Annotated in this window: 104 protein-coding genes and 1 tRNA gene (1 of these 105 cut by a window edge); 62 read left to right on the top strand and 43 right to left on the bottom strand. The window is 71.3% G+C overall.

The features are described 5' to 3' along the window. Window positions 1-126, bottom strand: partial view of a hypothetical protein gene (locus AC3AGO_RS06450; protein WP_487819154.1) — the 5' end (the start) only. It extends 183 nt beyond the left edge of the window; only the first 126 of its 309 coding nucleotides appear in the window; its start codon is at window positions 124-126; its stop codon lies beyond the left edge, outside the window. A 500-nt stretch (window positions 127-626) separates the two neighbouring features. On the opposite strand from AC3AGO_RS06450, the gene AC3AGO_RS06445 reads away from it, so the two are divergent. Further along, window positions 627-1,742, top strand: coding sequence for a hypothetical protein (locus AC3AGO_RS06445; RefSeq protein WP_487819153.1), 1,116 nt, complete (start codon window positions 627-629; stop codon window positions 1,740-1,742). A 69-nt stretch (window positions 1,743-1,811) separates the two neighbouring features. Here AC3AGO_RS06445 and AC3AGO_RS06440 read toward each other — a convergent pair whose 3' ends face one another. Both AC3AGO_RS06440 and AC3AGO_RS06435 read right to left on the bottom strand, forming a co-directional pair. Continuing rightward, on the bottom strand, window positions 1,812-2,057 hold the full coding sequence (locus AC3AGO_RS06440) for a type II toxin-antitoxin system RelE family toxin (RefSeq protein WP_487819152.1): 246 nt from the start codon (window positions 2,055-2,057) through the stop codon (window positions 1,812-1,814). Next, the gene (locus AC3AGO_RS06435) at window positions 2,054-2,338 is read right to left on the bottom strand and encodes a hypothetical protein (protein ID WP_487819151.1); all 285 of its coding nucleotides are present in this window, start codon (window positions 2,336-2,338) and stop codon (window positions 2,054-2,056) included. The genes AC3AGO_RS06440 and AC3AGO_RS06435 overlap by 4 nt, the downstream gene beginning before the upstream one ends. Before the next feature lie 308 nt (window positions 2,339-2,646). On the opposite strand from AC3AGO_RS06435, the gene AC3AGO_RS06430 reads away from it, so the two are divergent. Both AC3AGO_RS06430 and AC3AGO_RS06425 read left to right on the top strand, forming a co-directional pair. Continuing rightward, window positions 2,647-3,882, top strand: a complete 1,236-nt coding sequence (locus tag AC3AGO_RS06430) for a helix-turn-helix domain-containing protein (RefSeq protein ID WP_487819150.1) — start codon at window positions 2,647-2,649, stop codon at window positions 3,880-3,882. Continuing rightward, the gene (locus AC3AGO_RS06425) at window positions 3,879-4,442 is read left to right on the top strand and encodes a flavoprotein (protein ID WP_487819149.1); all 564 of its coding nucleotides are present in this window, start codon (window positions 3,879-3,881) and stop codon (window positions 4,440-4,442) included. The genes AC3AGO_RS06430 and AC3AGO_RS06425 overlap by 4 nt, the downstream gene beginning before the upstream one ends. Before the next feature lie 216 nt (window positions 4,443-4,658). Here AC3AGO_RS06425 and AC3AGO_RS06420 read toward each other — a convergent pair whose 3' ends face one another. Then, a complete protein-coding gene (locus AC3AGO_RS06420) occupies window positions 4,659-5,042 on the bottom strand; it encodes a GntR family transcriptional regulator (protein WP_487819148.1) in 384 nt (127 codons plus the stop codon). A gap of 472 nt (window positions 5,043-5,514) precedes the next feature. Here AC3AGO_RS06420 and AC3AGO_RS06415 point away from each other — a divergent pair, with 472 nt between their 5' ends. The 25 genes from AC3AGO_RS06415 (at window position 5,515) to AC3AGO_RS06295 (ending at window position 26,057) form a co-directional block, all read left to right on the top strand. Then, window positions 5,515-6,078, top strand: a complete 564-nt coding sequence (locus tag AC3AGO_RS06415; RefSeq protein ID WP_487819147.1) for a hypothetical protein — start codon at window positions 5,515-5,517, stop codon at window positions 6,076-6,078. 390 nt (window positions 6,079-6,468) lie between these two features. Beyond that, window positions 6,469-6,621, top strand: coding sequence for a hypothetical protein (locus tag AC3AGO_RS06410; protein WP_487819146.1), 153 nt, complete (start codon window positions 6,469-6,471; stop codon window positions 6,619-6,621). 157 nt (window positions 6,622-6,778) lie between these two features. Continuing rightward, window positions 6,779-7,066: a hypothetical protein gene (locus AC3AGO_RS06405; RefSeq protein WP_487819145.1), complete on the top strand. Its 288-nt coding sequence runs from the start codon at window positions 6,779-6,781 to the stop codon at window positions 7,064-7,066. A gap of 102 nt (window positions 7,067-7,168) precedes the next feature. Beyond that, on the top strand, window positions 7,169-7,405 hold the full coding sequence (locus AC3AGO_RS06400; RefSeq protein ID WP_487819144.1) for a DUF6284 family protein: 237 nt from the start codon (window positions 7,169-7,171) through the stop codon (window positions 7,403-7,405). Then, complete coding sequence (locus tag AC3AGO_RS06395; protein WP_487819143.1) at window positions 7,405-7,599, top strand: hypothetical protein; 195 nt, start codon at window positions 7,405-7,407, stop codon at window positions 7,597-7,599. Before AC3AGO_RS06400 ends, AC3AGO_RS06395 begins: the two co-directional genes overlap by 1 nt. Window positions 7,600-7,643: 44 nt before the next feature. Then, window positions 7,644-8,726, top strand: a complete 1,083-nt coding sequence (locus AC3AGO_RS06390) for a hypothetical protein (protein WP_487819142.1) — start codon at window positions 7,644-7,646, stop codon at window positions 8,724-8,726. Window positions 8,727-9,082: 356 nt separating this feature from the next. Beyond that, window positions 9,083-10,741 (top strand): type IV secretory system conjugative DNA transfer family protein, encoded by a 1,659-nt coding sequence (locus AC3AGO_RS06385; RefSeq protein ID WP_487819141.1) that lies wholly within the window; start codon window positions 9,083-9,085, stop codon window positions 10,739-10,741. A gap of 159 nt (window positions 10,742-10,900) precedes the next feature. Then, window positions 10,901-11,890, top strand: coding sequence for a C40 family peptidase (locus AC3AGO_RS06380; RefSeq protein ID WP_487819140.1), 990 nt, complete (start codon window positions 10,901-10,903; stop codon window positions 11,888-11,890). A 20-nt stretch (window positions 11,891-11,910) separates the two neighbouring features. Next, window positions 11,911-12,162, top strand: a complete 252-nt coding sequence (locus AC3AGO_RS06375) for a hypothetical protein (protein WP_487819139.1) — start codon at window positions 11,911-11,913, stop codon at window positions 12,160-12,162. A 3-nt stretch (window positions 12,163-12,165) separates the two neighbouring features. Further along, a complete protein-coding gene (locus AC3AGO_RS06370) occupies window positions 12,166-12,534 on the top strand; it encodes a hypothetical protein (RefSeq protein ID WP_487819138.1) in 369 nt (122 codons plus the stop codon). 129 nt (window positions 12,535-12,663) lie between these two features. After that, window positions 12,664-13,797: a hypothetical protein gene (locus tag AC3AGO_RS06365; protein ID WP_487819137.1), complete on the top strand. Its 1,134-nt coding sequence runs from the start codon at window positions 12,664-12,666 to the stop codon at window positions 13,795-13,797. After that, window positions 13,724-15,067 carry a hypothetical protein gene (locus tag AC3AGO_RS06360; protein WP_487819136.1) on the top strand — a complete coding sequence of 448 codons (1,344 nt, stop codon included), beginning with the start codon at window positions 13,724-13,726 and terminating at the stop codon, window positions 15,065-15,067. Before AC3AGO_RS06365 ends, AC3AGO_RS06360 begins: the two co-directional genes overlap by 74 nt. Further along, window positions 15,061-16,326: a hypothetical protein gene (locus AC3AGO_RS06355; RefSeq protein WP_487819135.1), complete on the top strand. Its 1,266-nt coding sequence runs from the start codon at window positions 15,061-15,063 to the stop codon at window positions 16,324-16,326. The genes AC3AGO_RS06360 and AC3AGO_RS06355 overlap by 7 nt, the downstream gene beginning before the upstream one ends. A 181-nt stretch (window positions 16,327-16,507) precedes the next feature. Then, window positions 16,508-16,687: a hypothetical protein gene (locus tag AC3AGO_RS06350; protein ID WP_487819134.1), complete on the top strand. Its 180-nt coding sequence runs from the start codon at window positions 16,508-16,510 to the stop codon at window positions 16,685-16,687. A gap of 99 nt (window positions 16,688-16,786) precedes the next feature. Continuing rightward, window positions 16,787-17,248, top strand: coding sequence for a single-stranded DNA-binding protein (ssb, locus tag AC3AGO_RS06345; protein WP_487819133.1), 462 nt, complete (start codon window positions 16,787-16,789; stop codon window positions 17,246-17,248). A gap of 17 nt (window positions 17,249-17,265) precedes the next feature. Next, on the top strand, window positions 17,266-17,643 hold the full coding sequence (locus tag AC3AGO_RS06340) for a hypothetical protein (RefSeq protein ID WP_487819132.1): 378 nt from the start codon (window positions 17,266-17,268) through the stop codon (window positions 17,641-17,643). An 84-nt stretch (window positions 17,644-17,727) separates the two neighbouring features. Next, window positions 17,728-18,003 carry a hypothetical protein gene (locus tag AC3AGO_RS06335; protein ID WP_487819131.1) on the top strand — a complete coding sequence of 92 codons (276 nt, stop codon included), beginning with the start codon at window positions 17,728-17,730 and terminating at the stop codon, window positions 18,001-18,003. Continuing rightward, window positions 18,000-19,721, top strand: a complete 1,722-nt coding sequence (locus AC3AGO_RS06330) for a DNA cytosine methyltransferase (protein ID WP_487819130.1) — start codon at window positions 18,000-18,002, stop codon at window positions 19,719-19,721. The genes AC3AGO_RS06335 and AC3AGO_RS06330 overlap by 4 nt, the downstream gene beginning before the upstream one ends. After that, window positions 19,718-20,053: a hypothetical protein gene (locus AC3AGO_RS06325; RefSeq protein ID WP_487819129.1), complete on the top strand. Its 336-nt coding sequence runs from the start codon at window positions 19,718-19,720 to the stop codon at window positions 20,051-20,053. The genes AC3AGO_RS06330 and AC3AGO_RS06325 overlap by 4 nt, the downstream gene beginning before the upstream one ends. An 89-nt stretch (window positions 20,054-20,142) precedes the next feature. After that, window positions 20,143-20,445: a hypothetical protein gene (locus AC3AGO_RS06320; RefSeq protein ID WP_487819128.1), complete on the top strand. Its 303-nt coding sequence runs from the start codon at window positions 20,143-20,145 to the stop codon at window positions 20,443-20,445. 353 nt (window positions 20,446-20,798) lie between these two features. Then, a complete protein-coding gene (locus AC3AGO_RS06315; protein WP_487819127.1) occupies window positions 20,799-21,683 on the top strand; it encodes a bifunctional DNA primase/polymerase in 885 nt (294 codons plus the stop codon). Between the two features lie 3 nt (window positions 21,684-21,686). After that, window positions 21,687-23,162 (top strand): ATP-binding protein, encoded by a 1,476-nt coding sequence (locus tag AC3AGO_RS06310; RefSeq protein ID WP_487819126.1) that lies wholly within the window; start codon window positions 21,687-21,689, stop codon window positions 23,160-23,162. A gap of 654 nt (window positions 23,163-23,816) precedes the next feature. Next, window positions 23,817-24,068, top strand: coding sequence for an excisionase family DNA-binding protein (locus tag AC3AGO_RS06305; protein ID WP_487819125.1), 252 nt, complete (start codon window positions 23,817-23,819; stop codon window positions 24,066-24,068). A gap of 92 nt (window positions 24,069-24,160) precedes the next feature. After that, complete coding sequence (locus tag AC3AGO_RS06300) at window positions 24,161-24,478, top strand: helix-turn-helix domain-containing protein (RefSeq protein ID WP_487819124.1); 318 nt, start codon at window positions 24,161-24,163, stop codon at window positions 24,476-24,478. Window positions 24,479-24,551: 73 nt separating this feature from the next. Beyond that, on the top strand, window positions 24,552-26,057 hold the full coding sequence (locus AC3AGO_RS06295) for a tyrosine-type recombinase/integrase (protein ID WP_487819123.1): 1,506 nt from the start codon (window positions 24,552-24,554) through the stop codon (window positions 26,055-26,057). Between the two features lie 120 nt (window positions 26,058-26,177). Here AC3AGO_RS06295 and AC3AGO_RS06290 read toward each other — a convergent pair. Beyond that, window positions 26,178-26,251 (bottom strand) — tRNA-Pro (locus AC3AGO_RS06290). Between the two features lie 183 nt (window positions 26,252-26,434). Between AC3AGO_RS06290 and AC3AGO_RS06285 the strand changes: the two genes are divergently transcribed. From AC3AGO_RS06285 to AC3AGO_RS06275, 3 genes are all read left to right on the top strand, one after another. Beyond that, entirely contained in the window at window positions 26,435-27,781 is a 1,347-nt protein-coding gene (locus AC3AGO_RS06285) for an NAD(P)/FAD-dependent oxidoreductase (protein ID WP_487819122.1), read from the top strand. A 354-nt stretch (window positions 27,782-28,135) separates the two neighbouring features. Beyond that, window positions 28,136-29,245 (top strand): glycosyltransferase family 2 protein, encoded by a 1,110-nt coding sequence (locus AC3AGO_RS06280; RefSeq protein WP_487819121.1) that lies wholly within the window; start codon window positions 28,136-28,138, stop codon window positions 29,243-29,245. A gap of 285 nt (window positions 29,246-29,530) precedes the next feature. Next, window positions 29,531-30,550, top strand: coding sequence for an NAD-dependent epimerase/dehydratase family protein (locus AC3AGO_RS06275; protein ID WP_487819120.1), 1,020 nt, complete (start codon window positions 29,531-29,533; stop codon window positions 30,548-30,550). 103 nt (window positions 30,551-30,653) lie between these two features. Here the strand turns inward: AC3AGO_RS06275 and AC3AGO_RS06270 are convergent, their stop codons facing one another. Together AC3AGO_RS06270 and AC3AGO_RS06265 are read right to left on the bottom strand one after the other, a co-directional pair. Then, window positions 30,654-31,889 carry a sensor histidine kinase gene (locus AC3AGO_RS06270; protein WP_487819119.1) on the bottom strand — a complete coding sequence of 412 codons (1,236 nt, stop codon included), beginning with the start codon at window positions 31,887-31,889 and terminating at the stop codon, window positions 30,654-30,656. After that, window positions 31,882-32,646 (bottom strand): response regulator transcription factor, encoded by a 765-nt coding sequence (locus AC3AGO_RS06265; RefSeq protein ID WP_487819118.1) that lies wholly within the window; start codon window positions 32,644-32,646, stop codon window positions 31,882-31,884. Before AC3AGO_RS06265 ends, AC3AGO_RS06270 begins: the two co-directional genes overlap by 8 nt. Window positions 32,647-32,771: 125 nt before the next feature. On the opposite strand from AC3AGO_RS06265, the gene AC3AGO_RS06260 reads away from it, so the two are divergent. From AC3AGO_RS06260 to AC3AGO_RS06250, 3 genes are all read left to right on the top strand, one after another. Then, window positions 32,772-33,437 carry a glycosyltransferase family 2 protein gene (locus tag AC3AGO_RS06260; RefSeq protein WP_487819117.1) on the top strand — a complete coding sequence of 222 codons (666 nt, stop codon included), beginning with the start codon at window positions 32,772-32,774 and terminating at the stop codon, window positions 33,435-33,437. 104 nt (window positions 33,438-33,541) lie between these two features. Further along, window positions 33,542-34,162, top strand: coding sequence for a TIGR04282 family arsenosugar biosynthesis glycosyltransferase (locus AC3AGO_RS06255; RefSeq protein ID WP_487824553.1), 621 nt, complete (start codon window positions 33,542-33,544; stop codon window positions 34,160-34,162). Continuing rightward, entirely contained in the window at window positions 34,159-35,010 is an 852-nt protein-coding gene (locus tag AC3AGO_RS06250; RefSeq protein WP_487819116.1) for a class I SAM-dependent methyltransferase, read from the top strand. The genes AC3AGO_RS06255 and AC3AGO_RS06250 overlap by 4 nt, the downstream gene beginning before the upstream one ends. Here AC3AGO_RS06250 and AC3AGO_RS06245 read toward each other — a convergent pair. The 4 genes from AC3AGO_RS06245 to AC3AGO_RS06230 form a co-directional block, all read right to left on the bottom strand. Beyond that, entirely contained in the window at window positions 34,893-35,327 is a 435-nt protein-coding gene (locus AC3AGO_RS06245) for a hypothetical protein (RefSeq protein WP_487819115.1), read from the bottom strand. The two genes, AC3AGO_RS06250 and AC3AGO_RS06245, sit on opposite strands and share 118 nt — an antisense overlap. Then, window positions 35,324-36,481 carry a molybdopterin-dependent oxidoreductase gene (locus tag AC3AGO_RS06240; protein WP_487819114.1) on the bottom strand — a complete coding sequence of 386 codons (1,158 nt, stop codon included), beginning with the start codon at window positions 36,479-36,481 and terminating at the stop codon, window positions 35,324-35,326. Before AC3AGO_RS06240 ends, AC3AGO_RS06245 begins: the two co-directional genes overlap by 4 nt. 4 nt (window positions 36,482-36,485) lie before the next feature. After that, window positions 36,486-37,817, bottom strand: a complete 1,332-nt coding sequence (locus AC3AGO_RS06235) for a hypothetical protein (protein WP_487819113.1) — start codon at window positions 37,815-37,817, stop codon at window positions 36,486-36,488. Window positions 37,818-37,880: 63 nt separating this feature from the next. Then, on the bottom strand, window positions 37,881-39,311 hold the full coding sequence (locus AC3AGO_RS06230) for a lipase maturation factor family protein (RefSeq protein WP_487824552.1): 1,431 nt from the start codon (window positions 39,309-39,311) through the stop codon (window positions 37,881-37,883). A gap of 105 nt (window positions 39,312-39,416) precedes the next feature. Between AC3AGO_RS06230 and AC3AGO_RS06225 the strand changes: the two genes are divergently transcribed. Together AC3AGO_RS06225 and AC3AGO_RS06220 are read left to right on the top strand one after the other, a co-directional pair. Then, window positions 39,417-41,924: an excinuclease ABC subunit UvrA gene (locus tag AC3AGO_RS06225; RefSeq protein ID WP_487819112.1), complete on the top strand. Its 2,508-nt coding sequence runs from the start codon at window positions 39,417-39,419 to the stop codon at window positions 41,922-41,924. Window positions 41,925-42,038: 114 nt separating this feature from the next. Further along, window positions 42,039-43,268 carry an FAD-dependent monooxygenase gene (locus AC3AGO_RS06220; RefSeq protein WP_487819111.1) on the top strand — a complete coding sequence of 410 codons (1,230 nt, stop codon included), beginning with the start codon at window positions 42,039-42,041 and terminating at the stop codon, window positions 43,266-43,268. On the opposite strand, the gene AC3AGO_RS06215 is transcribed toward AC3AGO_RS06220, so the two are convergent. Beyond that, on the bottom strand, window positions 43,243-43,461 hold the full coding sequence (locus AC3AGO_RS06215; protein WP_487819110.1) for a hypothetical protein: 219 nt from the start codon (window positions 43,459-43,461) through the stop codon (window positions 43,243-43,245). The two genes, AC3AGO_RS06220 and AC3AGO_RS06215, sit on opposite strands and share 26 nt — an antisense overlap. Before the next feature lie 125 nt (window positions 43,462-43,586). Here AC3AGO_RS06215 and AC3AGO_RS06210 point away from each other — a divergent pair, with 125 nt between their 5' ends. From AC3AGO_RS06210 to AC3AGO_RS06200, 3 genes are read left to right on the top strand one after another with little or no spacing between them, the layout of a single operon-like run. Further along, window positions 43,587-44,783, top strand: coding sequence for a sensor histidine kinase (locus tag AC3AGO_RS06210; protein ID WP_487819109.1), 1,197 nt, complete (start codon window positions 43,587-43,589; stop codon window positions 44,781-44,783). Further along, window positions 44,780-45,514: a response regulator transcription factor gene (locus AC3AGO_RS06205; protein WP_487819108.1), complete on the top strand. Its 735-nt coding sequence runs from the start codon at window positions 44,780-44,782 to the stop codon at window positions 45,512-45,514. The genes AC3AGO_RS06210 and AC3AGO_RS06205 overlap by 4 nt, the downstream gene beginning before the upstream one ends. 24 nt (window positions 45,515-45,538) lie before the next feature. Then, on the top strand, window positions 45,539-46,597 hold the full coding sequence (locus AC3AGO_RS06200) for an MsnO8 family LLM class oxidoreductase (protein WP_487819107.1): 1,059 nt from the start codon (window positions 45,539-45,541) through the stop codon (window positions 46,595-46,597). A 28-nt stretch (window positions 46,598-46,625) separates the two neighbouring features. Here the strand turns inward: AC3AGO_RS06200 and AC3AGO_RS06195 are convergent, their stop codons facing one another. Next, on the bottom strand, window positions 46,626-48,032 hold the full coding sequence (locus AC3AGO_RS06195) for a carboxyl transferase domain-containing protein (RefSeq protein ID WP_487819106.1): 1,407 nt from the start codon (window positions 48,030-48,032) through the stop codon (window positions 46,626-46,628). A 12-nt stretch (window positions 48,033-48,044) separates the two neighbouring features. Continuing rightward, entirely contained in the window at window positions 48,045-49,502 is a 1,458-nt protein-coding gene (locus AC3AGO_RS06190; RefSeq protein ID WP_487819105.1) for an acyl-CoA synthetase, read from the bottom strand. A 207-nt stretch (window positions 49,503-49,709) separates the two neighbouring features. On the opposite strand from AC3AGO_RS06190, the gene AC3AGO_RS06185 reads away from it, so the two are divergent. Beyond that, entirely contained in the window at window positions 49,710-50,141 is a 432-nt protein-coding gene (locus tag AC3AGO_RS06185; RefSeq protein ID WP_487819104.1) for a MarR family winged helix-turn-helix transcriptional regulator, read from the top strand. Between the two features lie 47 nt (window positions 50,142-50,188). On the opposite strand, the gene AC3AGO_RS06180 is transcribed toward AC3AGO_RS06185, so the two are convergent. The 3 genes from AC3AGO_RS06180 to xylB form a co-directional block, all read right to left on the bottom strand. Continuing rightward, complete coding sequence (locus AC3AGO_RS06180) at window positions 50,189-50,818, bottom strand: N-acetylmuramoyl-L-alanine amidase (protein ID WP_487819103.1); 630 nt, start codon at window positions 50,816-50,818, stop codon at window positions 50,189-50,191. A gap of 247 nt (window positions 50,819-51,065) precedes the next feature. After that, entirely contained in the window at window positions 51,066-52,322 is a 1,257-nt protein-coding gene (locus AC3AGO_RS06175; RefSeq protein WP_487819102.1) for an ROK family protein, read from the bottom strand. Window positions 52,323-52,404: 82 nt separating this feature from the next. Then, complete coding sequence (gene xylB, locus AC3AGO_RS06170; RefSeq protein WP_487819101.1) at window positions 52,405-53,832, bottom strand: xylulokinase; 1,428 nt, start codon at window positions 53,830-53,832, stop codon at window positions 52,405-52,407. Window positions 53,833-53,942: 110 nt separating this feature from the next. Between xylB and xylA the strand changes: the two genes are divergently transcribed. Next, entirely contained in the window at window positions 53,943-55,115 is a 1,173-nt protein-coding gene (xylA, locus tag AC3AGO_RS06165) for a xylose isomerase (protein ID WP_487819100.1), read from the top strand. Between the two features lie 36 nt (window positions 55,116-55,151). On the opposite strand, the gene AC3AGO_RS06160 is transcribed toward xylA, so the two are convergent. Both AC3AGO_RS06160 and AC3AGO_RS06155 read right to left on the bottom strand, forming a co-directional pair. After that, window positions 55,152-56,210 carry a sigma-70 family RNA polymerase sigma factor gene (locus AC3AGO_RS06160; RefSeq protein ID WP_487819099.1) on the bottom strand — a complete coding sequence of 353 codons (1,059 nt, stop codon included), beginning with the start codon at window positions 56,208-56,210 and terminating at the stop codon, window positions 55,152-55,154. A 138-nt stretch (window positions 56,211-56,348) separates the two neighbouring features. Beyond that, window positions 56,349-56,615 carry an SGM_3592 family protein gene (locus tag AC3AGO_RS06155; RefSeq protein ID WP_487819098.1) on the bottom strand — a complete coding sequence of 89 codons (267 nt, stop codon included), beginning with the start codon at window positions 56,613-56,615 and terminating at the stop codon, window positions 56,349-56,351. Between the two features lie 310 nt (window positions 56,616-56,925). Here AC3AGO_RS06155 and AC3AGO_RS06150 point away from each other — a divergent pair, with 310 nt between their 5' ends. Further along, window positions 56,926-58,398: an amino acid permease gene (locus AC3AGO_RS06150; protein ID WP_487819097.1), complete on the top strand. Its 1,473-nt coding sequence runs from the start codon at window positions 56,926-56,928 to the stop codon at window positions 58,396-58,398. 102 nt (window positions 58,399-58,500) lie between these two features. Here AC3AGO_RS06150 and AC3AGO_RS06145 read toward each other — a convergent pair whose 3' ends face one another. Beyond that, window positions 58,501-59,454: a DMT family transporter gene (locus AC3AGO_RS06145; protein ID WP_487819096.1), complete on the bottom strand. Its 954-nt coding sequence runs from the start codon at window positions 59,452-59,454 to the stop codon at window positions 58,501-58,503. 229 nt (window positions 59,455-59,683) lie between these two features. Next, window positions 59,684-60,205, bottom strand: a complete 522-nt coding sequence (locus AC3AGO_RS06140; RefSeq protein WP_487819095.1) for an ATP-binding protein — start codon at window positions 60,203-60,205, stop codon at window positions 59,684-59,686. Between the two features lie 137 nt (window positions 60,206-60,342). Here AC3AGO_RS06140 and AC3AGO_RS06135 point away from each other — a divergent pair, with 137 nt between their 5' ends. Genes AC3AGO_RS06135 through AC3AGO_RS06125 form a run of 3 tightly spaced genes read left to right on the top strand, consistent with a single transcriptional unit; the run spans window position 60,343 to window position 62,337 of the window. Further along, window positions 60,343-61,212: a helix-turn-helix domain-containing protein gene (locus AC3AGO_RS06135; protein WP_487819094.1), complete on the top strand. Its 870-nt coding sequence runs from the start codon at window positions 60,343-60,345 to the stop codon at window positions 61,210-61,212. A 3-nt stretch (window positions 61,213-61,215) separates the two neighbouring features. Beyond that, on the top strand, window positions 61,216-61,452 hold the full coding sequence (locus AC3AGO_RS06130) for a DUF397 domain-containing protein (RefSeq protein ID WP_487819093.1): 237 nt from the start codon (window positions 61,216-61,218) through the stop codon (window positions 61,450-61,452). Between the two features lie 57 nt (window positions 61,453-61,509). Then, window positions 61,510-62,337, top strand: coding sequence for an SAM-dependent methyltransferase (locus AC3AGO_RS06125; RefSeq protein WP_487819092.1), 828 nt, complete (start codon window positions 61,510-61,512; stop codon window positions 62,335-62,337). A 152-nt stretch (window positions 62,338-62,489) separates the two neighbouring features. Here AC3AGO_RS06125 and AC3AGO_RS06120 read toward each other — a convergent pair whose 3' ends face one another. Next, window positions 62,490-65,459: a glycoside hydrolase family 2 TIM barrel-domain containing protein gene (locus AC3AGO_RS06120; RefSeq protein WP_487819091.1), complete on the bottom strand. Its 2,970-nt coding sequence runs from the start codon at window positions 65,457-65,459 to the stop codon at window positions 62,490-62,492. After that, a complete protein-coding gene (locus tag AC3AGO_RS06115) occupies window positions 65,456-66,685 on the bottom strand; it encodes an ROK family protein (RefSeq protein ID WP_487819090.1) in 1,230 nt (409 codons plus the stop codon). Before AC3AGO_RS06115 ends, AC3AGO_RS06120 begins: the two co-directional genes overlap by 4 nt. A gap of 313 nt (window positions 66,686-66,998) precedes the next feature. Between AC3AGO_RS06115 and AC3AGO_RS06110 the strand changes: the two genes are divergently transcribed. Then, window positions 66,999-67,799 carry an SGNH/GDSL hydrolase family protein gene (locus AC3AGO_RS06110; RefSeq protein ID WP_487819089.1) on the top strand — a complete coding sequence of 267 codons (801 nt, stop codon included), beginning with the start codon at window positions 66,999-67,001 and terminating at the stop codon, window positions 67,797-67,799. Window positions 67,800-67,815: 16 nt separating this feature from the next. Here AC3AGO_RS06110 and AC3AGO_RS06105 read toward each other — a convergent pair whose 3' ends face one another. Together AC3AGO_RS06105 and AC3AGO_RS06100 are read right to left on the bottom strand one after the other, a co-directional pair. Beyond that, window positions 67,816-69,141 carry an SWIM zinc finger family protein gene (locus AC3AGO_RS06105; protein ID WP_487819088.1) on the bottom strand — a complete coding sequence of 442 codons (1,326 nt, stop codon included), beginning with the start codon at window positions 69,139-69,141 and terminating at the stop codon, window positions 67,816-67,818. Further along, window positions 69,138-72,011, bottom strand: coding sequence for a DEAD/DEAH box helicase (locus tag AC3AGO_RS06100; RefSeq protein WP_487824551.1), 2,874 nt, complete (start codon window positions 72,009-72,011; stop codon window positions 69,138-69,140). Before AC3AGO_RS06100 ends, AC3AGO_RS06105 begins: the two co-directional genes overlap by 4 nt. A gap of 197 nt (window positions 72,012-72,208) precedes the next feature. Here AC3AGO_RS06100 and AC3AGO_RS06095 point away from each other — a divergent pair, with 197 nt between their 5' ends. After that, complete coding sequence (locus AC3AGO_RS06095) at window positions 72,209-72,391, top strand: hypothetical protein (protein ID WP_487819087.1); 183 nt, start codon at window positions 72,209-72,211, stop codon at window positions 72,389-72,391. A gap of 107 nt (window positions 72,392-72,498) precedes the next feature. On the opposite strand, the gene AC3AGO_RS06090 is transcribed toward AC3AGO_RS06095, so the two are convergent. Then, window positions 72,499-73,284: a hypothetical protein gene (locus tag AC3AGO_RS06090; RefSeq protein ID WP_487819086.1), complete on the bottom strand. Its 786-nt coding sequence runs from the start codon at window positions 73,282-73,284 to the stop codon at window positions 72,499-72,501. Window positions 73,285-73,385: 101 nt separating this feature from the next. Here AC3AGO_RS06090 and AC3AGO_RS06085 point away from each other — a divergent pair, with 101 nt between their 5' ends. Continuing rightward, complete coding sequence (locus tag AC3AGO_RS06085) at window positions 73,386-74,294, top strand: oxygenase MpaB family protein (protein ID WP_487819085.1); 909 nt, start codon at window positions 73,386-73,388, stop codon at window positions 74,292-74,294. Between the two features lie 14 nt (window positions 74,295-74,308). Here the strand turns inward: AC3AGO_RS06085 and AC3AGO_RS06080 are convergent, their stop codons facing one another. Beyond that, a complete protein-coding gene (locus tag AC3AGO_RS06080) occupies window positions 74,309-74,920 on the bottom strand; it encodes a class I SAM-dependent methyltransferase (protein ID WP_487819084.1) in 612 nt (203 codons plus the stop codon). Window positions 74,921-75,096: 176 nt separating this feature from the next. On the opposite strand from AC3AGO_RS06080, the gene AC3AGO_RS06075 reads away from it, so the two are divergent. Next, window positions 75,097-75,498, top strand: coding sequence for a roadblock/LC7 domain-containing protein (locus AC3AGO_RS06075; RefSeq protein ID WP_487819083.1), 402 nt, complete (start codon window positions 75,097-75,099; stop codon window positions 75,496-75,498). 61 nt (window positions 75,499-75,559) lie between these two features. On the opposite strand, the gene AC3AGO_RS06070 is transcribed toward AC3AGO_RS06075, so the two are convergent. Further along, complete coding sequence (locus AC3AGO_RS06070) at window positions 75,560-75,988, bottom strand: PPOX class F420-dependent oxidoreductase (protein WP_487819082.1); 429 nt, start codon at window positions 75,986-75,988, stop codon at window positions 75,560-75,562. 130 nt (window positions 75,989-76,118) lie between these two features. Between AC3AGO_RS06070 and AC3AGO_RS06065 the strand changes: the two genes are divergently transcribed. Both AC3AGO_RS06065 and AC3AGO_RS06060 read left to right on the top strand, forming a co-directional pair. Beyond that, entirely contained in the window at window positions 76,119-76,511 is a 393-nt protein-coding gene (locus AC3AGO_RS06065) for a roadblock/LC7 domain-containing protein (protein WP_487819081.1), read from the top strand. A 167-nt stretch (window positions 76,512-76,678) separates the two neighbouring features. Then, window positions 76,679-77,710 carry a DUF6397 family protein gene (locus AC3AGO_RS06060; RefSeq protein ID WP_487819080.1) on the top strand — a complete coding sequence of 344 codons (1,032 nt, stop codon included), beginning with the start codon at window positions 76,679-76,681 and terminating at the stop codon, window positions 77,708-77,710. Here the strand turns inward: AC3AGO_RS06060 and tesB are convergent. Beyond that, window positions 77,691-78,581: an acyl-CoA thioesterase II gene (gene tesB, locus AC3AGO_RS06055; RefSeq protein ID WP_487819079.1), complete on the bottom strand. Its 891-nt coding sequence runs from the start codon at window positions 78,579-78,581 to the stop codon at window positions 77,691-77,693. The genes AC3AGO_RS06060 and tesB overlap by 20 nt on opposite strands. A gap of 32 nt (window positions 78,582-78,613) precedes the next feature. Further along, the gene (locus tag AC3AGO_RS06050) at window positions 78,614-81,142 is read right to left on the bottom strand and encodes a DEAD/DEAH box helicase (RefSeq protein WP_487819078.1); all 2,529 of its coding nucleotides are present in this window, start codon (window positions 81,140-81,142) and stop codon (window positions 78,614-78,616) included. Between the two features lie 113 nt (window positions 81,143-81,255). Here AC3AGO_RS06050 and AC3AGO_RS06045 point away from each other — a divergent pair, with 113 nt between their 5' ends. Next, window positions 81,256-82,053, top strand: a complete 798-nt coding sequence (locus AC3AGO_RS06045) for a metal-dependent hydrolase (protein WP_487819077.1) — start codon at window positions 81,256-81,258, stop codon at window positions 82,051-82,053. A 77-nt stretch (window positions 82,054-82,130) separates the two neighbouring features. Here the strand turns inward: AC3AGO_RS06045 and AC3AGO_RS06040 are convergent, their stop codons facing one another. Then, window positions 82,131-83,927, bottom strand: coding sequence for an ABC transporter ATP-binding protein (locus AC3AGO_RS06040; RefSeq protein WP_487819076.1), 1,797 nt, complete (start codon window positions 83,925-83,927; stop codon window positions 82,131-82,133). Beyond that, window positions 83,924-85,810, bottom strand: coding sequence for an ABC transporter transmembrane domain-containing protein (locus tag AC3AGO_RS06035; protein WP_487819075.1), 1,887 nt, complete (start codon window positions 85,808-85,810; stop codon window positions 83,924-83,926). Before AC3AGO_RS06035 ends, AC3AGO_RS06040 begins: the two co-directional genes overlap by 4 nt. Window positions 85,811-85,927: 117 nt before the next feature. Here AC3AGO_RS06035 and AC3AGO_RS06030 point away from each other — a divergent pair, with 117 nt between their 5' ends. Together AC3AGO_RS06030 and AC3AGO_RS06025 are read left to right on the top strand one after the other, a co-directional pair. Continuing rightward, on the top strand, window positions 85,928-86,671 hold the full coding sequence (locus tag AC3AGO_RS06030; RefSeq protein WP_487819074.1) for a L,D-transpeptidase family protein: 744 nt from the start codon (window positions 85,928-85,930) through the stop codon (window positions 86,669-86,671). A 132-nt stretch (window positions 86,672-86,803) separates the two neighbouring features. Then, window positions 86,804-88,261 (top strand): cation:dicarboxylate symporter family transporter, encoded by a 1,458-nt coding sequence (locus tag AC3AGO_RS06025; RefSeq protein WP_487819073.1) that lies wholly within the window; start codon window positions 86,804-86,806, stop codon window positions 88,259-88,261. An 83-nt stretch (window positions 88,262-88,344) separates the two neighbouring features. Here AC3AGO_RS06025 and AC3AGO_RS06020 read toward each other — a convergent pair whose 3' ends face one another. Further along, on the bottom strand, window positions 88,345-89,739 hold the full coding sequence (locus AC3AGO_RS06020; protein WP_487819072.1) for a Gfo/Idh/MocA family protein: 1,395 nt from the start codon (window positions 89,737-89,739) through the stop codon (window positions 88,345-88,347). A gap of 306 nt (window positions 89,740-90,045) precedes the next feature. On the opposite strand from AC3AGO_RS06020, the gene AC3AGO_RS06015 reads away from it, so the two are divergent. Next, window positions 90,046-91,437 carry an alpha-amylase gene (locus AC3AGO_RS06015; protein WP_487819071.1) on the top strand — a complete coding sequence of 464 codons (1,392 nt, stop codon included), beginning with the start codon at window positions 90,046-90,048 and terminating at the stop codon, window positions 91,435-91,437. A gap of 82 nt (window positions 91,438-91,519) precedes the next feature. Here the strand turns inward: AC3AGO_RS06015 and AC3AGO_RS06010 are convergent, their stop codons facing one another. Then, window positions 91,520-94,471, bottom strand: a complete 2,952-nt coding sequence (locus tag AC3AGO_RS06010) for an FAD-binding and (Fe-S)-binding domain-containing protein (RefSeq protein ID WP_487819070.1) — start codon at window positions 94,469-94,471, stop codon at window positions 91,520-91,522. A gap of 197 nt (window positions 94,472-94,668) precedes the next feature. Further along, complete coding sequence (locus AC3AGO_RS06005) at window positions 94,669-95,115, bottom strand: MarR family winged helix-turn-helix transcriptional regulator (RefSeq protein WP_487819069.1); 447 nt, start codon at window positions 95,113-95,115, stop codon at window positions 94,669-94,671. Window positions 95,116-95,209: 94 nt separating this feature from the next. On the opposite strand from AC3AGO_RS06005, the gene AC3AGO_RS06000 reads away from it, so the two are divergent. Next, a complete protein-coding gene (locus tag AC3AGO_RS06000; RefSeq protein WP_487819068.1) occupies window positions 95,210-97,093 on the top strand; it encodes an ABC transporter ATP-binding protein in 1,884 nt (627 codons plus the stop codon). A gap of 30 nt (window positions 97,094-97,123) precedes the next feature. On the opposite strand, the gene AC3AGO_RS05995 is transcribed toward AC3AGO_RS06000, so the two are convergent. Further along, window positions 97,124-98,404, bottom strand: a complete 1,281-nt coding sequence (locus tag AC3AGO_RS05995) for a hypothetical protein (protein ID WP_487819067.1) — start codon at window positions 98,402-98,404, stop codon at window positions 97,124-97,126. Window positions 98,405-98,607: 203 nt separating this feature from the next. Here AC3AGO_RS05995 and AC3AGO_RS05990 point away from each other — a divergent pair, with 203 nt between their 5' ends. From AC3AGO_RS05990 to AC3AGO_RS05980, 3 genes are all read left to right on the top strand, one after another. Further along, entirely contained in the window at window positions 98,608-99,933 is a 1,326-nt protein-coding gene (locus AC3AGO_RS05990; RefSeq protein ID WP_487819066.1) for an MFS transporter, read from the top strand. Next, window positions 99,930-100,079, top strand: a complete 150-nt coding sequence (locus tag AC3AGO_RS05985) for a hypothetical protein (RefSeq protein ID WP_487819065.1) — start codon at window positions 99,930-99,932, stop codon at window positions 100,077-100,079. The genes AC3AGO_RS05990 and AC3AGO_RS05985 overlap by 4 nt, the downstream gene beginning before the upstream one ends. Window positions 100,080-100,192: 113 nt before the next feature. Further along, complete coding sequence (locus tag AC3AGO_RS05980; RefSeq protein WP_487819064.1) at window positions 100,193-100,897, top strand: NERD domain-containing protein; 705 nt, start codon at window positions 100,193-100,195, stop codon at window positions 100,895-100,897. A 19-nt stretch (window positions 100,898-100,916) separates the two neighbouring features. Here the strand turns inward: AC3AGO_RS05980 and AC3AGO_RS05975 are convergent, their stop codons facing one another. Next, window positions 100,917-102,218 (bottom strand): exo-beta-N-acetylmuramidase NamZ family protein, encoded by a 1,302-nt coding sequence (locus AC3AGO_RS05975; RefSeq protein ID WP_487819063.1) that lies wholly within the window; start codon window positions 102,216-102,218, stop codon window positions 100,917-100,919. Between the two features lie 137 nt (window positions 102,219-102,355). Here AC3AGO_RS05975 and AC3AGO_RS05970 point away from each other — a divergent pair, with 137 nt between their 5' ends. Beyond that, entirely contained in the window at window positions 102,356-102,877 is a 522-nt protein-coding gene (locus AC3AGO_RS05970; RefSeq protein ID WP_487819062.1) for an O-acetyl-ADP-ribose deacetylase, read from the top strand. Between the two features lie 93 nt (window positions 102,878-102,970). Here AC3AGO_RS05970 and AC3AGO_RS05965 read toward each other — a convergent pair whose 3' ends face one another. The 3 genes from AC3AGO_RS05965 to AC3AGO_RS05955 form a co-directional block, all read right to left on the bottom strand. Continuing rightward, window positions 102,971-104,047 carry a questin oxidase family protein gene (locus AC3AGO_RS05965; RefSeq protein ID WP_487819061.1) on the bottom strand — a complete coding sequence of 359 codons (1,077 nt, stop codon included), beginning with the start codon at window positions 104,045-104,047 and terminating at the stop codon, window positions 102,971-102,973. A 161-nt stretch (window positions 104,048-104,208) separates the two neighbouring features. Next, on the bottom strand, window positions 104,209-105,051 hold the full coding sequence (locus tag AC3AGO_RS05960) for an ABC transporter ATP-binding protein (RefSeq protein ID WP_487819060.1): 843 nt from the start codon (window positions 105,049-105,051) through the stop codon (window positions 104,209-104,211). Window positions 105,052-105,178: 127 nt separating this feature from the next. Further along, window positions 105,179-105,988, bottom strand: a complete 810-nt coding sequence (locus AC3AGO_RS05955; protein WP_487819059.1) for a GAF and ANTAR domain-containing protein — start codon at window positions 105,986-105,988, stop codon at window positions 105,179-105,181. Between the two features lie 334 nt (window positions 105,989-106,322). Between AC3AGO_RS05955 and AC3AGO_RS05950 the strand changes: the two genes are divergently transcribed. Then, entirely contained in the window at window positions 106,323-106,988 is a 666-nt protein-coding gene (locus tag AC3AGO_RS05950) for a PAS and ANTAR domain-containing protein (protein ID WP_487819058.1), read from the top strand. 28 nt (window positions 106,989-107,016) lie between these two features. Here AC3AGO_RS05950 and AC3AGO_RS05945 read toward each other — a convergent pair whose 3' ends face one another. Genes AC3AGO_RS05945 through AC3AGO_RS05935 form a run of 3 tightly spaced genes read right to left on the bottom strand, consistent with a single transcriptional unit; the run spans window position 107,017 to window position 109,951 of the window. After that, the gene (locus AC3AGO_RS05945; protein WP_487819057.1) at window positions 107,017-107,667 is read right to left on the bottom strand and encodes a LutC/YkgG family protein; all 651 of its coding nucleotides are present in this window, start codon (window positions 107,665-107,667) and stop codon (window positions 107,017-107,019) included. Next, window positions 107,664-109,238 carry a lactate utilization protein B gene (locus AC3AGO_RS05940; protein WP_487819056.1) on the bottom strand — a complete coding sequence of 525 codons (1,575 nt, stop codon included), beginning with the start codon at window positions 109,236-109,238 and terminating at the stop codon, window positions 107,664-107,666. The genes AC3AGO_RS05945 and AC3AGO_RS05940 overlap by 4 nt, the downstream gene beginning before the upstream one ends. Beyond that, window positions 109,235-109,951 carry a (Fe-S)-binding protein gene (locus AC3AGO_RS05935; protein ID WP_487819055.1) on the bottom strand — a complete coding sequence of 239 codons (717 nt, stop codon included), beginning with the start codon at window positions 109,949-109,951 and terminating at the stop codon, window positions 109,235-109,237. The genes AC3AGO_RS05940 and AC3AGO_RS05935 overlap by 4 nt, the downstream gene beginning before the upstream one ends. Window positions 109,952-110,460: 509 nt before the next feature. Here AC3AGO_RS05935 and AC3AGO_RS05930 point away from each other — a divergent pair. Further along, window positions 110,461-111,477, top strand: coding sequence for a LacI family DNA-binding transcriptional regulator (locus tag AC3AGO_RS05930; protein ID WP_487824550.1), 1,017 nt, complete (start codon window positions 110,461-110,463; stop codon window positions 111,475-111,477). The last annotated feature ends 203 nt before the right edge of the window (window positions 111,478-111,680 follow it).

Genomic DNA, 111,680 nt, shown 5'->3' with positions numbered 1-111,680 from the left:
CTGCTCGTCTGACAGGTCGATTCCGCTCACTCCTGGCGCGTGCTCGTCCAAGACGGCGTACGCGTTGTTCACGGCGCGGCGGAGTTCGATCAGGTCAGCGTGCTTCTCCGGATCAATGAGGCTCATGCGTCGGAGGGTACGACGGTGCACTGACAAGGCCGGTTTGCTTGCCCTTGTCCGGCCGGCGAGTCACACCGGGTGAGGCTTGCGGTCCCACGGGAGGCTCTGGCCACCGGCGTCGATATCGCGCACGGCCCGGACGCTCCTGGGCTCATGGCCACCTGGCGTCCATGACCGAGCGTCCTTGTCTCCGGCGTATGACGCCTGCTGACTGGTGCACCCATAGGGTTAGTTCCAACGCAGGACAGTCGAGTCTGTTGGAAGAGGGGTTGGCCGTGGCAGGCGAGTGGGAGTTGGCGTGCAGGCGTGCGGAGGAAATTGCTGCCTGTGACCTGCCCCAAGCGCTACGGGGAGTCGGTTCCTGGGACTTCGTAGCCATCCATCATGTGCTGGCTACAGCGCTCATCTCGCTCGGGGCGCGTGAGCCCGGAGGTGTCCAAGGAGTGTCTGTCGGCAGACTGTTGTGGCACCTGGATTGTGGAGACGACGGAGCGGTACTGCGGGAGATGGCAGCTCCCCTGCTGGGCGAGCATGCATGGGCAACCGACATTCCCGCCGAGGCTCAGCCAGAAGTCGCCTGCGAGGACGAGATGTTCGCGGCTTGGAAATGGCTGACCCGCACATGGCCAGACGAGGCCTGGCGTGAGCAGCACGAGACACGGGGCATTGCTTCCGGTGATCCACGGCCAGCGGTTGAGCTCTGTGTCCCTTGGGCTCGGCACACTGTTTTTGCTGCCTTGGACGAGGAACGAGTCCGCCATCCGCGAGGTACTCACGTCCAAGTCGCTGCCGACGCTGAGGAAGCGGCGCATCGCGGCCGGTACGGGCGCATCTTGGAATCGGCGTACGCGTACGACGACGAGACCCGCGACGTGCTGCCCGGTGAGACTCCGCCGGCCTACGAGGTAGAAATCGACATCGGAAGGCAGCAGGGCGAGGCCATACACGCTGTTCTTCCTACTGGCCACCTCGTGCCGGTCACGCCCACAGATGCGCCAGCCGCGTACGGAATCCCGGGCCGCTTCACTGACTCCTTCACCGGCTGCTACGCCTGGGCGCAGATACTCCTCCGCTGGCATCAGGAGAAGTACCCGCACCTGTGGAAGGGCCAGGATCCGTCCCACCCCCTTAACTCCGGACTGGACGAAGAAGAAGCGGAGCTCGTCGAACTACTCCTGACGGTCGTCTTCTACGACGTAGCGCGCACGGTGGGGCTGGACACCCCGGGCGACGGCTCCCGTGTGCATCGCATCCCGCTACACGGCGCCCTGAACCGCCTGTCAGGCGACGTGTCAGAGCTCGGCAACCTGCGGCAGCTGGTGGCGCGCGCGCCCGGCCAGCAGTTTCCCGGTGATGGGATGACACGGTTGCATACCTTGCTGACGCCGATGACGGCGGACTTGTCCCTGCAGGAGCAAGTCCCCTATCTCGCTCGGGACGCCCTCTCCGCGCATATTGCAGCGCTGCCGATGCCAACTGACCTGGCAAAGCGCATGCGTGGCTCGGGGGCTGGAGCAGTTCTGGGCGAGCTCTCCCGCCGGGCCAGGACGGGTGAATGGTCACCAGTACTCGCCGATCGGGCTGAGGCACTGCTTCGGCACTTCGGTAGGCAACAGACGTAGAGCGTGAGCCGCCACCGGCGCGGAGTATCGCCCGCGAACTTCCTGTAAGGGCATGCGGAGCGCCGCAGTTCAGAAGACGATGCGGAGTGCCGTGACGACCAGTACCTCCGCTGAGATGTAGTAGACGACGAAGGCGTCGCCGACGGTGGCTTCGCGATAGTCCCGCTCGCCCTTGATCGGAGTGGAGCCGTGTCCGTACGGGTCGCTGCCGAGAGTCTCGGTCATCGCCTGCTCGAACTGGCTCCTGCGTGCGGGAGCCATCGCTTGGCGGTCAGCTTCCGCCCGGTCCGCGTACTGGATGCGGTATCGGCTCACGCTGCTCCCGAGCCCGGCTCGTCTTGCGGGGTGCATCCAGAGAAGTCGCCAGCGCGCAGGCGGGCCACGACGTCGGCGTCCTCTTCCTCGGCTTCCACCGGCAGAGCCCAGCGCGCCAGAACACGGTGGAGATCCTGCGCTGGAGTGCGCGCGATCTCTGCGTCGTAGGCGGCAACGTCGCTCGCATCCAGAGTTGCTCGAATGCCCTCGATGGTCGCCGGAATCTCGACCAGCTCACCGCGGATGTGTGTCTTCCAGGTGGCTTCTGCGATATCGCCCATACTCCACCTCCTCGCGCTCGCCAGCGTACGCCGTCGTGGCCCCCTGTACAGCGGCTTCAGTCCCGATTGCCTCGCCCGTCGCTGACGGTTCCGTGAGTCCTCGACGCGCCCGGCGTGCTGTCGACCTGCACTGGTCCCCGCGCAGCCTCGCGGTGGCGTTGCCCTCAGGTGCGGGCCCGGACAGTTCGTCCGGGTCGCCCTTCCGTCGAGCGCACAGGCTGATGTTTCGGCGGGGCTGAGTGCTCTGTCCGCGCCCCTACTCCCCTCTGTACCGTTGTAATCGCCTCTCACCAGCAGGAGGAAGCACTGTGCGTGGTCTCGGAGATCACCTGAGCATTGGCGAGCGCATCGCCTTCTACCGGAAGCGTCGTGGGTACACGCAGGAGGTCCTCGCCGGCCTTGTGGGTCGCAGCACGGACTGGCTCGCGAAGATCGAAACCGGCCGTCGGAAGGCGCCGCGTATCGACATGCTGGGGGAGCTGGCACGCGTGCTTCGCGTCCCGCTCGGTGAACTCCTTGGGCAGCCAGGGCTGTTGGAGGACGAGAAGGCGCAGGACGACGTTCCCGCTGTGCGTGACGCTCTGATGAGTCCGCGGCGTCTGTCACGACTGCTGTTTGGCCCGGAGGTCGAGGTACAGCTCCCGAGTCCCGCAGCGTCCGAACCGATCGTTGAGCGGACCTGGGACGACTACCAGGCCGGAAGCCTGGGCAAAGTGATCGCCGCACTTCCCGGACTTCTCCAGACAGCGCAGGAGCTGGAGGATCGGGCCACCCGTTCAGCCGGCGACAGTAGCGACTGCTGGGCCGTCTCGGCTCGTACACACCACCTCGCTGCGACCACGCTCGCGAAGGTCGGCGAATCCGATGTCTCGTGGCTGGCGGCGGAACGAGCAATGCGCGCCGCGGATGAGTCGGGCGACCCGCTCGTGCTTGCCTCTGCAGCCCGATCCGGTACACACGCCCTGTTGGCCAACGGCCGCTACGACGACGCGATGGAGCTGGGGAACACCACCGCACGGTGGCTCTCCTCCCGCGTCGACGAGCAGGACCCGAACGCGCTCAGCCTGCTGGGCATGATCCACCTCCGGGCGGCTGTAGCCGCCGCACGCCACCAGGACCGTCGTACTGCAATGGATCTGCTGAGCAGGGCCGAATCGCTGGCTGCGCGGCTCGGCACCGATCAGAATCTCTGGCAGACCAGCTTCGGTCCGACCAACGTGGTGCTCCATCGCCTGTCCATCGAGCTGGACTTGGAGAACATCTCGTACGTCGTGGCACACGGTGATGTGGCGGTGGATCACATGCCACTGGAGCGCGGGGTCTCGCACCGGATCGACCACGCCCGCGCGCTCTCGCTAGCCGGCCAGGGCGATGACGCCTTCACCGAGCTGCGCACTGCCGAGCGGACTTCACCGCAGCTCGTACGCAACAATCCGAGGGTGCGAGAGACGTTGCGAGATCTCATCAAACAATCCCCCGTGACGGGCGCGGGTCGTTCATCCGAGCTGTTCGTCATGGCTCAACGGTGCAAGGCGGTGCAGTGAGTACGAAGACGCGTGGCGTTCTGGGGGTAGTCGCAACCGGCGCAGGAGGTGTTGAGTCCCTGCGGCAAGGCCTCGTTGAACCGGCCTTGGAGCGCGGCTGGCGCGTTGGAGTGACACTGTCCCCCACCGCGTCTTCGTGGTTGCGGCCCAGCGGCGAACTGGAGCTGCTGGAACAGGTGACTGGTCTGCCCGTCCGAGACAAGCCGAGGATGCCGGCCGAAGCCAGCCCTCATCCAGCCGCAGACTGCTACGTCGTCGCGCCGGCGAGCGCTAATACCGTCGCCAAGCTCGCCACCGGCGCCTCTGACAACCAAGCCCTAACCCAGGTCAATGAGGCGATTGGCACGCTGGACCTGCCCGTCGTCGTCTTCCCCCGGGTCAACGCAGCCCACGCTCGCCACCCTGCTTGGCAGGGACATCTGGACGCGCTGCGGCGGGCAGAAGTGCAACTCGTGTACGGGCCCGAAGTCTGGCCTCTCTACGAACCCCGCGAAGCGCCACCAGGTCGGGAGCTGCCGTGGGAAGCGGTCCTGGACTCCGTCGAGTCAACCGTGAATTAGCATCGCGTCAACGTCACTGACCTGCACCAATAGTGGACCCGGACAGTCTGTCCGGGTCCACTGTCGTCCGTGGGCTGAGGCTTACTCACATGCCGAAGCCGATCGTCCGCAACGGAAGCCAGACAGGCCTCAGTGAGGCCGAGTTCGCTCAACTCGTGGGCTCGCTCAGGAGGGCCCGCAAGGAAACCGAGGCACTACTGCGCCGCGCTGACGCCCTTACTGACCGTCTCGCCTCTGGTTCTCGACCAGTTGCTCAAGCCGGTCGAGACGTTCGCCAAGCTGCTGCAACGCCTCATGGATGACGCCGAGTTCGCCGGAGAGCGCGGTGAAGGCAGGGCTACTGCCGGGCTCCGTACCCAGTGGCTCTGCTGGGTCCCGGACAAACGTTCCGCGCCCTTGCTGAGTGAGTACCAGCCCCTGCTCGCGGAGCTGGCCGTACGCACTCTGCACGGTGTTGAGCTGGACCGTCAGCCCGGAAGCCAGCTGCCGCGCCGCCGGGAGGCGGTCGCCGGGCTTGAGGCGCTTTTCCTCGATGTCACTCCGGAACTTCGCCGCGATCTGCTTCGCCGTGGGCTTGGTCGGAAACGCGCTGAGGTCCATGTCCCGAGCCTAGCTGGCGTCAGTCAATCTCAAGAGCGTCGGGCGGACGCTTGACAAGACGGATTGACTTACGTCAATCTCGAACTGTCCAAGAGAGTCCAAGCACGTCCACGGGCTCGGGACGCACCGCCTCGGCGGAGATTCCTGAAAACAGAAGATGCGCGTGCTTCTGCCGGGTGACGACCCCCGACATGGCCTTCGGAGAGAGACCGGGGGTGAGCGGGGAGGTGACCGGCGGACCGCATCGACATAGTGCAGCTTGCTGCCGGGTGTATTCGGGGTCGACGAACCACAAGGTCCCCCGCCAGACGTCCCCACGTGCTGGCACCCAGCGGCAGAGCAGTACCTCCCCCTTCGCAGCGATGCGCTGCCGGGGCTGTCACAGCCACCCGATCCGAACGCGGCGTTGCCCGCGGTCGGTTGGTGTCTCGGCCGCTCCGAGAGCCGCATCCCCCGCAGGATTGGAGCCTCCGTGAACCACGCCGCCACCGCGTCTGGCCGCAACACCGCCCGCAAGTCCAACGGCCGCCCTGCACTGCGGGTCAGCGCCTTCAAGCCCAGCCACATCACGATCCGCGAGGGTGAACCGGTCACCCTGGTCTGCCCGGACTGCGGGATGTGGACCACCCTGCGGCGCGGGAACCTCATCCGCCCGCACCGCTCCACCAACCACGGCCACGGCCAGCGGGAGACCCGCTGCTCCGGCAGCGGCCAGCCCATCGACGTGGACCTGAGCGCGCAGCAGTGGCAGGACCGCCTGGCCCCGGCCGCGGCTGACGCCGACCAGGCCAAGACTCACCGCGTGACGCGAAAGCCGCGGCGGCCGGTCACCCCGGCGGTCTCGCAGATGCAGGCCGCCAACGCGCCCCTGCGTGTCCTGCTGAATGACCATCAGGGTGACTGCATCCGCTGCCGGAAGGGGCGCCGGTGCGAGCGGGCCACCCTGCTGCTCCGCCAGTTGAATGCCCCCGCCCCGGCCCCCGAGGTGCTGGCCGCCGCCCGCCACACCCGTCATACAGCGGCCTCGACTCGCTGAGCGTTGCCTGATCCGCCCGGACGCGGTGCCGGGCGGTGAGGGGGAGCGCGTCAGCTCCACCACGAAGTGCGCCGCCCGGGACTGGACCTCCCGGACGGCGCTGACAGGCAACCCCAGCGAAAGGACATGCCTGTGATCACCAGCATGGCACGCCCGGTGTGGGCGGCGAACCCCGGTGATTCCGACCCGGACATGAACGAGGCGCTGCGTCGCGCACAGGCCGGGGGTGGTTCCCGGTGACCGACGACGAGCGCAAGCGGCTGGACGACGAGGTCGAGAAGGCCAACAAGCGCAGCGAGGACGACGCGCGCATGCGCCGCTGACCACACACCACATCTCCTGCGGGGCCCGCACTTCGGTGCGGGCCCCGCGTCGTGAAGGAGGTACCTGATGCATGCCCTTCGCCGCCGGACCCGTTGCCGCGCCTACCGGCTGCTGCATCCGCGCCGTTACCGCGCCAGCCAACTCGCCGAACAGCGGCACCAGCTCCTGGACATCGACCCGGACCTGCGTACCGGCCGCCCCGGGCGGCTGGCGCACTGAGGCCGGCCGGTTGCCCGATCCGCCCGGACCCGTGCCGGGCGGTGAGGGGAGCCGCGTCATCGGCTCTACCCCGCGGCGGTGGCCATCCCGCCACCACCTTCTGCGCCCGTCGCTGCGGGGGCGCGTCCTGCCCTTCTCACAGAACAGGATCTTGATCGTGACGACCCTGCAGACGCCCGCCACCGTCACCGCCCTGCCCGCGCGCCGCTGCGCCGCCGCCCATGCCGAGGACCCCAGCGCCTGCGAGGGTGCCCGCGCCGTGGTGCGGATCGTCGACCAGGACGGCGGCGAGGTGACCGGCTGCGTGCGGCACGCCGCCACCCTGTACGCCTCCCTCACCCGCGCCCGCGTCTTCCCCTCCCCGGGACACAACGGCGCGGCCACCGAGGTTCACCGCCGCGCCCAGGCGCTGTCGCCCTTCGCCGGGCGCGCCGCGGCGGCCTGAAACGCCCCGTACGTGCCGCTGCGGCCGGCCATCCCGCCACTTTCGCGCCCGGCGGCAGCGGCCCTCTTCCCTCTCGCCCTTTTCAGAACTGGAGAACCTGCCATGCCCCGCCACCTCACCCTCGTCCGCGCCGTCGACGACGGCCCGACGGGCGCCGAACTGGACGCCATCGAGACCGAGATGCCGCAGATTGCGGACGACGTCGAGCTGCTGGATGTCGAGATCGCGCTGATGAACCAGCCGCCCAACGAGGTCGACGAGAGGCGGCTGCGCCGGGAGCGCAACCGGCTGTTGGCCGCCCGCACCGAGGCGGCCAACCACCGGGAGGTGAGCGCCTGATGGCCTGCTACCGCGAGATCCACAACTGCCACAACGGGCGCGGGGAGTTCACCGCGTGGCTCGTGTCCTGGGCCGCCATCGGCCTGGCGCTGTTCTTCTTCAGCACCGACCTGCCGCTGCCCGCGGTCCTGTGCGGGATCGGCGCCGCTGTGGCCCGGAAGCTGATGGACACGCAGAAGGGGTGCGAGCGGTGAACGCCGCCCCGACACCGCCGATTCCGCACGCTGAAGGGAAGGCCATGAAGCACACACGGATCCGGCGTCCGAACATCTTCGCCATCGTCGAGGCCCTGCTGACGCTCGCGTCGCTGGCCCTGGTCGCGGTGACCATGGGCAGCCAGCTCGGGGCGATGCTCGGCCTGCACAACCTGCTGGGCGACATCGTCGCCTGGTCCGTCGCCCTGGTCTTCGACGCGCTGTGGATCGGCGCGCTGCGCATGTCCGAGCAGGCCATCCGGCAGCGCTCGGTCCTCGGCACGACGGTCATGCTCGGCATCGCCGCGGCGGCCGTGGCCGGTTCCACCGCGATCCTGCTGTTCATGGGGCACGTGGCTGTCTTCGCCCTGGCGCCGGTCGCTGCCGCGGCCTTCATGGGGCTGCGGCTGTTCGCCGAACACACCCTCGCCGACCCTGCCACCTCGCTGCGGATCGCCGAGGACTCCGCCGCCGACCGCAACGCGGCCGCGCAGGCCCGCTCCGAGGCCCGTCGGCTGCGGGCCGAGGCCGAGCGGGACGTGGTCCACGAGACCGCCGGCCACCTGGCCGAGGCAGAGCGTCAGGCCGTACGGGCCGGGATCCTCACCAAGACCCAGAAGAAGATCAACAAGGCGCGGTCGAAGGCCGAGGACCGGCTGAGCAAGTCCGAGGACAAGCACGGTGACACCGCCGTGGCCTTCACCGCGCGGACCCTGGACGTCCTTACCGAGCACCCGCCGATCACGGAGGGTGTGACAGGAGGAGTCACGCAGGTCAGCGGCCAGATCGAGGCCGCGACACCGGAGGCTGTCACACCCGTGTCACACCCCGAGACACCCGTGACAGCAGACGCCGCGCCGGTCGCGACGCTGGAGGAAATGGCCGCGGTCGCCGGGGTCGCCACCCCGCGGCCGAGCGAAACGCTGAACGAGGCTCAGGTCGAGGTGGTGCTGCGCCAGCTGCGGCACACCAGCAACCCGCCGCGCTCCTACCGGACGGCCGTCGACGCGTTCCGCGACGCGGGCTTCGTCGGCGGCGAAGCCAAGATCCGCAAGGCCTGGGGGCTGCTCGTCTCCCAGGAAGAAGAGATCACCACCAGCGGCAACGCAGCCGAGACCGACGGCTGACCGAGCAGTCCAGCATTCACAGCGGGGCCCCTCCACGCCAGATGTGGAGGGGCCCTCGCTGCGCCTGCTGGAAGGCAGACGAGATGCACCGACCGCGGCGCAGACGCGGCGAGCGACCCGGCGAGCGGAACGTACGCAGACCCGGCACGCAGGCCCGCTGAGCACCGCACACCCACCCCACCGATCAGTTGAGGAGGAGACTCAGCGTGCCCCAGACCGCAGAACGTGGCCCGGCGGCGGCAGAGCCGCCGCCGCCGCGCGCGGACGCGGCTGCCCGCCCCGCCCCTTCCCCTGCCGGGAAGAGAGGCGGGCGGAAGCTGTCCGAGGAAGAGAAGTGGGTCGTCGGCGGCCTGGCGGTGACCGTCCCGGTCGCCGCGTTCCTGCAACGCGCCGCGTTGGAGCGCTGGTTGGTGGACAACCGCGTCTGGCTGCTCGGCATTGCCGTGCTCGTGCTCGGCTCCTGCGTCGTGGCGATGGTGCGGCGCCACCGCGCTACCAAGCGGCCCAAGAAGCCCCGGAAGGCCGCCGCGATGGCACAGGAGGCGCCCGCGGCCTCTGCGGATCGGGGCGCGGTGTCGGGGGTGGTCTCGCTGTTCAAGGAGAACGCGAACTCCCCGGAGACTGCACCGGAGTCGGCGCCGGACGATCCGGTGCAGGCGGCCGAGTCGGGCGCCGTGGCACCGACGGCCAGCACCGACCCGGTCCCGGCCCCGGATGACCAGGCGCCGGCGCTCGCGGCCCGGCTGAAGCTGGATTACGGCAGCGGGAAGCCGCGCACGGTGCGGCGCGGCCGGGTGGAGCTGGGGATGGAGTGGGTCATCGAGCTGCCGCCCGGCGGCATCTACGGTGACCTGGCCTCCAAGTCCGACAGGATCATCTCCTGGCTCGGGGTCCATGCCGAGCACTTCACGATGCGTCCAGGCAGCACCACCCGGGAGGTCGTCCTGCTCATCCTGGACGAGCCCCTCTACAGCCGCGTCCCGGCCCTTCCCGACCCCGTGGACGCGCAGCGGCGGGGCGTGCTGCCCGTCGGCTACGACATGCACGGCCGCATCGTGGAGATCCCCACCCCTGTCGGCGTCACCCAGATGCTGGTGGCGGGCTCTACCGGCGGAGGGAAGACCGAGGAGCTCAAGTGGCTCGCGTACTTCTTCATCCGCAACGGCTGGGACCTCATCATCATCGACGGCAAGGGCGACGGTGACTTCGCCTATCTGCAGCCGGCCTGCCGCATCTATGAGGAACTGCCCGAACACGGCCGCGTGATGGAAATCCTCGACATGGTTGAGGAGGAACACCTGCAGCGGGCCGCGGCCAACAGCGCCTCGGTCCGTTCCGGCAACGGGAAGGTGAGGCACCGGCCGCTGCTGTTCATCATCGACGAGGTCAGCACCTACACCGACGAAGCCCCCAACAAGCAGAAGGAGAAGTTCCAGCAGAAGCTCAAGCCCGTCTCCCGCAAGACGCGCTCGTCCAACATGCTCATGGTGCTGGCCACGCAGAATCCGAAGTCCGAGGTCATCGACACCGGTATCCGCGGAAATGCGCGGGTGCGGATCGCGTTGGGCTGCGCGGACTCCGGGCAGTCGGATGTGATTTTGGGCAGCGGGACGGCATCGAGCGGACATGATGCCTCGAAGCTTCCTGATGTTCCCGGCAGTGCCATTCTTCAGGTCAAGGACCGCAACCGCCCGCTGCGCGGGCTGATGGTCAGCGACGCGGAACTCAATGCGGCCGTGGATGAGCGCCTGGAACGCGCCCGGGACGACGTAGGGAACCTTCCCGAATCCGCCCGCCTCGTTATCGAGGCATACGGCGACGATGCGTTCCTCTCCACGGTCGAATTCGCCTCCCGGCTGCGCGATTTGGGCGTGGACATTCCCGGCGGGGGCGATGACGCGGCGACAGGGAAGGCCGTTGCGGCCTGGCTGTCCGAGGAGCTCGGCCGGTCCGTGCCCACCGCCCAGGAGGGGCGCACCCGCGGGCGGCATCTGCGCGACATCGTCCCGCTGTGATCCACCGTGCAACGACCGTGCAGCCACTGTGCGGGCACCGTGCACCACCGCTGAGCCCACCGTGTGCGCACGGGGCCGGCACGGTGGCCGCACGGTCCCGCCACGGTCGTCTGCACGGTCTGTGACCTGCATACACACACCTGAAAGGAGCGTGACGTGATGAGGGTGGGCGGAGTCGGCCTGCTCGTCGTCGGATCGTCCCTGATGGCCGTGAGCGCGATGGCCCTGGAGGGCAATCCCGCCGTGAGCGGCAAACAGACCTCGGTGGCCAACCGGATCAAACCCGGCAGCGTGCCGGCCAAGTACGAGCGGCTCGTCAACGCGTGGGGGAATGAGTGCGACGCGCTCTCCCCGCGCATCCTCGCCGCGCAGATCAAACAGGAATCCGGCTTCAACCCCCGGGCCACCTCCCCGGTCGGCGCCAAGGGCATCGCCCAGTTCATGCCCGGCACCTGGACCTCGTCCGGCACCGACGGCAACAACGATGGAAAGAAGGACATCTGGGATCCGGAGGACGCCATCCCCTCGGCCGCGAAGTACATGTGCTCGATATCGAAGGGACTGAAGGGAGTTGACGGCGACAAGACCCGTCTGGCGCTGGCCGGATACAACTCCGGCGCAGGTGCGGTGAAGAAGTACCGCGGCATCCCGCCGTATGCGGAGACGGAAAACTACGTCTCCACCATCATGAAGTCCGCCCAGTCCATGGGTGACAGCGCCTCCAACCAGTCCAAGACGGCCGTGGACGCGGTGAAATACGCGTCCGCGCAGATCGGCAAGGACTACGTGTGGGGCGGCGAGTCGGACGCCGAAGGCGGATTCGACTGCTCGGGACTGACCATGCAGGCCTACGCGAATGCCGGGGTCACCATTCCCCGGGTCGCCGACGACCAGTACAAGCACCTGCAAGACCGTGGCTCCCTGGTCGAGAAGAGCGAACTGCGCTTCGGCGACCTCGTGTTCTTCAGCCAGAAAAAGGGGCACGGCTCCGCGCAGCCCAGCGACATCGACCACGTGGGCATCTACCTCGGCCGCGGCCACTTCCTGGACGCTCCGCACACCGGCGCCAAAGTCCGCATCGAAAAGATGTGGTGGAAGAAGTACATGGGCGCCGGCCGCGTCTACCCCGAGAACGCCCAGAAAACCTGAAAGGAGAGCAGCACCCAGTGATGTGTTACGTCACCGACGAAGGCGCGGCCAACCTCGTTGAAGCCGTACGAGGCTCCGGCACCCTCGCGGCGCTGGCCGGGGTGGTGACCGTGCTGCTGATCGCAGCTCTCGTCTCCTCCCTGGTCGCCCTGCGCGCCGCCCGCGAGATGCGGGCCCTGCGCGCCGAGACCGCCAACTCCCCCCACGGCGGGCCTGTCCCGTACGGCACCACCGGCACGATCCCCGGCCCGAACCCCGGCAAGGAGGCCTGAAATATGAGCAAGTACTACGACACCACCATCCTGGCGGCGAAGGAATGCATCACCAAGGCTGACGGCAGCAAGGACTGCTCCAAGGGCGCCAAGCAGGTCTTGGACACCATCGGCGGCACCAAGCCCGACCTCACGCCGGTCGCCGGTCTGCTGCCGCTGTACCAGATCATTGCCGGCGTCATGCTCGGCGCGGCGCTGCTGGTCATCGCAAGCGGCCTCATCGTGACCGTGGCCCGGGGCGGGTTCGCCGCCGGGTTCAAGAAGGACGGCGGCGCGCTGAAGAAGACAGGCATCACCGGCGGCGGCCTGCTCGTGCTCGCCCTCGGAGTGCTGTTCATCGGCCCGGCCCTGATGACCGCGCTGGGAGGCTAAGAGATGGCAGACCCGTGCGAATGGGTCAGGGGCCCCGCCCGTCGCTACTGCGAGGACGGCGGCGGAGGTGGGGACGGAGCATCGCCCGATGCGGGTGGTGGGTCGAAGGGCGGTGAGTTGGGCGGGTTCATGGATCCGCTCGGGTCGGCCGCCGACTGGCTCTCCGACCAAGCAGCCGCGCTCTACCGGCAGATGAACCAGCTGATGGCGGGCCCCTCCGGGGGCCCGCTTTCTGGTTCGGCCGAGTCGAAACTGAACCTGGTCTACAACCCGGTGGCCGGTATGAGCCTGTTGATCGGGGTGATGGTCCTGTTGGGCGGAGTCACCGTGTGGATGCTCCGCCCCTCGGGGGCCGCGTTCAAGAAGACCGGCCAGACCGGCGGACGCTTTCTGGCGCTGCTCATCGGCGCCTTCGCCGTGCCCGTCCTGGTGCTGGCCGTGGCCGAGTTCCTCCACCAGTTCACCTCCACCCTCTACACCGACATCGGCGAGAGCTCCTTCAAGGGCATGGAGAAGTCCCTGCTCGGCTCGGACGCCAACCCCTTCGGGCGCCTCGCGCAGGCGCTGGTGGCGCTGCTGTCCATCGGCCCGATCTGGCTGGTGTGCAAGCTGGCGCCGCTGCTGGTCGTGGCGGCCGTGGTGTTCCTGCCGCTGGCCGCCGCGTTCGGCCTGCACCGCAACTGGCTGCAGTCGCCCACCCTGCGGCGCCTGCTGCACCTGATGGGCGCCGGATTCGTGGCCAAGGTCCCGGTCACGATCGTGCTCATGTTCCGTCCGCTGCTGCCCAAGGGGGCGCTGACGGATCTGCTGCTGACCGGCGCGGTCGGCGTGGTGTGCGTCTACGTGCTGCTGACCGTCCCGGCCGCCGCGCAGGGCATGGTCGGCGCCATCACGCGCATGCCCAAGGTCAAGGCACGCACCGAGGGCACCACGCAGGTCACCAAGATGCCCGCCGGCCGGGAGAAGCAGGTGCACGCCCAGCGCCTGGCCGACCTCCACGCCCCCGGGAAGCGCCCCTGGCAGGCCCCGGCCAAGCAGGCCGCGGCCACCAAGCAGCAGGCGGCGGACAAGCGTCAGCAGGCGCGGCGTTCGGCACCGGAGTCCGCGCAGGAGGTGACGCCGCCGCCGGTGTCCGAGACCGTCCGCCGCCACCTCACCCCCGTCCCCGACACCCGCGAGAGGAGCCGACGTGAACGAGCGGACGTACCTGCTCGACCCGCTGTACGAGACGGAAACGCTCAAGCTGCCCCCTTCGGCCACTGACCTGGCGGTGCTGGGCTCCGGCGCCGCCCTCAGCCTCACCGGCATGGTGGCCAGCGCCGGAAGCATCACCGGCATGCTGGCCTCTCTGGCCCCCGGCGCACTCGCGGCCGGGGGCTCTTTGGTGAAGCTGGGCGAATCCACCATGGTCGAGCGGCTGGGGCGCCGGTGGGGCCACAAGGCCCGCACCCGGGCCCTGGCCCACAACGAGGAGCACGCGGCCGACCCCCGCCAGGACACTGGCGGGGGTCTCCCCCCACAGGCTCATGTGGCGTTCACCGGCTTCGATGACCTGACCTTCCATGTCCAGGGCGAGCGGGCCTTCGCCCACGGGCGGGGCCGCGCGCTCGCCGCCTTCGAGTGGGTTACCGACGGCGCGGCCGTCCAGGACCCCGGCCATTTGCACCGTGCGCACGATGAGTTGGCGGACTTCCTGGAGTGGGTGGCCGCCACCGGACCCGGCGCGTGCGTGCGCATCGTCCACCAAGTCACCCCCTACGACCAGGAGGAGGAGAGCGACCCGCGGTCGGCCGGCCGGGATGTGCTGGGCGGCTCCTACCGGCAGCTACTCGCCATGGCCGAAGGCGCCTGCGACATCCACACCACGGTCATCGTGCTCTCCGTCCCCGCCGTCGGCGAGGACATCGAGGAGGAGCTTGCCTGGCTGCGCACCGCCCACGCCCAGGCCGGCGCCTGCGGGCTCACCATCGGCCCGCTGTGGGGCAAGGAAGCGTGGATGGCCGCGCTGCCCGAGGAGTTGACCGACGGTCCGTTCAGCGTCCACGCCGACCATTTCGCGTCCGTCGACCGGGTGCATGCCACGGCGGAGGTCACCGACTTCCGCCGCGGCGAGCGCCCCGCCTCCTTCTGGCGGCCGATGGTCACCACCCTGCCCCGCGTACCGCGCACCACGCTGATCGAGTACCTCCCGCAGGACCGGCGCAAGGCCGAACGGCGGTTGGAGACCGGGGAGATGTTGCGTACCGCCACCGCCCGCGACGAGGGAGATGGGCGGCGGGAGAAGACCGCGACCCGCACCGGTCGTCGCGCCGCCGACATCCACGAAGAGGACCTGGCCTCCGGCGCCGCCTACGTGCGGGTGGCCGCGCGCATCACCGTGCACGCCACCGACACCACCCAGCTCAAGGCCTTCCGCAGGGAGGTCGAGCAGACCGCGGTCTCTGCCGGAGCGCACCTGCGGTGGATGGACCAGGAACACGAAACGGGTTGGCGCTCCTCGCTGCCCCTGCCCGGAAGGGAGATCACATGCTGACCACCACCCGGCAGGCGGCCGGCCTCTTCCCCGGCTACGCCAACCGGCCTGTCACCGACGGCGCGTTGATCGGCGCCAGCCTGCTGGATGGCTCGCCGTTCCGCTTCACCGCCGTCGACTGCGACCAGGAGATCCTGCCGTCGACCGGTGTCGCGGTGCTGGGCACGCTCGGCAACGGCAAGTCCACCAACACCAAGGTCATGGCCCTGCGCGACATGGCCCGCCCGCGGCGCCGCTACGCCGTTCTGGACGCCAAGGGCGAGGACGGCGTCGGCGAGTGGAACGGAGTCGCCGGCGCGCTGTCCGTGGCCCCGGTGCGGTTCGGCGAGGGGGTGTGCATGAACCCCCTCGATGCGCGGATCCCGCCGCTGCACCGCACCCAACTCGTCGCCGCGCTGGCCGAACTGGGCGGCGAACGCCCGCTCTCATCGGGTGCGCGGATGGCGCTGGACGCGGCCATGGACACCCCGCAGGCCACGACGCTGTCGGGGCTGATGGGCGCGGTGACCAGCCTTCCGCGCAATGTGCTGCCGGGCGGGTTCACCGACGCGCAGCTGTTGGCGTTCGGTCAGGAAGTCGTGATGGCGCTCAGCCCGTTCGTACGGTCCGCCACCCGCGGCATGCTCGATGGCCCCACCACGGCGGCGTTGGATGAGCGGCTGACCGTCTTCGACTTCTCCAAAATCGACCGCACCTCCATCGCGCTGCCCGCGCTGATGGCCGTGGTCGGCGTGTTCCTGGAATCGGTGTGGCTGGGCCAGGGAGGCGCCGACCACGGCGTGCACTCCACCCTGATCGTGGAAGAGGCCTGGCAGATCCTGCGCCACCCGGCCACCGCGGCGCTACTGCAGCGCATGACGAAGTACAGCCGCCGCGAAGGCCTCGGGGTGACCTCGGTCGCGCACTCGGTCAAGGACGCCAAGAGCGAAGAGGCCAAGGACCTGCTGCGGCTGGCCTCCACCCGCATCTTCCACCAAATGGACGCCGAGGAAGCCGAGTTGTGCCGCGGCATGTTCAGCCTGCCCGACTGGGCCGTCCACCAGATCCCGCAGCTGGGCCGCGGCCAGGCCATCTGGCAGACCGGCCGCCACACCAACCTCGTCCAGACCTTGATCACCGAGTTCGAGGCCCGGCACTGCTTCACCTCCAAGCGCCGCGACGCCGCCCAACAGTCCACGCCCGCCCAGGGCGCTGTGGAGCTGGACAAGTGGCGCTGGGAGCTGCCCCCGAACGTCATCGACCTGACCGGCACGGCCTGACGCACTGCCCCCCCGGGCCGGGCTCCGGCCCGCGGTCTCTGCCGGCTGCCTCCTCCGCCCGTCGCGTACGGGCGGGGACGCAGGGAGCCGGACAGCCCCTCCGCTCCACAACGAGGCACACACACGCGCCCACCCATCGCCGACGAACGCGTCAACCCACCCCGCAGAAGGAGTGAACGCAATGTCGAGCAGCACCGGATGGATCTGCCCCGAATGCGGCGAGCCGGTCGAGGAGGCCGCCCCCGACCGCTGGACGCCGGCCAACGGCCCCGCACCCGCCTGGTCCCACCTCGATGGCGAACCGCTGTGCCCGGTCGTCGGCCCCAACGGCTACGAACCCGCCCAGCCCGCACACGACTGACACGAGCTCTGGCCGAGGCACCCACTCATATCGACCGGGCCGACGGCAGCACCTGACCCCTTGGTCCGACCCATCCCGATCCCTGTGAGGAGTCATCCCATGGCTATGGGAGAAACCCCCATCACCGTCACCGGCAACCTGACCGACGACCCTGAACTGCGCTTCACCCAGTCCGGAGCCGCGCTGGCGCGCTTCACCGTGGCCTCCACCCCGCGCACCTACGACAAGCAGACCAACCAGTGGCAGGACGGCACGTCGATGTTCCTGCGCTGCTCCGCCTGGCGCGGGCTGGCCGAACACGTCACCGAAAGCCTCCACAAGGGCGCCCGCGTCATCGTCTCCGGTCGGCTGCGGCAGTTCGACTGGAAGACCGACGAGGGCGAGAACCGCTCAATGCTCGCCCTCGAAGTCGACGACATCGGCCCCTCCCTGCTGTTCGCCACCGCCACCCCCACCAAGGCCCCGGCCAACGGCAACGGCGGCAAGCCGCAGGGCGACAGCCCGTGGGACACCGGTGCCCCGGCCGCTCCCGCCAACTCCGGCGCCAACCCGCCGTTCTGAGAAGAGGAGCACCGCAGATGACTTCCAACGACTCGGCCCTGGACGCCTCTGTGGCGGTGGAGGCCGCATCCGAGGCGGCAGAGGCCGTACGCCGCCTCAACCACGCCACGCTGCCCGGCAAGCACCCGCACGGCGCCTATCCGGGCGACGTGTACGCGAGCGTGGGGAACCTCGTCGCGCTCACCCGCCGCCTGCCCCAAGCTCTCGACCAGCTGCGCGGCCTCATCGCCACGGTGCACGCCGAAGGGCACCTGACCGCGGACCACGGCGACGTGGCCATCTTCCGGTACGAGCTGGAGGACTTCCTGCGCGCCGCAACCGACGCCAGTCACGTCCTCGGCGACGAGCTGGACCGTGCGCACGGCGCGCTGGGCCCGCTGGGCTACAGCGAATAGCTCCGCCCGGGGGCGGCGGTCATCCCGCCAAGGCGCCCGCCGCCCCCGGCTCCCCGTCCCTCTCGAAATAGGAGGAACCCCGTTGTGCTGACCATGACCGATCTGTCCTGCGGCGCCGGCGGCTCGCCCACCGGCGCCCTCGCGGTTCCCGGCGTCTCCGTGCCGATGGCCGAAGCGATCCGCACCGCGCCCGGACGCGGCCAGGGACGCTCCCGGGACCTGCGCGATGCCCTCCGCACCGAGCGCGAAGAAGGCGCCCGGGCGAAGCAGCGACACCTGACCGATGAGCTCAATGACGCATTCGCCCAGCTCGCCGTCGAATCTGCGTCCGGCGGGCGCCACGTGGAGGTGGCGGCATGAGGTTCCGGCATGACGACGAGCTGACGGTCATGGACTGGTTCTGCGGCGCCGGAGGGTCCTCGCAGGGCATGCACGCCATCCCGGGTGTGCGGATGGCCCGGGCTGCGAACCACTGGCAGCGGGCCATCGAGTCCCACGCCGCGAACTTTCCCGAAGTCGACCACTACCGGGGCGACATCCGCGAGGCCCCGGTGGAGCGGTGGCCGGTGTGCGACATCTTCTGGGCCTCCCCGGAGTGCCCGCAGTGGTCCAACGCCCGCGGCAAGCGCCGCGACTTCCACAACAGCGGCCAGCTCGGCCTGTTCGACGACCCGGAACGGGACGAGGAGGCCGAACGCTCCCGCGCCCTGATGGAAGAAGTCCCGCAGTACCTGCGCGGCGTCATCGAGCGCGGCGGCCTGGTCAAGGCCGGCGTGGTCGAGAACGTCATCGACGTCCGCGCCTGGGACCAGTGGAACCGGTGGATCGGCGAGATCAGCAAGCTCGGCTACACAGTCCGCGTCATCGCTCTGAACTCCATGCACGCCCGCCCGCGTTCGGGCCTGGCTGCCCCGCAGTCCCGCGACCGGCTCTACGTCGCCTACTGGCACGAGTCGTTGGGACGGGCGCCGGACTGGGACAAGTGGCTGCGCCCGGCGGCCTGGTGCTCCTCCTGCGAGCAGTGGGTGGACGCGGTGCAGGCGTGGAAGCGGCCGGGCTGCGACATGGGCCGCTACCGGCAGCAGTACCTCTACCGCTGCCCGAACACCGCGTGCCGCAACAGCGTGGTCGAGCCGGAGGCAGTCCCGGCCGCCGCCGCGATCGACTGGTCGCTGCCCGCGCAGCGCATCGGCGACAAGCCGCTCAAGGAGTTCTTCGCCGACAAGGCCAAGACGAAGTCCCTCGGCCTCCACCCGCTCGCGCCCAAAACCCTGGCCCGTATCCGGGCGGGGCTGGAGAAGTTCGCCGAACCCGTCGTGGTCCCGGCCGGCGGCACCTGGCGCCAGGACGGCACACCCGCCTCCCGGCCGCTGCCCGCCCGCACCACGCGGGAGAACGACGGACTCGCGGTGCCGCCGCTGCTGGTCCCAGTCGAGGGACGGGAGAACAAGGAGGCCGTCCCGGCCACGCTCCCGCTGCGCACCCAGACGGCGCGGAACGAGACCGGGCTGGCCTTCATCGCCGAACTGCGCGGCGGCGGCAGCGATGCCCGGCCGGTCTCGGAGGCGCTGGCCACGGTCACCGCGTCCGGGAACCATCACGGCCTGGTCGTCCCACCGGAGGCGATGGTCATGCGGAACAACGGCAGCAAGGGCGACGGAGGCGAGCACTGCACCCCGGCCGGCGAGCCCATGCGGACGCTGACCACGGCCGGACACCAGTCCCTGGTCACGTGGGAGCCGCTGCTGGTGCCCTACTACGGCAACGGTGCCGCCCGACCCGTCAGCGAGCCGGTCGGCACCCTGCCGACTCGGGACCGCTACGCCCTCGCACGCGGCGCTGGCGTCGAGCTGGACGACGTGCGGTTCCGGATGCTCGAACCGGCGGAGATCGGCCGGGCGATGGCCTTCGGCGACGGCTACACCGTGCTGGGCACCAAGCGCCAACGGGTGCGGCAGTACGGCAACGCCGTCACCCCCAACGCCGCGCAAATCATCGTGTGCGCACTGGTCGAAGCCATCACCGGCACCGCCCTGGACCGCTACGAGGAACAGCCCGCACTGGGGATGGCGGCATGAGCGAGCCGATCGTCTTCGCCGACCAGTGGCGCGCCGTGATGGAAGCCGCGGGCTTCCGCTGCCAGTGTCAAGAGGCGTGCGGCAGCAAGCACACCAAGGGCGACGGGCGTTGCGTGCGCGAGCACGACCAGTACGCCGACAAGCATCACGGCCCCGTCCGCCTGGTCGCCGCCCCCGCTGACCCGACCCTCAGCACTCACGCGGCGGCCGAACTGCCGTCCGCGCAACTGCGGGCCTGGTGCCCCGGCTGCCTCACAGCAGCCACCCGTGCCTCCCGCAAAGCGGCCCGTACCGAGCCCAACTCGGGTCAGGGCGGGCTGTTCGATCTCTGACTCAACGCCCCGGGGGCGGCGGTCATCCCGCCAAGGCGCCCGCCGCCCCCGGCTCTCCGTCCCTGCTCGAAACAGGAGGAACCCCCATCATGCCCCACCCCGACCGCGCCGTGCCGCGCCGCCGGCCGCGTCTGCGCATCCTCTACTCCCCGTGCTGCCCCGGCCTCGTGCTCACCGACACCCCGCGCCCCAACTGCCGGGCCTGCGGCGGTGAAGGCGGCCACCGCTGGGACTACGGCGACAACGAGACGGGCGAATACGCAGGCACCCACTGGGAGCCGTGCCCGTGCTGGGACCCCACCCGAGGCCACACCCTGCTGCCCCTGCCCCGCATCCGTCCGCCGTGGCGCAGGACGCGCCGCAGCGGCTACAGCAGCGAACCGCCCTTCTGACAGCACCGAAGGCGGCCATCGCCGCCCCGGACCGAACAGAGCAACCGAGCAGCACGACAGGAGCAGTTGTGGAAAAGATCCCCGCTATGACCCGCGTCCGCGTCCGCGGCGGACGCCTCACCCACCCCGTCACCAAAGACCAGGACGGCATCGCCCGCACTGCGTGCGGCTCGCGACGGCTACGCCGCTGCGACTGGCCGCAGCCCGCCGTCGAACCCATCACGTGTCCTGCCTGCAAACGCGCACGCGACAAGACGCAGCCCTGACACACCAAGGGCGGCCCCCTCACACCAATGACCGGGCCGCCCTTACCTGTCAGTACATCTCCATAGAGAGCACTGGAGGCCTCCAGCATGACCCAACCCGTACCCGTCCGGCGAGAGGCTCCCCGGCCATCTTCCCGGGCCGAATTCCTGCACACTGCCCTGCGTCTCGCCGCCGACGGCCTGCCCGTGCTCCCTCTGCGCCAGGGCAAGGTCCCGGTCGGGAATTGCCCCGCCTGCGCGCGGAACGCCTGCGGTGGCCGGCCGAACATGAAGACCCCCGGCGCCTGCGCCTGCCCCGCGCCCTGCCACGGCTGGGCCGCCGCCACCACCGACCCGGACATCGCCAACTCGCCTGCGTGGACGCGGGCATGGCGTGCGGCGGCCGCGGTGGCTTACCACCCCGGCGGCGCCGGCCTCACCGTCGTCGACCTCGACCACGCAGACGCCATCGCCTGGGCTCGCGCCACGCTCCCGGCCACCCGGACGGTGTCCTCGACCCGCGGCGAGCACTGGATCTACCGCGGCGCCATGCCGTCCGTGAACGCGGCCCGGGACGGAGTGGACCTCAAGTCCCGCATGTCCTACGCACGTTGGCTCGGCCCAGGCGTCGGCCGCATGGCTCCGCTGCCGGATGCCGTGCGCGCCCTGGCCGTGAGGGAGCTGCCGACGGTCCGGCCGCCGCAGGCCATCACCACGCCCGTGCCGGACGGTGACGGGCAGTGCCCTCACCGCACGCCCGCCTATCTGGAGCGCGGCGTCGCCATGGCCGAGCAGCGCATCACCGAGGCCCGCGAACAGGTGCACGCGACGGTCTACCGCACGTTCCTCGCGGTGCTCTCCGCGCACGGCCGGTGCGGCTGCCTCACCGAGGCGCATGTCGCGCGGCTGTTCGCCGCCGCCCAGGCCAAGGGCGAATCTCCCCGGCACTGCACCGACGCGTGGTCCAACGCCCGTACCAGGTTGGGGCTGTAGGAGATGTCCGAGGAGAACAAGACCCCGGCGCGCGAGGTCATCGCCGACTACGCGCAACGGCACTTCCGCTACTTCCGCACCGCCGACGGGACCGTGTACGCGCAGAAGAACGGGCACCCCGTGGCCCGCCCGATCCGCTCTCAGGGCACCTCGGGCAGCCACCGCCAGGAACTCATGGTCGGCCTCTTCCACGACGGGGTCGGCGTGTTCAACGGAACTTCCCTCAAGGAGGCGTTGGATTTGATCGAAGCACTCGCACTCACCGAAGACGTCCAGCCCGTCCACATCCGCGTCGCGCCCGGGTTCGACGGCGCCACCTGGCTCGACTTGGGCCGCGCGGACGGGCAGTCCGTGCGGATCCACCCCACCGGCTGGGACATCGTCACCCCCGACCCGGCCGAGGTGTGCTGGCGGCGCACCCAGCTGACCGGCGAACTGCCGCTGCCGGCCAAGGACACCGACGGCAAGGGCATCGACCGGCTCCTGAGCCTGTGCAACTTCGCCAACTCGCAGACCGAAAGCCTGGCCATCGCCTGGCTCATCGGCTGCCTCGGCCCGTCCGTGCCCGTCCCGGCCCCCTTCCTCACCGGCCCGCAGGGTGCGGGCAAATCTAGTGGCGGGCGGATGCTCACCAGGATCATCGAGGGCATGAGCGGGGACCTGCGCCGCGCCCCGAAGGACGAGGAAAACCTCATCGCGGCCGTGGCCGCAGGCTGGGTCACCGCCCTGGACAACCTCTCCCACCTGGGCCCGGACCTGTCCGACCTGATGTGCTGCATCGTCACCGGGGCCGAGACCGTCAAGCGCGCCCTGTACACCGACGGCGACGTCACCCTGGCCCGCTACCGCCGGCCGCTGCTGCTGACCGGCATTGACGTGGGGGTCGTACGGCCTGACCTGGCCGAACGCCTGCTGCCGCTGCGACTGGAGCGGCCCCGCGCCCGGCGGACCGAGGCCGAACTGTGGGGGGAGTTCGAGGAAGTCCTCCCCATCATCCTCGGCTCGCTCCTCGACCTCACGGTCCAGGTCCGCGCGGCCGAGGCCGACATCCCCACCGACCTGCGCATGGCCGACTTCGCCCACCTGTGCGCGCAGTTGGACACCGCGACCGGCTTCGGCTCCCTGGCCGCCTACCGGAACAGTCTCGATGACCTCAACGACGACGTCATCGAGGGCGACCTCCTGGCGCAGACCGTGCTGAAGTACGCCGACGGGCTGGAGGCGGGCGGCCAGACCCGGATGAGCTCTGCCGAGTGGCTGCAGCGCCTCACCCTGCTCTACGGCGGCGAGGACTTCCGTTCCTTGCCCAAGGGGTGGCCGACCACCGGCAAGGTCCTCTCCGACCGGCTCAAGCGGCTCCAGCCCACCCTGGCCGCCCGCGGCATCTTTATCGACTGGGGCCGCATCAACAAGGCCCGCTACATCGAGATGACCCGTCAGGCGACACAGCCCGTACAGCAGCAAGAGCCGCTGCAGTGACCGCCGTTCGGCACAAGCAAGAAGAGCACCACGCGACCGCCGGACGTGCTCCTCTTGCTTGTCCGGCGGCGCAGCCGCCGCTGAGAAGGTCGTGCCGCGAAGCGGCTCCTTCTTCGCTCTTGAGGCCACAGCACCCCAACAAACACCCCTCTCTTGTCTGAAGAGAGAGATGCTGCGTCACCTGCGTCACCAGAGGGCCCGAAACAACCTCTGACCAGCCGCAACAGGGGTGACGCAGAGGCCTTGCGGCTGCGTCACCCCGCGTCACCCGCGTCACCCAGTACGAAGGTCTGCGTCACCCGCCGCGCACCTCGCTCGCGCTCGACCGCAGGCACTGCAACAAGCACCCCTCCTTTGTCTGAGGAGAGGAATGCTGCGTCACCTGCGTCACCAGAGGCCCTGAAACGGCCCCTGGCCTGCGGCGAGAGCGGTGACGCAGACGGCATCCGGCTGCGTCACCTTGCGTCACCCGCGTCACCCCGTGACGAAGGCCTGCGTCACCAGTGACGCACCCCCAAACCTCTGCGTCACCGCAAAACAGCAGGTCACGTCTAACAAGTGACGCAGGTGACGCGGTGACGCAGAAAACCGCCCCTCGGACACACGCGCCCGGCCCTTTTCCGCTCGCAAGTCAGCCAGAGAACAGGAGACCTCTTGAGCGAACAGACATCAGGCACGGTTCAAACCGCCCCCGAACAAGGCGACTCCGCAGCTCCACCACGGATGTACTCCGTCGAGGCTGCTGGTCGGACGCTCGGCCTGAAGCGGTCAACGACCTGGGAAGAGATCAGGCTTGGACGCCTCAAGACCGTTCGCGTCGGCCGCCGCCGCTTGGTCCCTGCCGAGTACGTCGACGACTACGTAGAGCTGCTGAAGCAGGAAGCTGCAACGCAACTGGCTGCCTGAACAAACTGAGTTGACTGCTGGCCGAGGCGCGCTCCATCAGGGCGCCTCGGTATCTCGTGACACTGCCGACCCCGCACGGACGGAGAAGCATCATGGCCAAGCAGGCTGACGACCTCCCACGTACGTACTCGGCCGAAGAAGTGGCCACCGCACTGGACTGCTCGGAATGGTGGGTTAAGGAGCAGGCGCGGCGCCGGCGCATCCCGTTCATCCGGAGCGGCAGTGGCTACCGCTTCACGAAGAGCCACGTGGACGAGATCTTCCATCTGCTCGAAGAGCGGCCTGAACAAGGAACAGAAGTGGGGGAGCGCACCGGCACCGCACGCCGACACAGCGCTGCGCCGACCTCCCCACCCGTTGTGCAGCTCCGCGCACGACGTCCACGCCGGGCTGCCCGTAAGGCCGCCTGACCGCACTGCACCGCTCAGGGCGGGGAGCCACACCATGGCTCCCCGCCCTCGTTTGTCTCCGAGGAAGGGATACATGGGGTTCGCTGAGAAGCGCGGCAGCTACTGGCGCGGGCGATTCAAGGTCTCGCTAGGGAAGTACGCCACGGTCACCGACAAGACCGGGGCCGTCATCAGGTTCGCCACCAAGCGGAAGGCCAAGCAAGCCGCCGACGAGGAGGAATCCCGCGTCCGCGGCGGGAGTTGGCGAGACCCGGCACTGGGGCGCATCACCTTCGGGGAGTATGCGAACCGCTGGTACGCCGCCCAAGACCTCGCCGCCTCCAGCATGGAGAGCTACCGGGGCAACATCGAAGGGCACCTGCTGCCGGACTTCCAGGACATCGCACTCGCCGACATCACCAGCACGGACATCGATGCGTGGGAGAAGCGCGAGAAGGAGACGTACGCAGCCAGCAGTGCCCGTGCGTACCGGAAGATGCTGCATCTCATCCTCGCCGACGCGGTCGACGAAGGCCTGATCGACGTGAACCCGGCCACCAAGCGGCGGGGGAGAGGTAAGCGGGCTGGCAGGCCGAGCACCCGGGGTCCAGAGAAGGCGATCGTAAGCCCCCTCTATGGCTTGCTTCTCGCTGAACGTGCGGCGCTGCTGGCAGGCCGCGACGACGAGTTCGTGGCCATGATCCTCAAGCTGTACACGGGGATGCGCTGGGGGGAACTGGTAGGCCTGGAAAAGGAGTTCGTGCGCCCTGACGCCATCCGTGTCGAGTGGCAGCTGTACGAGCTGGATCGCGGGGTGTTCGACCGCTGCCCACCCAAGGACGACAGCTACCGCACCATCGACGTCCCCCGCTGGCTGTCGATTCTGGTGACGGAGCACGTCGCTCGGACTGCTCCGAGCCCCTGCCAGTGCCACGGCAAGACCTACGTCTTCCGTGGCCAGGGCACCGCCTGTACGCGACGTCGCGGCGCCAAGCTCGTGGATGTCGCCCGTCGTGCAGGCGTGTCCACCGGCACGGTCTCCAACGTCCTTAACCATCCCGAGCGTGTAGTTGAGGACAAACGCGTGCGCGTTGAAGCAGCAGTGGCCGAACTCGGGTTCCTGCGGAACGAGGCGCAGCCGACGCCGGCGCCGCACTGGCGGCGCAACGGCTTCGCTACCTGGACGTTCCAGCCGGCAGCCACGGGCTGGTACCCGAAGAAGGCGCCGCAGGAAGCACGCCCGGTGCCGGTGCTCCCTGCCCCGTGGCCGGGTGTTCCGGCGCGGGGCAGGAACGCGGCCGGCCGGGCCGAGGCCTGCTGGGTGCCTCTGGCGCCGGGGCTGACACCGCACGGGCTCCGTCACTCGCACCGCACGCACATGGAAGACAACCTACGGACGGAGAAGGTGCTGATGGATGAGCGCATGGGGCACACCGACACCTCGGTCTCGGCGCAGTACGCGCACGTGACGACCGCGATGCGGGCGCGGCTCTGTGAGGGGCTCACCGAACTGTGGGAGCAGTCCCTGGCCGCGCGTCGGGCGATGAGCCCAGGCTCTCCCGTGAAGGTGCTGGACCGGCTGCTCAGCGCGCGCGGTTAGGGGGTTGCGGGGAGGCAGATTTTCAAGATCTTCTCCCAGATTTCTCCCAACAGGGCCCGCACAGCACTGAGGGCGGGCCTTCCTGTCCAGGAAGACCCGCCCTCACCTGCTCAAACGCTGTCGGGACGGCGGGATTTGAACCCACGACCCCCTGACCCCCAGTCAGGTGCGCTACCAAACTGCGCTACGTCCCGGTGCCCGTCCGGCTCGGGGCTTTCCCCTCGCCGCTCGCGCACAAAGAACAATACATGAAGTGGGGCGGTGCTCGCGCCCACCCCCCACCTGGGGAGTCGTCGGTCGCGGCCGGGTTTGTACAGGTGGCCGGCGGGAACCACGTCAGGCCTGTCCGCAGAGGTCCCCGAGGGGTGGAGGCGACCGTGAGCCGGTCCCGCATCGTGATCGTCGGCGCCGGGTTCGCCGGGTACCGGGCGGCCCGTACGCTGTCCCGCCGGTTCCGTGGCGCGGCGGAGATCGTGCTGGTGAATCCCAACGACTACTTCCTCTATGTGCCACTCCTGCCGGAGGTGGCGTCCGGTGTGCTGGAGCCACGGCGGGTGTCCGTTTCGCTCGCCGGGACGCTGCGCGGAGTGCGGCTCGTCCTCGGCGAAGTGGGCGGTGTCGATCTGGAGGGGCGGAAGCTCACGTACACCGACCCCGAGGGCAACGAGGGGGAGCTGCGCTACGACCGCCTCATCCTGACCGTCGGCAGTGTGAACAAACTGCTGCCGATCCCCGGGGTCGCCGAACACGCGCACGGCTTCCGTGGGATGCCGGAGGCGCTGTACCTGCGTGACCATGTGAACCGGCAGGTGGCGCTGTCCGCCGCGAGCGACGACCAGGCCGAGCGCGAGAGCCGCTGCACCTTCGTGGTCGTCGGCGCCGGGTACACGGGTACGGAGGTCGCGGCGCACGGGAAGCTGTTCACCGACTCCCTCGCGCGCCAGCACCGCAAGGCCGCAGGCGGAACGGGCGGCGCGCTGCGCGACGACGCCAGGCCGCGCTGGATGCTGCTGGACATCGCCCCGAGGGTGCTGCCCGAGCTGGACCGGCGACTGTCCGACACCGCGCACCGCGTGCTGCGCAAGCGCGGCGTGGACGTACGGACGGAGACGTCCGTGAAGGAGGCCACGCACGACGGAGTGCTGCTGGACGACGGGGAGTTCGTGCCGACGCACTCGCTGATCTGGTGCGTCGGCGTACGGCCTGACCCGCTCGTGCAGGAGCTGGGGCTGCCGACGGAACGGGGCCGGCTCTGCGTGGACGAGTATCTGCAGGTGCCGGGCCACCCCGAGGTGCTGGCCTGCGGTGACGCGGCGGCCGTGCCGGACGTGACGAAGCCCGGCGAGTACACGCCGATGACGGCGCAGCACGCCTGGCGGCAGGGCAGGACGGTCGCGCGGAACGTCGCCGCGTCCTACGGGTACGGGAAGCGGGAGCCGTACAAGCACCGTGACCTGGGCTTCACCGTCGACCTCGGCGGGATACAGGCGGCGGCGAACCCGCTGGGGCTGCCGCTGTCCGGCCCGCTGGCCAGCCTCGTGACCCGCGGCTACCACCTGGCGGCGATGCCGGGGAACCGCATACGGGTCGCCGCCGACTGGCTGCTGGACGCCGTACTGCCGCGGCAGGCCGTGCAGTTGGGGCTGGTGCGCTCCTGGTCGGTGCCGCTGGACACCGCCTCGCCGGAGGTCGCCCGGCTGCCGCAGCACTCGCGGGACGGGTGACACCGGAGGGGTGCTGCGTTGCCCGTGAGGGTGACGGAGTTATACACAACTCCCGGGTTATCCACAGAAATCAGGCGGAACTCCCAGCGCAGGGCAATCCTGGCTACCTTCTTTCTCGTGCCCGGCGAACAGCGCCGGACACATCGCCTCGGAAGAGGCGCGGGAAGAGGGGAGGCGGACGCCCATGCACGGAGGACTGCCCATCATCGGGCTCAGCGTGCTGGTGTACGGAACGGTCGGAGGCCTGGCGATACTGCGCGGCGCCCTGCTGCGGCGGGGCGGGCCGAAGGGCGCCGGTGCGAGGCGCGGCGGCCGGAACGGCGGCGGACCGGAGGCACGGGGGAGGGCCGGGGCATGCACAGCGGCGTCACCGTGATCATCCCGGCGCACGACGAGGAGCGGGGGCTGCCCGCCACTCTCGAATCCGTCATGAGGCAGACGGTGCCGGCGGAGCGCGTCATCGTCGTCGACGACGCGTCGGCCGACCGTACGGGCGAGGTGGCCAGAGCGTACGGCGCGGAAGTGCTGCGGCCCCCGCAGAACCTCGGCAGCAAGGCCAAAGCGCAGAACTACGCGCTGCCGCACTGCTCCACCGAGCTGGTTCTCGCCGTCGACGCGGACACCGTGCTCGCCCCGGACTACATCGAGCGCATCCTGCCGGCATTCCGCGACCCGGCGGTGGTGATCGCGGCCGGCTCCGTGCAGACGAGGTTCACCAGAACGGTGTGGGAGCGCGGCCGGTCGGTGGAGTATCTGTTCGGCTTCCACTGGCACAGGCCCATCCAGCAGCTGGCCAACAGCCCGATGGTGTGTTCCGGATGCTGCTCCGCGTTCCGCAGGCGGGAGTTGGAGCGCTTCGGAGGATTCCCGGAGCGCACCATCGTGGAGGACATGGACTACACGTGGTCCATGCAGATCGCCGGACGGCGAGCGCGCTACGTCACGGATGCGGTGGCCTGGGCCGCCGACCCGGAAACCCTGCCCTATCTGCGGAAGCAGGTGTGGCGCTGGATGGCCGGCTTCTGCCAGAACGTCCGGCTGCACACACGCGAGTTGGCGGTGCGCAAACCGATACTCGCCCTGTGGGTGCTGCTGGCCATGGTGGAGATCGTCACCGCGCCGCTGTGGTGGGGCGCGCCGTTCATCCTGACGCTGGGGCTGGGCAGGCCCGTGGGGGAGACCGTGGCCTGGTGGACGGGCGCCGAAATCGCCTTCACCGTCCCGCCGTTGGTCTACGCGGCGCGCAAGCGGGGACTGAAGCTGCGCAAGGTGCTGCTGGACGTGCCCTGCCTCTACCCGGCCAAGCTCGTGAACCTCTGGTACGCGTGGAAAGCCGTACTGGTCGAGCTGGTGCTCGTGCCGCTCCGCCTGTCACAGGGACTGACGGTGTACGAGAAGGGTCGCGGCCCCACCCCGGCGACACCGCCCGCCGTGGCCGGCCCCGCGCGGGTCCCGGCGGGGTGACCCCGCCCGCCCCGCAGGGGTGAGCGGCCGGAGGAGAGAGCTCCGGGGTCGCCCGTGCAGTGGTTCCGGACGCAGAGCGCCGGCCAGCACGGACGACCCCGGCTTCGGGGGAGGAGAGGGGAGGGAGGGCCCCCGGGGAGCCGGTCAGGTTCCGGGAGGCCCGCCCCTCCGAATCTCCCGGAGGCCCACCCCTCCGAACCGCCGTGCGGGTGGTGGATCTTACGGATCGCTGACGGGTGGAGCGGGCGGCGCTGTGTGCGGGGTTCACGGATCTAGCGTGGGCGCATGCGTGTACTGGTCACCGGCGGCGCCGGGTTCATCGGCTCCCACATCGTGGAGGTTCTCGAGGCGACGGGGCATGAGGCGGTGGTGTTCGACACGGCTCCCCGGGGCCGGGGCACAGCGGGCGACGTACGGGACGCGGAAGCGGTGCGGGGCGCGCTCCGCGGAGTGGACACCGTCTGCCACCAGGCTGCCATGGTCGGGCTCGGCAAGGACTTCACCGACGCGCCCGCCTACGTGAGCAGCAACGACCTCGGCACGGCCGTCCTGCTGCAGTGCATGGCCGAAGCCCATGTGCGCGGGCTGGTGCTGGCGGGGTCGATGGTGGTCTACGGGGAGGGGAGGTACAGCTGTCCGGCGCACGGTGTGGTGCGGCCCGGCCCGCGGTCCGTGGCGGAGCTGGACGCCGGCGGGTTCGAGCCGCCCTGCCCGCGCTGCGGTGCGTCGCTCCGGCCCGAACTGGTCGGAGAGGACGCGCCGGTGGACCCGCGCAACGTGTACGCGACGACGAAGCTGACGCAGGAGCACCTCGCCGCGGCGTGGGCGCGTACGTCGGGAGGGCGCGCCGTCAGCCTGCGGTATCACAACGTGTACGGCGACGGGATGCCGCGCGACACTCCCTACGCGGGAGTGGCGTCCTTCTTCCGCTCCGCGCTGGAGCGGGGCGAGGCGCCGCGCGTGTTCGAAGACGGCGCGCAGCGGCGGGACTTCGTCCACGTCGACGATGTCGCCACCGCGAACCTCGCGGCCCTGGAAGCGCTGCCGGACCGCCCCGAGGGGGAGCTGCGCGCCTTCAACACCGGCAGCGGGGAGCCGCACACTGTGGGGGAGATGGCGCACGAGCTGGCTGCCGCGTACGGCGGGCCGCCTCCCGTCGTCACCGGTGAGTACCGGCTGGGCGACGTACGGCACATCACCGCGTCCTCCGAGCGGATCGGCCGGGAACTGGGCTGGCGGGCCCGGGTCGGCTTCGCCGAGGGTATGGCCCGGTTCGCCAAGGAACCGCTCGCAGGGGGCAGTTGAGGAACCAGGGCGCAGTTGAGGAACGGTGCGCAGGGGCCGAGGCCCGACGCCCGGGCCGGGCCCGCAAGGCCCGGACCGTAACTTCCCCTGGTCCGGGGCCCGTTCAGGAGGAGGCGGCGGTGGCTGTCGGGAGGGTGACCTCGAAGCGGCAGCCGCCGGGTACGTTGCGGACCGCGGCCCGGCCCTCGTGCGCCTCCACGATGCCGCGCACGATGGCCAGCCCCAGGCCCGCCCCGCCGGGCGGTGTCCGCGCGTCCGTGCCGCGCCAGCCGGTGTCGAACACCCGCGGCAGGTCGTCCGCGGGGATGCCGCCGCAGCCGTCGGTGACCGACAGTACGACCGCGCCGTCCTCGCTCCGCGCCGCCACGGCGACCGTGCCGTCCGACGGAGTCCTGTGGATCGCGTTGACGAGCAGATTGGCGAGCACGCGGGTCATTTCCTTGCCGTCCACCTGCAGCGGTACGGCCTCCACGCCCTCGTCGGCCAGCCGTACGCCGCGTTCGGCAGCGAGCGGGTCGGCGCCGGCGATGGCGTCGCTGACGAGGTCGTAGGCGGAGATTCTGGTGGGGGACAGGGTGAGGGAACCGGCCTGGATGCGGGAGAGTTCGAAGAGGTCGCCGACCATTCCCGAGAGCCGTTCGACCTCGCTGCGGATCCGGTGGTGGTAGCGGGCCGGGTCCTCCGCTATCCCGTCCTCCAGGGCCTCGGTCATGGCGCGCAGTCCGGCGAGCGGTGAGCGCAGGTCGTGGGAGATCCAGGCGACCAGTTCGCGCCGGGACGCCTCCAGGGCGCGCTCCCGTTCGCGGGAGGCGGCGAGTTTGGCGCTGGTGGCCGCCAACTGTTCGGACAGGGCGGTGAGTTCGGCGGGCATCGGGGTGGCGGGGCGGACGAAGCCACCCGTACGGGCGTTCCCGTTCGCCGCGCCGTCCTCCTCGGCGCCGTCCTGCGCCCCGGTGCCGCGTCGCGTGGCCCCGTACTCCGCCGTGCCGTATTCCGCCGTGCCGGACGACGGCGCGTCGCCGAGGGTGCGGGCGGCCTGTGCCAGCGCACGGTGACTGCCGATCACCCACCGGCCCAGCAGCAGGGCCGTGCCCGTGGCGGTGACGGCGGCCACGGCGCAGACAGTGGTGACCACGCCGAGGTCGTGCCGGTTGAGGAACATCGCCCACGCCACCGACAGGGTGCCCGCGAGCATCGATCCGACGGCCACGGCGGTCAGCACCGCAAGGGACACGGCCACCGAGCGGCGGCGCAGCGCGCGCAGCGCCAGGGCGCCGGCCAGGCCGACGGCCGCGGCGCCCAGGGCCGCGTACAGGGCGATGAGCAGCAGGTCACGCATCGTCCGCTCCACTGTCTCCGCGCCCTCTTCCGGTGTCCTCGGCCCGACCGCCGTCGGCGTCGAAGCGGTAGCCGACGCCCCATACGGTGGTGATCAGCCGGGGGCTCGCCGGGTCGGCCTCGACCTTGTGCCGCAGCCGCCGGACGTGCACGGTCACCGTCGACAGGTCGCCGAAGTCCCAGCCCCACACGCCGGACATCAACTCCTTGCGGCTGAAGGCCCGTCCGGGGTGCCGCAGGAAGTGTTCCAGCAGGTCGAACTCGCGCAGCGTCAGCGCCAGCGGTCCGCGGGCGTCGGCGACGGTACGGGCGGCCGGGTCGAGGACGATGCCGCCGCCGTGCAGGAGTGGCCCCTCGGGCGCCGGTGCGCTCGCCCGGCGCAGCACGGACTCGATGCGGAGGACCAGTTCGCGGGGACTGAACGGTTTGGTGACGTAGTCGTCGGCGCCGACCTCCAGGCCGAGGATCCGGTCCTCCTCGTCGCCGCGCGCCGTCAGCATCACCACCGGTACGGGGCCCGTCTCGCGCAGCCGCCGGCACACCTGGAGCCCGTCGAGGCCGGGCAGCATCAGGTCCAGCACCACGAGGTCCGGCGGTGCGGCCCTGGCACGGTCGAGGGCCGTCGGCCCGTCGGCGGCGAGGTCCACCGTGAAGCCGGCCCGGTCGAGGTAGCCGGAGACGACCTCGGTCACCGTCGGGTCGTCGTCGACGACCAGCACACGGCGGTGCTCCGGTGGAGGTGAGGGCTGCTGTCGCATGGGGCCGAGTCTCGCACCGCGGCGGTGGCCGGGGTCGGCTCCGGACGGGCCGCGGCAGCCGATGTCCGTGTTTCGTAAGGAGCGCGCGCCTGGTATGTCCGAATTTCGTTCGTAGGGTGAGACAGATGACCAACTCACCGACCGTGCAGGGGGACGTCGTTCTCCCCTGCCTGAACGAGGCCGCGGCCCTGCCCTGGGTGCTGGCGCGTATCCCGGACGGCTGGCGTGCCGTCGTCGTCGACAACGGTTCCGACGACGGCTCCCCGGAGATCGCCCGCGCCCACGGTGCGACCGTCGTGCGCGAGGAGCGGCGCGGCTTCGGTGCCGCCTGCCACGCCGGACTGCTGGCGTCGGAGGCCCCTCTCGTCGCGTTCTGCGACTGTGACGCCTCGCTCGATCCGGGTGAACTGCCGCGCATCGCCGCGCCCGTCGCGGACGGTGAGGCCGATCTGGTGCTGGCGCGGCGGCGGCCCACCGGCCGCGGCGCGTGGCCGGTGCACGCCCGGCTGGGGAATCTCGCCCTGTCCCGCATGGTGCGACGCCGTACCGGCGTGCGGCTGCACGACCTGGGGCCGCTGCGGGCCGCGCGCCGGGAGGCGCTGCTGGAGCTGCGGCTGACGGACCGCCGGAGCGGCTATCCGCTGGAGATGGTCGTACGGGCGGCCGACGCGGGCTGGCGGATCAGGGAGACGGAGACCGCCTACCGCCCGCGCAGCGGCAAGTCGAAGGTGACCGGTACGTGGCGGGGCACCTGGCACGCGGTGCGGGACATGCGGGCGGTGCTGCGGTGAACGGCGGTGGCAGTACGCGCAGTTCGGCCTCGTCGGACGGTGAGCGGCACTCGAACGGAGCAGGCAGAACGGGAGCGGACCGCCTCGGGGCGGACGGCACGACTGTGCTGGTCATCGCGAAGGAGCCGGTTCCGGGGAAGGTGAAGACCCGGCTGACCCCTCCCTACAGTCCGAGGGAGGCGGCCGAACTGGCGGAGGCGGCACTGGCCGACACGTTGCGGACCGTGGCCCGGCTGCCTGTGCGCAGACGTGTACTTGTACTGTCCGGCCGTGCAGGACTGTGGCTGCCCGACGGGTTCGAAGTGGTGCCGCAGGCGGACGGTGGACTGGACGAAAGGATCGCCGCCGCGTTCGCCCTGTGCGACGGGCCGGCGCTGCTGGTCGGCATGGACACCCCGCAGCTGTCCGAACGGCTCCTCGCCCCTGTCACCGGATCTGCCGGCTGGCAGGACTGCGACGCGTGGTTCGGGCCCGCCGCCGACGGGGGATTCTGGGCGCTCGGCATGGCCCGCCCGCGTCCCGAACTGGTGCGGGGCGTCCCGATGTCGGCGTGTGACACGGGCGCGGTGCAGCGACGCCGGCTGGTGGACGCGGGCCTCGCCGTACGGGACCTGCCGGTGCTGCGCGATGTGGACACCTCCGACGACGCGGCCCGTGTGGCGGCCCTGTCGACGGGCCGGTTCGCAGAGGTGCACGCGGCGCTGGCGAGGACGGTGACCCGGTGAACGCGTCCACGGCGGCGCGGAGTCCGCAGGCGGACCGGCAGCCGTACGGTCCACAGTCCGGCTCCGGGACCGGCCCACAGTCCTGCCCCGAAGGCGCGCACACGGAGACCGGCGGAACAGAGAACGGCAGCGCTGAACCCTGGTGTTCCGACCCGTACGCCGACGCGCTCCGTGCGGGACGGGGGCCGCTCTTCCTGCGCCGTACGGACGGCTGGCTGCTGCCGCTGGAGGTGGAGCGCTGGTGCGCCGGCGCCGATCCGGCCGACATGAGTGTGCTGGAACGCTGCGAAGGCACCGTCCTCGACATCGGGTGCGGTCCAGGACGGCTCGTCGCGGCACTGGCCGGACAGGGCACACCGACCCTGGGCATCGACACGTCGGCGGCGGCCGTGGCCCGCACTCGGCGGCTGGGCGGGGCCGCGCTGCGCCGCTCGGTGTTCGACCCGCTGCCGGGGGAGGGGCGCTGGCGGAGCGTGCTGCTGCTCGACGGCAACATCGGCATCGGCGGTGACGCCGCGGCGCTCCTGGACCGGGCGGCCCAACTCCTCGCTCCCGACGGGCTGCTGCTCGCCGAGGCGGCGCCCGCCGAGGTGGAGGAGACCGTGCAGGTACGGCTGGACGACGGCAGCGGCGGCAGCGGAGCGGCGTTCCCCTGGGTACGGCTCGGCCCCGAGGCGCTGCGCCGGTGCGCGGAGAGCGCGGGCTGGAGCCTCGTCGAACAGTGGCGCTGCTACGAACGGTCCTTCCTCAGCCTGCGCAGCCCGCGGCGGAGCGGGCCGCGCCACACCAGTACGCAGCCGGCTGCCAGTGCCGTACCGGCCAGCGAGAGCAGCCAGTTGAGCGGATAGTCGAGCGGCAGAACAGTGGGGTTGCGCGGGGTGCCGGCGTGCAGCACCGCGGGCAGGGCGACGAGTGTCAGACAGCCCGCGGTGATCAGGGCGCCCCGCCACACTCCCCGCGCGTGCCGCAACGAGGAGTCCCGCAGCGCCAGTCCGCACAGCAGCACCAGCGGAACGAGCAGCACATCGTGCACGGCCACGGCACCCGCCAGCCACAGCACCACCGGCCAGACTGTGCCCGGCCGGGTGTCGGACAGCAGGAGCCAGACGCCGAAGACCAGCAGCACTGCGCCGGCCACGGCGAGCGTCACCCGGAGCGCCCTCATGTCAGCACCTCCAGACGGTGCACCCATTTGGTCTGCAGCACGCCGGGACGGTTCGGCGCGATGACGCGTGCCGGATAGCCGTGGTCGAGGTTGAGCACCTCACCGTTGAGGCGCAGCGCCAGCAGGGTGAGGGGATCGTGTACATAGGGGGCGCTCATCTCCATGACCCGGTAGGCGCCCTCGCGTTGGAGAGAGGTGACCCGCAGGGCCGCGTCCGGCGGAGCTCCCGCACGGTCCAGGAGGTCGCGTACGCGCACCCCCGTCCAGTGGGCGGTCTTGCTCCAGCCCTCCACGCAGGCGATGGGCAACTCGGCGTCGTACTGCGGCAGATCGCGCAACTGGCCGAGCGACAGTTCGTACGGGCGCGGGCCCGCGACGGTCAGCCGCCAGCCGCGCACGGTGGTGGCCGACACGTCGGCCGTGGCGGCGGTGCGGTTGACGGGCAGCCCCTGAGTGCCGTGGTCGGGGTGCCGGGGCGCGAGGAGGTCCAGGGCGCGCAGCGGTGTGACGGTCTGGCCCACCGTCACCACGGTGACGGCACCGACGGCCGCGCCCATGCCGCGCAGCAGGGAACGCCGGTCGCGGTCCGTCTCCTCCGGCGGGGCCGGGCCGACGCGGGTCGCGCCTCCGCTGCGGGGCGGCGGTTTGCGGCCACGGCGCCAATGGGCGGCGATCAGCGGGGCCTTGACGGCCAGATGCAGCAGCAGCGATCCGACGAGCACCCAGGCCAGCGCCCAGTGCACCTGCCGGAAGGAGAACGGCCACACGTACCACTGGAGCGTGTTGAGCAGCCCCATGAACAGCTGCAGCAGCGCCGTGGCCACCAGCAGCGCGACCGACAGCCGTTCCACGGCGTGCCGTACACCGCGTACCGGCGGCCAGACGAACAGCCACGGATAGACCGTCCACAGTTTGACCAACAGCAGCGGGATCGCGGCGATACCGGTCGCCACATGGACGCCCTGCGTCAATCTGTAGCCCCACACGGGCCGGTGGGGCAGATGCGGAGCGAGCCAGCCCGGCGGCTCCTGCAGGACGTGGCTGATCAGTCCGGTGAGGAAGCACAGGGCGACCGCCGGACCCAGCCACCGGCCCACGGCCGTCGCGGTCCGCGCGTCGTGCAGTCCGCCCCGGAAACCCTCCAGGATGAGCATGCCCTCACCACCCGGTGATCAGCAGATGATTGACGGTCAGGGCGACCGCGGCCTGCGCTGCCAGCCACCAGCGCACCGTCCGCTGCGGCAGCAGTGCCGCAGCGGGCAGCAGCCACAGGGTGAACGGCAGCCAGATGCGCTCGGTTTCGGCCTTGCTCATCCCCGACAGGTCGGCCAGCAGCACCGTGCCCACCGCGCCCGCGACGAGCGTCACCAGCGCCCCGCGCCGCAGTGTGCCCGCCCTGCGCAGCCCGGCGGCCACGGCGGGGCCGACGACGACCGCCTGCGCCGCCAGGTTGGCCCACACGAAATACCCGTACGGGCGCACGCCGGCAGCGCCCTGGTAGTAGCGGTCGACAAGGGTCAGGTAGCCGTCTAGCCACCAGAAACCGGCAGCCGTGAAGACGGCGAACCAGGGCAGCATGCCGACCAGCACGAGCGGCACCTGCCGGGCCGAACGGGCCGTCAGCAGGACTGCCAGGGCGAGGACTCCGAGCAGCACCAGCCCGTACGACAGGAAGCACACCAGACCGAACAGCAGGCCGGAACCCAGCGCCGCCGCCCACGGGGCGCGCACACGGCGCGTCGCCGCCAGCGCGAGCAGAGCCAGCGCCCACGCGCCGACCGCGGTGAACCAGCCGTCCGCGGAGACCCCCATCCACACGGCGGCCGGCGCCAGCACGACGAACGGTGCCGCGCGGCGTGCCGTGTCCTCGTCGCACAGGGCGCGCACCGTCACCAGCACGGCGGCCACCGCCGACGAACCGGTCACGATGACGAACGCCGCGGCCCAGCCGCCTCCGCCGAGGCCCAGCCGGTCCAGGCCGACGAACGTCAGCAACGCGCCCGGCGGATGGCCGGCGACATGGGCCGGCCAGTGGTCGGGTCCGTCCATCAGGATGCGTCCCGTGAACCCGCGCAGTGTGGCGCCGACATCGTGCACGTCGCCCACGGACTGCAGATACTCGTACGCCGTCGTCAGCCGCTGGGCCACCCCGCGGTGCCAGCCGTCGACCAGCGCCAGCGACCAGCTCCACACCATCGCGGTCGCCCAGCACACCGGCAGCAGCCGGCGCCAGGACAGCCTGTGCGCGAGTGCCGGCCCGTACGCGACGGTCAGTGCCGCGAACGCGAGCGCCGCGGGCGTGCCCGGCCCCACATGCGGCAGCCAGTACGCGTACAGCGGCGGCCAGCGCAGATGCAGGCTGCCGTCGGTGTGTTCGAGGGACCGGCCGACGAGCAGCGCGACGGTGAACAGCAGCGCCGCGGTGACCGCCGCACACAGGTCGTGGATGTTCTCGCGTGCGGCCCGGGAACCGGTCGAGGAGGTGCTCACCGGGTCACCGTAGGACGCTGACCAGCGCTGCGGACGGTGCCGGCGGCAGATGTCACCGAGCTGTCAGATCTGCTCGCGGCGGCCGTTCGACTCGGCGCGCACCGGTGGCATGAACTCGCGTACGTAGGTGCGGTGCCACCAGTCGCCGGTCTCCTTGCGCTCCTGCCGGGTGGTGAACCGGTAGCGGTACAGCAGCGCCCGTACGTGCGCGGGCGGGCCGTCCGGGAAGGGGTTGCCGCGCAGCAGCCGCAGCGTGTCCCTGTCGCCCTCCAGCAGCCGTACGACCAGCGGCCGGAACCAGCTGCGCGCGTACGCGGGGGACAGCGCCGCGAACCACATCAGCCAGTCCAGCCGCAGGTGGTACGGGGCGAACTGGCGCGGCCGCCGCCCGACTTCGACGGGCTTCCCCTTGAACGTGTACTCCCTCCACTCGGCGTCCTCCGTGAGCCGCCGCGCGTACGTCCCCTCGAGCACGATCTCGTGCCGCACCCGGGTCACACTGCCGAAGGCGCCGTAGGTGTTGACCAGGTGCAGGGAGTTGAAGGAGCGGTTCATGCTCTGCTGCGGGCTCAGCAGGTTCCGCGCCGGCCAGTAGCTGAGCACTGCCACCAGCAGGGTGGCCGCACAGACCAGCACCACGTACCAGAGCGGCGGAGCACCGTACGACGGCGGGGAGGCCACGAGGGAACTGTCCACCGCGGAGAACGCCAGCACGATGGTGAGCCAGTTCAGCCAGGAGAAGTTGCCCGAGAGGACCAGCCACAGCTGGGTGACGATGACGATCACGGCGGCCGCCGTGGCGACCGGCTGCGGCAGGAACAGGCCGAAGGGGACGATCAGTTGGGCCACATGGTTGGCGCCGGTCTCGATCCGGTGCAGCCGCTTCGGCAGCCGGTGGAAGTGCCAGCTGAGCGGACCCGGCATCGGCTGGGTCTCGTGGTGGTAGTCCAGGCAGGTCAGCTCCCGCCAGCAGCGGTCGCCGCGCCATTTGATCAGGCCGGCGCCGAACTCCACCCGGAACAACAGCCACCGCAGCAGCACCAGGATCAGCAGCGGCGGCGCCGTACTTTCGTTGCCCAGGAAGACCGCGAGGAAGCCCGTCTCCAGCAGCAGCGACTCCCAGCCGAAGCCGTACCAGCGGCCCCCGATATTGACCACCGACAGATACAGCAGCCACAGCACGGCCCACATCAGCATCGCCGTCCACAGCGGTACCGCGTCCGCCGCGCCGGCCACCACCGCGACCGACAGTGCGGCGCCGCCCCAGGCACAGGCCGCGAACAGTCCGTCCGAGTAGCGCCACTGGAACAGACTCGGCGCCGAACGGAACGGCACCCGCCGCACGAAATCGGGCACCGGCGTCATCCCGCGCTCACCGATGAGCGCGCGGAACTGCAGCGCGGTCGAGACGAAGGCGATCAGATACACACCGGCGAGAGCCCGCTGCAGCACCAGCCGGCTCAGCCAGTAATCGGGCGCCGTGAACCACTCCATGACCGCCATGGGTACCACCGCTGCCGCCGGTCAGACGTGCGGCAGGGCCGCAGCCTCACCGTCGTGCGGAAACACACCACATGCGTGCCGTGTACAAATTGAGGCATGAGTGAGGACGGATACGTACGGGTGCGGGGCGCCCGCGAGCACAACCTGCGCAATGCCGCGGCGGACATCCCCCGCGACGCCCTGGTCGCCTTCACCGGAGTGTCCGGATCCGGCAAGTCCTCCCTCGCGTTCGGCACGCTGTACGCGGAGGCACAGCGCCGCTACTTCGAATCCGTCGCCCCCTACGCGCGCCGGCTGATCCACCAGGTCGGCGCGCCGGACGTCGACGAGATCACCGGACTGCCGCCGGCCGTCGCGCTCCAGCAGCGCCGCTCGGCCCCCACGGGCCGCTCCTCGGTCGGCACGGTGACCACGGTCTCCAACTCGCTGCGCATGCTGTTCTCCCGCGCCGGCACGTACCCCGACGGCGCGGAACGCCTCGACTCCGACGCCTTCTCGCCGAACACGGCAGCCGGAGCCTGCCCCGAGTGCCACGGGCTCGGAACCGTGCACCGGGTCACCGAAGACTCCCTCGTCCCCGACCCGTCCCTGTCGGTCAGAGAGGGAGCGATCGCCGCGTGGCCCGGCGCGTGGCTGGGCAAGAACCTGCGCGACATCCTCGACGCGCTCGGCTACGACATCGACCGCCCCTGGCGCGAACTGCCGCGCGCGGACCGGGAATGGATCCTGTTCACCGACGAACAGCCCGTGGTCACCGTGCACCCGGTACGTGAGGCGGCCCGCATTCACCGCCCCTACCAGGGCACTTACCAGAGTGCGAAACGGTACGTGCTGCACACGTACGCGGGCACCAAGAGCGCCACACTGCGCAAAAGGGTGCAGCGGTTCCTCGTCAGCGCCGACTGCCCGGTGTGCGAGGGCCGCAGGCTGCGTACCGAGGCACTGTGCGTCACTTTCGCCGGGCGGAACATCGCCGACATGGCGGCACTGCCGCTGGCAAGACTGGCGGAGGTACTGCGGCCGAGCGTGGAGCGCGACAGCGCGGCGGACCACACGGCAGCCGACAGCGTCGCCGCGACCCTCGCACGCGACCTGGTCGCACGGATCGAGGTACTGACCGAACTGGGCCTCGGCTACCTCGGCAGCGACCGGCCCACGCCCACCCTGTCGCCGGGCGAACTGCAGCGGCTGCGCCTCGCCACACAGCTGCGCTCCGGGCTGTTCGGCGTCGTGTACGTCCTGGACGAACCCTCCGCGGGGCTCCATCCGGCCGACACGGAAGCCCTGTTCACCGTTCTCGAACGGCTCAAGGCCGCGGGCAACTCGCTCTTCGTCGTCGAGCACGACATGGCGCTCGTACGGCGCGCCGACTGGATCGTGGACGTCGGCCCGGGCGCCGGCGAACACGGGGGAGAGGTCCTCTACAGCGGCCCCGTGGCCGGACTGGCCCGTACCGGACAGTCGGTGACACGACGTCACCTCTTTCCCGGCGACGGCACACCGGAGACCGGTGCTCCCGCGCGCGGGACACGTACCCCGCGCGCCCCTGCCGCGGAGCGCTGGCTGGAGCTGTCGGGTGTCACCTGCCACAACCTCGACGGGCTCGACGCCGCCTTCCCGCTCGGCCTGTTCACCGCCGTCACCGGGGTCTCCGGGTCCGGCAAGTCGACACTCGTGAGCCAGGTCCTCGCCGACCTCGTCGGAGAACGCACCGGCTCCGAAACCGGCACGGGTGACGAGGACGAGCCGGACGACGAGAGCGCCGCCGTGCCCGCCGCCCCCGGCGCGTCCGTCGCGGCGGCCAAGGGCCTCGACGCTGTCGACCGGCTCGTGCGCGTCGACCAGAAGCCCATCGGCCGCACCCCGCGCTCCAACCTGGCCACCTACACGGGGCTGTTCGACGCCGTACGGAAGGTGTTCGCGGCCACCGACGAGGCCCGCGCACGCGGCTACAAGGCGGGCCGCTTCTCGTTCAACATGGCGGGCGGCCGCTGCCCCACCTGCCAGGGCGAAGGGTTCGTCGCCGTCGAACTCCTCTTCCTGCCCGGCACCTACGCACCCTGCGGCGACTGCCACGGCGCCCGGTACAACCCCGAGACCCTCCAGATCACCTACCGCGGCGCCACCGTCGCCGACGTACTGGGCATGACCGTCGACCACGCGGCGGACTTCCTCGCCGACGTGCCCGCCGCGGCCCGCGGACTGCGCACGCTGCAGCGCGTCGGACTGGGCTATCTGCGCCTGGGCCAGCCCGCCACCGAACTGTCCGGCGGTGAGGCGCAGCGCATCAAACTCGCCGGCGAACTCCAGCGCGTGCGCCGCGGCCACACCCTGTACCTCCTCGACGAACCGACCACAGGACTGCACCCCGCCGACACCGAAGTGCTCATGGGCCAGCTGCACGGACTCGCCGACGCCGGCGACACAGTGGTCGTCGTCGAGCACGACATGAACGTGATCGCGGGCGCCGACTGGGTCATCGACCTCGGCCCCGGAGGCGGCGACCGGGGCGGCCACGTGGTCGCCGCCGGCACGCCCGAAGAGGTGGCACAGTCCGAAGGCAGCGCCACCGCACGCTACTTGCGGGCAACCCTGGAGCGGTGAACCGTCGTCCCGACGGGAGAGATCCACCGTGCGGGAGCAGACCGTACGCGCCGAGGACGTCCGTACGTGCCGCCCGCCCGCGCGCGGGCTGCGCGCCGAGAGCCGGGAGGCCCCATGACCCACGCCCTGATCGCAGGCGGTGGCATAGCCGGAGCGGTGACGGCGATGGCGCTGCGCAAGGCGGGCATCAGCTCGACGGTCCACGAGGCGTACCCCACCGGAGCCGACGACGTGGGCGCCTTCCTCGTGCTCTTCGGCAACGGCCTGGAGGCCCTGCGCACCATCGGCGCCCAACAGGCCGTACTGGACGCCTCGTTCCCCGCCGACACCACCGAACTGCTCGCGCACGACGGACGGCTCCTCGGCTCCCGTCCGGCGTCCGGAGGGGAAGCTTCCGAGGACGGCCACACACCGCTCGGCCCGCACACCCTCAAGCGCGCCACCCTCTACCGTGTGCTGCACGACGAGGCCGCACGCCGCGGCATCACCATCGAGCACGGCAAACGGCTCACCGGTACGGAACAGACGCCCGACGGCGTCACCGCGCACTTCGCCGACGGCAGCAGCGCCACGGGCGATCTGCTCATCGGAGCCGACGGCATCCACTCCCTTACCCGCACTCTCATCGACGCCGGCGCCCCGCAGCCCCGGCACACCGGCCAGATCACCGTCTGCGGCTACGCGCGCGATGTCCGCCCCGACGCCGTGCCGGCCGTGGGCACCTACCGGATGATCTACGGCAAGCGGGCCTTCCTCGGCTGCACCCGCGCACCCGACGGCGAGACCTGGTGGTTCGCCAACACCCCCGGCGACGAACTCACCAAGGAGCAGCTGGCACGGCCGGCCGCGGAATGGCGCGACCACATCGCGGGACTGTTCGCCGACGACGACTCCCCGGCCGCCGAGACCGTCGGCGCCACCGGAGAGGACATCGTCGCCAGCAACGCGTACGACCTCGCCAGTACGCCCGTCTGGCACCGCGGCCGCACGGTCGTCCTCGGCGACGCCGCGCACGCGGCGGCGCCCAACGCGGGGCAGGGCGCCTCCATGGCCATCGAGGACAGCGTGGTGCTCGCCAAGTGCCTGCGCGATCTCCCGGACCACCGGGCCGCGTTCACGGCGTACGAGCGGCTGCGCAGGGACCGCGTGGAACGCGTCGTGGCGGAGAGCGCGCGCATGAGCGGCCGCTCCATCCCCGCGGCCGCCGAGCGGGAACGGCGCGACGCCGAGGTCGAGAGCAGGCTCCGCAAGGGCGCCCCCGCGTCGGCCGGCAGTACGGCGTGGCTCACGCACTACCGGATCGACTGGGACCGGCCCGTCACCGCGGCCACGCCGGACCCCTGACCTTGTCCGAGGCGGCCCCCACGGCCACCCCCAGCACGATCAGCACGACACACGCGAAGATCTCGTAGCCGTCCAGGAAGCCGATCCGGTGGACGACCGTCCACAGGTCGAACCATCCGAAGAAGGCGTGGACGATCCCGCCGGCGCCCTGGGCGATCAGTACGAAGGAGATGAACCCCAGCAGATTCCTCATGCCGGGAGCGTAGGAGCGCCGTCCCGGGCCGCTCGTCCGCCGAAAGTACCGGCGGCGGCGACATAGGTATCCGGTCGGCACGCGCTCGGCGGAACCGGGCCCGGAGCCCAGTAGATTCGGGCGGCATGGCCCGTCCCCTCGCCGCACCCCGGCGCCGCTCCCGGCGTGACCTGGCCGTCGACGTCGGCGCCTTCCTGCTGGCCGCGGCGTTCAGCGTGCTGACCTCCGAGGCCACCCTCAACAACCCCGGCAGGTCGGAAGGTGTGCTCCTCGCCGACCAGATCGCCGGCGCGGTCGCCTGCTGCGCGCTCTTCCTGCGCCGCCGGTGCCCGGTCGTGCTGGCGGTGGCGCTCATCCCGCTCTCCCTGTTCTCCCACTTCGTGAGCGGCCCGCAGCTGGCGGCCATGTTCACCGTGGCCGTGCACCGTCCGTTCCGGACCACGGCCCTGGTGAGCGCCGGCGCCCTCGCCGCACTGCCCGTCCAGCAGCTCGTACGGCCCGAGCCCGGACTGACTGCCGCGGCAAACCTGTTCATCGGTTTCGTGCTGATCGCGGGAGCCGTCGGGTGGGGACTGTTCGTACGGTCGCGGCGCCAGCTGGTCGCTTCCCTCAAGGAACGTGCCGAACGGGCGGAAGCCGAGGCCGCGTTGCGGGTGGAACAGACGCAGCGCGCCACCAGGGAAGCCATCGCGCGGGAGATGCACGACGTCCTCGCCCACCGGCTGTCCCTGCTGAGCGTGCACGCGGGAGCGCTGGAGTACCGCCCCGACGCACCAGCCGGCGACATCGCCACCGCGGCGGGCGTCATCCGGGACAGCGCACACCGCGCGCTGGAGGAACTGCGCGAGGTCATCGGCGTACTGCGTGCCGGACCGCACGACACCGGACAGACAGGCGGACGGCCGCAGCCCACACTGACCGACCTGCCGCGGCTGGCGGGGGAAGCCGACGACGCCGGCACACACGTCGTACTGGAACAACATGTCAGCGACCCCGGCACCGTGCCGCACACAACCGGGCGCACCGTCTACCGGATCGTCCAGGAAGGGCTCACCAACGCCCGCAAGCACGCCCCCGGTTCGGAGGTGACGGTCAGAGTGGAAGGCGCTCCCGGCGACGGACTGTCCGTACGGATCCGCAACGCGCTCACAGAGGGCACCCAGGGGCAGGAGGCTGACAGACCGGACGGTGCGCCGATCCCCGGCTCCGGGCAGGGGCTCGCCGGGCTGGCCGAACGGGTCGCACTCGCCGGAGGGACGTTCGAGCACAGGACGGACGACGGCGTCTTCCTGCTGACCGCCTGGCTACCGTGGTCGGCATGACCGTGCCCTCCGCGCGCACTGTGCGCGTCCTCCTCGTCGACGACGATCCGCTGGTACGTGCAGGACTGCGGCTGATGCTCGGCGGACTGGACGACATCGAGATCGCGGGGGAGGCGTCCGACGGGACCGAGGTTCCGTCTCTGGCCGACCGGCTCGCACCCGACGTCGTGCTGATGGACATCCGGATGCCCGAACTGGACGGCCTGGCGGCCACCGAGGCACTGCGCGCACGGCCGCGGCCGCCGGAAGTCATCGTGCTCACCACGTTCGACGCCGACGCGCACGTCCTGCGCGCACTCCGCGCCGGCGCGGCGGGCTTCCTGCTGAAGGACACCCCGCCCGCCGGCATCGTGGACGCCGTACGGAAGGTCGCCGCCGGCGAACCCGTGCTCTCGCCCGCGGTCACCCGCCGGCTGATCCGGCATGTGGCCGGATCGGGACAGGACACTCGCCGCGAACGGGCCCGTACGGCGCTCGGCTCCCTCGCCGGACGGGAACGGGAAGTCGCGGTCGCCGTCGGCCGGGGCCAGGCCAACGCGGAGATCGCCGCCGCCCTCTACATGGGCGTCCCCACCGTCAAGACCCACGTGTCCCGCATCCTCAACAGGCTGGACCTCAACAACCGCGTCCAGATCGCCCTGCTCGTGCACGACGCGGGACTGCTCGACGACGAGGCCGGACCGTACGACGACGGCGCGGCCGGACCGCCCGACGGCGTAAGGGAATCCTGAGCCGCGGCACGCGTTGTACGGAAGGTGACATCCTCCGCTCCGCACCAGGCCACACAGCGGCACGCGCCGCTGGGCAGCACCCGGCTGTCCGTGCTCGACCGCGCCCTCACCCGGCAGGGCGAGCACCCCGCACACGCGCTGCGCGAGACCGTCACGTTCGCACGGCAGGCGGAGGAGCTCGGCTACCACCGCTTCCTCGTCGCCGAGCACCACGGCGTCCCCGGCGTGGCCGGGTCGGCCCCCACCGTCCTCGCCGCCGCGGTCGCCGCCGCCACCTCGCGCATCCGCGTGGGCACCGGCGGCGTCATGCTGCCCAACCATCAGCCTCTCGTCGTCGCCGAGCAGTTCGGCGTCCTGGAGTCGCTGTACCCGGGCCGCATCGACATGGGGCTCGGCCGCTCCGTGGGCTTCACCGACGGCGTGCGCAAGGCGCTGGGCACCGGCAAGGAAGCCGCCGCACACTTCGAGGAGCAGCTCACCGAACTGCTCGGCTACTTCACGGGCGACGGGCCCGTGCGCGCCCTCCCGGCCGAGGGGCTGCGGGTGCCCGCCTTCGTCCTCGCCGTCGGCTCGGGCGCCGGCACGGCGGCACGGCGGGGCCTGCCCCTGATCATCGCCGCGCACCGGGACGAGTCGCGCACCCTGGAGGCCGTCGGGGAATACCGGTCAGCCTTTCGGTCCTCCGCACAGTCCTCCGAGCCGTACGTCGTCGTGGCGGTCAACGCCGCCGTCGCGGAGACCGCGGAAGAGGCCGAACTGCTGCAGATTCCCGAGGCCTGGTCGACCGTCGTGTCCCGCACACAGGGCGTCTTCGCGCCGCTGGAGACCGCCTCGGAGGTGACAGGGCGCCGGATGACCGAGCGGGAGCACAAACTGTTCACGGAGGCCCGCCAGTCACAACTGCGCGGCACCGAGGAGCAGATGGCCGCCGCGCTCGCCGGACTGACCGGCCGTACGGGCGCCGACGAACTGCTCATCACCCTCAACACCCACGACCCCGCCGCACGGCTGGACTCCTACCGGCGCCTGGCACACCTCGCCGGAACCGCCCCGGCCCGCCCCGGAGTTCCCGCAGCGGCCTGACCGGGCACACGCGCGCGGGGAACGCCCCTCACTGCGGTGCGGGCCCCACGACGCCCCGTGCGACACCGAGCTCCACCAGGTCCTGCGGCCGCAGCCGCAGCTGCCCGGCCGTGGCCCGCACGCGGTCCGCGTCCCGCTTCAGGATGGCCGCGGCGGACTCGGGAGCTATCACCGAGAAGTAACTGTCCGGCGTGACCCACATGTTGTCCGGGTCGGCGAGCGCCAGTGCGCCACCGGAACCGCCCTCGCCGACGACGAGCGTGGTCACCGGCACCGGAGAGGACGCCACCGCGGCGAAACAGTCGGCGATGGCCGCCCCGGCGCCCGCCCGTTCGGCTGCCGGAGTGTTGTCGGCGCCCGACGTGTCGACGAGGGTCAGCACCGGGATGCCCAGCCGGCCCGCGAGACGGATCAGCCGTGACGCCGTACGGAAGCCCGCAGGACGTGTCGGCGTGCCGCACTGTGCCGCGTACGCGACCGTGCCACCGTCCGGCAGCCGGCCGAAGCCGCACCGCACTCCGTCGTCCACCCCGCCGCAGCGATCCCCGCCGAGCTCCTCGCGCCAGGCGAAGTGCGCGTCCAGATAGGCGTCGGCGCGCATCCGTTCGTCCGCGCGCGCCTGCTCGACCGCATCCCATCCGGTGGCCGGCAGGTGGCTGCCGCCCAGCGCGTACGGAGGGCCGGCGCGCTCCCCGCCGTGCGCCGTGAGGAGCGCCAGCCAGCGGCCCAGTACGGTGCGCAGCTCGTCGGGTGCGACGAGTGCGTCGATCTGTCCGGCGTCCAACTGGCCCTCGGCGGTGTACGCCTCGGGGGCGGCGCCCTGCGGGCGTACGCGCGAGCCCGCGAACCCCGCCTGCGCGCCGGGGAGCGCGAGAGTGACGTCGGCTCCCGCGGCGAGTGTCGCCCAGCCGCCGCCCGTCGCCGGGTCGCGCACCACGGCGACCTGCGGCAGCCCCGCCTCCCGGGTGAGCGCCGACTGGCGTGCGACGCGCTGCAGTTGGACCAGCGCGCGCATGCCTTCCTGCATGCGGCTGCCGCCGGTCGCGACGAGGGAGACGACAGGCAGCCGTCGTGTGCGCGCGTGGACGAACGCCGCCTCGATCAGGTCCCCCGTGCGTTCGCCGAGCGAGCCGCCGAGAAAGCCGAACTCGAAGGCGATCAGCACTGCTTGAGTGCCGTCCACCGTGCCGGTCCCGCACACGACCGACTCGCGCTCGCCGGTCCGCTCCCGCGCGCGGGTCAGCGCCGCGCCGTAGCCCTCCCAGCCGATCGGGCCGTCCTGCGCGCCGCTGTCCTGTGCGCCGTTGTCCTGCGCGCCGTTGTCCCGCGCGCCTCCGGGCGGAACGGGCGGTGCCGGGACGGGCAGTTCGGTGAACTCCTCCGCCACGGCGTCCAGGACCGCGCGGGCGCCGGGCCGCTCGGGCTGCTGCGTCATGCCGGCCCCGCCTCAGCCGTCCCTGCCGGGCAGCTCCCGCTTCAGCACCTTGCCCATGTCGTTGCGGGGCAGAGTGTCCACGAACCGTACGGTGCGCGGCCGCTTGTGCGGGGAGAGCTGGTCGGCCACGTACGAGGCCAACTCGTCCTCGGCGGGCGGGTTTCCGGGGTCGGCGGGCACGATCCACGCCGCGACGCGCTCGCCCAGGTCCGGGTCGGGTTCACCGGCCACCGCCGCTTCGGCCACCCCGGGGTGCGCCAGCAGCACGTTCTCGATCTCGCCCGCGCCGATCTTGTAGCCGCCGCTCTTGACGAGATCGGTGGCCTTCCTGCCGACCAGCCGTACGTAGCCGTCCGGGTCGAGCGCCGCCATGTCGCCGGTGCGGAACCAGCCACCGTCGAACGCTTCAGCGGTCGCATCCGGCCGGTTGAGGTACTCGGTGAACAGGTTCGGCCCGCGCACCTCCACCTCGCCGACAGTCTCGCCGTCCTGCGCGGTGATCCGCGCACCCGCCTCGTCGACCAGACGGACGTCGACGTCCTTCAACGGCAGTCCGACCGTACCGGGCCGCGGCTCACCGTCCGCGCGCACGCTGGTGTTCATGAGGGTCTCGGTCATGCCGTACCGCTCGACTACATGCCGGCCGGTGGCCTCGGCGATCCGCTCGTGGTCCGGGAGCGGCAGCGCGGCCGAGCCCGACACCAGCAGGCGCGCGCCGGACAGCGCCTGGGCCAGCTCCGGGTCGGTGTCCAGCGCCTCGGTGATCCGGTGGTACATGGTCGGCACGCCGAACAGCATCGTCCCCCCGGAGGACAGCTCCCGGGTCACGCCCTCGGTGCTGAACCGGCCCAGGTGGCGCAGCGTTCCGCCGCGCCGCAGCGGGCCGAGCACGCCGAGGATCAGGCCGTGCACGTGGAACAGCGGAAGGCCGTGCACCAGCACGTCCTTGTCCGTCCACTGCCACGCGTCCTCGAGCGCGTCCAGCGAGCTGGCGATCGCACGGCGGGAGAGCACCACACCCTTCGGCGGCCCCGTGGTGCCCGACGTGTAGACGATCAGCGCGGCCGACTCGTGGGCGGGCTCGGCCAGCGGCTGCCACGGCGGACCGTCGTCCTCGGGCTCGACGACGATGTCCGTACGGTGCAACCCCGCGAGTTCCTTGGGGAGTTCCGCGTCCGGGGCGGCGAGTACGGTGGACGGCTGACTGTCGTTGACGATGTGCGTGAGTTCCCGCTCGCCGCTCTTCGGGTTGACCGGGACGGCCGGCACGCCCGCCAGCAGTGCGGCCACCACGCCGACACCCGTCTCCAGCGTGGGGGTGGCCCAGACCGCGACCCGTCCGGCCTCGTCGATGCGGGAGGCCACATGCGACGCGGCGTCGGCGAGCTGCCGGTAGCTGAGCGAGCGGTCACCGAATTGCAGCGCGGTGTGTGAGGACGCCGCGTGCAGCGCGGGGAAGAGCAGGGACACCCGGGGCTCCTTCGTGATCTCGTCTCTCGGCCCGTCAGCATCTCATCAGGTGCCGCCCCCGTGCCGCAGGAGGGGACGCCGGACAGTACTCGGGGCCCGGCGGAACCCGGGGACCGAAGAGTGCTCCGGCGGAGCCGGGCATCACGAACTCGGTGACGTGCGGCGGTTTCCCGTCCCGCGCCGCACTATGGGTTGTACTATACAACCATGTCTCGGGATGACTCCATCACCACCATTCAGCGGGAGCTCACCGCCTTCGCGCGCCGTGCCCGCGCGACAGCAGCACACCTCCACCCCGAGCTGTCGCTGGTGTCGTTCACCCTGCTCGCACATCTGGAGGAACAGCAGGGCTGCCGCGCCACGGATCTCGCGGCGCACTACATGCTCGACAAGTCCACCGTCAGCCGGCAGGTCACCGCGCTCAAGGAGCTCGGATATGTGGCGCACCGGCCGGATCCCGACGACCAGCGGGTGCACGTTCTCGACCTCACGGATGCGGGCCGGGCCGCACTCGCGCAGGCGCACTCGGCGCGTACGGCGGTGTTCCGGGAGCGGCTGGCGGACTGGTCCGGCGAGGACCTGGACCGGTTCGCGGACTACCTCGGCCGGTACAACGAGACGGCGGGCGCCGAGAGCTGACGTGCCGTCGCCCGGGGCTGCCGTGCGGACGGCCCCGGGCGGCACGGTCACGCGGCGGCGACCAGCTTCATGTAGCGGGTCCAGTCCCAGAATTTTCCCGGGTCGGTGTGGTCGGCGCCGGGGACCTCGTTGTGGCCGATGATGTGCTGCCGGGTCTTCGGGATCGCGTACCGGTCGCAGACCGCGGCCGTCAGTGCGGCGGAGAACTTGTACATCGCTTCGGTGAACCACTTCGGGTCGTCGACGAGGCCCTCGTGTTCGATGCCGATGCTGCACAGGTTGTAGTCCCAGTTGCCCGCGTGCCAGCAGACGTCCTTCTCGCGCACCGTCTGTGCGATGTGACCGTCTCCGGAACGGATGACGTAGTGCGCGGAAACCTTCGCTTTCGGGTTCCGGAAATGTTGCAGGGTTCCCGCGTAACTGCCCTGTGTGACGTGCACGATGACGAATCTGACCGGGTACTGCGCGGGACGTGAGGCGGACGTGTAGTTCGACGAGTGGGCCGGGATCCACTCGGTGTCGGGGTATGCCGTCCCGAGGGGCGATCCGCCGCGGGCGGACGCGGGGAGGGTGGTGACGGCGGCGGTGGAGGCGGCTGCCCCGAAGGCCAGCCCGCCGCGCAGCAGTGTGCGGCGTGAGGGAACGGTGGGGGAGGAGTGGCGTCGTGCAGGACTCATCGTGTCTCCAGTGGGGTGGGGACGAGCGGGGACGTGGGACACGTGCATGACAAGTTGACGCGCGTCGATCGTCGCACCCCGACCATGTGTTGCCAAGACTGACCGGAAAGGCCATCGCGTGTCCCGTCCGTGAACGTCCGTGGTCACAGCGGTCACCTCGTGGGCACGCATGACGCGTGGTGAGACCAACCTCAGCCGTCCGTACGGACGGCGACGGGCCGTCAGGAGGCGCGCGGCAGTGCGCGCCCTACGCCCGCCCTCGCGCCGGGGCGTAGGAAACCTGTGACGGCGCCGGGGCGAGCGGGTCGTCGAGAACGGTCCGTACGACCGCGTGTGCCGCGCCCAGCAGCGGACCGTCGGGGCCGAGGGCCGAGACCGTCACGGCGGGTGCCGCGTCCGGTACGGCGGTGCGCCGTGCCAGCTCCCGTTCCAGCGGCGGCAGGAGCCACTCCTGGAGGAGCGCCAGCGTTCCGCCGAGCACGACGGAGCGGGGGTCCAGCAGGTTGACCGTGCCGGACAGTGCGATGCCGAGCGCCTTTCCCGCCGTACGGAGTGCGCGCCGTGCCGCGGCGTCCCCGCCGGCGGCGCGGTCGGTGAGCGCGGTGAGCGCCGCACCGCGGGTGCCCGGGTCCTCGACGCCGGCGGCGCGCAGGAGTGCGGACTCCCCGGCGTACTGCTCCAGGCAGCCGCGTCCGCCGCACGGGCAGGCGGGGCCCTCCGGCCACACGGGAACGTGTCCGAGCTCTCCGGCGAAGCCCCGTGTGCCGCGCAGGAGTTCACCGTCGAGCACGATGCCGGCGCCGATGCCGATCTGTGCGGAGACGTGGATGAAGTTGCCGGCCGGTGCCGCGGTGCCGGTCGCCCCGTCCGTACCGTCCGTACTGTCGCCGGCGAGCCACAGTTCGGCCAGCGCGCCGAAGTTCGCCTCGTTGTCGACGGTGAGCGGGAGCGGCCCTGTGAGCAGTCCGTCGATGCCGGTGTGCTGCCAGCCCAGGTTCGGGGCGCGCACCACGGTCGCCGTCTCGCGGGCCACGAGCCCCGGCACGGCCACGGCCAGCCCGGCGGGCCGCAGTCCTTCCGCCTCCGCCTCCTCGCCCGTCTGCCGCACCAGTTGACCGAGCCGGCCGAGAACGGCAGCCGGGTCACTGGCGCGGTACGAGCCTTCCTCGCGGACGCGGGCCCGCACCCGGCCGCGCAAGTCGACGGCGCAGACGGTCAGATGGTCGACGCCGATCTCCGCGCCCATGCCGCAGGGTCCGCGGTCGGCGAGGGCGAGGGCGCTGCCGGGGCGGCCGACCCCGCTGGAGCGGCCCGGGCCGAGCTCCACGAGCAGCCCGGCCCGCAGCAGTTCGTCGACCAGCGTGGAGACGGCCGCCCGCGTGAGCCCGATCCGCACGGCGACGTCCGCGCGCGAGACGGGCCCGCCCTCGGCGACCGCGTACAGCACGCGGGAGAGGTTGCGCCGCCGCATCTCCTGCTGCGAGGTGGGCGCCGGAGCTGCCATCGGACGGACTCCTTGCGGATTCGGGGACTGCTGTGCTGCGGGCCCGGGGGTCGAACGGGGTGCGGGGTACTGCCGGACGGTGTCAGTGCCGGCGCAGCAGCGTATCCGCTCCCGCCAGCGTGTCGGCGAGCCGCTCCATCGTGGCGTCGTCGCGGGGGACCGCGTCGTAGGCGGGGCCCTCGGCCGTGTTCCAGCGGCGTGCCACTGCCGCGGCGTCCTCGCCGAGCAGCAGTCCGGCCGCCTGGGCCGCGGCGCCGAGGGCGACCAACTCCTCGGCGCGCGGCACCTGTACGGGCCGCCCCGACAGCCTGCGCACCGTCTCGCGCCAGGCGGTGCCCTTCGCGCCGCCGCCGATCAGCAGCAGGGGAGCGTCCTGTCCCGCGTCCTCGTCCAGCACCTCGTCGAGGGCGCGCAGCAGGGCGAACACCGCTCCGTCGTACGCGGCCTGGAGCAGCCGGCCTCCCGTGGTGTCGTGCCGCAGTCCGGTCAGCAGCCCCGAGGCGTACGGCAGGTCGGGTGTCCGTTCGCCGTCCAGGAACGGCAGGACTGTCAGTTCACCGCCCGGTTCGACGGCTTCCCTGTCGAGGCCGAGCAGTGCGGCCAACTTGTCAACGGCGAGCGTGCAGTTGAGGGTGCAGGCGAGTGGCAGCCAGTCGCCGCGCGCGTCGGCGAACCCGGAGACGGTTCCCGTGGGGTCCGCGGGCCGGTGCGGGGAGACGGCGTACACGGTGCCCGAGGTACCGAGGCTCAGGACGGGCTGTCCCGGCGGCAGCCCGAGTCCCAGGGCCGCGGCCATGTTGTCGCCGGTCCCGGTGGCGACGAGTGCGCCCTCGGGGAGCGGCAGTCCGGCGCGTACGGTGCCGGCTGCCTCGCCGGGGGAGAGGACCCGCGGGAGCAGTCCGGGGTCCAGGCCGACCAGGCCGAGGATCTCCTCGTCGTACGTGCCCGTCGAGGTGGCCCACCATCCGGTGCCCGACGCGTCGCCCCTGTCGGTGGTGCCCTCGCCGGTCATCCGTCCGGTCAGATAGTCGTGCGGCAGCCGTACGGCCGCCGTCGCCGCCGCGGCCTCCGGCTCGTTCTCGCGCAGCCAGGCCCACTTGGTGACCGTGAAGGAGGTGGGGGGCACACTGCCGACGCGGTCCGCCCACGCCTTCGGGCCGCCCAACTGGCCCACCAGGCGGTCGCGCTGGGGTGCGGAGCGCACGTCGTTCCACAGCAGCGCGGGGCGGACGGGGCTGCCGTCCGCGTCCAGGGTGACCAGGCCGTGCTGCTGGCCGCCCACCGACACGGCGGACGCTTCGCGCGCCGGCCGTCCGCACTGGTCGAGGGCGGACTGCAGCGCGTCCCACCACTCGCGCGGGTCGGTCTCATGGCCCGGCTCCGCGCCGGCCGGATGGGCGGCCTGGCCGCGGGCGACGACCGTGCCCGTGGCGGCGTCCACGACGAGCGCCTTGGTCGACTGCGTGGAGCTGTCCACGCCGATGACGAGTGGTCCTTCTGGTGCGGACATGGGGTTCCGACTCCCTCTTCCCTCGTGCGGCTCGTGAGCGCATACTAATTTGTCAACGGCCATGACGAATAGCGTCGCGCACGACACCGTGTGCGGAGAAAGAGGCGACGATGAACTACCAGCCGGTCCCGGAGGACAAGTTCAGCTTCGGTCTGTGGACGGTCGGCTGGCAGGGCCGCGACCCCTTCGGGGACGCCTGCCGCACGGCCCTCGACCCCGCCGACGCCGTACGGAAGCTGTCCGAACTCGGCGCGCACGGCGTCACGTTCCACGACGACGACCTCATACCCGCCGGCTCGACGGACGTCGAACGGGAAGCACACGTCAAGCGCTTCCGGCAGGCGCTCGACGCCACCGGCATGACCGTCCCGATGGCCACGACCAACCTCTTCACCCACCCGGTCTTCAAGGACGGCGCGTTCACCGCGAACGACCGCGACATCCGCAGGTACGCCCTGCGCAAGACCCTGCGCAACATCGACCTCGCCGCCGAACTGGGTGCCCACACCTACGTCGCCTGGGGCGGCCGCGAGGGCGCCGAATCCGGCGCCGCCAAGGACGTTCGGGCAGCGCTGGACCGGATGAAGGAAGCCTTCGACCTGCTCGCCGACTACGTCACGGAGCAGGGCTACGGGCTGCGGTTCGCCATCGAGCCCAAGCCCAACGAGCCGCGCGGGGACATCCTGCTGCCCACCGTCGGGCACGCCCTCGCCTTCATCGAACGGCTGGAGCGCCCCGAACTGTTCGGCGTCAACCCCGAGGTGGGGCACGAGCAGATGGCCGGGCTGAACTTCCCGCACGGCATCGCCCAGGCCCTGTGGGCCGGCAAGCTCTTCCACCTCGACCTGAACGGCCAGTCCGGCATCAAGTACGACCAGGATCTGCGCTTCGGCGCCGGAGACCTGCGGCAGGCCTTCTGGACGGTCGACCTGCTGGAGCGCGCCGGATACGACGGGCCGCGGCACTTCGACTTCAAGCCGCCGCGCACCGAGGACTACGAGGGCGTGTGGGCGTCGGCCGCCGGCTGCATGCGCAACTACCTCATCCTGCGCGAGCGTTCGGCCGCCTTCCGCGCCGACCCCGAAGTGCGGCAGGCCCTGGCGGACTCGCGCGTGGACGAGCTGGCACAGCCCACCCTCGGCACCGGCGAGACCGCGGCGCAACTGCTCGCCGACCGCAGCACGTTCGAGGACTTCGACGCCGGGGCGGCAGCGGAGCGCGGCATGGCGTTCGAGCGGCTGGACCAGCTCGCCATGGACCACCTGCTGGGCGTCCGCGGCTGAGCACCCTTCCCGGTATCCCGTGCGCCGGGGGCGCGGCTATCCGGCCGAGTCCCCGGCGTCCGCGGGGATGCTGGCGGGCAGACCGCACCACGCGAACAGGTCGTCCCCGAAGAACGCGGCGACGTGCCGCACCCGGTCCCCGTCCAGCGTGAGCACCTGGAGGTGGAACGGGCGGTAGTCGCCGCCCTCATGGCGGCTGTACAGCGCGAAGGCGGGCTGGCCGTTGGCGGACGTCGGCAGCATCAGACCCTCGCCGGGACCGATCGGGCACTGCGTGCTGATGAGCCGGCCTATGGACTCCCTGCCGCTGAACCACTCGGGGAACGGCGGCATCTCCCACACCGCGTCCTCGCGCAGCAGTTTGACCACGGCGGCGATGTCGGAGGCCTCGAAGGCCGCCGCGTACCGGTCGAGCAGACGGCGCTGCTCGGGGTCGGTGGGCTCGGTCATCTCCTCCTCGACCGGCGCCGTCTTCTCCAGCTGCGCACGGGCCCGCTGCAGCGCGCTGTTGACGCTCGCGGTCGTCGTGTCCAGCAGCTCGGCCACCTCCGCGGCCTTCCACTTCAGCACGTCGCGCAGCAGCAGCACCGCGCGCTGACGCGCCGGAAGATGCTGCAGCGCCGCCATCAGCGCCAGCCGCGTGCTCGACCGGGAGACCGTCACGGCGGCCGGATCCGCGTCGTGCGGCGTCCCGCCCACCAGGGCGTCCGGAAGCGGCTCCAGCCACGGCACTTCGGGCGCCTCGACGACAGTGCGGTCCGGATCGCCGGGCGAGCCCAGGCCGGACGGCAGCGGGCGCCGGCCCCGGCTCTCGATGGCCGTCAGACAGGCGTTGGTCGCGATCCGGTACAGCCACGTACGCAGCGAGGAACGGCCCTCGAAACGGTCGGCCGCACGCCACGCGCGCAGATAGGTGTCCTGCACCAGGTCCTCGGCGTCGTGCACCGAGCCGAGCATGCGGTAGCAGTGCGCCAGCAGCTCGCGGCGGTACGGATACGCGAGACCGAGCAGGTCGTCGCCCGCCGCGCCGGGATCCGGCGCGTCGGAGTCCGTGACGGGCCTCTCCGCCGCCGTGCCTGGGGTGCTGTCAGCCATGGTCTCCGCCCTTCGCCGGGTCGTACCGCTGCACAGGCATGGTTCTAACAGCTTCCACTGACAATCAGGGCGATGACGTACGAATGTCGGTGACCCGCAGCGCTTTCCGACACCTGCGGATGCCGTACCGCTTCCGCCTCATCCCTCGTCACGCCTGCGCCTCCTCCGGGACCTGCGGCGCGCCTTGCTGAAGAACCAGCCGGCCGGCGGCTCGTCGGCACGCCACGGCTGCGGCTCCGGCGGGCTGTCGCGCCAGCGCTCGCGCAGCATCCGTGTGCGGGCCGCGGGCTCCGACACCTCGGCCCCGCGGACGAATTCCTCGTCCAGCTCGGTCTCGTCCCAGGTGTTCTCCGCGTCGTCACCGCCTTCGGCTCGCCCGTCCCTGTCCTGCGGTCCGTCGTGCATGAGCAGCCTCCGTGCCGGTGTGTCCGTGCTTCCGCGCATCCGGGCGGCTCTGCGCCGGTGCGCCGGTCAAGACCCGGTAAAAGGAGAACGTCGCGGCGGGGACAGGTGTTCCGGCGGAGCCGCATCGCGGACATTTGCGCACGGTCGGGATCCGGCGCCGTTCAAGTGTTGTGGATCACATTGACCGTGTGCCGGGAACCGGGTTCTAGTGGCGCATTGATGTGACGAACCCATGGCCCGCATCCCACAAGGAGACGACGGACATGGGTCGGTACGGGGTCCTCACCCCGGAAATCAAAGGAACGGTTCCATGGTTCAGCAAGCGCCGGGCCCGGCACACACAGCGGATCCCCCTCCCACGGAGGGCTCCTCCGGAGACACGCTCAAAGCGGGGCTGAAGAACCGGCATCTGTCGATGATCGCGATCGGCGGTGTCATCGGCGCCGGCCTCTTCGTGGGCTCCGGGGCGGGCATCGCCAAGGCGGGCCCCGGCATCCTCCTGTCGTACGCGCTCGCCGGCACGCTCGTCGTGCTGGTCATGCGGATGCTCGGCGAAATGGCGGCGGCAGACCCGGCCTCCGGGTCCTTCTCCACCTACGCGGACCGCTCGCTGGGCCGCTGGGCGGGCTTCACCATCGGCTGGCTCTACTGGTTCTTCTGGGCCGTCGTGCTCGCCGTCGAGGCGACGGCCGCGGCCGCCATCCTCGAATCGTGGGTCCCCGGGGTACCGCAGTGGGCCTGGTCGCTCCTCGTGATGGTGGTGCTGACCGCGACCAACCTGGCCTCGGTGGGCTCCTACGGGGAGTTCGAGTTCTGGTTCGCGGGCATCAAGGTCGTCGCGATCGTCGCGTTCATCGTGATCGCCGGACTCGCCGTCTTCGGCGTACTGCCCGGCACGGAAGCGGCCGGGACCACGAACCTCACGGGACACGGCGGATTCCTGCCGCACGGCCCCGGCGCGATCCTCTCCGGCATGCTGCTCGTCGTCTTCTCGTTCATGGGCAGCGAGATCGTGACGCTCGCCGCGGGCGAGTCGGCCGAGCCGTCGAAGATGGTGCGCCGTGCGACCAACAGCGTCATCTGGCGCATCGGCACGTTCTACCTGGGATCCATCCTCGTCGTCGTGACGCTGCTGCCGTGGAACTCCAAGGAACTGCTGACAGACGGCCCGTACGTCGCCGCGCTGAACCAGATCGGCATCCCGCACGCCGGCACCATCATGGACGTCATCGTGGTGACCGCCGTGCTGTCCTGCCTCAACTCCGGTCTGTACACGGCCTCCCGCATGGCCTTCTCGCTGGGGCAGCGCGGTGACGCGCCGAAGTCCTTCGGCCAGGTGAACCGGCGAGGCGTCCCTGCGGCCGCGATCTGGTCGTCGGTCGCCGTGGGCTTCGTCGCCGTCATCTTCAACTACACCGCCAAGGACACCGTGTTCGAGTTCCTGCTCAACTCGTCCGGTGCCGTCGCGCTGTTCGTGTGGCTGGTCATCTGCTTCTCGCAGCTGCGGATGCGCAAGGTCATCGAGCGTGACATGCCGGAGCGGCACACGGTGCGCATGTGGCTCTACCCGTATCTGACGTACGCGACGATCGGGCTCATCCTCTTCGTCGTGGGCTACATGTTCTACGACCCCGAGGGCCGCAAGCAGATGGTGCTGTCCGTCGCGGTCGGCGCACTGGTGCTGCTGCTCGGGATCTACCGCCAGCGGCGCGCGGTCGCGAACAGGCCGGCCGGCGCGGACACCGCCGTCTCCGCGTCCGGAGAGGGCGCGGGCAAGAGCTGAACTGCCGCTCCCTGCCGTACTGGCAGGGCCGCAATGGAGGGGCCCTGCCGGGAGGGGCCGTGCGCACCGGAGAGATCCGGCCCGCACGGCCCCTCCTTTCGTTCAGGAGGCCGCCGGGTCCGCCCCCGTGCGGCGTCCCACGGTGAGTATCAGCAGTCCTGCCAGCACCAGCGCGATGCCCGTCCAGGCCCAGCCGCCGAGCCGTTCACCGACGACCACGACACCCAGCGCCGCGGCGACCACCGGCTCGAACAGCGAGAGGGTGGTGGCCGAACTGGGGGAGACCCGCGCCAGTCCCGCACCGAAGGCCACGTACGCCAGGAACATCGGTACGACGGCCAGATAGCCGACGACGGCGATCCCGTGCGCCCCGCTCAGCAGCGGGCCGCCGGTCAGCGCGAACACCGGCAGCAGCGCCAGCGCGCCCAGGCCGAACAGCGCACCCATCGACGCGCGGGACGAGTGGCCCGCGCGGATGACCGCCGACCCGGAGCAGGTGTACACCGCGTACGAGGCACCGGCGAGCAGCCCCAGGGCCACGCCGCCCGCGATGTTGCTGCCCGCCGCGTCGCCCCCGTGCCCGGTGAGCACCAGCGCCGTGCAGCCGACGCCGGCGGACACGGTCGCGGCCATCCAGCGCACGGTGAGCCGGGTGCCGTCCAGGAGGCGCTCCAGCAGCGCCGCGAAGACGGGCGACGAGCCGATGGTGACCACCGTGCCGGTGGCGACCCCCGCCCAGGCCATCGACGTGTAGAAGGCCAACGGGTAGACGGTGACGGCCAGTCCGCCCAGCAGCGCGTGCAGAACTGTCGTGCGTCCACCGCGCAGCACGCCCCACACGGAGCGGCCGGCCAGCAGCAGCGTGAGCAGACCGCCCAGCCCCATCGTGGCCGCCCCGATGGACAGTGACGACGCACCGTCCGGAGCGAAACTGGCGGCCGTGCCGGTGGTGCCCCACAGGGTGGCAGCGATGAGGATGAGCAGCGGTCCGGCGGCAGCGCGCGCGGGCCGCGCCGGGGCCACGCGCGCGGGCGCGGCGGAAGAGGGAGAAGACATACGGGATGCGTCCTGATCCGTTGAAGTCCGTTAAGGGCGAAGACGGATGGGGCGCAACAGAAAACGGCAGCACAGGCGCGCGGTCCTCAGGGACCGCCGATGCCTCGGGCTGCCGGACCGGTACGGGCGGGAGCCGCCCGGAAGTGCGCCCTCAGAGGGACGCGGGAGGCGGGGTGACCGTGTGCCAGTACGTGGTGTCCATGACGGGCAGCGTACAGCGTGCGGTACGTCAGCGGAGAGTGCGGGTGCAGGGCAGCTCCGCCCACACGGCGTGGCCCTTGTCGCCCTCTTCGTCCTCCCCCTCGGGGCGGATCCCCCACTCGTCGGCCAGCACGCTGACCAGCAGCAGGCCGCGGCCGCCCTCCCCCTCGGTGTCGGTCTCCGCGCCGGGCTCCGCCGCGGCCGTGTCCGGGGCCGAGGCGCCGGCACCGCCCCCCTGGTCGGTGACCTCCAGCCGCAACCGCACCCCTATCACCCACAGTTCGCAGCTGACACGCTCGCTGGCAGTGTGCCGCACGGCGTTCGTGAACAGCTCCGACACCAGCAACTGGGCGTCCTCGCGGGACTCCTGGTCGACATGCCACTCGCGCAGCCGGTCCGTCACCAGCCTGCGCGCGGTCGCGACGGACGTGTTGAGGGCGGGCAGATGGAACGCGTCGCGCAGCGGGAGGGCGAGCGGAGCCGCGCCCCGGCGTTCGAAGTCGAGGGCGTCGAGGACAGTGTCGCGGAGGGCGTCATGGGGGGAAGCCACCGGACCACTATGCGGCTGCTCACAGGGTGCTGGCAAGGATCATTCTGTAATTTGCAGAATCGTGGATACCAGGCTGTCGCTGTACGGGCCGTCGTGCCAAACTGCGGAACCATGACGTCAGTTGGAGGCGAGCGGTAGTGGCGGACTCGCGGACGGGCGGCGGCGCCCCCACCGTGCTGCGGGTGGTGCTCGGCAAGCGGCTGCAGCACCTGCGCGAGAAGGCCGGACTGTCGTACGAGCAGGCCGCACGGGCCCTGGACGTCACACACGCCACGGTGCGCAGGATGGAGAAGGCCGAAGTCGGCCTCAAAGTCCCGTACGTCGAGAAGCTGTTGGGCACGTACGGAGTCAGCGGCCCGGACGACATAGAGGAGTTCGTCGCGCTGGCCCGGCAGGCCAACCGGCCCGGATGGTGGCACCGTTACCGCGACGTACTGCCCGAATGGTTCAGTGCTTTCGTCAGTCTGGAGAGCGAGTCCGACCTCATCCGCGCGTACGAGCCGCACTACGTGCCGGGTCTGCTGCAGACCGAGGCGTACGCGCGGGCAGTCCTGCGCGCCGGCATGCCGCACGTCCCGGAGGAGGAAGTGCGGCGCCAGGTGGCCCTCCGGATGGAGCGTCAGGCCGTACTGCGCCGCGAGAATCCCCCCATGCTCTGGACTGTGCTCGACGAGACGGTGCTGCGCCGCCCCATAGGCGGCCCCGCCGTCATGCGCGAACAGATCGACCACCTCATCGAGGCCACCGCACAGCCCCAAGTCCGGTTGCAGATCCTGCCGTTCAGCGCGGGGCCGCACTCCGCGATGTACGGCCCCTTCCATCTCTTCCGGTTCCCCATCGAAGAACTTCCCGACGTCGCCTGCGCGGAGAGTCTGGTCGGCGCCGTCTACTTCGACGAACGTGCGGACGTCACCGCGTTCCTCGAAGCGCTCGACCGGATGTGCGCTCAGGCCGCGCCAGTCGCCCGGACCGGGGCGATTCTCAGTGCGATGCGCAAGGAGCTGTGAATCATGGTTCACATCTACAACGGCATGCCCGCCGAACAGCTCGCCAGGGAGGGCTGGCGCAAGCCCTGGAGCGGCGGCAACGGGGGAAGCTGCGTGGAGGCGCTGAAGCTCGCCGACGGCCGGGTGGCGCTGCGCCAGTCCACCGACCCGGCGGGCCCGGCGCTGATCTACTCCCCGCAGGAGATGGAGGAGTTCATCCGGGGTGCGAAGGCGGGCGAGGCCGACTTCCTGCTGGCGTGATGAACCGCCCGGCGTGATGAACCGCATTGCACACGCACCAGAGTGACGGAGGGACCCGTGCCGGAACCGGGCAGCAGCCCCGAGCACATCGACACCAGCAAGCCGCACCCCGCGCGGATGTACGACTACTACCTCGGCGGGAGGGACAACTACACCGTCGACAGAGAGGCGGCCGACCGCGTCCTCGGCCTCGCGCCGTACATCCGGCTGACCGCGCACAGCAACCGCGGCTTCCTGCGCCGCGCGGTGTCCACGGTCGTCGGCCGGGGCATCCGGCAGATCATCGACATCGGGACCGGCATCCCCACCTCGCCCAACACCCATGAGGTGGCCCGGGAGACCGACCCCGACGTGCGGGTCGCGTACGTCGACAACGACCCCATCGTGGCGGCCTACGCGGGGGCCAAGCTCACCAACTCCGGCAACGCCGACTTCGTACAGGCCGACCTGCGCGACCCCGACGCCATCATGGAGCACCCGGTGCTCCGGAAGCTCATCGACTTCGACCAGCCGGTCGCGCTGCTGCTCGTCGCCGTCCTGCACTTCGTCCAGGACGAGGAGGACCCGGCGGCACTCGTCGCCGCCCTCACCGAGCGGCTGCCGGAGGGCAGTTGCCTCATCCTCACGCACATCACCGGCGACTTCGACGGCGGTGCGGCCCTGCGGCAGGCGGCGTCGGTCTACGACAACGCGACGGCGAACCTGCGGCTGCGCAGCAAGGAACAGGTGCTGCCGCTCTTCAAGGGCTTCGAGCTGGTCGACCCTGGGCTGGTGCAGATCCCCCTGTGGCGTCCCGACGGCCCGCTGCCCGACGCGGCCGAACTGCAGCAGCACGTCGGGTACGCGGGTGTCGGCGTGAAGGGCGGCTTCCCGCCCGGCTTTTGAGGGCTTGAGGAGATACAGCCCGACGGGGCGACAGGGTCACCCGCACACCGCGGGTCGCGGGGGCGGGGGATCGGGGGTGGGCGGCCGGTCCGCCGACGCTGCCGTCAGGCGTCGTCAGCGGACCGTCCGCCCGTCGCACACGGGCGGGCCGGTCAGTTCCCGCTGCCGCCCGTTCCGGTCCGGAACACGAAGGAGAACTCGGCGGGGCCGACCTCCAGCCGGTCCTTCGGCAGTACGGGCGGACCGCAGGACTGCGATCCGATTCCGTGCTGGCCGTGGTCCAGGTTGACCCACACCGTGTCACCGGGCGCGAGGTCCGTGGTGTGCGCGGCGGCGTCCAGCTGCTCACTCGTCCAGCGGCGTGCCGTGAACCAGAAGGGCGCTCCGTCGGCCTCGACGCGCAGCAGCCCGCCGTCCGGTGTGCCGGACAGGGCGTCCCCGTCGCGCAGTTCGGCCCAGCGGACGTCGGAGCGGGCGCCGTTCTCCTGCGGGAAGACGTACGGGGTCTGCATGTCGTCGACCGTGCTGTGCCACAGCCCCGTCATGGAGGCGGCGCGGGTGTCCGGGTAGGCCTCCCCGGGGCCGCCGCCGTACCAGGCCGCGTGTCCGAAGCTCGCGGGCAGGCCCAGCCGTACCCCGAGGCGCGGCAGCGGGAACGTCCAGTCGCCCTCCGGCTCGACGGTGACCGCCAGCCGCAGCAGACTGCCGTCGCCGGTCCACCGGTAGACCGTGCGCAGACCGATGTCCCCGGCGGCGGGCGCCACCCGGGTACGGACGACCAGCGCGTCGCCGTCGGCTTCCACCGCCTGCGTACGGTGCCGCATCCGGTGCATTCCGCGCTTGCGCCAGATCTGCCCGTACCGGGTGTCCGGCTGCCACCAGGCGCCGTTGTCGTTGTCCGTGGGGGCGCGCCAGACGTCCAGCCGCGGTCCGTCGAGCGGGATGCCGCCCAGCCGTACGAGACGGCCGGTCGCACGGTCGAACTCGGCGGACCCGAGGCGTACGGGTCCGTCCTGTCCGGCGGCCGGCAGTTCGGGAGTCAACAGGCGGGTGGGTACGCCTCGTTGGGCGCTGTCCTGCACAGTCTGTGCGGCGGTCTGGCCCCAGGCGACAGTGTGCCCCTGTCCGGCCCACGCCGCGTCCTGGGCGAGCACCGCACGGACCGTCCACACGGCCTCGCCCGCTCGGTCCGTATGGGGCGTCGGCGGCAGTTTGACGGACGCCGACTCACCGGGCGCCAGCGGCGGCACACTCAACGGCCCCTCGTCCTGCGTCTCCCCGTCCACCGCGAACGTCCAGCGGAACGTCAGCGCGGACAGGTCGGCGAAGTCGTGGAGATTGGTGACGGTGACCGTGTCCGCACCCGGATCGCCCTCGATGCGGACCGGTTCGACGACCTTCTTGAACTCGGTCAGCCCCGGAGAGGGAGTGCGGTCGGGGAAGAGCAGTCCGTCGCAGACGAAGTTGCTGTCGTGCAGTTCCTCGCCGAAGTCCCCGCCGTACGCGAAGAACTCCCGCCCGTCCGCGGTGTGCTGCCGCAGCCCGTGGTCGATCCACTCCCAGACGAACCCGCCCTGGCACCGTTCGTACGTCTCGAACAGCCGCTGGTAGTCGCTCAGTCCGCCCGGACCGTTGCCCATGGCGTGCGCGTACTCGCACAGCAGGAACGGCAGACCGCGGCGGCGCGCGTCGAGCGCCGGGTCCTTCGTGGACGCCTCCTCGTACCGGCCGATCTGTGCGACCTCGTCGTGCGGGGCGTACATGCGGGAGTAGAAGTCGCTGTCCGGGCAGTCGCGGTCGTTCTCGTAGTGCAGCGGCCGGGACGGGTCGCGCTCCCTGATCCACTCGGCCATGGCGGACAGCCCGCTGCCCTTGCCGCATTCGTTGCCGAGGGACCACACGATGACCGACGGATGGTTCTTGTCCCGTTCGACCATCCGCTCGGCACGGTCCAGCAGCGCCGGCGTCCACCGCTCGTCGTCGACCGGATTGCCGCGCCACTTCACCTGGGTGAAGCCGTGCGTCTCCAGATCGCACTCGTCGATGACCCACAGACCGAGCTCGTCGCACAGGTCGAGGAAGGCCGGGTGCGGCGGATAGTGGCTGGTGCGCACGGCGTTGATGTTGTGCTGCTTCATCAGCTCCAGGTCGCGCCGCATGGTGGCCGTGTCCACCGTGCGGCCTGTGTCCGGATGGAACTCGTGCCGGTTCACACCGCGGAACAGGATCCGCCGGCCGTTCACCTTCAGCAGCCCGTCCTCGATGCCCACCCGGCGGAAGCCCACCCGGAACGGCACCGTCTCCCCGCCGGTGGTCAGCGTCGCCTCGTACAGCCGCGGCTGTTCCGCCGTCCACGGCTCGACGGGGATCCGTACGGGCTCACTGGTGGCGGCGTCGACACCCAGTTCCGGCACGCGGATCCGGCCTGCCGGCTCGGACTCCACCGCCAGCATGCCCTCGCCGGTCAGATGGTCGTAGTCGGCGTGCACGGTGAAGTCGGTGACCGAACCGGCGGGCCGGTGCAGCAGGGTGACATCCCGGAAGATGCCCGCCAGCCACCACATGTCCTGGTCCTCGAGGTAACTGCCCGCCGACCACTGGTGCACGCGTACGGCGAGGACGTTGCCGTGCTGCCGCAGCAGCCGGCCGACGGCGAACTCGTGCGCCTGCCGGGAGCCCTGGAAGTCGCCCAGCTCCTGTCCGTTGAGCCAGACCCGCGCACAGGACTCCACCCCGTCGAAGCGCAGTACGGTCTCGGCGCCGTCGCCCTGTCCGCTGTCCGGCCAGCCGTCCGGCAGGTCGAAGACGTGGAGGTGGTCTCCCGTCGGGTTCTCGTCGGGCACGTGCGGAGGGTCGATGGGGAAGGGGTAGTTGACGTTGGTGTAGGCGGGCGCGCCGTGCCCCTGCAGGGCCCAGTGGCCGGGCACCCTGAGCTCGTCCCAGCCGGAGGCGTCGAAGCCGTCGGCGGCGAACTCCGTTCCGCGCGCCCGCGCCGTGGGCGAGAGGCGGAAGCGCCAGCGTCCGTTGAGGCTCAGCCGTGCGCTGTCGGAGCCGGGCCACCAGGCGCGCGGCGGAAGGGCGCCGCGTCCGGGGGACACGTCCTCGTAGTACGTCGTGCTCATCGCTCTCCTTGTGGAATGCGCTGGTGGTCGGAACGCCGCGCCGGCACGGACAGCAGGCCCTCCAGGGCGAGGGCCGCCGTGCCGAGGCAGACGGGACTGGCGGTGAGCGGGCAGAGCGCGAACTCCGTCCCGCGGAACGGGTGGGTGAGGGCGCGGCGGGCGACGACGGCGCGGACCTCGTCCAGCAGCGGCTGTCCGAGTGCCGCCGCCACCCAGCCGCCGAGCACGGCCACTTCGGGGTTGAGTAGATTGACCAGGCCGGCCAGTGCGGAGCCGAGACTGCGGCCGGTCCGCCGGACGGTTTCGCACGCCGCGGGATTGCCGTGGGTGAGTCCGTGCACGAGGGCTTCGATGGTGGCGGTCTGGTCGGCGCGGTACAGCATGGGGCTGCCGGGCGACAGTTCGGCCAGCGTCTGCATGATGCCGGGGGCTCCGGCGTACGTCTCCACACAGCCCGCGTTGCCGCAGCGGCACGGCCTGCCGTCCGGCACGAGCGGAGTGTGCCCCCACTCGCCCGCCGCGTTGTCCTTGCCCCGGTGCACCTCGCCGCCGATGACGAGACCCGCGCCGACGCCCGTACCGACGTTCACGACGACCGCGTCCTCGCGTCCGCGCACCGCACCGAACCACAGTTCTGCCAGCGCGCTCGCGTGCAGCGGGCTGTCGAGGAACAGGGGCATCGGCAGCCGGGGGCGCAGGAGTTCCAGCAGCGGTACGTCGTGCCAGCCCCAGTTGGCCGCGTACACGGAGATGCCGCCGGCGCGGTCCACGACACCGGGCATGCTGATCCCGGTGCCCAGCACCCGGTCCTCCGAAAGGCCCGCCTTGGCCACCGCCGTACGGACGGCCCCGGCCACCCGCTCGGCGACACGGGAGGGTTCGCGTTCGTCGCGGTGCAGCCGTTCCCCCGTGCGGGCGAGGACGGTGCAGGCCAAGTCGTAGACCTCGGCGTGCACATAGGTCTCGGCGATGTCCACGCCGACGAGCACACCGCGTCGGGTGTCGGGCGTCAGCAGGGCGCGCGGCCGCCCGCCGGCCGACTCCTCGTACCCCGACTCGGCCAGCAGCCCGAGCGACAGCAGCTCGCCGGTCAGCGTGGAGACCGTGGCCAGACTGAGGCCCGTCCCGGACGCCAACCGCGGCCGCGCCACCGGGGATTCGGCGATCACGTGCCGGAGGACCCGGTGACGGTTGGCGGTCCTTATGTCCCGCGAGGTACGCGTCACGCCGTCACGCTAAGCGCCGTTCCGGGGCGGGACAACCCTCTCGCGCAACCCTTTCAACAACCCCTGACGAAAGGGAGCGTGTAGGGATCACAGCGCTGCGGAACGAACATTCCGGCTCGCGTTTCGCACACCGCGCGGCACGCGGGTGAACGGTGCCCTTCGTCCGGAAGGACACCGGTACCCGTCGCCGCACCACTCGTTCATGCCGGTGGCAGGCAACGTAACTCTTGGCATGGACACTTCTCGGATGGGCGGCGCGCTGCTACACGACAAGTGACAGAAGTTTCCTCCATGTCACCCCATGAGAGGTCCCATGAAGCTGCGCAGATGGACGGCCGTGGCAACCGCCCTGGCCGCGACCGCAGGACTGTCCGCTCTCACCGGTTCCCCCGCCGCGGCGCAGGACGCCGCTCCGGCCTATGTGGCGCTCGGCGACTCCTACTCCTCCGGCACCGGCGCCGGCAGCTACGACCCCGCCAGCGGCGGCTGCAAGCGGAGCACCAAGGCGTACCCACAGCTGTGGCGCGCCGCCAACTCCCCCTCCTCCTTCGCCTTCACCGCCTGTTCCGGAGCCCGTACCGGCGATGTGCTGGCCGGACAGCTGGGGCCGCTCAACAGCTCCACGGGGCTGGTCAGCATCAGCATCGGCGGCAACGACGCGGGCTTCGGCGACACCATGACCGTCTGCGTCACCCAGGGCGAGAGCCGGTGCCTGGCACGGGTGGCACAGGCCCGCGAGTACATCAACAACACACTGCCCGGCAAGCTCGACGCCGTGTACGACGCCATCGGCCAGAAGGCCCCCGCGGCCAAGGTGGCCGTGCTCGGCTACCCGCGCATGTACCAGCTGCAGGGCCAGTGCAAGGCCGGCATCAGCGAGAAGTCGCGCGCCGCCATCAACGCCGCCGCCGACGATCTGAACGGGGTCACGGCCAAGCGTGCCGCCGACCACGGCTTCGGATTCGGCGACGTACGCGGCACGTTCAGCGGGCACGAGATCTGCTCGGGCGCGCCGTGGCTGCACAGCGTCACCTATCCCGTCGACGAGTCGTACCACCCGACGGCCGCGGGACAGTCGGGCGGCTACTACCCCGTCATGGAACAGGCCGGCTGAGGGAACCGGCCGACCGTCAGCTCTCCTCGTCGGCGCCACCGTCGGCGAGGAGGGCCGACAGGGCCGCCGCCGGGTCCCGTTCGGGCCCGCCGGCCGGCCACCACGCCCCGCGCTCCTTGCGGTACGGCCACCAGCGCCCGTCGGGCCCGTAGCGCAGCTGAACGGAACGGCCCACCGCCGTCCAGCGGTTGCGGGACGCGCGCAGCCGGGGGCGCGTGTCGTCGTCCGCCCAGGCCGCGGCCAGCTGGTCACGCGCGCGGGCCAGCGCTTCCGGCTCCGGCTCCCATTCGTCCTCCAGGACGGCCAGCGCACCGGGCCCGCCGAACTCCCATGCGCGCACGGCGTGCTGGAGCTGAGCGGGCATACGGCCGCAGGCCGCGGCGAGCCTGGCGCACACCGCGGCACCGGGCCGCGCCGCACCGAGCCGCACGGCGTCCTGCCACGTGGTGAGCGGCGGCGCCGGCACACTGCCGGAGTGCTCGGGGGAGAGGGCCTCGGACAGCATGCGGTGTGCCCGTACGGCGGCGTCCGCCGCGAGGAACTCCAGCGCCGCCACGTCCAGTCCGGACGCCGGCGGGGTGCCGCCGTCCAGCGCCGGCGCGCAGCCGGGCTGCGCGACAGCCGGCGGGGGGCCGGGCAGCGGCGGCAGCAGCGCGCCGAGCCGGAACGCCTCGTCCGCGGGAACTCCCCGCTCCCCGGCGGAGGCTGACGTGTCGTCACTCCCGTCAGCGTCCTCCGGACCCGCGGCCCGTGCGCTGCGCAGCTGGATCTCGTCCAGCAGCTGCCGCTCCCCGCGGCCGCGCATCAGCAGCAGGACGAACGGGTCCTGATCCAGCAGACGTGCCACCTGATAGCTGAGCGCCGCGGTGTGCACACAGTGGTCCCAGGCCTCGCAGGTGCACTCGGCGTCCAGATCGCCGATGCCCGGCAGCAGTTCGACACCCGTACCCGCCGCGTCCTCCGCGAGGTGCGGCGGCATGTCCCGGTCCAGCAGTGCGGCGATATAGCCGGCTTCCGAGACGACCACGTCCAGCAGCCGGTCCCACTCGTCGCCGTCCAGCTCGCGCAGCAGTACGTCGGCGCGGTACGCGGTGCCGTCCCTGCCGTGCACGACGGCGGTGACCCGTCCGGGACGTACGGAGACGGCGCCCACCGCGCCCGTGCGCGCGAACGCGCGGCCCTTGCGCAGCTGTTGACCGTCCAGCGCCGTGTCCTCGAGGGCCTGCAGCCATGTGCGGCCCCACCAGGTCTGTGCGAAGCCCCGCCCCGCCGCGGGCGGCAGGGCCGCGAACGTGCGCTCCATGCCGGGGTTGCCGTCGGCCGCTCCCGCTGTTCCGGTCATCGCCCGTTCCTCCGCAGCTCGACGAGGTCCGCCAGTTCGGCGTCGGTCAGTTCGGTCAGCGCCGCCTCGCCGGAGCCGAGCACGGCGTCCGCCAGGGCCTGTTTGCGCTCGAGCATCCGCGCGATCCGGTCCTCGATCGTGCCCTCGGCGACGAGCCGGTGCACCTGGACGGCGCGGTGCTGTCCGATGCGGTACGCACGGTCGGTGGCCTGCGCCTCGACGGCCGGGTTCCACCAGCGGTCGAAGTGCACCACGTGTCCCGCGCGCGTGAGGTTGAGGCCGGTGCCCGCGGCCTTCAACGAGAGCAGGAAGACGGGGACTTCACCGTCCTGGAAGCGCTGCACCAGGTGCTCGCGCCTGGCGACGGGCGTGCCGCCGTGCAGGAACTGCGTGGGTACGCCACGGTCGGCGAGATGCCGTTCCAGCAGCCGGGCCATCTGCGTGTACTGCGTGAAGACCAGCACGCCCGCGTCCTCGGCCAGCAGGGTGTCGAGCAGTTCGTCCAGCAGCTCCAGTTTTCCCGAACGCCCGCGCAGACGCGGGCTGTCCTCCTTGAGGTACTGCGCAGGATGGTTGCAGATCTGCTTCAGGGACGTGAGCAGCTTGACGACGAGACCGCGGCGCGCGAAACCGTCGACGCCGGACAGCTCCGCGAGACCCTCCCGCACCACCGCCTCGTACAGGCCGGTCTGTTCGGGGGTGAGCGCGACCGCGTGGTCGGTCTCCGTCTTCGGCGGCAGCTCCGGCGCGATGCCCGGGTCGGTCTTGTGCCGGCGCAGCAGGAAGGGGCGCACCAGCCGGGCCAGCCGTTCGGCCGCCGCCGGGTCCTCGCCGCCCTCCACCACCTCGGCGTAGTGCTTGCGGAAGGCGGACAGCCGGCCCAGCAGCCCCGGCGTGGTCCAGTCGAGAATGGACCACAGTTCGGACAGATTGTTCTCGACCGGTGTGCCGGTCAGTGCGACACGCGCACGTGCGGGAACTGTGCGCAGCGCCTTGGCGGTCGCCGAGAACGGGTTCTTGGCGTGCTGCGCCTCGTCCGCGACCACCAGGCCCCAGGGCTCCGGCAGTCCGGCGAGCCGTTCGGTATCGAGCCGCATCGTGCCGTACGTCGTCAGCACGAACTCGCCGTCGGCCAGGCCCTCCAGGCTGCGGGACGTGCCGTGGAACCTGCGTACCGGTGTGCCCGGCGCGAACCGCTCGATCTCCCGCTGCCAGTTGCCCATGAGCGAGGCGGGGCACACGACCAGCGTGGGTCCGGCGGCGCCGGGCAGCTGCTGCCGGTGGAGATGCAGGGCGATGAGCGTGATGGTCTTGCCCAGGCCCATGTCGTCGGCGAGGCAGCCGCCGAGGCCCAGCGACGTCATCCTGTGCAGCCAGTCCAGACCGCGCAGTTGGTAGTCGCGCAGCGTCGCGGTGAGTGCCCCGGGCTGCGGAACGGGCTCGGTGCCCGGCCGTTCCGGATCGGCGAGCTGTTCGCGCAGGGTCTCCAGCCAGCCGGTGGCCTGTACGTCGACCTGTTCTCCGTCGGCCTCGACGGTGCCGGTGAGGACGGTGCTCAGCGCGTCGAGCGGAGAGACCTTGGTGTCCTGCCGGTTGCGCGCTCTGCGGACGGCCTCCGGATCGACGAGCACCCACTGGTCGCGCAGCCGTACGACAGGACGCCCGGCCTCCGCGAGCCGGTCGAGCTCCGCGCGGGTGAGCTCCTCGCCGCCGAGTGTGTGCCGCCAGCTGAAGCTCAGCAGCGCGTCGGCCGACATCAGCGAGGGTGCCTCCGACCCTGCCCGGCCGGGTCCCGCGCTCTCGTCCTCGCCGTCCGTGCCGGGGCTCACGACGGCGCGGGCCGTGAGGCTGCGTGCCAGCTCCTTCGGCCAGTGCACCTGGATGCCCGCCGACTCCAGGGCCCGGCCCACGGGAGCGCTCAGCAGTTCGCCGATCTCCTCGTCGGCCAGCTCGACGGAGTCCGGAACGGCCGCCGACAGCAGCGGAGCGAGCGGCTCCCAGGCGGCCGCGGCCCGGCGCAGCGTCAGCAGGGTGTCCGTACGGGCGCGCGGCCCGAATCCGCCGGCCCGCCGGCTGCCCGACCAGACCTCCGCCGCGTCGGCGACCAGCAGCGGATCGGTGAGGCTGTGCAACTGGAGCACCGCGCGGAAGCGCAGTACGGCCGGCGCCTCGCCCGCGGACCCGGCCGTACTGCCCGTGGAGAGCCCGGGCAGCTCGACGCGCAGCGACAGCCGGACGCCCGCGTCGTGGCCGGCCGCCACATCGGCGGCCCAGTCGCGCTGTTCGGGAATGTGCTGCGGCTCCTGCGCGGCGAAGGCGGGACCTCCGGTGGCGAAGGCCGCCGCCGGGGTACGGGGCAGGCCGTCGGCCACGGCGTCCAGGAACGCCCGCAGCTGCCGCTCCGGCTCCGGCAGCCGCAGCTCACCGTCCGGCAGGGGCACGGCGTGCGCGTGCGGTGGCATGGCGGCGGCCAGCTCGTGCAGCCGCGCGATGTCGTTCTCGTCCAGCGGGCCCAGCCGCCAGGCGTCGTGTTCGGCGGGGCTGAGCCCGGGCAGCAGCCGCCCCCGCGCCGCCAGTTGGAGCGCCAGGACGGCGGCGGCGCCCCAGAAGGCGGCCCCGCTGTCGGGTACGGCGCTCCGCGCGCGGGTGAGCACCGGCAGCGCGTCCCGCACGGGCAGCGTCAGCGCCGGCACGGTGTGCGGTGCGACGTCGCCGTCTTCGTCGGGCAGTACGACGGTGAGCTCTTCGGTCTCCTCCTCCGCCGTGCCGGAGACGGGCGGACTGCCGTCGGGATGCCAGAAGGCGACGCGTGAGGAGCGCGGAGGGTCCGCGGTCAGCAGAACTGCCGCACAGTGCGCCAGTTCGGACATGCGGGCGGGCGATACGACGGTCTGTGCCACGGGGCCGACACGTTCCTCAAATTTGACTAGTGGAGACAGAGGCGGCCGAGGGTACATCAGTCGCCACGCGAGCCGGAAGCGAGCCCGGCCGGTGTGGAACGCCTGACGCGGTATGGGCGTTCAATGGAGACAGCGGCAGCAGCCGCTGCTCCGGAGGAGGACCGAAGATGACCAACCGAGGAAAGCTCGCAGTGGGCGGCGTGGCCGTGGGGCTGCTCCTGTGGTGGCTGACGTCGTTCTGGATCGCCGTCGTGGTGATCGTCGGCGTGCCGGCCGTCGCCTATCTGGCACTCGACCCGTCGCAGCGGCGCCGGCTCCGCCGGTCGTCCCGCAAGGAGCTCGGCGGCTGACGCCCGGGATGTCCCGAAGGGCAGGCCGTCCCGGCGCCGGGCAGCGGTGACGCGGGACGGTCCTGGTGTTCAGGCGTGCGGTGCGCGGCCGGGCGGCGGTGCGGCGTTCAGACCGCCGGCCGGAGGGCGATGCTGTCCAGCTTCGTGAGCAGTTCCGGCAGCTCGGGGCCGCGGCCGACCGGCAGTACGTCACCGGGCTCGTCGTCCAGCAGCAGGAAGGCGATGTCGTCGGTGCGCGCGACCATGCTCCAGCCCGGGCCGTCCGCGCGGAGGATGCGTGCCTCGCCGGAGGCGAACGCCGAGCGGATCCGGCCGGGCGGCGGCGGCTCCGCCACGTAGGCGTGCACCTGGTCGAGCACTCGGCGTACGGACGGGCTGGGCTGCTCGCCGGGCTCCACGAACTCGACGCCCTCGTCGACCTGTTCGCGCCACACGGCCCACTGTGCGGCTATCTCGTCGGCGCCCAGTCTGCGCTGCGCCGGTCCCCAGTTCTCCGTGTCCGGCGGGGTCAGCGGCTGCCGCCCGCCGTCCAGTTCGGCATCCGGGTCGGGGTCGTGCGGTGCGGGCACGCCGGGTGTCGCCACGGCGAGCGCGAGCGGCCAGCCGGGCATGGCGTCGGCGATCGTCCGGTCGTCGGGGGAGAGGTCGTACTCCATCCCGCAGTCCCACGCCGCGATCGCGCAGGCGACGAGCGTCACGTCCTCGGTGGCCACGGTCCAGCGGGCGCCGGTCCCGTCCTGGCCGAGCACCAGCCCGTAGCCCTCTTCGTACGGTTGCAGCCCGAGCGCCGCGCACGCCTGCGGGTAGTCGTCGCCCAGTACGCTGGGGAACTGAGCCGGAGTCAGCAGAACCGCCGTCAGCACATACAGTGCGTCGTCTTCTTCGGCCGCCACCGCGCTGCCCCTTTCGATCAGTGTCGGGGAACGATAACCCTAGAGGTGGCTTGCCGACAGGGGTGGGGCCCGGTGCCGAGGGGACAGAAGGGGCGACGCGTGTGCAGCGTTACAACCGGCTCAAGAGGATCCTGCAACTGGACCCGGAGCAGGACTTCCTGGAGATCTACCGGCTGATGTCGCAGTACGAGTTCCCGTGGGACATGACCCGCGCCCTTGAACTCGCCCTGTACCGCACGTACGCCGTGCCCTCCATCGGCCGGCTGCTCGCCCGTACCGCTGAACTGACGGACCGTTCGCAGAAGCGGTACGACGACACCGCGCTGCTGCTGGACGCCGTACTGGAGCACGGTTTCGACTCGGACGACGGCCGTACGGCAGTCCGCAGGATCAACCAGATGCACCGCAGTTACGACATCTCTCCCGACGACATGCGGTACGTCCTCTGTACCTTCGTCGTCACCCCGAAACGCTGGCTGGACGCCTACGGCTGGCGTGCACTGACAGAGCACGAACTGCGGGCCTCCGCCGCGTACTACCGCGCGCTCGGGCGCCGGATGGGCATCCCGGAACTCCCGGAGACCTACGAGGACTTCGAACAGTGCCTCGACCGCTACGAGGACGCCCACTTCGGCTGGGACGAGGGCGCCCGCCGTGTCTCGGACGCGACGCTCGACCTGATGGCCTCCTGGTATCCGCGCTTCCTCGCGCCCGCCGTGCGCACGGCGAGCAAGGCGCTGCTGGACGACTCACTGCTGCGGGCCTTCCGCTACGCGCCGCCCCCGCCGGGAGTGCGCACGGCCGTGCGTGGCGCACTGCGTCTGCGGGCGCGCACGGTGCGGCTCATGCCGCCGCGGCGGACACCGCACTACGCCCGCCAGAACCCGGAGATCCGCAGCTACCCCGGCTATCCGGACGGCTACCGGGTGGCCGACCTGGGCACGTTCCCCGGCAGCGGCACACCCGGCATACCGTCCTGCCCCGTTCCGCACGGCACACGGCGCGCATAGCAGTCTGTGGTCCCTCAGGCGACGCGTTCGGCGAGGACCAGATAGCGGTCGTCCTCGTCGGCGTACGAGAGCATCCGCCAGCCCGCCGCGGCCAGCAGGGGACGGAGGTTGGGCTCGGCGCGCACGTCGTCCGGTGTCAGCGTGCGGCCCTTGCGTGCGGCGAGGGCCGCACGGCCGACAGGGTGGAACAGTGCGAGCGTGCCGGACGGCCGTACGGCACGGGCCAGTTCGCGCAGTCCTGCCTCCTGGCCGGACAGATGGGAGATCAGGCCGGCGGCGAACACCGCGTCCAGACAGCCGTTCCGCAGCGGCAGCCGGGAGACGTCGGCCAGCAGCAGCCGGCCGAGCTCGTCCCGTCCCGCCTCCACGGCGGCGGTCAGCATGGCCGGCGTGAGGTCCGCGCCCAGCACCGTGCCGGAGGGGCCCACCGCGTCCCGCAGCGGCGGCAGCGCCCTGCCCGTACCGCAGCCGGCGTCGAGCACCGTGTCGCCCTCGCCCAGGCCGAGCGCGGCGACGGCGGCGGCGTACGCGGGGCCGTCGTCGGGGAACTTGGCGTCCCAGGTGTGTGCCCGCGCGGAGAAGAAGTCGCGTACGGCGGCCGGGTCGTCCGTCGAGTCGTGTGGCATCCGGCCATCATCGCGCACGGGGTGCGGGGCACCGTCGCGCACCGCGGCGGCGGGCAGTGACGCGCGGAGTGCGGCAGTCCGGTAAGCGGATGCCTCCGCACCGGTGTCCGGGCGACGGCAACGCCATTACTGTCGTCGGTGCGGCGGTCCCCCAACTCCACCCGAGGAGGCACCCCGTGACCGACGCGCCCCAACCGCTCCAGGAGCTCGGCTGGCTGCTCGACGACCTCGTGGCCCGTGTCGCGGCCGTGCGGCACGCAGTGGTCCTGTCCGACGACGGACTGGTCGCCGGCGTCTCCCGGGGGTTCTCCCGCGAGGAAGCCGAGCACCTGTCCGCCATCGCGTTCAGCATGCACACCCTCGCCGAGGGGACAGGCCGCCGCTTTCACACCGGCGGCGTGCACCACACGGTGACCGCCATGGACGACGGCTGTCTGTTCGTCGCCTCCGGCGCCGGGACGGTGCTCGCGGTGCTCACCGCCGCGCAGGCCGAAACCGAGCTCATCGCCTACGAGATGAACAGACTCGCCAGACGTGCGGCCGGCAGGATCGGCGCCCACGCGGGCTCCGGCAACTGAACGACCGCGGGCCGTACCCGTGTACGGCCTGCACACGGGTACGGCGACGGTCGCCGTCCTGTCAGCCGGCGAGGTCGGCCAGGGCGACGACCTTTTCGATGCGCAGCCTGACCAGCAGCTCGCCCGGGACGGCGTTGCGCTTCCCGAACTGTTCCGCCTGGTCCTCGCCCATGTAGCGCGCGGCGATCCGGGCCGCCCAGGGGCGCATGGCCTCCAGGTCGTCACTCAGCTGTGCGCGCCCCTCCAGTACGGCGAAGGCGAACGGCGGACGGTCGTCGTCGACGCAGAGCGAAGCCCGGCCGTCGCGGGCGAGGTTCCGCCCTTTGACCGTGTCCTCTCCGGTGTTGAAGACGATCTCGTCACCGTCGAGCAGGAACCACACGGGCGCGATGTGCGGCCTGCCGTCGGCCCGTACGGTCGACAGCTTGCCGGTACGGGTGCCTGAGGTGACGAAGGTCCGCCATTCGTCATCGGTCATCTTGTGTGCCATGAGGTCATGGTGCGTCAGATACAGCCAGAAAGTCCTGTATTGACGTGTGTAAACCGGGTGACGGTTGCTCAGCGCACTGTCGTGGGTAAGGCTGGCCACGCAGGTGCCGAGGAGAAGGGGGACATGGGGGATGGCGCTCAACACGGGACTGGACTGGCTGCTGGACGACCTGACCAAACGGGTCGACGCCGTACGGCATGCGCTGGTGCTGTCCAACGACGGTCTGGTGACGGGCAGCAGTCAGGAGCTGGAGCGTGACGACGCCGAGCATCTGGCGGCCGTCTCGTCCGGTCTGCACAGCCTCGCCAGAGGCTCCGGGCAGCACTTCGAGGCGGGCCGGGTCCGGCAGACGATGATCGAGTACGAGGAGGGGGTGCTCTTCGTGACGGCGGCGGGCGACGGCAGCTGTCTGTGCGTACTCGCCGGCGCGGAAGCGGATGTGGGCCAGGTCGCCTACGAGATGACGCTGTTGGTCAACAGGGTGGGCGAACACCTGGGGTTGACCGTGCGCAACGGGAACTGACCGCGCGGAAGTTCCCGCAGTCCTCGATTTCACCCGCATTTCACCCGCAAGAGTGTGCCCTGACCTGGCAAGAACTGAGTTATCCACAGGCCTCAGCGGGATTCGCGGGAACGCGCTACCTTCATCACTCAGGGTATGGACACAGCGAGTGAGTGGGGGATGACCGCATGCGAGAGCGTGTCACGATGCGTACCGCGGCGAGGGAACTGGGCCTGCGCCGCAGGGAATTGGATGTGGCCGTGCAGCTGGGCCGGGTGCCCACGGTGCGCGGCCCGGAGGGGGAGGGGCGGCTGGTGCCGCGCCCCGAGCTGGAGCGGCTCAGGGAGCAGGAAGGAGCCGTGCGACGGCTCCGGGAGGACGTACGGGTGGTGAACGCGGGGCAAGCGTCCGAACTGCTCGGCATCGGCACCGCCCGGTTCACCCGCCTCGCCCGCGCCGGCTGTGTCCGCCCGGTCACGTTCTTCGTGAACCAGTACCGGACGGTCGTCTGGCTCTATCTCCCCGCCGACCTGCGGGCGTTGGCGGAGGAACGCCCGGAGCTGCTCACCGGCACGGCACCCGCGGCGCTGCGCGCGCGGATCGCGGGAGGCGCTGACCGGCGCCCGCTCGCCTGGCGCTGCCGGCGGATCGACGAACTGCTGGAGCAGGCGGACGGACCGTGGGAGCGGGCCGCCGCGCTGGCCGCCGTCGTCGGCCCGGCCGAGGACGAGGGCGGGCGAGTCCTCGACCGGCTCGTGCCCGACCCCGTCGAGCGGGTGCGGCTCACGGCGCTGCGGCCCGAGTTGAGTCCCGTCCGCGTGGCGTCCCCGGTGACCCGGGAGCTCGTGGAAGAGCTCGGCGTGTGCACGGACCCGGACGAAGTCCTGTGGTTCCGCTCGATGCTGGAGGCCGAACTGTCCGTCGCACGCGCCGCCGGCTCCGGCCCGGACACCGGCGCGGAACCCGGAGCCGGGACGCTCACCGGCCCCGGCGCGGCATCCCGGCCGGGTGCGCCGTCGGATCCCGGCGTGCCGTCGGGCTCCGGTGAGGAAGCCGGCCACGGCGTGGCGTCCGGTCCGGCGGGCGCGCCGCCCTCCCGTACGGTCCGGGACGCGGCGCCGGAGGCGGCCGGAGGATGGCGCCGCCGGCTCAAGTGGCCCCGGAGGCGCACCAGGACGGCGGGCAAGGGCGGGACGCCCGTCACTCACCCAGCTTCCTGAACAGCCCTTCCTGCATCACGGACACCAGCAGCCGGCCCTGCCTGTCGAAGATCTGGCCGCGCGCCAGACCCCGCGCCCCCGTGGCGATGGGAGACTCCTGCTGGTAGAGGAACCACTCGTCGGCGCGGAACGGACGGTGGAACCACATCGCGTGGTCCAGGGAGGCCATGTCGAATCCCCGCTCTCCCCACAGGGGCTCCACGGGGATGCGCACGGCGTCGAGCAGCGTCATGTCGCTGGCGTAGGTGAGCGCGCAGGTGTGCACGAGCGGATCGTCACCGAGCGATCCGATCGCGCGCATCCACACCCCGCTCCGGGGTTCCGCGTCCTGCAGCTCGTCCTCGCTCCAGCGCAGCCGCTCCACGTAGCGGATGTCGAACGCCATGCGGCGCTCCATCCGCTCCAGCGACTCGGGGAACTCGCCCAGGTGGGACCGGAGTTCGTCCGGCAGCCGCGGCAGGTCCTCGGGGCCCGGCACGTCGGGCATCGACAGCTGGTGCTCGAAACCGGGCTCCGGCTGATGGAAGGAGGCAGTGAGATTGAAGATGGTCCGGCCCTGCTGCACCGCGACCACGCGGCGGGTGCTGAACGACCGGCCGTCCCTGACCCGTTCGACCTGATACACGATCGGCACGCCGGGGCGCCCCGGCCGCAGGAAGTACGAATGCAGGGAGTGCACCGGCCGGTCGCCCTCGATGGTGCGTCCCGCGGCGACCAGCGCCTGCCCGGCGACCTGGCCGCCGAAGACCCGCTGCAGGGACTCCTGTGGGCTGCGGCCGCGGTAGATGTTCAGGTCGATCTGCTCCAGGTCGAGCAGATCGACCAGCCGCTCCGCGGGACTGGGGCTCGGCCCGGGGGTGGATTCCGTCAACTCGGCTGCTCCTTCGTCACGTCCGGACACGCTCACAGGGTGCCGACGCCGATGACCTTGATCACCGCGCGGCCCTCCTCGTCGGAGGCGGTGAGGTCGACCTCGGCGGAGATGCCCCAGTCGTGATCACCGTTCGGGTCGGCGAAGGTCTGCCGGACACGCCACAGCCTGTCGTCCGGCACCTCCTCGATCTGCAGCAGCTTGGGGCCCCGCGCGTCCGGCCCGGTCCCCAGCTCGTCGTACTCCGCCCAGTAGCCGTCCATGGCCTCGGCCCAGGCGTCCGCGTCCCAGCCGTCGTCGCCGTCCAGCTCTCCCAGCTCGCCGACCTTGTCGAGTGCGGCCAGCTCCACCCGGCGGAACAGCGCGTTGCGCACCAGGACCCGGAAGGCGCGGCCGTTCGCGGTGACCGGCTTGACCTGGTCGGCCCGCTCCTGCGCCTCCTCGGCGCTCTCGTCCTCCGGGTTGGCCAGCTGCTCCCACTCGTCCAGCAGGCTGGAGTCGACCTGGCGGACCATCTCGCCGAGCCATTCGATGATGTCCTGGAAGTCGTCGGACTTCCGCTCGTCGGGCACGGTGTGCTCCAGCGCCTTGTAGGCACTGGCGAGGTAGCGCAGCACGATGCCCTCGGTGCGGGCCAGCTCGTAGAACGACACGAACTCGCTGAACGTCATCGCCCGTTCGTACATGTCGCGGATGACGGACTTCGGGGAGAGCGGGTGGTCGCCGACCCACGGGTGGGACTTGCGGTAGAGGCCGTACGCGTGGAAGAGCAGCTCCTCCAGCGGCTGCGGATAGGTGATGTCCATCAGCCGCTCCATGCGGTCCTCGTACTCCACCCCCTCGGCCTTCATCTCGGCGACGGCCTCGCCCTTGGCCTTGTTCGTCTGCGCCGCGAGGATCTGCCGCGGGTCGTCCAGCGTGGACTCGACGACGGAGACCATGTCCAGCGCGTACGACGGCGATTCGGGGTCGAGCAGGTCGAAGGCGGCGAGCGCGAAGGTGGACAGCGGCTGGTTCAGCGCGAAGTCCTGCTGCAGGTCGACCGTCAGCCTGATGGTGCGGCCCTGGTCGTCCGGTTCGTCGAGCTGCTCGACGACCCCGCCGTCCAGCAGCGAACGGTAGATCGCGATCGCGCGGCGGATGTGCCGCAGCTGCGACCGCCGGTCCTCGTGGTTGTCCTCCAGCAGCCTGCGCATCTGCGCGAAGGCGTCACCGGGCCGCGCGATGACGGACAGCAGCATGGCGTGGGTGACGCGGAAGCGGGAGCCGAGCGGCTCCGGCTCGGACGCGATCAGCTTCTCGAAGGTCTGCTGCGACCAGTTGACGAAGCCCTCGGGTGCCTTCTTGCGCACCACCTTGCGGCGCTTCTTCGGGTCGTCGCCCGCCTTGGCGAGTGCCTTCTCGTTCTCGACGACGTGCTCGGGGGCCTGCGCGACCACATAGCCGTGGGTGTCGAAGCCGGCCCGTCCGGCACGCCCCGCGATCTGGTGGAACTCGCGCGCCCGCAGGGTGCGCACCCGGGTGCCGTCGTACTTGCTGAGCGCGGTGAACAGCACTGTGCGGATGGGCACGTTGACGCCGACGCCCAGGGTGTCCGTTCCGCAGATGACCTTCAGCAGGCCCGCCTGCGCCAGCCGTTCCACCAGTCGCCGGTACTTGGGCAGCATGCCGGCGTGGTGCACACCGATGCCGTGCCGTACGTAGCGGGAGAGGTTGCGGCCGAACTTCGTGGTGAACCGGAAGTTGCCGATGATGCGCGCGATTTCGTCCTTCTCGGCGCGGGTGCACATGTTGATGCTCGTGAGCGCCTGCGCGCGCTCCACGGCCTGCGCCTGGGTGAAGTGGACGATGTAGACCGGCGCCTGACGGGTCTCCAGCAGTTCGGTCAGCGTCTCCGTCATCGGCGTGGTGCGGTACTCGTAGGACAGCGGCACCGGCCGGGTGGCCGACCGTACGACCGTGGTCTCGCGTCCTGTACGGCGCTTCAGGTCCTCCTCGAAGCGGGAGACGTCGCCGAGGGTCGCGGACATCAGGACGAACTGTGCCTGCGGCAGTTCCAGCAGCGGGATCTGCCACGCCCAGCCCCGCTCCGGCTCGGCATAGAAATGGAACTCGTCCATCACGACCTGGCCGACGTCCGCGTTCCTGCCGTCCCGCAGCGCGATGGACGCCAGCACCTCGGCCGTACAGCAGATGATGGGCGCGTCGGCGTTGACGGAGGCGTCGCCGGTGAGCATGCCGACGTTCTCCGTGCCGAACATCTTGCACAGGTCGAAGAACTTCTCCGACACCAGCGCCTTGATCGGCGCCGTGTAGAAGGTGACCTCGTCCCGGGCGAGAGCGGCGAAGTGCGCGCCCGCGGCGACCAGGCTCTTGCCCGACCCGGTGGGCGTCGACAAGATGACGTTCGCCCCCGAGACCACCTCGATCAGTGCCTCTTCCTGGGCCGGGTAGAGAGAGATGCCCCGTTCTTCCGCCCAATGGGAAAAGGACTCGAAGAGGGCATCCGGGTCGGCGTCGCTCGGCATCTGATCGATAAGGGTGGCTGTCACGCCCCCCATACTGCCTTCCCCGGTACCCGAGGGGAGAACCGGTGCGGTTGAGGTGATCATCAGACGCTACGCTGTGTCGCCGACAGAGCGTCAGCCGAGAACAACTGGGGTGGGTAACGAGCATGATGGGACCGGCGCACTCGCTGTCGGGGGCAGCGGCATGGCTGGGAGCGGGTGCCGCGGCCGCGGCGCTGGACCACCCCATGCCCTGGCCGGTGCTCGTCGCCGGCGCCCTCATCTGTTCCGGGGCCGCGCTCGCCCCGGATCTCGACCAGAAGTCCGCGACCATCTCGCGCGCCTTCGGGCCACTGTCCCGCGGACTGTGCGGAGTGATCGACAAACTGTCCGAGGGGGTCTACAACGCGACCCGCGGGCAGGGGGAGCGGCGCCGCTCGGGTGGCCACCGCACGCTCACCCACACCTGGGTGTGGGCCCTGCTGGTCGGCGCCGGGTTCTCCGCCGCCGCCGTGTACGGCGGGCGCTGGTCGGTGCTCGTGATCCTCTTCATCCACATGGTGCTTGCCGTCGAGGGCCTGCTGTGGCGGGCCGCGCGGGTCTCCAGCGACGTGCTGGTCTGGCTGCTCGGCGCGGCCGGCGCCTGGATCCTGGCGGGGCTGCTCGACCAGCCGGGCAACGGTTCCGACTGGCTGTTCGCCGGGACGGACCTGGACCTGGACTATCTGTGGCTCGGCCTGCCGATCATGCTGGGCGCGCTGGTGCACAGCATCGGTGACTCGCTGACCGTTTCGGGGTGCCCGATCCTGTGGCCGCTGCCGATAGCGGGCAAGCGCTGGTACCCGCTCGGCACGCCGCGCTTCATGCGCTTCCGGGCCGGCGCGTGGGTGGAGAACAAGGTGCTGATGCCGCTGTTCATGGTGCTCGGCGGAGCGGGCGGACTGGTGGCGCTCGGCTTCCTGTGAGCCGGTGAGCAAGCGAGCCGGGACGGGCCGGGCTGACCGGCCCGCGGACCGACCGGCCCGGCGCGTGTGCGTTTCGGTCAGCCGTGCCAGGAGCGCCACAGCGCGGAGTACGCCCCGCCGGCGGCCACCAGTGTGTCGTGGCTGCCCAGTTCGGTGATCCGGCCGTCCTCGACGACGGCGATCACGTCCGCGTCGTGCGCCGTGTGCAGCCTGTGCGCGATGGCCACCACTGTGCGTCCCTCCAGTACGCGCCCCAGTGAGCGCTCCAAGTGCCGGGCTGCGCGCGGGTCCAGGAGAGAGGTCGCCTCGTCGAGCACCAGCGTGTGCGGGTCGGCCAGGACGAGCCGGGCCAGCGCGATCTGCTGTGCCTGCGCCGGGGTGACCGCCAGACCGCCGGAGCCGACCTCGCTGTCCAGCCCTGCCGGCAGCGCACCGGTCCAGTCGTCCGCGCCGACAGCGCCGAGGGCCTCCCACAGTTGTGCGTCGTCCGCGTCCGTACGGGCGAGCCGCAGGTTGTCGCGCAGCGAGCCGACGAACACGTGGTGCTCCTGGTTGACCAGTGCGACATGCCGGCGCACCCGTTCGGCCGGCATGCGTGCCAGTTCCGCGCCGCCCAGGGTGAGTTCGCCCGTGCGCGGCCCGTAGATGCCGGCGAGGAGCCTGCCGAGCGTGGACTTGCCGGCGCCCGACGGGCCGACCAGTGCCACGCGTGTACCGGGTGGCACGCGCAGGGTCACGCCGTGCAGCACGTCGGCGTCCTCGTGATAGGCGAACCGCACGTGGTCCACGTGCACTTCGCGGCCGTCCGGGGTAACGGAGCCGTCGCCGGAGTCCGGCGCGATCTCGTGCACGCCGACCAGGCGCGCCAACGAGACCTCGGCGACCTGCAGTTCGTCGTACCAGCGCAGGATGATGCCCACGGGTTCGCTGAGCATCTGCGCGAGCAGCGCACCGGTCGTCAGCTGTCCGACGCCGATCCAGCCCTGCAGGACGAAGACACCGCCGAGCATCAGCACACCGCTGAGGATCAGCACGTTGGTCAGATTGACGACCGGGAAGAGGACTGTGCGCAGCCAGAGTGTGTAGCGCTCCCACGCGGTCCACTCGCGGATGCGCTGCTCGGAGAGTCCGACCCGCCGGCCGCCGAGCCGGTGGGCCTCCACGGTGCGGCCCGCGTCGATGGTCTCGGCGAGCGCCGCGGCGACCCCCGCGTACCCGGCGGCCTCCGAACGGTACGCGGAGGGCGCCCTGCGGTAGTACCAGCGGCAGCCGGGGATCAGCACCGGCAGCGCGAGCAGCATGGCGAGCGCGAGGGGCGGCGCGAGCGCGGTGAGCGCGCCCAGCAGCAGTCCGGCCCACACCACACCGACGGCGAGCTGCGGCACGGCCTCGCGCATGGCGTTGGCCAGCCTGTCGACGTCCGTGGTGATGCGCGACAGCAGGTCGCCGGTGCCCGCGCGTTCCAGTACGCCGGGCGGCAGGCCGACCGACCGTACGAGGAAGTCCTCGCGCAGATCCGCCAGCATCCGCTCGCCCAGCACCGCACCGCGCAGCCGCACCTGCCGTACGAAGAACGTCTGCACGGCCAGCGCGAGGCCGAACAGGGCGAGGGTGCGGCCCAGTTGGAGGTCTTCCGCCGAGGTGCCGCGGGAGAGGTCCTCGACGAGCCCGCCCAGCAGGTACGGGCCGACCATCGAGGCGGTAACGGCCAGCGCGTTGACCGTCACGAGCGTCAGGAAGGGGCGCCGGTGCCGGCGCAGCAGCCTCCGTGTGTACGTGCGTACGGAGCGCGGTCCCGCGACAGGCAGGATGGTGGCGGACTCCGACGCCGCGGGGTCGTAGGCGGGAGGGGCGACTCCGAACCGGCGGGTCATGCGCTCTCAGCTCCTCCGGCGAACCGGCCGCCGTCCGTACGGCTGTCGGTGAGCTCTTCCGCGAGATGGCCGTCGGTGAGCCCTTCGGCGCGGCCTGTTCTTCGGCGCCGGTCCGTGCTGTCCGCGGCCGGTGTGCGCGTTTCGGGTTCGCGGGTGACGACGGCGCGGTACTCGGTGTGGTTGTGCAGCAGTCCGCGGTGCACGCCGGCGGCCCGCACCCGTCCGTCCCGTACGAGCAGCACCCGGTCGGCGCGGTCCAGCAGCAGCGGGCTGGAGGTCAGCACCACCGTCGTGCGGTGCTCGCGGAGGGCGCGCAGGGCCTGGGCGATACGGGCCTCGGTGTGCGTGTCGACGGCGGCCGTCGGCTCGTCGAGCACCAGCACCTCCGGGTCGGCGACCAGGGAGCGGGCCAGTGCGAGGCGTTGCCGCTGGCCGCCGGAGAGTGAGCGCCCGCGCTCGGTGATCCGTGCGTCCATCGGATCGTGTTCCGGACCGCCGCGTGTCAGTGCGTCCAGTACATCGGCGCACTGTGCGGCGTCGAGCGCCCGCGCTGCCGTGACGGCGCCGCCGGACGAGGGGACGTCCAGCAGTTCGCGCAGTGTGCCGGACAGCAGCACCGGGTCCTTGTCGTGCACCAGCACCGCGGTGCGGGCCGTGTCCAGGGGCACGTCGTCGAGCGGTACGCCGCCCAGCCGTACGGACACCGAGTCCTGTCCGGCCGACGGGTGCCCGCCCAGCCGGTCGGCCAGCAGGCCCGCCGCGTCCGGGTCGCCGCACACGACGGCCGTCAGCTGTCCGGTGCGCGCGTAGAGGCCGCTGGCCGGGTCGTACAGGTCGCCGCCCGGGCGGTGCGCTCCGTCCGCGGGGGCGGGGGAGTGCTCCATGGCGGGGCGGCACAGCGACAGGACGCGTGCCGCCCGTTTCGCCGACGGCCGGGAGAAGGAGTAGGCCATGGCGAACTCCTGGAACAGCTTCAGCGGGAAGAGCAGGAAGGTGACCGCTCCGTAGACCGTGACGAGCTCGCCGACACCGATCTGTCCGGCCACCGCGAGACCCGTGCCGCGCCACACCACGGCGACCAGCAGCAGCCCGGGGAGGGCGACTTGGAGGGCTTCGATGAGTGCCCACATGCGCGCGGTGCGCACTGCCGCGTGCCGCACTTCCTGCGAGGCCCGGCGGTACCGGGAGAGGAACAGTTCCTCGCCGCCGATGCCCCGCAGGACGCGCAGTCCGGCGACCGTGTCGGCGGCCAGTTCGGTGGCCCGTCCGGCCTTCTCCCGCTGCAGGTCGGCACGGCGTGTGGCGTGCGGCAGCAACGGCAGGACGGTCGCCGCCAGCAGCAGTACGCCCAGGGCGACGAGCAGTCCCAACTGCGGCTCGTACAGCACCAGTCCGGTGCACACGCCGAGCACCGTCAGCAGGGCGGCGCTGAACCGGGACGCCGATTCGACGCACCAGCCGATCTTCTCGATGTCCCCCGTGGAGACCGCCACCACTTCACCGGCCGCCACCTGACGGGTCAGCGTCGAGCCGAGTGCGGTGGTCCTGCGGGCGAGCAGCTGCTGTACCCGTGCCGCCGTGGTGATCCAGTTGGTCACGGCGGTGCGGTGCAGCATGGTGTCGCCCAGGCTCACGGTCACCGCCAGCACGGCGAGCAACGCGCCCGTCACGGCGAGCCGTTCGCCGGAGCGTGCCACGACCGCCTGTACGGCCAGGCCGGTGAGGACGGGAACGGCGGCGACGGAGACGAGGTGCAGCAGTCCCCAGCCGAGCGCCTTGGCCTGTCCGCCCAGTTGGGTACGGCCCAGCCACAGCAGGAAGTGCCGGCCGGAGCGCACGTCCGGAACTCCGGGGTCGGTCAAGGGAAGATCGCGAATCTGCATGACAACCCGGGTCGGTCGCAGTGGGAAGAGGCCGTGCCAGGCTTGCCCGGGCCGGGCGGGAAAGCAAAGGGTTTTCCACAGACGGCACACAACGCGGCAAGTGCGACGATGGGAAGCATGCGCATATCCGGGACACGGTGGGCACGGCAGACGACGACGGCAGGGGCGGGCGCGGCAGCGCTCGTACTGGCACTCACCCTCGCGGGCTGCGGGGACGGCGGCAGCGGGGGCAAGCGCTCCGAACCGGCGGGCAAGGCCACGGCGCAGCAGGCCGACCCCACCCGCATCCCGGACGTGGGCGACCGGCTCCAGTCGAGGATCCCGGAGAAGTCGCGGCAGGTCGTCGCGGTGTACGGCGAGGGCAAGAACTCCGCCGACTCGAAGGTCGCGCTGTACACCAAGCACGGGGACAAGTGGTCGCGGGACAGCTCCTGGGCGGCGCACAACGGCAGGAAGGGCTGGACGGAGGACCACCGCGAGGGCGACAAGCGCAGCCCCGTCGGCCTGTTCACCCTCACCGACGCGGGCGGCGTCCGCGCGGCGCCGGACGGCACGAAGCTGCCGTACGCGCACAGTTCGGGTTTCACGCCGTCGCCGAGCTGGCCGAAGGCGACCCGGCACGACTTCGACCACGTCGTCGCGGTCGACTACAACCGCGTCAAGGGGACCTCACCGCTCGACATGACCCGTCCGCAGGGGGAGTCGAAGGGCGGCAGCATCTGGCTGCACAGGGACCACGGAAGCGGTACGTCGGGCTGCGTCAGCATCTCCCGGTCCGGCATGGAGCATCTGCTGCGCACGCTCGACCCTGACCGGCATCCGGTGGTCGTGATGGGCGACAAGGCCGCATTGGCCCGATAAGCGGCCGGAGGTTTTTCGCGGATGTAACGCACGGGTCTTTCCTCGTGGGTGGATCTTCCCTCAGGGTGATGCCGCGGAAGTTGACGGAATTCAACTTCCGCATCCCAGAATCCTGAGAGCGAAGGAAATCCTGTGCCGACGGCCGCACCACCCTCCCTCGCGCGGCGCGCAGTCAGACTGTTGCGCACCTCGCTGTTCGTCCAAGTCCTCCTGGCCCTGCTGCTCGGCCTCGCCGCCGGCGCCCTGTGGCCGGACTTCGGAAGTGCCGTACAGATACTCGGCGACGGGTTCATCCGCCTGATCAAGACACTGATCGCGCCCATCGTGTTCTGTGTGGTGGTCACCGGCATCACCAAGGCCGGTGACCTCAAGTCCTTCGGGCGCATCGGGCTGAAGGCGCTGATCTGGTTCGAAGCGGCCACCACGGTCGCCCTGTTGCTCGGTCTGCTCGCCGCGAATCTCGCCGCGCCCGGACACGGCATGCACGTCGACCCGTCCAAACTCGACTCCGCAGCCGTCGACGCGGAGACCGGCGGCGGGAAACTGCCGTCGACCTCCGAGTTCCTGCTCCACTCCCTGCCGGAGAGTGCCGTCGGCGCGTTCGCCGAGAACGAGCTCCTCCAAGTCCTCGTCCTTGCCTGCCTCGTGGGTGCCGCGCTGCTGCACCTGGGGCACACCAAGGTGCCGGCCGTCCTTCCGGCGATCCGTCAGGTCCAGGACGTCGTGTTCACCATCGTCGGCTACATCATGAAGCTCGCCCCGCTCGCGGTCTTCGGTGCGACAGCCCACCTCGTCGGTGAATACGGCCTCGGCGTGATGGCCACGTACGGCAAGCTCATCGCGCTCTGCTACGGCGTGGCCGCGCTGTTCCTGGTGCTGCTCGCGCTGGCCCTCAAGGCGCTCACCGGCATCAACCTGTGGCAGTTCGTGCGCTATTGCCGTGAGGAACTGCTGCTCGCCCTGGGCACGGCCTCCAGTGAGGCGGTCATGCCGCGGATGATGGAGAAGCTGCGCAAGTCCGGCTGCCGCGAGGACTCGGTGGGCCTCGTGCTGCCCACCGGCTACTCGTTCAATCTGGACGGCGCCTCGATCTATCTGTCCATCGGGACGCTCTTCATCGCGCAGGCAGTGGGTGTCGATCTGACGCTCAGCCAGCAGATCACCGTCGTCCTCGTACTGATGCTGACGAGCAAGGGCATGGCAGGCGTGCCCGGTTCGGCGTTCCTCGCGCTGTCCGCGACGGCCTCCGCGGTCGGAGTGATCCCGGCCGGGGCCGTCGCCCTGCTGCTCGGCGTGGACCGGATCATGGACTCCATGCGGGTCGTGACCAACCTGCTGGGCAACTGTGTGGCCGTGTTCGCGGTGTCCCGCTGGGAGGGCGCGCTCGACTCGGCACAGGCGAAACGGACGCTGGCCGGCCCGCCGGACGGCGAGACCTCCGTACCCCGGCAGCGGCCCGGGAGCCCGGCTGGGCAGACGGACGAATCAGCGGACCAGGACGGACCGGAGGACCAGGACGCACCGGCGGAGGAGAGCCGGACGGAGGCTCGGGAGGCACCCGAGAGCGCTTCTCCCGCCGCCGACCGCTGAGCGGACGCGGGGGCCGGGCGGCGCTCCACCTCACGCCCGGCCCCCGCAGCTTTCCCTCTCGCCGGCAGTCCGCCGACGGTCCGTCAACTGTCCGCGGGCTTCTCGGAGTCGATGCCGGGGCGCTCCTTCTCCCACAGTCCGCGGGTGAAGTCCGGTATCTCCTGCGGCATGCCCTTGGCCTTGATGGAGGCGTGGCTGAGCGGCACGGGCGAGGTCCAGGTGGCCGCGTCGTACACGTCGAAGTCCGGGACGAGGCCGAGCCGCATGCACTGCACCAGCCGGAACAGCATGATGTAGTCCATTCCGCCGTGTCCGCCGGGCGGGTTGGCGTGCTCCTTCCAGAGCCAGTGGTCCCACTTCTTGTAGTCGTCGAAGCTGCCCCACTTGTCGCCGCTCATGTCCGGTTCGAGGTAGATGCGGGGCGGATAGTCCTCGAAGACGCCCTTCGTGCCGCCGAGGATGTTGAGCCGGCTGTACGGGTGCGGGTTGGACACGTCGTGCTCCAGCCGGATCACCCGTCCCTTCTCGGTCTGTACGAGGCTGATCGCCATGTCACTGGCGACGTAGCTCTCCTTCCAGCTCTCGTGCCCCTTGGGCATGTGCTCCTCGCGGTAGGCGGCGAGTCCGAGTGCGGGGGAGCCGACGGTTGTGATGCGCACGGCGCGGTCGCCGCGGTTGACGTCCATGTAGTTGGCGGCGGGTCCGAAGCCGTGGTTGGGATAGAGGTCGCCGCGCAGCCGGGTGTGCCAGAGCCTGCGCCAGGGACCCTCGTAGTAGTCGGGATCGAACATCAGCTTGCGCAGATCGTGCAGATACGCGCCCGCGGCGTGCAGCGGTTCGCCGAAGAGCCCTTCGTGGGCCATGCGCAGGACGCGCATCTCGTTCTGTCCGTACGCGCAGTTCTCCAGCTGCATGCAGTGCTTGCGGGTGCGTTCGGACAGGTCGACCAGTTCCCACAGCTGTCCGAGCTCCATGGCGATCGGGCACTCGACGCCGACATGCTTGCCGCCGCGCAGTGCCGCCTTCGCCATGCGGAAGTGCCAGTCCCACGGCGTGGCCACGTAGACGAAGTCGAGGTCGCCGCGGTCGCAGAGTTTCTCGAAGTCGCGCTCGTTCTTCGTGTAGAGGGTGGGTGCCGGCTGCCCGGCGTCCGTGACCTTCTTGGCGGCCTTCTCGGCCTTCTCTCTGACGGTGTCGCAGAGCGCCGTGACCCGTACGCCCTCGAGAGCGAGGAACAGGTCGATCATGCTGCCGCCCCGCTGACCCAGCCCGATGATGCCGATCCGGACGGTCTGCCGGCGCTCGAAGGGCACGCCGATCATGGTTTCGCCCTGGCGGGGCGGCGCGGCGGCCTCTCCGGCCGGGGTGCCGGGCGCGGCCGCGGCCTGCGTGGCGCCGAATGTGCCGAGGCCCAGTCCTGCTCCCGCGACACCGGCCGCCCGCAGTGCGGAACGGCGGCTGAATCCTTGGTCGTTCATCGAACCTCCAGCAGGGATGCCGCTCGTCGGATGCGCGAACTCCGGTCAGGACACTGGTCGTTGTGACGCATGATGGGCAAGAGGCGCTGCTTGGACTCTTCGTGCGGGTTCATGGACTTCCGTTCCACCGTGCCGAACGGAACTGTCGCGCAAGGAGTTTCTGCAAGAAGCGGAAAGAATTGCGGAATTGCTTGACGTGTTCACGGCTTCGCGGCAGTCTCGCCGGACGACATCCCCCACGGCGGCCCAGGCGCGTGGCTGCCTTCGGGGCACACCCCCAAGTGCCCGTGCGACGAAGGAGCCGCAATGCGCAGAACTGTGAGACGAAGCGGGAAGAGCCGGCTGACCGTAGGAGCGCTGGCAGGAGTGCTGGCCGCGGGCGGCCTGTACGCCGTCGCCCCCTGGCAGTCGCAGGCGAGCCCGCCCGGAGAGAAGACCGTCACCGCCACGCTCTTCGAGCGCCCGTACGCGTCCGTCGGCGAGGCCTGCAAGTCGACGCTCGGCCCGGCCGGTTACGGCTATGTCGAGGTGTCACCCGCCACCGAGCACATAGCGGGCGACCAGTGGTGGACCTCCTACCAGCCTGTCAGCTACAAGATTGCCGGACGGCTCGGTGACGCCGACGCGTTCAAGAGCATGGTGAGCTCCTGCCACGAGGCCGGTGTGAAGGTGATCGCGGACGCGGTGGTCAACCACATGGCCGCCGGGTCGGGCACCGGCACGGGCGGCACGCAGTACAGCAAGTACAACTACCCGGGCACCTATCAGGACGGCGACTTCCACTCCTGCCGCAAGCCCATCTCCAACTACGGGGACCGGCAGGACGTGCAGAACTGTGAACTGGTGGGCCTGTCCGACCTGGACACCGGCAGCGACGCGGTGCAGTCGAAGGTCGCCGCCTATCTGGACAGCCTGCGCAAGATGGGCGTCGACGGCTTCCGTGTCGACGCCGCCAAGCACATGGCGGCGGACGACATGAAGGGCATCCAGAGCAAGATGGCGGACCCCGGCTACTGGGTCTCGGAGGTCATCCACGGCGGGGGAGAGGTGGTGCAGCCCGAGGAGTACACCGGGCTCGGGGACGTCGACGAGTTCCGCTACGGCACGCACCTGAAGAGCGCCTTCCAGGGGAAGGACCTCGCCCAGCTGAAGGGCGTCGCGGACGGCAAGCTGGAGAGCGCCAAGGCCCGTTCGTTCGTGGACAACTGGGACACCGAGCGCAACGGTTCCACCCTGACGTACAAGGACGGCGCGGCGTACAAGCTGGCCAACGCGTTCATGCTCGCGCACCCCTACGGTTCGCCCAACGTGTACTCCGGATACGAGTGGTCCGACAAGGACGCCGGTCCGCCGAGCGGTGACAGCGGCTGGACGGACCTGCACGCCCAGCAGGAGATCACCGGCATGGTCGGCTTCCGCAACGCGGTCGGCGACGCCGAACTGACCGACTGGTGGGCCGAGGGCGGCGCTGTCGCGTTCGGCCGCGGCACCAAGGGCTTCGTCGCCCTGAACGCCGGTGACGGCGCGCTGCAGAAGACCTTCGCCACGTCGCTGCCGGGCGGCACGTACTGCAATGTCGCCAAGGCGGCGCCCGGCAAGTGCGAGGGCAACACCGTGACCGTCGGGGACGACGGCAAGGTGGAGGCGAAGGTGCCGGCGGGCGGCGCGCTCGCGCTGCACGCGGGAGCGAAGGAGTAGCCGGACCCGTAGCCCCTCGGAAGTCCCGTACTGGCACCGGCCGTTCGGGTTCGGCGCCGGTACGGCGTGTCACGCGCCCCGTTCAGGCGGGGCGCGTCGCCCGTTCCAGGTCCAGCAGCACCGAGCGGTAGCCGGGGCCGCCCGTCGCGTGGTCCATGCCGACCTCGCACATGCGGTTCGCCGACAGATAGGCGTCGAAGTGCCGGCCGGTCACCTCCGCCGCCTCCCGCGCTGTCGCCGCGGCGGTGAGCTCCTCGTGCAGCATGCCCCGGTCGCCCGCGAATCCGCAGCACCCGGCGTCCAGCGGCACCACGACCTCGTCCGCGCACGCCTCCGCGACCCTCCGGAGGTGCTCGGTGTCGTCCAAGTGCCGCATGGAGCACGTCGGATGGAGCACCGCGGAGCCCGTGCGCCGTACGACCCGCAGGTGCGGCAGCAGTTCGTCGGCCGCCCACACGAGGGAGTCGACGACGGTCAGCTGGTCGTGCAGTTTCCGGTTGGCGGGTGACAGATAGGGCACGACCTCGTGGGCGATGCCGAGAGTGCAGGACGAGGCGTCGACGACCAGCGGGAGCTTCCCGCCGTCCGTCCAGCGCCATGCGGCCTCCACGATCCGGTTGGCCATCAGCGTGTTGCCCGCCTCGTACCCCTTCGAGTGCCAGATGGTGGCGCAGCACGTACCGGTCACCGTGTCGGGGATCCACACCGGGCGGCCGGCCCGCGCGGAGACGACGACCACGGCCTCCGGGAGGGACAGCCCCTCGTAGCCGTCCGGTTCGCCGAAGATGCGGTTGACGCACGCCGGGTAGTACACGGCCGCCGCCGACGAACGGTCCGTCGTGGGCAGCGGTTTGGCGGCCGCTCCGGGGATCTCGGGCAGCCACTCGGGTACGAGGTCGGGGCGCACGGCCTTGCGGGCGGCGCCGGTCACCGACCCCAGCAGCCGGTCGCCGATCCGGGACGCCGCGGAGACGGCCAGCCGAGTCGACCGTTCCACCGTCGCGAAGTGCCGTGCGGCGCGTTCGGCGTTGCGCTCCTCGCGCTCCGAGTGCCGCCGGTTCCGGAAGTTCTTCATCATCATGCCGGTGTCGATGCCGACGGGGCAGTCCAGACTGCACGTCGAGTCGCCCGCGCAGGTGTCGACCGCGTCGTAACCGTACGAGCGGAGCAGGCTGTCGTTGACGGCTGAGGCGGGGTCCTGGCGCATCATCTCGCGGCGCAGCACGATGCGCTGGCGCGGAGTGGTCGTCAGATCGCCGCTGGGGCACGTCGGTTCGCAGAAGCCGCACTCGATGCACGGGTCGGCGACGGCCTCCACCGCGGGGATGGACTTCAGACCGCGCAGATGCGCTTGCGGGTCGCGGTCCAGGATGATGCGCGGCGCGAGCACGCCGGCCGGGTCGACGGTCTGCTTGATGCGCCACATCAGTTCGGTGACGCGTTCACCCCACTCCAGCTGGAGGAAGGGTGCGATGTTGCGGCCTGTCGCGTGCTCCGCCTTCAGAGACCCGTCGAAGTGCTCGACGGTCATCCGGCAGAAGTCGTCCATGAACGCCGCGTACCGGTCCACGTCGTCCTGCTTGCCGGCGTCGAAGGCCAGCAGGAAGTGCAGATTGCCGTGCGCGGCGTGCCCGGCAACCGCCGCGTTGAAGCCGTGCCGCTCCTGCAGCCGCAGCAGTTCCCGGCAGGCCTCCGCCAGCCGGGACGGCGGTACGGCGAAGTCCTCAGTGATCAGCGTGGTGCCGGAAGGACGGGAGCCGCCGACCGCCGTGACGAACGCCTTGCGTGCCTTCCAGTAGCCGGCGATGGTCCGCGCGTCCCTGGTGAAGGAGTTGGTGACGGAGGGGACGGGCGCGACGAGGCTGATGCCCTCCAGGCCGATTCTCTCCAGCGCCTGCCGCGCGGCCTCCTCGTACGCGAGTTGTTCCGTCTCGTCGGCGGCGCGGAACTCCACGAGCAGCGCGGTGGTGTCCTTCGGCAGGTCCGCCCAGTCGGCCGGTACGCCCTTCACGCTGACCGAGGCGCGCAGAGTGTTGCCGTCCATCAGCTCGACGGCCAGCGCGCCGGCCTGGTTGAAGTGCGGAACGGCCGCGGCGGCGTCGGACAGCGACGGGAAGAACAGCAGGGCGGTGGAGGTGCGGCGCTGCAGCGGCAGCGTGTCGAAGACGACCTCGGACAGAAAGGCCAGCGTCCCCTCGGAACCGACCATCAGTCCGCGCAGGATCCGCACCGGTGTGGCGCCGTCCAGGAAGGCGTCGAGACGGTAGCCGTTGGTGTTCTTGATCTCGTATTTGGCGCGGATGCGCGCCGTCAGCTCCGGGTCGGCCTCGATCTCCCGCTTGAGGGCCATCAGGCCGTCGCACAGGGCCGGTTCGGCGTGCGCGAGCAGGTCGTCGGCGTCCGGGTCCGCGGTGTCCACGACCGTGCCCGTCGGCAGGACGAAGGTCAGCGAGGCGACCGTACGGTACGAATTGCGGGTGGTGCCCGCCGTCATCCCGGAGGCGTTGTTGGCCACCACACCGCCGACCGTGCAGGCGATGGCGCTGGCCGGATCGGGGCCGAGCAGCCGGCCGTACGGTGCGAGGGCGGCGTTCGTCCGGACGACGGTCGTACCGGGCAGGACGCGCGCCTGCGCGCCGTCGTCGAGCACTTCGACACCCGCCCAGTGGCGGCGCACGTCGACCAGGATGTCCTCGCCCTGTGCCTGCCCGTTCAGCGAGGTGCCGGCCGCGCGGAAGACGACCTGCCGCCCTTTGCCCCGCGCGTACGACAGAACGGTCGACACGTCGTCGATGTCCTCGGCCAGTACGACGACTTGGGGCAGGAAGCGGTACGGGCTGGCGTCCGAGGCGTAGCGCACCAGATCGGAGACCTTCGACAGCACCTTCTCCGTGCCCAGCAGCCGTTCCAGGTCGCCGCGCAGCGGCTGCGGTGTGCCGTCCGCCATGTCGTCGCCGACCCGGTCGGCGGAGGGGGCGGCTCCGGGGGTGCGGTGCGGGCGCAGCGCGCCGGGAGGAGGGTCGAGCAGCGGCATGGGGTGCCTCCGGTGGGAGCGCGCGGGCCGGCGAGTGCGCCGACCATGCTAATTCGCCGTCAGAAACCCTGCTCGTACCCGTTTGTCGCTTCTTGCGCCGGGCTCCCGTGCGCCCGGGCGCGGGGCGGCCGTGCGTCCTGTACGCCCGGTCAGCCGTGCGTCCTGTACGCCGGCCAGCCGTGCGTCCCGCGCGCGGGTCAGCCGTGCGGATGCCCGTCGTTCAGCTGGGCGAGCAGTTCGGCGAGCTCCTTGCGCTGTGTCCGCGACAGCGGGTCGAGGATCTCCTCCGCCGCCGAACGGCGCGCCTGCCGCAGCTCCTTGAGCGCGGCGCTGCCGCCGTCGGTCAGCTCGATCCGCGTCACCCTGCGGTTCGCCGTGTCGGGCACGCGCCGCACCAGCTGCCGCTCCTCCAGCGCGTCGACGAGGCTCGTCACCTGCCGCGGCACGACGCCGAGCCGCTCCGCGAGATCCGCCATCCGGAGCGGCTCAGGACTGTGCGACACGGTGCGCAGCAGCCTGCTCTGGGCAGGTGTGACGCCGAGCGGGGCGAAGTTCTGCCGGTGCGCGCGGCCGAGCCGCCGGGTCAGCCGGAGCAGCTGGTCCGCGAGGTCGGAGTTGCTCTCGTCCTGGGGGTGCGCGTGCATGGCCGCAGGCTATCAGGACCTTATTCATTGTGAGTATAGGTAACAATGAATTATGCTCCGTCGAGTCGTCCGCCGAAACCGTCAGAGGAGCCCATTGCATCGCGACAGTCCCGACTGGACCCCGCCTCCCACCGCGCAGGGCGCCCCGAAGGAGCCCGCGCAAGTACGCCGCATCCTGCGGCTCTTCCGCCCCTACCGCGGCCGGCTCGCCCTCGTGGGCCTGCTCGTCGGCGCCTCGTCGCTGGTCTCGGTCGCCTCCCCGTTCCTGCTCCGCGAAGTCCTCGACGTGGCCATCCCGCAGCAGCGCACCGGGCTGCTCGGGCTGCTCGCCCTCGGGATGATCGCCACCGCCGTGATGACGAGCGTGTTCGGCGTGCTGCAGACCCTCATCAGCACCACGGTCGGCCAGCGGGTCATGCACGACCTGCGCACCGCGGTCTACAGCCGGCTCCAGAGCATGCCGCTCGCCTTCTTCACGCGGACCCGGACCGGCGAGGTCCAGTCGCGGATCGCCAATGACATCGGCGGCATGCAGGCCACCGTCACCTCGACCGCGACCTCGCTGGTCTCCAACCTCACCGGAGTGCTCGCGACCATCGTCGCCATGCTGGCGCTCGACTGGCGGCTGACCGTCGCCTCCCTGCTGCTCCTTCCCTTCTTCGTGTGGGTGAGCCGCCGTGTGGGCCGTGAGCGCAAGAAGATAGCCACCCAGCGGCAGAAGCAGATGGCCGCCATGTCCGCCATCGTGACCGAGTCCCTGTCGGTCAGCGGCATCCTGCTGGGCCGCACCATGGGCCGCTCCGCCTCGCTCACACGGGACTTCGCCGGCGAGTCGGAACAGCTCGTCGGACTGGAGATCCGCTCCAGCATGGCGGGCCGCTGGCGCCTGGCGACCATCGGCATCGTCATGGGCGCCATTCCCGCACTGCTCTACTGGACCGCCGGCATGCTCGTGCACTTCGGCGGCCCCGGCTTCTCCATCGGCACGCTCGTCGCGTTCGTCAGCCTCCAGCAGGGGCTGCTCCGGCCGACCGTCTCGCTGCTGACCACGGGCGTGGAGATGCAGACCTCCCTCGCCCTCTTCCAGCGCATCTTCGAATACCTCGACCTGCGCCCCGGCATCACCGAGCCTGCGAAGCCGGTGCGGCTGCCGCGCGTACGGGGCGAAATACGCTTCGAGAACGCCGACTTCAGCTACGGCGGTACGAACGCCGCAGCGGACGGCGGACCCGCGGACGGCACCGCCCCGGACGCCGCTGACGGGAACGGCGGCAGCGGCACACTGCACGGCATCGACCTCACGGTGCCGGCCGGCAGCAGTCTCGCCGTCGTCGGCGCGACCGGGTCCGGCAAGACGACGCTGAGCTATCTGGTGCCCCGCCTGTACGACGTGACCGGCGGCCGCGTCACCCTCGACGGCACCGACGTACGGTCGCTCGACTTCGACACGCTCGCCCGCGCCGTCGGCGTCGTCTCGCAGGAGACCTACCTCTTCCACGCCTCCGTCGCCGACAACCTGCGCTTCGCCAAGCCTGAGGCCACCGACGAGGAGATCCACGCCGCGGCCCGGGCCGCCCAGATCCACGAGCACATCGCCGCACTGCCCGACGGCTACGACACACTGGTCGGCGAGCGCGGCTACCGGTTCTCCGGAGGCGAGAAGCAGCGTCTCGCGCTGGCCAGAACCATCCTGCGCGACCCGCCGGTGCTCATCCTGGACGAGGCCACCAGCGCACTCGACACCCGTACGGAACTCGCCGTGCAGGAAGCCATCGACGCACTGTCCGCCGGACGCACCACCCTCACCATCGCGCACAGACTGTCCACCGTCAGGGACGCCGACCAGATCGTCGTGCTGGACGGCGGCCGGGTCGCCGAACGCGGCACACACGACCAACTCCTCGCCGCCGACGGCCGGTACGCCTCCCTCGTGCGCCGCGACGCGCGCACCGCGGAAGCCGGCGCGGAGGTCGTCTAGCGGGCAGCGGAAACCCGCGGAGGCGGCCGGCTAGTCGTCGTCCGAAGCGCGAGTCGGCTCGCGGTCGGAGCGCTCGTCCTCCGCGTCCCGGCGGGCCTGGCGCTCCCGTTCGCGCGCGCTGTACGCGGCGCGGCGCACCGCGCCCTCGCCCGCGAGTCCGGAACCGAGGGCGCCGGCCAGGGTGCCCATGGAGGCCGAGAGCCACGCGATGGTCGCGAAGTCGGAGAGACCGGAGGGGTGTTTGAGCGTCGTGGTGAGATAGCCGCCCGGGATGGCGACGAACGACGCCACCGTCGTGACGGCGAACAGCAGCACGTACATGCACGCGACGCCGAACGACACCGTCAGCACGGTCACCGCGTTGTAGAGCACGGCCTCCTCGCGCAGCCGCCGGTTCCTCGGCCGCTCCCACAGATGATTGTCGAAGATCAGCCACGTGATCATGGCCAGCACCGCGAGCGCGTTGACCAGTACGAGCCGGGCGATGCTGAAAGCGTCGGCCAGCATCCAGATGTTGGAGTAGAAGACGCCGAACGCCGCGCCCGCCGCCGCACCGGCCAGCGCGGGGGACAGGCTCGGGACCAGCCGCCACGGCCGGTTGCCCCGCACCATCCCGGTGAGCAGCCGCAGCCGTCCGCGCACCCCGGTGAGCACGAGATGCCTGCCGACCCCGCTGCCGCCCCGCTCCGCGTCCCCCTCGCCGCGGGCCTCGGCGCTCTCCTCCTCGCCGGCGCCGTCCCGGCGCTCCTCCGCCTCCGCCTCGTCCGCCTCGGCCCCCGTCAACAGCTCGTACGGGAAGCCGAGTCCGGGTGTGCGCCGTACGCCGGGCAGCTGCCGCCCCGACGTGACCGACTCGTGGTCGCCCGTGAGATGACCGGTCACCAGATGGACGATCGTGTCCCTGACGCGGCTGCTCAGCCGGAAGGCGCCCAGCGCCGGCAGCGACACGAGAGCCACTCCGGAGTCCGGCTCGTAGTCGGCGAGGATCGGCTGCTTGCCCGCACGCCGGGGCAGTTCCGTCACCACGACGGTCATGTCCCAGCCGTTCTCCTTCCGCTGCTCCCGGCCGATGCGCTCCAGCGGCAGTGAGCCCTCGTCGTCGAGCGGCAGCAGCTGCGACGAGGTCTCCACCCGCCAGCGTTCGGAGTGCCCCTCCCCGCTGCCGTCGTCCGTGATGCGACCGGCCAGCTCGTCCGCGATCTCCCGCACCAGATCGGTGGCCGGACCGGGGTCGGTGATGATCCCCAGTACGGCGGTCGCCCCGTCGTCCTGGCGCTGTTCGTCCTGCCGGTCCTGCTCCTGTGCACTCACCGTGTCCCGCATCTCCTGCCGCCGCGTTCCGTCCGGAGCCGTCCGCAGAGCCCTGGGCACTCCGGACTCATCCAGTGTCCCCGTCGTGCAGGTGACCGCATGTTCACCGGCTGACACAGCGCGAGGGCGGGTGTGCGAGAGTTCATGATCTCGTAGCACTCGGACACGTGTCCGCGGCGCCGCCGGCGGACAGGGGAGCAAGCATGACTCAGCCTTCCGGAACCCGGCCGCCGGGAGACCCGTCCGTGCAGGACGGCACCACCGGGACCGCCCCGCCCGGCGGCGGCGTCCGCCAGTTGCTCGCCGCCTCGGTCGGCAACGCGGTCGAATGGTTCGACTGGTACACGTACACCTTCCTCGCCACGTACATCGCCGCGCAGATCTTCCCCAAGAGCGCGGGGAGTTCGCTGGTGCCGCTGCTCTCGACATTCGCGGTCTTCGCGGTGGGGTTCTTCATGCGGCCCGTCGGCGGGCTGCTGATGGGCGCGGTCGCCGACCGGCGCGGGCGGCGTACCGCGCTGACGGTGACCATCCTGCTGATGGGCGGCAGCAGTCTGCTGGTGGGGCTGACGCCGACGTACGCCGCCGCCGGGATCCTCGCGCCGGTCGTCCTCGTCCTGGCCCGTCTGCTGCAAGGACTGTCGGTGGGCGGGGAGTTCGCCGCGTCGACCACGTTCCTCGTGGAGTCGGCCGGGCCCGGACGGCGGGGGCTCTTCTCCAGCTTCCAGTACGTGTCGACGACCATCGGACAGCTCGTCGCCTCCGGCGTCGCGGCCCTGCTCGTCGCGAACCTCGCGCCCGCCACCATGGACAGCTGGGGCTGGAGGGTCCCGTTCGTGCTGGGCGCGCTCCTGAGCCTCGTGGGCTTCTGGGTCCGGCGCGGCGCGCACGAGACCCGCAGTGAGGAGCAGGCGAAGGCGCCCCGCCCGGGTCTGTTCGAGGCGCTGCGCCGGCATCCGCGCGAGTCGCTGCTGATCTGCGGGATCACAGCGGGCGGCACGCTCGCGTACTACACGTGGACGTCGTACCTGCCGACGTACGCCGAGCTCAACGCCGGGGTGGCGAAGGCGGATGCGCTGTTGGCGGGCACCGTCTCGCTGGCGTTCTTCGCCGTACTGCAGCCGGTCGCGGGCATCGCGTCCGACCGCTTCGGCCGCAAGCCGCTGCTGCTGATGTTCGGCATCGGCTTCGCCCTGCTGAGCGTGCCGCTGCTCCGCACGCTCGACGACTCGTTCCTCACGCTGCTGCTCGTGCAGTGCGCGGGCATGATCCTGCTGACCGGCTTCACGGCCATCTCGGCGGCCGTGAACGCGGAGACGTTCCCGGCCCGGGTGCGCGCCGCGGGAATCGGTTTCCCCTACTCGCTCACCGTCGCCCTCTTCGGCGGCACTGCGCCCTATATCGGCACGCTGTTCAAGGACTTGGGGCACGCCGGCCTGTTCCCCGTCTACGTGGCCGTCCTCTGCCTGGTCTCCTCCGCCGTCTACATCCGCCTCCCCGAGACCGCCCACCGCCCGCTGGAGCGGTGAGGACGCGGGGCATCATCACCAGGCCGGCGAGCGAGCAGTTGGACGTGCCGGACGCGTGCCCCCGGTACGTCGCCGTGCTGTCCCTGCTGTCGGGGATCGTCTTCCCGCGGCTGCCCGAAGGAGCGCACAAGCCGCTGGGGCGGTGACCGCGAGCCCTGGGGCGGTGACTGCGGATCCGTTGTCCCGCGCTCGGCCGAATCCCTCCTGTCGGCACCGCACTTGATGGTGTGATGGGCCGGAAGGGGGTGGCGAAGTGGACATGTACGACGATGCGCGCGGCCGGTGCGGGGAGAGCGGTCCGCTCTTCCTGCACCCCGACGACGACCTCGCCCCCAACAGGCCCGGCGAGAACCTGCACGCCCGGCTGTCCGCGCTCGCCCCGCAGGGGCGTGCGGCGCGTGCGGCACACGCGATGGGGCGGCTGGCAGGACGTCCCGACCCGGCGGCGGACTGCCGCAGACAGCTCGACGGGCAGCAACTGGTGGGCGCGGAACTGGAGATGCTGACCGCCGGCGGGTGGATGGTGCTGCACTCCCTGCCGTTGCCCTCCGTCGGCGCCCTGTCGCACCTGCTGATCGGACCCGGCGGCGTCTTCGCCCTGCACACTGCGCAGCACCGGGGCGCACGGCTGTACGTCGGGCTGCCGGAGAAGGAGGGCGGCGCCGCGGACAGCGTGCGCGTCGGACGCGCCCGTACCGAGCCGTACGTCCGGCTGGCCCGCCGAGCCGCACGCACCGCCGAGCTGGCACTCGCCCGCGCGTGCGGCTTCCCCGTCGACGTGTGCCCCGTGGTGGCGCTCGTCGGCGCACACCGCGTCACTGTCGCACCCGGACTGGACGATGTGCGGGTGGTGACCGAGCGGACCGCCGGCACTCTCGGACAGCGACTGGCCGTCCTCAAGCCCGACGGCATCGCCCACGTGTACGCGGCCGCACGCGACCGCCGCACCTGGCTCGGCCTGTGACACGCAGACCGCGGACGGCTCAGCGGTAGAGCAGGTACTGGCGGCGGGTGCGGACGAAGGTGCGGACCTCGTCGCGCCAGGCGGCAGTCACCGACCGTACGTCGCCGCCCGCGTCGAGCATCTCGCGGAGCCGCGACGAGCCGGACAGCTTGTCGATCCAGTACGGCACCGGCGTGTTGGCGTCCTTGCGCCAGGCGAACCCCTCGTACTTGCGCGCGGCCCACAGCATGGCGACGGCCGTCGTGACGGGCTCGTAGCGGGACGGGTCGGTGACGTGGATCTGCACGCCGGCACAGGTCTTGCCGGTGTGCTTGCTGAAAGTCGGTACGAAGTAGCCCTCGCGGAACCGCACTCCGGGCAGACCGAGACCGTTCAGCGCGTCGCTGTAGCGGTAGTCCAGGTAGGGCGCGCCGACCAGTTCGAAGGGACGGGTGGTGCCGCGGCCCTCCGACAGGTTGGTGCCCTCGAAGTAGCCCGTACCGGCGTACACGAGCGCCGAGTCGGCGGTGGGCATGTTGGGCGAGGGCGGCACCCACGGCAGCCCGTCCGGGTGCCCCACGCTGTTCGGGTCCCAGCCGCTGACGGGCACCACGTCCAGCTCCACGGCGCCGCCGTCCCCGGGCAGCAGTTCGCCGTTGAAGTAGCGGGCCATCTCCCCGACGGTCATGCCGTGCTGCTGGATTATCGGCTTCAGGCCGACGCCGGAGGCGAACCCGTCGCGCAGCAGCGGCCCGTCGGCCCGTCGGCCCAGCGGGTTCGGCCTGTCGAGCACCAGGAACGACGCACCGACGGACCGGGCCGCGGCCATCGCGTGATACATGGTCCAGATGTACGTGTAGTAGCGGACGCCGACGTCCTGGATGTCGAAGACGATGGTGTCCGCGCCCGCCTTGCGGAACAGCCCGGCCATCTTCTGCGCGTCGGCGTTGTAGGCGTCGTACACCGTCAGACCTGTGCGCGGGTCCTGGAACTCCGGCTCCGACTCGCCGGCCTGCGCACTGCCGCGGAAGCCGTGTTCGGGGCCGAACACGCCGACGATGCGCAGTTCGTCGTGTGCGGCCAGGTCGTCGACGATGTGCCGGGCGTCGCGCAGCACTCCGGTCGGATTGCTGACGACGCCGACCTTCCGGCCGCGCAGCAGCCGCCAGCCGGCGGCAGCCGAGGCCTCGGCGCCGGTCGTGACACCGGGGCCGGGGCGGGCGGCGGGCCGGGCTGTCCCGGCCGCCGACGCCGGAGTGCTTCCGGCGAACGGCGGAAGGGTGAGGGCGGCGGCCGCGCCGCCGCCCGCGAGGAGCGAACGGCGGGAGGGGGTACGGGACATGGGGCGTCCTTCCGGCGACGGGGAGCCGATCATGCGCTGCGGTCGCAAGGTATCCGAGCGTCACACCAGTGGCCAGGGTGCGCGCTTCGTACCATTGGTACGCACATTGACGGCCCCGTGGTGCGAGGATGACCCGTATGCCCCGTGGACAGGAAGCGAAGATCACGCTCGTACAGGGCGACATCACCGAGCAGGACGTCGACGCCGTGGTGAACGCCGCCAACTCCTCGCTGCTGGGCGGCGGGGGAGTCGACGGGGCGATTCACCGGAAGGGCGGCCCCGGCATCCTCGCCGAGTGCCGGGAGCTGCGGGACTCGCGGTATCCCGACGGCCTGCCCACCGGTCACGCGGTGGCCACCACCGCGGGGCAGCTGCCCGCACGGTGGGTCATCCACACGGTGGGCCCCGTGTACGCCAAGTCGGAGGACCGTTCGGACCGGCTCGCCTCCTGCTACCGGGAGTCCCTGCGCGTCGCCCGTGAACTGGGCGCGCGTACGGTCGCGTTCCCTGCCGTCTCCACCGGCGTGTACGGCTGGCCCCTCGACGACGGCGCCCGGATCGCGGTCCGTACGGTGCGCGAGGAGGGCGCCGATTTCGACGACGTCCGGTTCGTGCTGTTCGACAAGACGGCGTACGACACGTTCGCCGAGGCCCTCTGAGAGCCGCGCACAGTCCTGCAGTCAGCGTCACACTGCCTTGCCGTCCCGTCGCACAGTCCTGCCGTCCCGCGCACCGTCCGGCGCCACAGACCGTCAGCTGCCGTGGAGAGCGGGCTCGATGAGCCCGGTCGCCCTGAGAACCGCGGCCCGTGCCGTACTGCCGTCGCCCTCTCCCGACGCGAGGTCGAGGGCCGCGGCGTCCAGTGCCGTGTCGGCGAGTTTCACGACGTGTGCGTCGCCGTGTGCCGCGGCCCGGGCGAACAGGTCCTCGTCCGTCCGGCTGCCGGTGTCCGGCGGGGAGACGCCTTCGGCGGGCGCGTACGCGGCGGTCACGGCGGCGCTCGCGGCCCAGGCCACATCCACGCTCGGCAGCCACAACTCACGTGGCAGCGCGGGCAGTACGCGCAGCACGGCGTTCGGCGCCGTCGCGGCGTGCACCAGTATCACGGGCGCGCTGTGCGCGTGCGTGGCGTACCGGTGCGTGGTGGCCCGCACCAGTTCGGCCAGCAGCTCGCGGGCCTCCTCCGGGCCGGGGGACGCGGGGCCCGGGCGCGCGGGCAGCCCCCGGACGCGGCCGACGCGGTCGAGGACACCGCCGCTCCGGTCCTCGACACGGGGCAGCACGGCGAGCCCTTCCCGCGCTGAACGTGCCGCGGGCAGCACGGGAATTGGCGGGAGGGGCGTGTGCCGGGCCGCCCAGTAGCCGAGGGCGTGGGCGAGTTCGGCGCGTCGTGGGGCGGTCTGCTCCCGGCCGAGCAGCGTGCGTACGGCGTGCCCTGTGCGGATGGCCGGGTGGGTGGCGTGGCCGATGATGCCGGGCAGCAGACGGGGCCACCATGCGGCCAGCACGTCCTGCCACGGGCGGTCGTCGACTGCGCGCGCGAAGTACGCGGTCCAGTCGGCCAGCCGGCGCGGATCGCCCAGCGCCTCCCGCCAGTTGGCGTCCGTGACGGGGGCCGACGGCGCGGGCATGTCGGCCAGCTGGTCCTGATAGTGGTCGATCCAGCGGTGCACGGCGGCGGACTGTCCGTGCCGTGCCAGGGCCTCGACGGCCATGGGTGCGTGGTTGCTCAGCTGCTCGGCGGTCTCCGGGCCCGCGGCGTGCAGCCGCTCCAGTGCCTCGTCGAGAATGCCGTCGGTGTCCGCGCCTTCCGGGGTCTGTGAGTCCATGCGGGCGACCGTACGGACGGCCGGTGGGCGGCATAACGGGCGCCGGACCGAGCGCCCGTCCCGCATCCGCCCTAGGGCCGGAGCCGCCCTCAGGACCGGAGCCACCCCAGAACAGAGCCGCCGACGGAGCCGCCCGGGACGGAGTGCCCTCAGGCGTTCCCTCAGGCGTGTCCGGAGCGGGCCAGCCAGCGGCCGTCGCGCCGGGACACCTCGATGGGCCGGCCGAAGCAGGCGGTCAGATGGTCGCCGGTGAGGACGTCCTCCGCCGCGCCGCGCGCCTGGATGCGGCCCTCGCGCAGCAGCAGCGCGTGGCTGGTGCTGGGCGGCAGTTCCTCCAGGTGGTGGGTGACCGTGACCGTCGACAGGCCGGGCCGCCCGGTGGCCAACTGCCGCAGCGTGTCGATGAGATCCTCGCGCGAGGGGAGGTCGAGCGCGTTGAACGGTTCGTCGAGCAGCAGCAGCGACGGGTCGGGCATCAGGGCGCGGGCGATCAGCAGCCGGGCCCGCTGTCCGCCGGAGCACACGCCGAACTGGCGGTCCGTCAGCTCCTTGCACTGCAGCTCGGCCAGCAGTTCGTGCGCCCGCTCGCGCGTCGCGTCGTCGTACTTGCGCCACAGCGGCTGGACGGTGCCGGTCGCCCCGGTGAGGACCACCGTCAGCCCGGTGGCGTCCTGCGGCACCCGCTGCGAACCGGACACGTGGCCGATGTGCGCGCGCAGCTCCCGCACGTCGACCCTGCCGAGGGTGTGCCCGAGCACGGACACGCTCCCCGTGGTCGGGTGCATGGTGGCGCCCACCATCTTCAGCAGCGTGGTCTTGCCCGCCCCGTTCGCCCCGAGCAGCGCCCAGTGCTCGCCGGCCCGCACGCTCCAGTCGATGTCGTCGAGGATGACCTGGTCCGTGGTGAAGCGCCGCACGCTGACGTCCGAGAGCGCGGCGACGGCGGGCCCGCCGTCCCCGGGAGCGGTGTCCGAGGGGTCGGTGACCGGCGAGGACGGGGTCATGGCTGCCTCCCTGGGCGCGTGCTGCGTACGCGTCGACGATGCTCACGGAAGACTAGCTGTACCCTGCAACCGCACTCCGCGGCGCCCCTGCCGCACAGGCGAGGGAGCCCTGCGCTGAGCGGGCCCGTCAGGCGGAGGGCGGGGCGGAGCCGCCACCCTCACCCTGGTGCGTGCGCAGCGTGCTGGAGGGGATGCGGAAGGTGTTCAGGTGCTTCGCCCTGCGGCCCGTCGTGGACTCGATGACGCGGACGGCGACGGAACGCAGTTTCTCGTTGCGCTGATGGGAGTTGCGGCGCAGCACCGCGAACGCCGTCTCGGCGTCGACACGTTGACGGGCCATGATGATGCCGACGGCCTGGTCGATGTAGGAACGGTGCTCCAGCGCCTCGTGGATCTGCTCGGCCAGTACGGCACGGTCCACATTGCGGAGTGACGCCTGGAGCATGAGGGACGCGTTCTCGGCGAGGGCGTCGCAGACACGGCGTACGGTCTCGTCGAAGACGTCGGTGCGGAACGCGTAGAAGTTGAGGGCGCCCACGCTGTGCTCGTCCAGGGCCAGCGGAGGGCAGTACACGGCGTTGATCTCGAACTCGCGCGCCGCCTCCGGGTATTCGCCCCACCGTGTCTCGTCCGCGAGGTCGGCCGCGTACACGGCCTTCTGCTCGTCCATGGCCTCCACGCACGGCCCGTCCTTCAGTCCGTACTGGGTCTCGTCCAGGAGGACGGCCAGGTTGTCGGAGGAGCCGACGGTGGCCAGCCGTCCCTCGCGCCGCAGCGTGACGCTGCACAGCACGTCGTTCCGCACGGTACGGGCGCCGATCACCGCAATGTGCTGCAGCGCTTCCTCGACGGACTCGGCGAACAGCAGCGCTTCGGCCAATTCGCCCGAGGCCGCCCGCAGTTGTGTGGAGTCTGTGTGGGTCTCGGGGGACGGCATCCGGCCTCCTGGCACGCGCCCGCGTTCGCGGCGGGAAATGAGCAGTCTTGTTCCGCATCCCGCGAGTGCCCTGCGGGACGAGTGGAAAACCTCCCGGTGAGAGGCCGTCCGGCGGTCTCCCGCCGGCCTTCGCAACGCTTCTGAGCAGCAATTTCGCCCCGTAGGCAAAGTGGACAGCTGACGGGGCGTCTGGCAGCGTGTGATCTCCGAGTTTCATTGGCTTGGGTGTCTGGCAGTGGGCGTCCGTGCCTGTTTCGTCGTGCCCGTGTGCCGAGTCAGGAGGCTTCAACCCCCCTTTCGCGGCCGTGGGTGCAGCGTCCAGGGGTTGGAGTCCATGCGCGAGCAGACAAGGCTGCCGTCCGGCAGTGGGGAGTGTGTCGGTGTCTACCGGTATCTGGTGGCCGGCGCCAGGTGGTGGTGGTCCGACGAGGTCTACCGGCTGCACGGCCTCGTTCCCGGTGAAGTGGAGCCCAGCACCGAGCTGTTGATGAAACACCTGCACCCCCAGGACAAGTCCCGGGCCGTGCGTGTCCTCGAGCGGGGGCTGACCCTCGGCGAACCCTTCAGCGTCTACCACCGGCTGCTGGACACCACGGGGCGGGAGCGCCGCATCGTCGTGGCGGGCGACGGGCAGCTCGCCGAGGGCGGCGGCGTCGTCGCCGTACGGGGCTTCTTCATCGACCTGACGGACCCGGTCACCCGCGAGATGCGGGAGTTCTCGGAGCGCAGCGTGGCCGCGGCGCGCGCCACGCAGGAAGTCATCGACCAGGCGCGCGGCGTACTGATGGCGGTGTACGAGATCGACGCGGACGCGGCGTGGGCGCTGCTGCGCTGGGCCTCGCAGAACACCAACACCAAACTGCGCGACATGGCCGGCGAACTGGTGCACACGGTGTCGGCGGGTGAGGGGGACCGCGCGCTGCGCGGTCGTGTGGAGCGGGTCCTCTCCCTGCCGGAGGCACCCCGGGCCCAGCAAGCACTGCGGCGGCGCCGGGAGTGACCCCCGGCGCCGCCGTACGGGCCGCGGCTCACTCCGTCAGCAGGACGGCCTCCAGGGTGCGCGGCCCGTGCACGCCCTCCACCCGGTCCAGCTCGATGTCGCTGGTGGCGGAGGGACCGGAGATCCACGTCAACGGGCGTGCGGGGTCGAGCCGTTCCAGCGCCTGCGGTACCGAGTCCACGGCCTGGGCCGGCACCCGGATCACGCAGATGTGGTGGTCCGGTACGAGTGTGACGCGGCGCCGCCCCTGGCCGGGGCCCGCGTCGAGCACCAGCGTGCCGGTCTCCGCGACGGCGACCGCGCAGCCTGTCAGCACGCTGTCCACGGCGTCCAGTTCGTACGGGCCGAACTCTGCCGAGTCGTCGAGCCGTTCGACACCGGCGGGCAGTGCGGACAGCCATGCTTCCGGCAGCCCCGCAGGACAGATGACGGACTGTGCGCCGCGGGCCTGCAACAGTTCTGCGAGCAGAACGGGCAGTCCTGTCGTGTCCGTACGGTGCACGATGGCGCGGTAGTCGGCGAGATTCTCCGCCAGCAGGTCCGCCGTCTGCTCCGGGGTGCGCTCCCCGTGGGCGCGCAGGTACTCCCGCGGTACGGCGGCCTGTTCGGGCCCCTCCTCGCGCGGCACGTCGGCGAGTGCGCGGCGCACCCGGGCCAGGACAACGTCACGGCTGCTCACTTCGTACCTCCTGTACGGCCGTCGGGCGCGCCGGTTCCGGGAGCGCCGCCGTCTTTACGGGAGGCGCCGTCCGTGCTGCCGCTCGCGTGTCCCGTACCGCTCGCCTGTTGACCGCCGCGGGTGCGCTGCCACCAGTCGCGGAACGACTCGGCGGGAATCTCCGGCAGGTCCCTGCTGTCCGACCAGGCGCTGCCCGGGCCCGGCAGCCGACGGGGCACCAGCCTGCGCGACCGCCCCGCGAGCCGCTGGCCGGCACGCAGCACGCTCGGGTGGTCGAGCGCCCAGCGCGACGCGCGGATCGCGGCCCTTTCGGCCGCGTGCCCCTTGGCAGGGCGGATGGTCGTGCGCTGCCCGCGCACTGTCACCGGTCCGCCCTCGACGACCCGCTGCCGCAGATGCACCAGCACCTCGGGGATGTCGATGGCGACGGGACAGACCTCGTAGCACGCGCCGCACAGCGTGGAGGCGTACGGCAAGGAGGCGTCCAGTTCGCTCTGGATGCCGCGCATTTGGGGACTGAGGATCGCACCGATCGGACCCGGGTACGCGGAACCGTACGCGTGCCCTCCGGCGCGCTCGTACACGGGGCAGACGTTCAGGCAGGCGGAACAGCGGATGCAGCGCAGCGCCTGCCGTCCCACGGTGTCGGCCAGCGTGTCGGTGCGGCCGTTGTCGAGCAGCACCAGATGGAAGGTCTGCGGGCCGTCCCCGTCGGTGGTGCCCGTCCAGGTGGACGTGTAGGGGTTCATCCGCTCGGCCGTCGAGGAGCGCGGCAGCAGCTGCAGGAACACCTCCAGGTCCTGCCAGGTGGGCACCACCTTCTCGATGCCGACGACCGAGATGAGGGTCTCGGGGAGGGTGAGGCACATCCGCCCGTTGCCCTCCGACTCGACGACCACCAGGGTGCCACTGTCGGCGACCATGAAGTTGGCGCCGGAGATGCCGACCTTCGCGTCGAGGAACTTCTCCCGCAGATGCAGCCGTGCCGCTTCCGCCAGCTGCTTCGGGTCGTCGCTCAGACCCTCCGGCGCGGGCCTGCCCCAACGGCCCATCTGCGTACGGAAGATGTCGCGGATCTGGTCCCTGTTGCGGTGGATGGCGGGCACCAGGATGTGCGACGGCAGGTCGTCGCCCAATTGCACGATGAGCTCCGCCAGATCGGTCTCGTAGGCGTTGATGCCCTCGCGTGCCAGCGCGTCGTTGAGCCCGATCTCCTGGGTGGCCATGGACTTGACCTTGACCACGTCGCGCTCGCCGGTCTCGTGCACCAGCCGGGCGACTATCCGGTTGGCCTCCTCGGCGTCGGCAGCCCAGTGCACCTGTCCGCCGGCCGCGGTGACAGCCGCCTCCAACTGCTCCAGATAGTGGTCGAGATGACGGAGGGTGCGCTCCTTGAGCGCGGCGCCCGCCTCGCGCAGTGCGGACCAGTCGTCCAGTTCGGACACGGCCTGGGCGCGCTTGGCGCGGATGGTGTGGGTGGCGTGCCGCAGATTGCCGCGCAGCTGCTCGTCCTGCGTCGAGACGGCTGCCGCCGCGGGGAACGCGGGCATGCCCAGATACGTACCGCTCACAGTGTGGCCTCCTGCGTGCTCGCCAGGATCTCGGCGATGTGGACGGGGCGCACCGCCGAACCGCGGCGGGACAGTGTGCCGCCGATGTGCATCAGGCAGGAGTTGTCGGCGGTGCACACGGCGCCCGCGCCGGTCTCCTCGATGTGCCGCGCCTTGTCGGCGCCCATGGCGGCGGAGACATCCGGGTTCTTGACGGCGAAGGTGCCGCCGAAGCCGCAGCACTCCTCGGCGCCCTCCAACTCCCGCAGCTCCAGGCCCTTCACGGCTTCCAGCAGCCGGCGCGGCCGTTCACCGAGACCGAGCATGCGCAGCCCGTGACAGGTCGGGTGGTACGTCACCGTGTGCGGATAGCAGGCGCCCACGTCCGTCACCCCCAGCACGTCGACCAGGAACTCGGTCAGTTCGTACGTCTTCGCCACCACGTCCGCGGTGCCGGCCGCGTCGATGCGCGGGTAGTTGTCGCGGACCATGGCCGCACACGAACCGGACGGGGCGACCACGTAGTCGTAGTCCCGGAACGCCTCGGTGAAGCGGCGCACCAGCGGCTCGGTCTCGCGGCGGTACCCCGTGTTGAACTGCGGCTGTCCGCAGCAGCTCTGCTCCTGCGGGAAGTCCACCTCCACGCCCAGCCGTTCCAGGAGGGTGACCACCGCCCGGCCCGTCTGCGGATAGAGCGTGTCGTTGACGCATGTGACGAATAGCGCTACCCGCACTGCCTCTCCTTCTCCGATGTCCTGCCACGGCCCCGGCCCGTGCCGTGACCGGTTCCGTCCCGGCCGAGCGTCATGATCGCGGGAAGGAGCGTACTGCCGGAGCGCCCGGGTGTCCCGTACCCGCGCACGCCCGGCCCGCGCCGGAGTACGGGGCTTCCGCGCCCGCGCTCCGGGCAGTGGCTCCCGGCCCGGACGGGCAGGGAGGGAACGTGATGTGAAACGATTCATATCCTGTGGTCCGTGCGGCCCGCGCGTCAAGAGAGAGAACGGCGCGGACAGTTGAGCCGGCCGCCGAGTGCGCGGTCAGCGGGCCACAGGAGGCGCGGTCGGCGGGTGCGGGGCGGCGTCGGCGGCGGCAGTGCGGTGCGTACGTCCGTCTGCACGCCGTCCGGTACGCCCGGCTTCCGGGCTTCCGTACCGCACCGGCGATGTCGTGCCGGCGGGCCGGGCCACCCGGTCCGTGTCGTCGGCGGACTGCCGCCTGCGTAGCATGTGCCCTCGTGGCAAGCATGGTGGGCATCAAGGACGTCGCACGCGCGGCGGGAGTATCGGTCGGCACGGTCTCCAACGTCATCAACCGGCCGGAGATGGTGGCCGATGTGACCCGGGACCGGGTGCAGGCCGTCATCCAGCAGCTGGGCTATGTGCGCAGCGAGTCGGCCCGGCAACTGCGGGCCGGGCACAGCCGCATCATCGCGCTGCTCGTCCTCGACATGGCCAACCCGTTCTTCGTGGACGTGGCCTCGGGCGCGGAGCAGGCGGCGCGGGAGACGGGGCTCGGCGTCATGCTGTGCAACAGCGCGCAGAGCTCGGCCGAGGAGGCCGAATACCTGTCGCTGTTCGCCGAACAGCGTGTGCGCGGTGTGCTCATCACCCCCACGGACACCAGCGGCGCCAATCTCGCGGACTTCCAGCGGCACGGCATCTCCACCGTCTCCGTCGACCGCATGGTGCCCAGCGCGGAGGGCTGTTCGGTCTCCGTCGACGATGTGGCCGGCGGCTCGTTCGCCGGCCGGCACCTCGTGGAACAGGGTCACCGGAGCCTCGTGTACGTCAGCGGCCCGATGCATCTGAACCAGTGCCGGGACCGGCGCACAGGTGTGGTCGAAGCGCTGCGCGAGGCGGGCCTCCGCGAGGAGGACTGCCTGCGCCAGGTCGAGGCGGAACGGCTGGACGTACGGGCCGGACGGGACGCCGGTGCGCGGCTGTTGGGCATGTCGCCCCGGCCCACAGCGGTGTTCTGTGCGAACGACCTGCTGGCCCTCGGAGTGCTCCAGGCGCTGTACGGCGCGGGGGTGCGCGTACCGGAGGACATGGCGCTCGTCGGCTACGACGACATCCAGTTCGCCGCCGCGGCGGCCGTCCCGCTCACCTCCGTACGGCAGCCCGCGTACCGGATGGGGCGCGCCGCGGCGGACCTCCTGATCGAGGAGACGGGCGAGGACGCGGCCCTGCACGAACACCAGCGGATCGTGCTCCAGCCCGAACTCGTGGTCCGCGCCTCGAGCATGACCGCCAAGAACTGAACTCCCGTACGGGGGTGCACGCGACTCCCGTACGGGGCGTACGTGCCGGACGGTGCTCGGTGCGGTCTTCGCGTCGTCGTCCGTACGGGACGGGTCGCACAGACGACGGCGCCGCCCTTCCGTGGGACGGGAAGGGCGGCGCCGGGGGACTTGCGTCAGACGAGCAGGCCAACGAAGTGGACGACGCCGGCGAGCACGTTGGT

The sequence above is a fragment of the Streptomyces sp. BL1 genome, from assembly GCF_057628045.1.
The sequence above is the reverse complement of the archived record's forward strand: the minus strand, read 5'-3'. Positions and strand labels throughout refer to the sequence as shown.

Bases quoted from the DNA above. Each gene is read 5' to 3' on its own strand.
- AC3AGO_RS06315 (WP_487819127.1), top strand. From the start codon at position 20,799: ATGACCCAACCCGTACCCGTCCGGCGAGAGGCTCCCCGGCCATCTTCC.
- AC3AGO_RS06145 (WP_487819096.1), bottom strand. From the start codon at position 59,454: ATGTCTTCTCCCTCTTCCGCCGCGCCCGCGCGCGTGGCCCCGGCGCGG.
- AC3AGO_RS06120 (WP_487819091.1), bottom strand. From the start codon at position 65,459: ATGAGCACGACGTACTACGAGGACGTGTCCCCCGGACGCGGCGCCCTT.
- AC3AGO_RS06030 (WP_487819074.1), top strand. From the start codon at position 85,928: ATGCGCATATCCGGGACACGGTGGGCACGGCAGACGACGACGGCAGGG.
- AC3AGO_RS06380 (WP_487819140.1), top strand. From the start codon at position 10,901: ATGAGGGTGGGCGGAGTCGGCCTGCTCGTCGTCGGATCGTCCCTGATG.
- AC3AGO_RS06205 (WP_487819108.1), top strand. From the start codon at position 44,780: ATGACCGTGCCCTCCGCGCGCACTGTGCGCGTCCTCCTCGTCGACGAC.
- AC3AGO_RS06020 (WP_487819072.1), bottom strand. From the start codon at position 89,739: ATGAACGACCAAGGATTCAGCCGCCGTTCCGCACTGCGGGCGGCCGGT.
- AC3AGO_RS06150 (WP_487819097.1), top strand. From the start codon at position 56,926: ATGGTTCAGCAAGCGCCGGGCCCGGCACACACAGCGGATCCCCCTCCC.
- AC3AGO_RS06215 (WP_487819110.1), bottom strand. From the start codon at position 43,461: ATGAGGAATCTGCTGGGGTTCATCTCCTTCGTACTGATCGCCCAGGGC.
- AC3AGO_RS05970 (WP_487819062.1), top strand. From the start codon at position 102,356: ATGCCCCGTGGACAGGAAGCGAAGATCACGCTCGTACAGGGCGACATC.
- AC3AGO_RS05980 (WP_487819064.1), top strand. From the start codon at position 100,193: ATGTACGACGATGCGCGCGGCCGGTGCGGGGAGAGCGGTCCGCTCTTC.
- AC3AGO_RS05960 (WP_487819060.1), bottom strand. From the start codon at position 105,051: ATGACCCCGTCCTCGCCGGTCACCGACCCCTCGGACACCGCTCCCGGG.
- AC3AGO_RS06005 (WP_487819069.1), bottom strand. From the start codon at position 95,115: ATGCACGCGCACCCCCAGGACGAGAGCAACTCCGACCTCGCGGACCAG.
- AC3AGO_RS06110 (WP_487819089.1), top strand. From the start codon at position 66,999: ATGAAGCTGCGCAGATGGACGGCCGTGGCAACCGCCCTGGCCGCGACC.
- AC3AGO_RS06350 (WP_487819134.1), top strand. From the start codon at position 16,508: ATGTCGAGCAGCACCGGATGGATCTGCCCCGAATGCGGCGAGCCGGTC.
- AC3AGO_RS06210 (WP_487819109.1), top strand. From the start codon at position 43,587: ATGGCCCGTCCCCTCGCCGCACCCCGGCGCCGCTCCCGGCGTGACCTG.
- AC3AGO_RS06010 (WP_487819070.1), bottom strand. From the start codon at position 94,471: ATGCCGCTGCTCGACCCTCCTCCCGGCGCGCTGCGCCCGCACCGCACC.
- AC3AGO_RS05955 (WP_487819059.1), bottom strand. From the start codon at position 105,988: ATGCCGTCCCCCGAGACCCACACAGACTCCACACAACTGCGGGCGGCC.
- AC3AGO_RS05975 (WP_487819063.1), bottom strand. From the start codon at position 102,218: ATGTCCCGTACCCCCTCCCGCCGTTCGCTCCTCGCGGGCGGCGGCGCG.
- AC3AGO_RS06060 (WP_487819080.1), top strand. From the start codon at position 76,679: ATGCGAGAGCGTGTCACGATGCGTACCGCGGCGAGGGAACTGGGCCTG.
- AC3AGO_RS06240 (WP_487819114.1), bottom strand. From the start codon at position 36,481: ATGCTCATCCTGGAGGGTTTCCGGGGCGGACTGCACGACGCGCGGACC.
- AC3AGO_RS06160 (WP_487819099.1), bottom strand. From the start codon at position 56,210: ATGGCTGACAGCACCCCAGGCACGGCGGCGGAGAGGCCCGTCACGGAC.
- AC3AGO_RS06370 (WP_487819138.1), top strand. From the start codon at position 12,166: ATGAGCAAGTACTACGACACCACCATCCTGGCGGCGAAGGAATGCATC.
- AC3AGO_RS06225 (WP_487819112.1), top strand. From the start codon at position 39,417: ATGAGTGAGGACGGATACGTACGGGTGCGGGGCGCCCGCGAGCACAAC.
- ssb (WP_487819133.1), top strand. From the start codon at position 16,787: ATGGCTATGGGAGAAACCCCCATCACCGTCACCGGCAACCTGACCGAC.
- AC3AGO_RS06070 (WP_487819082.1), bottom strand. From the start codon at position 75,988: ATGGCACACAAGATGACCGATGACGAATGGCGGACCTTCGTCACCTCA.
- AC3AGO_RS06195 (WP_487819106.1), bottom strand. From the start codon at position 48,032: ATGACGCAGCAGCCCGAGCGGCCCGGCGCCCGCGCGGTCCTGGACGCC.
- AC3AGO_RS06185 (WP_487819104.1), top strand. From the start codon at position 49,710: ATGTCTCGGGATGACTCCATCACCACCATTCAGCGGGAGCTCACCGCC.
- AC3AGO_RS06325 (WP_487819129.1), top strand. From the start codon at position 19,718: ATGAGCGAGCCGATCGTCTTCGCCGACCAGTGGCGCGCCGTGATGGAA.
- AC3AGO_RS05990 (WP_487819066.1), top strand. From the start codon at position 98,608: ATGACTCAGCCTTCCGGAACCCGGCCGCCGGGAGACCCGTCCGTGCAG.
- AC3AGO_RS06065 (WP_487819081.1), top strand. From the start codon at position 76,119: ATGGCGCTCAACACGGGACTGGACTGGCTGCTGGACGACCTGACCAAA.
- AC3AGO_RS06100 (WP_487824551.1), bottom strand. From the start codon at position 72,011: ATGTCCGAACTGGCGCACTGTGCGGCAGTTCTGCTGACCGCGGACCCT.
- AC3AGO_RS06245 (WP_487819115.1), bottom strand. From the start codon at position 35,327: ATGAGGGCGCTCCGGGTGACGCTCGCCGTGGCCGGCGCAGTGCTGCTG.
- xylA (WP_487819100.1), top strand. From the start codon at position 53,943: ATGAACTACCAGCCGGTCCCGGAGGACAAGTTCAGCTTCGGTCTGTGG.
- AC3AGO_RS06270 (WP_487819119.1), bottom strand. From the start codon at position 31,889: ATGCGTGACCTGCTGCTCATCGCCCTGTACGCGGCCCTGGGCGCCGCG.
- AC3AGO_RS06280 (WP_487819121.1), top strand. From the start codon at position 28,136: ATGCACAGCGGCGTCACCGTGATCATCCCGGCGCACGACGAGGAGCGG.
- AC3AGO_RS06400 (WP_487819144.1), top strand. From the start codon at position 7,169: ATGCCCCGCCACCTCACCCTCGTCCGCGCCGTCGACGACGGCCCGACG.
- AC3AGO_RS06435 (WP_487819151.1), bottom strand. From the start codon at position 2,338: ATGGGCGATATCGCAGAAGCCACCTGGAAGACACACATCCGCGGTGAG.
- AC3AGO_RS06035 (WP_487819075.1), bottom strand. From the start codon at position 85,810: ATGCAGATTCGCGATCTTCCCTTGACCGACCCCGGAGTTCCGGACGTG.
- AC3AGO_RS06365 (WP_487819137.1), top strand. From the start codon at position 12,664: ATGGATCCGCTCGGGTCGGCCGCCGACTGGCTCTCCGACCAAGCAGCC.
- AC3AGO_RS06355 (WP_487819135.1), top strand. From the start codon at position 15,061: ATGCTGACCACCACCCGGCAGGCGGCCGGCCTCTTCCCCGGCTACGCC.
- AC3AGO_RS05930 (WP_487824550.1), top strand. From the start codon at position 110,461: ATGGTGGGCATCAAGGACGTCGCACGCGCGGCGGGAGTATCGGTCGGC.
- AC3AGO_RS06040 (WP_487819076.1), bottom strand. From the start codon at position 83,927: ATGACCCGCCGGTTCGGAGTCGCCCCTCCCGCCTACGACCCCGCGGCG.
- AC3AGO_RS06155 (WP_487819098.1), bottom strand. From the start codon at position 56,615: ATGCACGACGGACCGCAGGACAGGGACGGGCGAGCCGAAGGCGGTGAC.
- AC3AGO_RS06330 (WP_487819130.1), top strand. From the start codon at position 18,000: ATGAGGTTCCGGCATGACGACGAGCTGACGGTCATGGACTGGTTCTGC.
- AC3AGO_RS06130 (WP_487819093.1), top strand. From the start codon at position 61,216: ATGGTTCACATCTACAACGGCATGCCCGCCGAACAGCTCGCCAGGGAG.
- AC3AGO_RS06295 (WP_487819123.1), top strand. From the start codon at position 24,552: ATGGGGTTCGCTGAGAAGCGCGGCAGCTACTGGCGCGGGCGATTCAAG.
- xylB (WP_487819101.1), bottom strand. From the start codon at position 53,832: ATGTCCGCACCAGAAGGACCACTCGTCATCGGCGTGGACAGCTCCACG.
- AC3AGO_RS06275 (WP_487819120.1), top strand. From the start codon at position 29,531: ATGCGTGTACTGGTCACCGGCGGCGCCGGGTTCATCGGCTCCCACATC.
- AC3AGO_RS06180 (WP_487819103.1), bottom strand. From the start codon at position 50,818: ATGAGTCCTGCACGACGCCACTCCTCCCCCACCGTTCCCTCACGCCGC.
- AC3AGO_RS06265 (WP_487819118.1), bottom strand. From the start codon at position 32,646: ATGCGACAGCAGCCCTCACCTCCACCGGAGCACCGCCGTGTGCTGGTC.
- AC3AGO_RS06375 (WP_487819139.1), top strand. From the start codon at position 11,911: ATGTGTTACGTCACCGACGAAGGCGCGGCCAACCTCGTTGAAGCCGTA.
- AC3AGO_RS06095 (WP_487819087.1), top strand. From the start codon at position 72,209: ATGACCAACCGAGGAAAGCTCGCAGTGGGCGGCGTGGCCGTGGGGCTG.
- AC3AGO_RS05965 (WP_487819061.1), bottom strand. From the start codon at position 104,047: ATGGACTCACAGACCCCGGAAGGCGCGGACACCGACGGCATTCTCGAC.
- AC3AGO_RS06445 (WP_487819153.1), top strand. From the start codon at position 627: ATGGCAGCTCCCCTGCTGGGCGAGCATGCATGGGCAACCGACATTCCC.
- AC3AGO_RS06310 (WP_487819126.1), top strand. From the start codon at position 21,687: ATGTCCGAGGAGAACAAGACCCCGGCGCGCGAGGTCATCGCCGACTAC.
- AC3AGO_RS06260 (WP_487819117.1), top strand. From the start codon at position 32,772: ATGACCAACTCACCGACCGTGCAGGGGGACGTCGTTCTCCCCTGCCTG.
- AC3AGO_RS06015 (WP_487819071.1), top strand. From the start codon at position 90,046: ATGCGCAGAACTGTGAGACGAAGCGGGAAGAGCCGGCTGACCGTAGGA.
- AC3AGO_RS06105 (WP_487819088.1), bottom strand. From the start codon at position 69,141: ATGACCGGAACAGCGGGAGCGGCCGACGGCAACCCCGGCATGGAGCGC.
- AC3AGO_RS06230 (WP_487824552.1), bottom strand. From the start codon at position 39,311: ATGGAGTGGTTCACGGCGCCCGATTACTGGCTGAGCCGGCTGGTGCTG.
- AC3AGO_RS06045 (WP_487819077.1), top strand. From the start codon at position 81,256: ATGATGGGACCGGCGCACTCGCTGTCGGGGGCAGCGGCATGGCTGGGA.
- AC3AGO_RS06175 (WP_487819102.1), bottom strand. From the start codon at position 52,322: ATGGCAGCTCCGGCGCCCACCTCGCAGCAGGAGATGCGGCGGCGCAAC.
- AC3AGO_RS06340 (WP_487819132.1), top strand. From the start codon at position 17,266: ATGACTTCCAACGACTCGGCCCTGGACGCCTCTGTGGCGGTGGAGGCC.
- AC3AGO_RS06420 (WP_487819148.1), bottom strand. From the start codon at position 5,042: ATGGACCTCAGCGCGTTTCCGACCAAGCCCACGGCGAAGCAGATCGCG.
- AC3AGO_RS06220 (WP_487819111.1), top strand. From the start codon at position 42,039: ATGACCCACGCCCTGATCGCAGGCGGTGGCATAGCCGGAGCGGTGACG.
- AC3AGO_RS06080 (WP_487819084.1), bottom strand. From the start codon at position 74,920: ATGCCACACGACTCGACGGACGACCCGGCCGCCGTACGCGACTTCTTC.
- AC3AGO_RS06320 (WP_487819128.1), top strand. From the start codon at position 20,143: ATGCCCCACCCCGACCGCGCCGTGCCGCGCCGCCGGCCGCGTCTGCGC.
- AC3AGO_RS06050 (WP_487819078.1), bottom strand. From the start codon at position 81,142: ATGGGGGGCGTGACAGCCACCCTTATCGATCAGATGCCGAGCGACGCC.
- AC3AGO_RS06300 (WP_487819124.1), top strand. From the start codon at position 24,161: ATGGCCAAGCAGGCTGACGACCTCCCACGTACGTACTCGGCCGAAGAA.
- AC3AGO_RS06395 (WP_487819143.1), top strand. From the start codon at position 7,405: ATGGCCTGCTACCGCGAGATCCACAACTGCCACAACGGGCGCGGGGAG.
- AC3AGO_RS06390 (WP_487819142.1), top strand. From the start codon at position 7,644: ATGAAGCACACACGGATCCGGCGTCCGAACATCTTCGCCATCGTCGAG.
- AC3AGO_RS06410 (WP_487819146.1), top strand. From the start codon at position 6,469: ATGCATGCCCTTCGCCGCCGGACCCGTTGCCGCGCCTACCGGCTGCTG.
- AC3AGO_RS05950 (WP_487819058.1), top strand. From the start codon at position 106,323: ATGCGCGAGCAGACAAGGCTGCCGTCCGGCAGTGGGGAGTGTGTCGGT.